Origin of the sequence: Nitrosomonas sp. Nm33 (genome assembly GCF_900107265.1) — a bacterium.
GTDB lineage: Bacteria > Pseudomonadota > Gammaproteobacteria > Burkholderiales > Nitrosomonadaceae > Nitrosomonas.
In genome coordinates, this window is record NZ_FNPJ01000006.1 from 1 (window position 1) to 81,878 (window position 81,878).

Annotated in this window: 74 protein-coding genes, 1 tRNA gene and 3 pseudogenes; 35 read left to right on the top strand and 43 right to left on the bottom strand. The window is 44.1% G+C overall.

Features of this window, described 5'->3' with window-relative positions:
• The first annotated feature begins 41 nt into the window (after nucleotides 1–41).
• Nucleotides 42–443, top strand: a complete 402-nt coding sequence (locus tag BLV54_RS17155) for an integrase core domain-containing protein (RefSeq protein WP_371113268.1) — start codon at nucleotides 42–44, stop codon at nucleotides 441–443.
• A gap of 465 nt (nucleotides 444–908) precedes the next feature.
• Here the strand turns inward: BLV54_RS17155 and BLV54_RS02195 are convergent, their stop codons facing one another.
• Nucleotides 909–1,511 carry a calcium-binding protein gene (locus BLV54_RS02195; protein WP_090567146.1) on the bottom strand — a complete coding sequence of 201 codons (603 nt, stop codon included), beginning with the start codon at nucleotides 1,509–1,511 and terminating at the stop codon, nucleotides 909–911.
• 137 nt (nucleotides 1,512–1,648) lie between these two features.
• On the opposite strand from BLV54_RS02195, the gene BLV54_RS02200 reads away from it, so the two are divergent.
• From BLV54_RS02200 to BLV54_RS02225, 6 genes are all read left to right on the top strand, one after another.
• Nucleotides 1,649–3,202 carry an FAD synthase family protein gene (locus tag BLV54_RS02200; RefSeq protein ID WP_090567149.1) on the top strand — a complete coding sequence of 518 codons (1,554 nt, stop codon included), beginning with the start codon at nucleotides 1,649–1,651 and terminating at the stop codon, nucleotides 3,200–3,202.
• Nucleotides 3,203–3,353: 151 nt separating this feature from the next.
• On the top strand, nucleotides 3,354–3,548 hold the full coding sequence (locus BLV54_RS02205) for a (2Fe-2S)-binding protein (RefSeq protein ID WP_090567152.1): 195 nt from the start codon (nucleotides 3,354–3,356) through the stop codon (nucleotides 3,546–3,548).
• A 35-nt stretch (nucleotides 3,549–3,583) separates the two neighbouring features.
• Nucleotides 3,584–4,048 (top strand): bacterioferritin, encoded by a 465-nt coding sequence (gene bfr, locus BLV54_RS02210; RefSeq protein WP_090567155.1) that lies wholly within the window; start codon nucleotides 3,584–3,586, stop codon nucleotides 4,046–4,048.
• Between the two features lie 473 nt (nucleotides 4,049–4,521).
• Nucleotides 4,522–5,658, top strand: a complete 1,137-nt coding sequence (locus tag BLV54_RS02215; RefSeq protein WP_090567157.1) for an ABC transporter permease — start codon at nucleotides 4,522–4,524, stop codon at nucleotides 5,656–5,658.
• Nucleotides 5,659–5,803: 145 nt separating this feature from the next.
• Entirely contained in the window at nucleotides 5,804–6,499 is a 696-nt protein-coding gene (locus BLV54_RS02220; protein ID WP_090567160.1) for an ABC transporter ATP-binding protein, read from the top strand.
• Nucleotides 6,496–6,873, top strand: coding sequence for an efflux RND transporter periplasmic adaptor subunit (locus BLV54_RS02225; RefSeq protein ID WP_090567163.1), 378 nt, complete (start codon nucleotides 6,496–6,498; stop codon nucleotides 6,871–6,873). Before BLV54_RS02220 ends, BLV54_RS02225 begins: the two co-directional genes overlap by 4 nt.
• Nucleotides 6,874–7,322: 449 nt before the next feature.
• On the opposite strand, the gene BLV54_RS02235 is transcribed toward BLV54_RS02225, so the two are convergent.
• Nucleotides 7,323–7,925: a calcium-binding protein gene (locus BLV54_RS02235; RefSeq protein WP_090567146.1), complete on the bottom strand. Its 603-nt coding sequence runs from the start codon at nucleotides 7,923–7,925 to the stop codon at nucleotides 7,323–7,325.
• A 137-nt stretch (nucleotides 7,926–8,062) separates the two neighbouring features.
• On the opposite strand from BLV54_RS02235, the gene BLV54_RS02240 reads away from it, so the two are divergent.
• The 7 genes from BLV54_RS02240 to BLV54_RS02270 all read left to right on the top strand — a co-directional run bounded on the left by BLV54_RS02240 (nucleotide 8,063) and on the right by BLV54_RS02270 (nucleotide 15,733).
• A complete protein-coding gene (locus BLV54_RS02240; RefSeq protein WP_090567149.1) occupies nucleotides 8,063–9,616 on the top strand; it encodes an FAD synthase family protein in 1,554 nt (517 codons plus the stop codon).
• 151 nt (nucleotides 9,617–9,767) lie between these two features.
• A complete protein-coding gene (locus BLV54_RS02245) occupies nucleotides 9,768–9,962 on the top strand; it encodes a (2Fe-2S)-binding protein (RefSeq protein WP_090567152.1) in 195 nt (64 codons plus the stop codon).
• 35 nt (nucleotides 9,963–9,997) lie between these two features.
• Nucleotides 9,998–10,462 (top strand): bacterioferritin, encoded by a 465-nt coding sequence (gene bfr, locus BLV54_RS02250; RefSeq protein WP_090567155.1) that lies wholly within the window; start codon nucleotides 9,998–10,000, stop codon nucleotides 10,460–10,462.
• 473 nt (nucleotides 10,463–10,935) lie between these two features.
• Nucleotides 10,936–12,072 carry an ABC transporter permease gene (locus tag BLV54_RS02255; protein ID WP_090567157.1) on the top strand — a complete coding sequence of 379 codons (1,137 nt, stop codon included), beginning with the start codon at nucleotides 10,936–10,938 and terminating at the stop codon, nucleotides 12,070–12,072.
• Nucleotides 12,073–12,217: 145 nt separating this feature from the next.
• Nucleotides 12,218–12,913: an ABC transporter ATP-binding protein gene (locus BLV54_RS02260; RefSeq protein WP_090567166.1), complete on the top strand. Its 696-nt coding sequence runs from the start codon at nucleotides 12,218–12,220 to the stop codon at nucleotides 12,911–12,913.
• On the top strand, nucleotides 12,910–13,998 hold the full coding sequence (locus BLV54_RS02265; protein ID WP_090567169.1) for an HlyD family secretion protein: 1,089 nt from the start codon (nucleotides 12,910–12,912) through the stop codon (nucleotides 13,996–13,998). The genes BLV54_RS02260 and BLV54_RS02265 overlap by 4 nt, the downstream gene beginning before the upstream one ends.
• A 184-nt stretch (nucleotides 13,999–14,182) precedes the next feature.
• Entirely contained in the window at nucleotides 14,183–15,733 is a 1,551-nt protein-coding gene (locus BLV54_RS02270) for an efflux transporter outer membrane subunit (protein ID WP_090567174.1), read from the top strand.
• Nucleotides 15,734–15,816: 83 nt separating this feature from the next.
• Here the strand turns inward: BLV54_RS02270 and tnpA are convergent.
• The 3 genes and pseudogenes from tnpA to rsmI all read right to left on the bottom strand — a co-directional run bounded on the left by tnpA (nucleotide 15,817) and on the right by rsmI (nucleotide 18,369).
• Nucleotides 15,817–16,142 (bottom strand): annotated as a pseudogene (tnpA, locus tag BLV54_RS02275) (IS200/IS605 family transposase).
• A gap of 304 nt (nucleotides 16,143–16,446) precedes the next feature.
• The gene (gene pyrC, locus BLV54_RS02280) at nucleotides 16,447–17,490 is read right to left on the bottom strand and encodes a dihydroorotase (RefSeq protein WP_090567177.1); all 1,044 of its coding nucleotides are present in this window, start codon (nucleotides 17,488–17,490) and stop codon (nucleotides 16,447–16,449) included.
• A gap of 24 nt (nucleotides 17,491–17,514) precedes the next feature.
• Nucleotides 17,515–18,369, bottom strand: a complete 855-nt coding sequence (rsmI, locus tag BLV54_RS02285) for a 16S rRNA (cytidine(1402)-2'-O)-methyltransferase (protein WP_090567180.1) — start codon at nucleotides 18,367–18,369, stop codon at nucleotides 17,515–17,517.
• Between the two features lie 428 nt (nucleotides 18,370–18,797).
• On the opposite strand from rsmI, the gene BLV54_RS02290 reads away from it, so the two are divergent.
• Nucleotides 18,798–19,136 (top strand): YraN family protein, encoded by a 339-nt coding sequence (locus BLV54_RS02290; RefSeq protein ID WP_090567183.1) that lies wholly within the window; start codon nucleotides 18,798–18,800, stop codon nucleotides 19,134–19,136.
• A gap of 215 nt (nucleotides 19,137–19,351) precedes the next feature.
• On the opposite strand, the gene BLV54_RS02295 is transcribed toward BLV54_RS02290, so the two are convergent.
• Nucleotides 19,352–20,092, bottom strand: coding sequence for a pteridine reductase (locus BLV54_RS02295; RefSeq protein WP_090567327.1), 741 nt, complete (start codon nucleotides 20,090–20,092; stop codon nucleotides 19,352–19,354).
• A gap of 85 nt (nucleotides 20,093–20,177) precedes the next feature.
• Between BLV54_RS02295 and BLV54_RS02300 the strand changes: the two genes are divergently transcribed.
• Nucleotides 20,178–21,362, top strand: coding sequence for a class I SAM-dependent methyltransferase (locus tag BLV54_RS02300; protein WP_090567186.1), 1,185 nt, complete (start codon nucleotides 20,178–20,180; stop codon nucleotides 21,360–21,362).
• A 6-nt stretch (nucleotides 21,363–21,368) separates the two neighbouring features.
• On the opposite strand, the gene BLV54_RS15380 is transcribed toward BLV54_RS02300, so the two are convergent.
• The 6 genes and pseudogenes from BLV54_RS15380 to BLV54_RS02330 form a co-directional block, all read right to left on the bottom strand.
• Nucleotides 21,369–21,566, bottom strand: coding sequence for a hypothetical protein (locus BLV54_RS15380; protein WP_143032393.1), 198 nt, complete (start codon nucleotides 21,564–21,566; stop codon nucleotides 21,369–21,371).
• 43 nt (nucleotides 21,567–21,609) lie between these two features.
• Nucleotides 21,610–22,329, bottom strand: a complete 720-nt coding sequence (locus BLV54_RS02305; protein ID WP_090567189.1) for a phosphorylase family protein — start codon at nucleotides 22,327–22,329, stop codon at nucleotides 21,610–21,612.
• A complete protein-coding gene (shc, locus tag BLV54_RS02310) occupies nucleotides 22,326–24,257 on the bottom strand; it encodes a squalene--hopene cyclase (protein WP_256329049.1) in 1,932 nt (643 codons plus the stop codon). The genes BLV54_RS02305 and shc overlap by 4 nt, the downstream gene beginning before the upstream one ends.
• A gap of 208 nt (nucleotides 24,258–24,465) precedes the next feature.
• Entirely contained in the window at nucleotides 24,466–25,254 is a 789-nt protein-coding gene (locus tag BLV54_RS02315) for an MlaA family lipoprotein (protein WP_090567193.1), read from the bottom strand.
• Between the two features lie 101 nt (nucleotides 25,255–25,355).
• Nucleotides 25,356–26,341 (bottom strand): annotated as a pseudogene (locus BLV54_RS02320) (NAD-dependent epimerase/dehydratase family protein); the annotation flags it as partial.
• A gap of 169 nt (nucleotides 26,342–26,510) precedes the next feature.
• On the bottom strand, nucleotides 26,511–27,119 hold the full coding sequence (locus tag BLV54_RS02330; protein WP_090567202.1) for a MotA/TolQ/ExbB proton channel family protein: 609 nt from the start codon (nucleotides 27,117–27,119) through the stop codon (nucleotides 26,511–26,513).
• A 411-nt stretch (nucleotides 27,120–27,530) separates the two neighbouring features.
• Here BLV54_RS02330 and xseA point away from each other — a divergent pair, with 411 nt between their 5' ends.
• The 5 genes from xseA to BLV54_RS15385 all read left to right on the top strand — a co-directional run bounded on the left by xseA (nucleotide 27,531) and on the right by BLV54_RS15385 (nucleotide 31,500).
• Complete coding sequence (gene xseA, locus BLV54_RS02335; protein WP_090567205.1) at nucleotides 27,531–28,874, top strand: exodeoxyribonuclease VII large subunit; 1,344 nt, start codon at nucleotides 27,531–27,533, stop codon at nucleotides 28,872–28,874.
• Between the two features lie 113 nt (nucleotides 28,875–28,987).
• A complete protein-coding gene (locus BLV54_RS02340) occupies nucleotides 28,988–29,365 on the top strand; it encodes a DUF423 domain-containing protein (protein WP_090567208.1) in 378 nt (125 codons plus the stop codon).
• Nucleotides 29,366–29,394: 29 nt separating this feature from the next.
• The gene (locus BLV54_RS02345) at nucleotides 29,395–30,585 is read left to right on the top strand and encodes a THUMP domain-containing class I SAM-dependent RNA methyltransferase (protein ID WP_090567211.1); all 1,191 of its coding nucleotides are present in this window, start codon (nucleotides 29,395–29,397) and stop codon (nucleotides 30,583–30,585) included.
• A gap of 80 nt (nucleotides 30,586–30,665) precedes the next feature.
• Nucleotides 30,666–31,142, top strand: a complete 477-nt coding sequence (locus BLV54_RS02350) for a disulfide bond formation protein B (protein ID WP_090567214.1) — start codon at nucleotides 30,666–30,668, stop codon at nucleotides 31,140–31,142.
• A 148-nt stretch (nucleotides 31,143–31,290) separates the two neighbouring features.
• A complete protein-coding gene (locus tag BLV54_RS15385) occupies nucleotides 31,291–31,500 on the top strand; it encodes a hypothetical protein (protein WP_143032394.1) in 210 nt (69 codons plus the stop codon).
• Here BLV54_RS15385 and xerD read toward each other — a convergent pair.
• The 3 genes from xerD to htpG all read right to left on the bottom strand — a co-directional run bounded on the left by xerD (nucleotide 31,497) and on the right by htpG (nucleotide 34,919).
• Nucleotides 31,497–32,408, bottom strand: a complete 912-nt coding sequence (xerD, locus tag BLV54_RS02355) for a site-specific tyrosine recombinase XerD (protein ID WP_090567217.1) — start codon at nucleotides 32,406–32,408, stop codon at nucleotides 31,497–31,499. The two genes, BLV54_RS15385 and xerD, sit on opposite strands and share 4 nt — an antisense overlap.
• Nucleotides 32,405–32,908: a methylated-DNA--[protein]-cysteine S-methyltransferase gene (locus tag BLV54_RS02360; RefSeq protein WP_256329050.1), complete on the bottom strand. Its 504-nt coding sequence runs from the start codon at nucleotides 32,906–32,908 to the stop codon at nucleotides 32,405–32,407. Before BLV54_RS02360 ends, xerD begins: the two co-directional genes overlap by 4 nt.
• 88 nt (nucleotides 32,909–32,996) lie before the next feature.
• Nucleotides 32,997–34,919, bottom strand: coding sequence for a molecular chaperone HtpG (gene htpG, locus BLV54_RS02365; protein ID WP_090567220.1), 1,923 nt, complete (start codon nucleotides 34,917–34,919; stop codon nucleotides 32,997–32,999).
• Nucleotides 34,920–35,078: 159 nt separating this feature from the next.
• Between htpG and BLV54_RS02370 the strand changes: the two genes are divergently transcribed.
• Entirely contained in the window at nucleotides 35,079–36,182 is a 1,104-nt protein-coding gene (locus tag BLV54_RS02370; protein WP_090567223.1) for a PQQ-dependent sugar dehydrogenase, read from the top strand.
• Between the two features lie 242 nt (nucleotides 36,183–36,424).
• Here the strand turns inward: BLV54_RS02370 and nuoN are convergent, their stop codons facing one another.
• The 22 genes from nuoN to BLV54_RS02480 form a co-directional block, all read right to left on the bottom strand.
• On the bottom strand, nucleotides 36,425–37,864 hold the full coding sequence (gene nuoN / locus BLV54_RS02375; RefSeq protein ID WP_090567226.1) for an NADH-quinone oxidoreductase subunit NuoN: 1,440 nt from the start codon (nucleotides 37,862–37,864) through the stop codon (nucleotides 36,425–36,427).
• A 50-nt stretch (nucleotides 37,865–37,914) separates the two neighbouring features.
• A complete protein-coding gene (locus BLV54_RS02380) occupies nucleotides 37,915–39,399 on the bottom strand; it encodes an NADH-quinone oxidoreductase subunit M (protein WP_090567229.1) in 1,485 nt (494 codons plus the stop codon).
• A gap of 102 nt (nucleotides 39,400–39,501) precedes the next feature.
• Nucleotides 39,502–41,448: an NADH-quinone oxidoreductase subunit L gene (gene nuoL / locus BLV54_RS02385; protein WP_090567232.1), complete on the bottom strand. Its 1,947-nt coding sequence runs from the start codon at nucleotides 41,446–41,448 to the stop codon at nucleotides 39,502–39,504.
• Nucleotides 41,449–41,520: 72 nt separating this feature from the next.
• On the bottom strand, nucleotides 41,521–41,826 hold the full coding sequence (gene nuoK, locus BLV54_RS02390) for an NADH-quinone oxidoreductase subunit NuoK (protein ID WP_090567235.1): 306 nt from the start codon (nucleotides 41,824–41,826) through the stop codon (nucleotides 41,521–41,523).
• Nucleotides 41,827–41,891: 65 nt separating this feature from the next.
• Entirely contained in the window at nucleotides 41,892–42,497 is a 606-nt protein-coding gene (locus BLV54_RS02395; protein ID WP_090567237.1) for an NADH-quinone oxidoreductase subunit J, read from the bottom strand.
• 20 nt (nucleotides 42,498–42,517) lie between these two features.
• The gene (gene nuoI / locus BLV54_RS02400) at nucleotides 42,518–43,006 is read right to left on the bottom strand and encodes an NADH-quinone oxidoreductase subunit NuoI (protein WP_090567240.1); all 489 of its coding nucleotides are present in this window, start codon (nucleotides 43,004–43,006) and stop codon (nucleotides 42,518–42,520) included.
• 14 nt (nucleotides 43,007–43,020) lie between these two features.
• Entirely contained in the window at nucleotides 43,021–44,121 is a 1,101-nt protein-coding gene (gene nuoH / locus BLV54_RS02405) for an NADH-quinone oxidoreductase subunit NuoH (RefSeq protein WP_090567243.1), read from the bottom strand.
• A 21-nt stretch (nucleotides 44,122–44,142) separates the two neighbouring features.
• Nucleotides 44,143–46,545 carry an NADH-quinone oxidoreductase subunit NuoG gene (gene nuoG / locus BLV54_RS02410; protein WP_090567247.1) on the bottom strand — a complete coding sequence of 801 codons (2,403 nt, stop codon included), beginning with the start codon at nucleotides 46,543–46,545 and terminating at the stop codon, nucleotides 44,143–44,145.
• A 57-nt stretch (nucleotides 46,546–46,602) separates the two neighbouring features.
• Nucleotides 46,603–47,880 (bottom strand): NADH-quinone oxidoreductase subunit NuoF, encoded by a 1,278-nt coding sequence (gene nuoF, locus BLV54_RS02415; RefSeq protein ID WP_090567250.1) that lies wholly within the window; start codon nucleotides 47,878–47,880, stop codon nucleotides 46,603–46,605.
• A complete protein-coding gene (nuoE, locus tag BLV54_RS02420) occupies nucleotides 47,877–48,353 on the bottom strand; it encodes an NADH-quinone oxidoreductase subunit NuoE (protein ID WP_090567253.1) in 477 nt (158 codons plus the stop codon). Before nuoE ends, nuoF begins: the two co-directional genes overlap by 4 nt.
• 12 nt (nucleotides 48,354–48,365) lie before the next feature.
• On the bottom strand, nucleotides 48,366–49,619 hold the full coding sequence (locus BLV54_RS02425; protein WP_090567255.1) for an NADH-quinone oxidoreductase subunit D: 1,254 nt from the start codon (nucleotides 49,617–49,619) through the stop codon (nucleotides 48,366–48,368).
• 47 nt (nucleotides 49,620–49,666) lie between these two features.
• On the bottom strand, nucleotides 49,667–50,293 hold the full coding sequence (locus BLV54_RS02430; protein ID WP_090567257.1) for an NADH-quinone oxidoreductase subunit C: 627 nt from the start codon (nucleotides 50,291–50,293) through the stop codon (nucleotides 49,667–49,669).
• A gap of 8 nt (nucleotides 50,294–50,301) precedes the next feature.
• Complete coding sequence (locus BLV54_RS02435; protein WP_090567260.1) at nucleotides 50,302–50,775, bottom strand: NuoB/complex I 20 kDa subunit family protein; 474 nt, start codon at nucleotides 50,773–50,775, stop codon at nucleotides 50,302–50,304.
• 1 nt (nucleotide 50,776) lies between these two features.
• On the bottom strand, nucleotides 50,777–51,133 hold the full coding sequence (locus tag BLV54_RS02440) for an NADH-quinone oxidoreductase subunit A (protein WP_090567332.1): 357 nt from the start codon (nucleotides 51,131–51,133) through the stop codon (nucleotides 50,777–50,779).
• 69 nt (nucleotides 51,134–51,202) lie between these two features.
• Nucleotides 51,203–51,287, bottom strand: a tRNA-Leu gene (locus BLV54_RS02445).
• A 71-nt stretch (nucleotides 51,288–51,358) separates the two neighbouring features.
• The gene (secG, locus tag BLV54_RS02450) at nucleotides 51,359–51,730 is read right to left on the bottom strand and encodes a preprotein translocase subunit SecG (protein WP_090567263.1); all 372 of its coding nucleotides are present in this window, start codon (nucleotides 51,728–51,730) and stop codon (nucleotides 51,359–51,361) included.
• A gap of 17 nt (nucleotides 51,731–51,747) precedes the next feature.
• Nucleotides 51,748–52,503 carry a triose-phosphate isomerase gene (tpiA, locus tag BLV54_RS02455; RefSeq protein ID WP_090567266.1) on the bottom strand — a complete coding sequence of 252 codons (756 nt, stop codon included), beginning with the start codon at nucleotides 52,501–52,503 and terminating at the stop codon, nucleotides 51,748–51,750.
• Between the two features lie 400 nt (nucleotides 52,504–52,903).
• Complete coding sequence (locus BLV54_RS02460; protein ID WP_090567269.1) at nucleotides 52,904–53,824, bottom strand: sulfotransferase domain-containing protein; 921 nt, start codon at nucleotides 53,822–53,824, stop codon at nucleotides 52,904–52,906.
• A gap of 285 nt (nucleotides 53,825–54,109) precedes the next feature.
• On the bottom strand, nucleotides 54,110–54,781 hold the full coding sequence (locus BLV54_RS02465; protein WP_090567273.1) for a homing endonuclease associated repeat-containing protein: 672 nt from the start codon (nucleotides 54,779–54,781) through the stop codon (nucleotides 54,110–54,112).
• A gap of 145 nt (nucleotides 54,782–54,926) precedes the next feature.
• Nucleotides 54,927–55,349, bottom strand: a complete 423-nt coding sequence (locus BLV54_RS02470; protein WP_090567276.1) for an acyl-CoA thioesterase — start codon at nucleotides 55,347–55,349, stop codon at nucleotides 54,927–54,929.
• A gap of 48 nt (nucleotides 55,350–55,397) precedes the next feature.
• The gene (locus BLV54_RS02475) at nucleotides 55,398–57,224 is read right to left on the bottom strand and encodes an AMP-dependent synthetase/ligase (protein WP_090567279.1); all 1,827 of its coding nucleotides are present in this window, start codon (nucleotides 57,222–57,224) and stop codon (nucleotides 55,398–55,400) included.
• A gap of 297 nt (nucleotides 57,225–57,521) precedes the next feature.
• Nucleotides 57,522–59,846: an acyl-CoA dehydrogenase gene (locus BLV54_RS02480; protein WP_090567282.1), complete on the bottom strand. Its 2,325-nt coding sequence runs from the start codon at nucleotides 59,844–59,846 to the stop codon at nucleotides 57,522–57,524.
• A 228-nt stretch (nucleotides 59,847–60,074) separates the two neighbouring features.
• Between BLV54_RS02480 and BLV54_RS02485 the strand changes: the two genes are divergently transcribed.
• The 8 genes and pseudogenes from BLV54_RS02485 (at nucleotide 60,075) to hpnA (ending at nucleotide 66,496) form a co-directional block, all read left to right on the top strand.
• Complete coding sequence (locus BLV54_RS02485; RefSeq protein ID WP_090567284.1) at nucleotides 60,075–60,983, top strand: MlaD family protein; 909 nt, start codon at nucleotides 60,075–60,077, stop codon at nucleotides 60,981–60,983.
• Nucleotides 60,980–61,603: an ABC-type transport auxiliary lipoprotein family protein gene (locus tag BLV54_RS02490; RefSeq protein WP_090567287.1), complete on the top strand. Its 624-nt coding sequence runs from the start codon at nucleotides 60,980–60,982 to the stop codon at nucleotides 61,601–61,603. Before BLV54_RS02485 ends, BLV54_RS02490 begins: the two co-directional genes overlap by 4 nt.
• A 126-nt stretch (nucleotides 61,604–61,729) precedes the next feature.
• Complete coding sequence (locus tag BLV54_RS02495) at nucleotides 61,730–62,035, top strand: hypothetical protein (RefSeq protein WP_090567289.1); 306 nt, start codon at nucleotides 61,730–61,732, stop codon at nucleotides 62,033–62,035.
• 220 nt (nucleotides 62,036–62,255) lie between these two features.
• A pseudogene (locus BLV54_RS16635) lies at nucleotides 62,256–62,583 on the top strand (transposase); the annotation flags it as partial.
• 203 nt (nucleotides 62,584–62,786) lie between these two features.
• Complete coding sequence (locus tag BLV54_RS02500; protein WP_090567292.1) at nucleotides 62,787–62,930, top strand: LPS translocon maturation chaperone LptM; 144 nt, start codon at nucleotides 62,787–62,789, stop codon at nucleotides 62,928–62,930.
• Nucleotides 62,927–64,183: a diaminopimelate decarboxylase gene (lysA, locus tag BLV54_RS02505; protein ID WP_090567295.1), complete on the top strand. Its 1,257-nt coding sequence runs from the start codon at nucleotides 62,927–62,929 to the stop codon at nucleotides 64,181–64,183. Before BLV54_RS02500 ends, lysA begins: the two co-directional genes overlap by 4 nt.
• 66 nt (nucleotides 64,184–64,249) lie before the next feature.
• On the top strand, nucleotides 64,250–65,311 hold the full coding sequence (locus BLV54_RS02510; protein WP_090567298.1) for a phytoene/squalene synthase family protein: 1,062 nt from the start codon (nucleotides 64,250–64,252) through the stop codon (nucleotides 65,309–65,311).
• Nucleotides 65,312–65,509: 198 nt separating this feature from the next.
• A complete protein-coding gene (hpnA, locus tag BLV54_RS02515; protein ID WP_090567301.1) occupies nucleotides 65,510–66,496 on the top strand; it encodes a hopanoid-associated sugar epimerase in 987 nt (328 codons plus the stop codon).
• 4 nt (nucleotides 66,497–66,500) lie between these two features.
• Here hpnA and BLV54_RS02520 read toward each other — a convergent pair whose 3' ends face one another.
• The 4 genes from BLV54_RS02520 to BLV54_RS02535 all read right to left on the bottom strand — a co-directional run bounded on the left by BLV54_RS02520 (nucleotide 66,501) and on the right by BLV54_RS02535 (nucleotide 72,972).
• Nucleotides 66,501–67,649, bottom strand: coding sequence for a class I SAM-dependent RNA methyltransferase (locus tag BLV54_RS02520; RefSeq protein ID WP_090567304.1), 1,149 nt, complete (start codon nucleotides 67,647–67,649; stop codon nucleotides 66,501–66,503).
• Between the two features lie 99 nt (nucleotides 67,650–67,748).
• On the bottom strand, nucleotides 67,749–70,553 hold the full coding sequence (locus BLV54_RS02525) for an Hsp70 family protein (protein WP_090567307.1): 2,805 nt from the start codon (nucleotides 70,551–70,553) through the stop codon (nucleotides 67,749–67,751).
• Nucleotides 70,550–72,400, bottom strand: a complete 1,851-nt coding sequence (locus BLV54_RS02530) for an Hsp70 family protein (RefSeq protein ID WP_090567310.1) — start codon at nucleotides 72,398–72,400, stop codon at nucleotides 70,550–70,552. Before BLV54_RS02530 ends, BLV54_RS02525 begins: the two co-directional genes overlap by 4 nt.
• On the bottom strand, nucleotides 72,397–72,972 hold the full coding sequence (locus tag BLV54_RS02535) for a DUF2760 domain-containing protein (RefSeq protein WP_090567313.1): 576 nt from the start codon (nucleotides 72,970–72,972) through the stop codon (nucleotides 72,397–72,399). Before BLV54_RS02535 ends, BLV54_RS02530 begins: the two co-directional genes overlap by 4 nt.
• A 605-nt stretch (nucleotides 72,973–73,577) precedes the next feature.
• On the opposite strand from BLV54_RS02535, the gene BLV54_RS16640 reads away from it, so the two are divergent.
• The 3 genes from BLV54_RS16640 (at nucleotide 73,578) to glgX (ending at nucleotide 76,563) form a co-directional block, all read left to right on the top strand.
• Entirely contained in the window at nucleotides 73,578–73,874 is a 297-nt protein-coding gene (locus BLV54_RS16640; RefSeq protein WP_256329054.1) for a Tom37 metaxin N-terminal-like domain-containing protein, read from the top strand.
• 15 nt (nucleotides 73,875–73,889) lie between these two features.
• The gene (locus BLV54_RS16645) at nucleotides 73,890–74,225 is read left to right on the top strand and encodes a glutathione S-transferase C-terminal domain-containing protein (protein ID WP_256329053.1); all 336 of its coding nucleotides are present in this window, start codon (nucleotides 73,890–73,892) and stop codon (nucleotides 74,223–74,225) included.
• A gap of 223 nt (nucleotides 74,226–74,448) precedes the next feature.
• Nucleotides 74,449–76,563: a glycogen debranching protein GlgX gene (gene glgX / locus BLV54_RS02545; protein WP_090567316.1), complete on the top strand. Its 2,115-nt coding sequence runs from the start codon at nucleotides 74,449–74,451 to the stop codon at nucleotides 76,561–76,563.
• Nucleotides 76,564–76,619: 56 nt separating this feature from the next.
• Here the strand turns inward: glgX and BLV54_RS02550 are convergent, their stop codons facing one another.
• On the bottom strand, nucleotides 76,620–77,201 hold the full coding sequence (locus BLV54_RS02550) for a c-type cytochrome (RefSeq protein ID WP_090567319.1): 582 nt from the start codon (nucleotides 77,199–77,201) through the stop codon (nucleotides 76,620–76,622).
• A 623-nt stretch (nucleotides 77,202–77,824) separates the two neighbouring features.
• On the opposite strand from BLV54_RS02550, the gene BLV54_RS02555 reads away from it, so the two are divergent.
• Together BLV54_RS02555 and BLV54_RS02560 are read left to right on the top strand one after the other, a co-directional pair.
• Nucleotides 77,825–78,124, top strand: coding sequence for a DUF1540 domain-containing protein (locus tag BLV54_RS02555; protein ID WP_176969646.1), 300 nt, complete (start codon nucleotides 77,825–77,827; stop codon nucleotides 78,122–78,124).
• A gap of 232 nt (nucleotides 78,125–78,356) precedes the next feature.
• Nucleotides 78,357–81,197 (top strand): AMP-binding protein, encoded by a 2,841-nt coding sequence (locus BLV54_RS02560; RefSeq protein WP_090567322.1) that lies wholly within the window; start codon nucleotides 78,357–78,359, stop codon nucleotides 81,195–81,197.
• A 343-nt stretch (nucleotides 81,198–81,540) separates the two neighbouring features.
• Here BLV54_RS02560 and BLV54_RS02565 read toward each other — a convergent pair whose 3' ends face one another.
• Nucleotides 81,541–81,729 carry a hypothetical protein gene (locus tag BLV54_RS02565; RefSeq protein ID WP_090567325.1) on the bottom strand — a complete coding sequence of 63 codons (189 nt, stop codon included), beginning with the start codon at nucleotides 81,727–81,729 and terminating at the stop codon, nucleotides 81,541–81,543.
• Nucleotides 81,730–81,878: the final 149 nt, after the last annotated feature.

Sequence of the window (81,878 nt, forward strand, 5' to 3'; positions counted from 1 at the left end):
TCGCGATTGATGACTTCTCCCGAGAACTCTATGCAGCCATCTTGCCTGATAAAACCCGGAATAGCGCCGCCTGGTTCCTCACCGAAACCGTCATCGCCCAATGCCCTTACCAGATCGATTATGCTTATTCTGATAATGGCAAAGAATATAAAGGCACTGACAGTCATGCTTTTGTTAAAACCTGCAAAACGCACGGCATCGGCCAGAAATTCACTCAAATCAATCGACCTCAAACCAACGGCAAAGCTGAACGTGTTATCCGCACCCTCATGCAGATGTGGCATAGCCACACCAACTTTAAAGACTGCACCGACCGGCAAACTCAACTCGACCGCTTTATTAACTTTTATAACACTGTCAAACCACATAAAAGTTTGAATAACTCAACTCCTTATGAAATACTCCAACATTATTTCAATCAACCTCTCTGTAAACAACCCTGAGATTTCTTACAAATAATGCCTGTCGTACTTTGTTAAGTGCTACGGTAGCATCGTTATTGCTCATTCTTGATGCGACCCCACATTCAGCTGTTCAAGCGTTATTCCTGGTTTAAGATATAGGGTAATTCGTTACCGTTACGCTGAAAGGGAGCCTGATCCTCCGGACCATTGAGCAGGCAGTCTATGATGAAAACCTCAATTTCATCACCGTGAATAATGCTCTGGTTGCTTGGCGACGATTAATCTTTCATTATCAAACGCAGCATGGTAAGCGTATTATCCACTTACCATGCCAGATGAGCACCAAGGCAGGATCCTTGCCGCTCTGGATATTTTTTTTCCAACCAGATCAAAAATCAACAAGCGCGCCGCGTGGGCAGCAGCAATTTTCGTAGATTAAATATCTCTCAATACAAAAACATCCCGTTACAAGCTAAATGCGTTTAGTGATTAGGAAAAGATCCCTCAAAGATTAAAGACGACCATATCTGCCGTAATATCGTTTAAATGGATACCGACAAGATCGATCGATGCTTCTGACCCAAATTCAACGGTAACCCCATCCGCTCTTTCCTTAATATCTGTTATAAATGGAACAAGTTGCTCGATACTATTAATTCCAAGTTTTTCAGAATCAAAAAATAAGCGATCTTCACCAATAGTGAAATCTTTCACCCGAAAATGACCCAATGCATAAAAACCAAATGTGTCGCTCCCACTCCCTCCAGTCAACTGATCATGGCCGTCGCCGGCAAGCAGAATATCATCGCCAGCGCCACCAAATAGCTTATCGGTTCCCCCCTGGCCATCGAGCACGTCATTACCGGCATCGCCATCCAATGTATCATTGTTACCTCCACCCACTAGGGTATCATTTCCATCACCCCCCTCTATCTCGTCATGACCGATGCCACCTTCAATGAAGTTATCTAATTCATCACCAATAAACAGAAAATCATCTTTACCAAATCCACCCGAACCAAAACCGAGAAATTGGATACCATCGATTATCTCAAAAACATTTCCAGAGTTGCTAAGATTGGGACGCTGTTCCTTACTAATAGTCATTTAGTTATATCTCCTTGTATATTAAAATAAATTTTTCTAGATCATCATATATTTAATAATGAGAGTGATTCTCAATATTAACAAATAATAAGTAGAATACAAGAATAATATGAATTAAATCGTGATCATTAATTACTATGACTGAGAAATTTAAGAGCACCTTACAGCACGCACAGGATCTTATTTATACCGGCAATCTAAATAAGGCAGCCAAAATACTTGATCCCTTAAAAGATGAGCATCCATTGTCACCCGATGTTGCCAAATTATGGTGCTCCATGGCAATGCGAGCTGGACGAGCATTGGATGTTCCTGCCTATGCGGCAAGTATCTATAACCATGTCCAAGGCGATTTCCAGAAAGCTCGCTGGGCGCAACTAATGGGAACAGCAAGCTTTCTCTTACTTGATTTGACAGCGGCTCATGCTCACTTTACTACCGCACTCAATCATTTGATGTCATTAGCCAAATCTGGGAAAGCTCCAGCCAAAAAAAAACAAGTGAAAGAACAAGCAGATACAGAAAATATTTTCACCTCTGGCAAAGCTGAACAGTTGTTATGGACAACCTGTGCAGAATTAGCATCACAAGGAATACCTGCTTTTCCTTTTGCTGGAACCTTGCTCGGTTTAGTTCGTAATGGTCATCTGCTAGAGTTTGATAAGGATCTGGATATTGCAGTATGGATTGAATCCTGGGAAGCATGCTGCAAGGCCCTTGAAAAAATGGGATGGTCCAAGACACCAATGGGTTTCAACTACAGCAATTACCGCGATTATGTGCACTCAGAAATTGGAATAACCCTTGATCTATGTGGTCTACAGCATAGAAGTGATCATAAGATTGTAGGAGGCTTCTCTTTGCCAGATCACCCGGCAGAATATCAACGGGTTTCAGTCTTTCCTAAATTCGATTTAATACAACACAGCACAGAGTATGGGAATGTATGGTTCCCTCAACCTCCCGAGAAAATTTTAACTGCCTTCTATGGTGATTGGCGTACCCCGAATCCCTATTGGGATACGGTCATATCTGCATTAAATCTTGAAAAATTTACTCTGTTGGTACGATGCTATGCTTACCACCGTCTAACTCAGCGCTGGCTATCAGGAGATCTGATCAAAGCATGGTCTTATGCTCACCAAATAGCTCTGAAAGATCCTGATGATGTAACCATTTTGCGCAGTCGCCAATGGCTAGAAAGAGCAATATCATATTTAGGCCAAGATATTCCATCATGGCCTAGGAATCGACCCCAGAAGCATGTTTATACACGGATGGTGGCGGATTTGTTTCATGAGGGTCACGTCAATTTCTTACGGGAAGCACGCGCACTGGGCACTCATTTAACGGTTTGTGTCGTTTCAGACGCGCGGGTTCTTGAAAATAAAGGAAAACTCCCAGTCATGACTCAGGCCGAGCGTGCTGCAGTCGTTTCCGCTTGCAAGTACGTTGACGCGGTTATAACTGAGAGCCCCGTTCATACAACGCCAGAGTTTATGGAAAAACACGGCTTTGCAATTTATACGTTTGCCTGCGCTTCTGAGGAGGAGCGAATAGAAAAATATAAATTATGCATGACGCTACCACACCATATGATTAAAGAAATCGACTATACACCGGGCATTTCTACTTCTGATCTTGTGCTGCGTATTTTAAATGGCGCAGGAAGTACAAACAAAAAATCTTAAAATTAAACATAGGCTTACAAGACAATAACAATAGTTTGCATTTTTTCTATAAAAGCAAATATAATTAATAATAATTCTCATTAACAATATTGTTTTCTTTATATTTATAAGAGCAAACAACTTTCAAACCAATCGACAAAAGGCGTATTTCATGTATATTTGTGTCTGCAAGGGGGTTACTGATCATGCAATTCGCGAAGCTGTTCTTCAAGGCGCTGAACGGATGCGTGATCTTAAAGTCAGTCTGGGTATTACCGAACAGTGTGGCATCTGTGCCTGCCACGCAAAAAATGTGCTCGATCAAGCGTTAATGCAAGAAACACCGACCCATCCCCCTGGCACCTAACCCTACTCCGAGTCAACCTGTCTAAGGAAACAATTATGAAAGGGAATGCAGACATTATTAATTGGTTAAATCGTCAGCTATTAAATGAATTAACCGCGATCAATCAGTATTTTCTCCATGCCCGGATGTATAAAAACTGGGGATTTAACAAACTCGGCGAGTATGAATATCACGAATCTATCGAGGAAATGAAACACGCTGACAAACTCATTGAGCGTATCTTATTCCTGGATGGATTACCCAATTTACAGGATCTAGAGAAGCTTTTGATCGGCGAATCGCCGCAGGAATGCGTGGCTTGTGATCTCACTCTGGAAAATACCGCACGTAAAACACTGCTCGCTGCGATTGCTGCCTGTGAAACAGCTCAGGATTATGTTTCGCGAGAAATTTTTGAACATATTCTTGAAGATACAGAAGAGCATATCGATTGGCTGGAAACACAATTAGATGTCATGCAAAAGGTTGGTATTCAGAACTGGTTACAAAGCCATATGTAAATTTCTGTCTGTCGCTGGCATAAAACACCAGCGACATTCTAGCCAGCCAGCCTCCCCTCCTCCCAGGCAAGCCAGCCAATAATCTTCACCTGACTCTATCAGAAAATTAATATGTAAGAAAACCAAAAAAAATCAAATGAATAGTTTGATTTAGAAATGGAATAAGAGATATTCCCACTCGCCCTCAGCAAAATCAGTCGCTCCCCCTAATTTGAGTTACTCAGGTATTTTCCGGCTCTCTTTGATCAGTAAAATACGATCGATATAAATTGGTGTACGGAAAAAATTCGTACCATGAAAAACTGACAAATCCCTCCAACCAAAAACAAGAAAATACTGCATGAACGATTAATGGAAAAGATGCGATAATCGCCCAAGATAACCAAGATTCATTACCCATAATGGATGCACGTTGCAGTGTTCATCATCCATGTCGATTGCTCACACAATGAGTCTATTAGAGGGGATGGCAAATGAAAGGGATTCTGAAACTTGCCTTTAAGCTTCTCGTAAACGACAAAGGTAAATATGCCGCCTTATTGGTGGGAATTACTTTTGCCGTGTTTCTCATGGTACAGATGACATCCATATTTACTGGTATTCTCACAAAAGCTTCCTCAACAGTCATTAACCTGGGAGCTCAAGTATGGGTGCTAGATCCAGCAGTAAATAACGTTGCAAGCAGCATCCCTATGCCCGATTATGTACTTGATGCCGTTCGCAGCATTGATGGTGTCAAATATGCTGTTCCATTATATTCCGGGGGTGCATTAGTCAAGCTTAAAAGTGGAACATTCCAATCCGTTACTGTTTTAGGCTTAGATGATAATAGTCTGGTCGGCCGCCCTGAACTGATCGAGGGTAAGATTGAAGATATCTATGCTGAAAATGCCTTCATCGTTGTTGAGGATACAGAAATTTCCAAATTAGAAAATCCTCGCTTAGGCACAGATTTTGAGCTTAATGATCATCGCGGCGTTATCGTGGGTATCGCCAAAGTAGCAAGTAGCGGCTTATTCGGAATTCCTACTCTTTATACGACATATAGTAGAGCGATTCAGTATATCCCATCAACACGATATACGATTGCTTTTATTCTCGTTGAACCGAAAAGTAATGACGCAATTCCCCATATTCAAAACCAAGTCAAGCAGCTGGGATATGAGGCACTCACCGAAGTAGAATTCATGCAAAAAATTTCCGATTATTATAAATATAAAACCGGGCTGGGAACAAATATTTTCATCATGACGATTGTGAGCTTCCTGGTCGGCCTATCAATATCAGGACAAACATTCTATACCTTCATACTGGAAAATCTCGAAAAATTTGGTGCACTGAAGGCAATTGGTATCAAGGGAAAAGAACTCGTTTATATGATTCTTTTTCAAGCTGCACTCGCAGCGGGTATTGGATATGGATTAGGAGTGGGTTTTTGTACTCTTATCATCACCATCGCAAAACTCAAAGTTCCAGATTATTCCGCCAATATTACTTTTACTACCCTGTCTTTTGCGTTTGTAATGGTTCTGATCATCGCTGGAATCTCGAGTTATGTTGGAATAAGGAAGGTGTTAAAGATTGAGCCTTTCGACATTTTTAGAAGCTGAATCAAACTGACTTCAAAATCGGATAGTCAAAATATAGCTCATAGAATGAATGAGTTTAATTATGGAAACGCTATCTTGTCAGATAGAACGGCCATAAGCATTACCTGATTTAATTATTCCAGTTTTTTATAAATTAAATAATGACGTGAAGCCTGCAATCTCTGCTAATGAATTAACGAAATGGTTTGGTGAAGGTGATCTCAGAACCTTTGCGGTAAGAGAGGTCAGTTTCGAAGCTTACTTCGGGGAAATATTATTTATTGTAGGGCCATCAGGAAGCGGAAAAACGACATTATTGAGTATGATTTCTGGTGTGCTACGTCCAAATTCGGGAACCGTAGCAATAGATTGTGTGGATATCTGGAAGCTGACACCAGATCAGATCGCTGAATTCCGATTAAACAAAGTTGGCTTTGTTTTCCAGGATTATCATCTCTTTCCGCGCCTCACTACAGCCGAGAATGTCGCTATTCCTCTAATCCTGAAAAAACAGAACTGGGATGAATCCATCAAAGAAGCAGCACATTACTTAGAGATTGTAGGGCTCAAAAACAAGGCGGATCTTCCGCCGGTGAAGTTGAGCGGTGGGGAGCAGCAACGTGTTGCATTAGCTAGAGCTTTGGTCAGTCAACCGGATTTAATGATCTTTGATGAGCCCACCGCCTCGCTGGATGGGGATACCGGACGGCGTATCATGGATTTTGTGAAAAACAACATTCTCACAGATAAGCGATGTATATTGATTGTTACTCACGATAATCGTATTTTTGAGTATGCCGACAGGATGATGAGAATGGAGGATGGCAAAATTGTCGGTATCGAGCAAGGGAGAAATGATTGAGAAACCAGATCATTATCGTCATTGCCATATGCGGAGTTATTGCTGGTTGGGTGAGCGCCTATCTATTCAGTACACAAAAGAAACCACAACCACCTCTTTTCAATCCGGCGCCCAACCCTTATGCCAAGGGGATCTACTCGACGGGCATTATCGAGAGCTATCAACCCACAGGAGAAAATATCAATCTTTATCCAGAAGTTGCAGGCGTCATTACTCAAATTTTGGTGGCTGAAGGACAAGCCGTTAAGCAGGGAGAGTCTTTACTCCAAATAGATGACTCAATTCAACGCGCAACTGTGGAGCAACAACGTGCACAATCCGAGGCAGCCTATGCGCTGCTGGAAGAATTAAAAGCCCAAATTTCTTACAAATAATGCCTGTCGTACTTTGTTAAGTGCTACGGTAGCATCGTTATTGCTCATTCTTGATGCGACCCCACATTCAGCTGTTCAAGCGTTATTCCTGGTTTAAGATATAGGGTAATTCGTTACCGTTACGCTGAAAGGGAGCCTGATCCTCCGGACCATTGAGCAGGCAGTCTATGATGAAAACCTCAATTTCATCACCGTGAATAATGCTCTGGTTGCTTGGCGACGATTAATCTTTCATTATCAAACGCAGCATGGTAAGCGTATTATCCACTTACCATGCCAGATGAGCACCAAGGCAGGATCCTTGCCGCTCTGGATATTTTTTTTCCAACCAGATCAAAAATCAACAAGCGCGCCGCGTGGGCAGCAGCAATTTTCGTAGATTAAATATCTCTCAATACAAAAACATCCCGTTACAAGCTAAATGCGTTTAGTGATTAGGAAAAGATCCCTCAAAGATTAAAGACGACCATATCTGCCGTAATATCGTTTAAATGGATACCGACAAGATCGATCGATGCTTCTGACCCAAATTCAACGGTAACCCCATCCGCTCTTTCCTTAATATCTGTTATAAATGGAACAAGTTGCTCGATACTATTAATTCCAAGTTTTTCAGAATCAAAAAATAAGCGATCTTCACCAATAGTGAAATCTTTCACCCGAAAATGACCCAATGCATAAAAACCAAATGTGTCGCTCCCACTCCCTCCAGTCAACTGATCATGGCCGTCGCCGGCAAGCAGAATATCATCGCCAGCGCCACCAAATAGCTTATCGGTTCCCCCCTGGCCATCGAGCACGTCATTACCGGCATCGCCATCCAATGTATCATTGTTACCTCCACCCACTAGGGTATCATTTCCATCACCCCCCTCTATCTCGTCATGACCGATGCCACCTTCAATGAAGTTATCTAATTCATCACCAATAAACAGAAAATCATCTTTACCAAATCCACCCGAACCAAAACCGAGAAATTGGATACCATCGATTATCTCAAAAACATTTCCAGAGTTGCTAAGATTGGGACGCTGTTCCTTACTAATAGTCATTTAGTTATATCTCCTTGTATATTAAAATAAATTTTTCTAGATCATCATATATTTAATAATGAGAGTGATTCTCAATATTAACAAATAATAAGTAGAATACAAGAATAATATGAATTAAATCGTGATCATTAATTACTATGACTGAGAAATTTAAGAGCACCTTACAGCACGCACAGGATCTTATTTATACCGGCAATCTAAATAAGGCAGCCAAAATACTTGATCCCTTAAAAGATGAGCATCCATTGTCACCCGATGTTGCCAAATTATGGTGCTCCATGGCAATGCGAGCTGGACGAGCATTGGATGTTCCTGCCTATGCGGCAAGTATCTATAACCATGTCCAAGGCGATTTCCAGAAAGCTCGCTGGGCGCAACTAATGGGAACAGCAAGCTTTCTCTTACTTGATTTGACAGCGGCTCATGCTCACTTTACTACCGCACTCAATCATTTGATGTCATTAGCCAAATCTGGGAAAGCTCCAGCCAAAAAAAAACAAGTGAAAGAACAAGCAGATACAGAAAATATTTTCACCTCTGGCAAAGCTGAACAGTTGTTATGGACAACCTGTGCAGAATTAGCATCACAAGGAATACCTGCTTTTCCTTTTGCTGGAACCTTGCTCGGTTTAGTTCGTAATGGTCATCTGCTAGAGTTTGATAAGGATCTGGATATTGCAGTATGGATTGAATCCTGGGAAGCATGCTGCAAGGCCCTTGAAAAAATGGGATGGTCCAAGACACCAATGGGTTTCAACTACAGCAATTACCGCGATTATGTGCACTCAGAAATTGGAATAACCCTTGATCTATGTGGTCTACAGCATAGAAGTGATCATAAGATTGTAGGAGGCTTCTCTTTGCCAGATCACCCGGCAGAATATCAACGGGTTTCAGTCTTTCCTAAATTCGATTTAATACAACACAGCACAGAGTATGGGAATGTATGGTTCCCTCAACCTCCCGAGAAAATTTTAACTGCCTTCTATGGTGATTGGCGTACCCCGAATCCCTATTGGGATACGGTCATATCTGCATTAAATCTTGAAAAATTTACTCTGTTGGTACGATGCTATGCTTACCACCGTCTAACTCAGCGCTGGCTATCAGGAGATCTGATCAAAGCATGGTCTTATGCTCACCAAATAGCTCTGAAAGATCCTGATGATGTAACCATTTTGCGCAGTCGCCAATGGCTAGAAAGAGCAATATCATATTTAGGCCAAGATATTCCATCATGGCCTAGGAATCGACCCCAGAAGCATGTTTATACACGGATGGTGGCGGATTTGTTTCATGAGGGTCACGTCAATTTCTTACGGGAAGCACGCGCACTGGGCACTCATTTAACGGTTTGTGTCGTTTCAGACGCGCGGGTTCTTGAAAATAAAGGAAAACTCCCAGTCATGACTCAGGCCGAGCGTGCTGCAGTCGTTTCCGCTTGCAAGTACGTTGACGCGGTTATAACTGAGAGCCCCGTTCATACAACGCCAGAGTTTATGGAAAAACACGGCTTTGCAATTTATACGTTTGCCTGCGCTTCTGAGGAGGAGCGAATAGAAAAATATAAATTATGCATGACGCTACCACACCATATGATTAAAGAAATCGACTATACACCGGGCATTTCTACTTCTGATCTTGTGCTGCGTATTTTAAATGGCGCAGGAAGTACAAACAAAAAATCTTAAAATTAAACATAGGCTTACAAGACAATAACAATAGTTTGCATTTTTTCTATAAAAGCAAATATAATTAATAATAATTCTCATTAACAATATTGTTTTCTTTATATTTATAAGAGCAAACAACTTTCAAACCAATCGACAAAAGGCGTATTTCATGTATATTTGTGTCTGCAAGGGGGTTACTGATCATGCAATTCGCGAAGCTGTTCTTCAAGGCGCTGAACGGATGCGTGATCTTAAAGTCAGTCTGGGTATTACCGAACAGTGTGGCATCTGTGCCTGCCACGCAAAAAATGTGCTCGATCAAGCGTTAATGCAAGAAACACCGACCCATCCCCCTGGCACCTAACCCTACTCCGAGTCAACCTGTCTAAGGAAACAATTATGAAAGGGAATGCAGACATTATTAATTGGTTAAATCGTCAGCTATTAAATGAATTAACCGCGATCAATCAGTATTTTCTCCATGCCCGGATGTATAAAAACTGGGGATTTAACAAACTCGGCGAGTATGAATATCACGAATCTATCGAGGAAATGAAACACGCTGACAAACTCATTGAGCGTATCTTATTCCTGGATGGATTACCCAATTTACAGGATCTAGAGAAGCTTTTGATCGGCGAATCGCCGCAGGAATGCGTGGCTTGTGATCTCACTCTGGAAAATACCGCACGTAAAACACTGCTCGCTGCGATTGCTGCCTGTGAAACAGCTCAGGATTATGTTTCGCGAGAAATTTTTGAACATATTCTTGAAGATACAGAAGAGCATATCGATTGGCTGGAAACACAATTAGATGTCATGCAAAAGGTTGGTATTCAGAACTGGTTACAAAGCCATATGTAAATTTCTGTCTGTCGCTGGCATAAAACACCAGCGACATTCTAGCCAGCCAGCCTCCCCTCCTCCCAGGCAAGCCAGCCAATAATCTTCACCTGACTCTATCAGAAAATTAATATGTAAGAAAACCAAAAAAAATCAAATGAATAGTTTGATTTAGAAATGGAATAAGAGATATTCCCACTCGCCCTCAGCAAAATCAGTCGCTCCCCCTAATTTGAGTTACTCAGGTATTTTCCGGCTCTCTTTGATCAGTAAAATACGATCGATATAAATTGGTGTACGGAAAAAATTCGTACCATGAAAAACTGACAAATCCCTCCAACCAAAAACAAGAAAATACTGCATGAACGATTAATGGAAAAGATGCGATAATCGCCCAAGATAACCAAGATTCATTACCCATAATGGATGCACGTTGCAGTGTTCATCATCCATGTCGATTGCTCACACAATGAGTCTATTAGAGGGGATGGCAAATGAAAGGGATTCTGAAACTTGCCTTTAAGCTTCTCGTAAACGACAAAGGTAAATATGCCGCCTTATTGGTGGGAATTACTTTTGCCGTGTTTCTCATGGTACAGATGACATCCATATTTACTGGTATTCTCACAAAAGCTTCCTCAACAGTCATTAACCTGGGAGCTCAAGTATGGGTGCTAGATCCAGCAGTAAATAACGTTGCAAGCAGCATCCCTATGCCCGATTATGTACTTGATGCCGTTCGCAGCATTGATGGTGTCAAATATGCTGTTCCATTATATTCCGGGGGTGCATTAGTCAAGCTTAAAAGTGGAACATTCCAATCCGTTACTGTTTTAGGCTTAGATGATAATAGTCTGGTCGGCCGCCCTGAACTGATCGAGGGTAAGATTGAAGATATCTATGCTGAAAATGCCTTCATCGTTGTTGAGGATACAGAAATTTCCAAATTAGAAAATCCTCGCTTAGGCACAGATTTTGAGCTTAATGATCATCGCGGCGTTATCGTGGGTATCGCCAAAGTAGCAAGTAGCGGCTTATTCGGAATTCCTACTCTTTATACGACATATAGTAGAGCGATTCAGTATATCCCATCAACACGATATACGATTGCTTTTATTCTCGTTGAACCGAAAAGTAATGACGCAATTCCCCATATTCAAAACCAAGTCAAGCAGCTGGGATATGAGGCACTCACCGAAGTAGAATTCATGCAAAAAATTTCCGATTATTATAAATATAAAACCGGGCTGGGAACAAATATTTTCATCATGACGATTGTGAGCTTCCTGGTCGGCCTATCAATATCAGGACAAACATTCTATACCTTCATACTGGAAAATCTCGAAAAATTTGGTGCACTGAAGGCAATTGGTATCAAGGGAAAAGAACTCGTTTATATGATTCTTTTTCAAGCTGCACTCGCAGCGGGTATTGGATATGGATTAGGAGTGGGTTTTTGTACTCTTATCATCACCATCGCAAAACTCAAAGTTCCAGATTATTCCGCCAATATTACTTTTACTACCCTGTCTTTTGCGTTTGTAATGGTTCTGATCATCGCTGGAATCTCGAGTTATGTTGGAATAAGGAAGGTGTTAAAGATTGAGCCTTTCGACATTTTTAGAAGCTGAATCAAACTGACTTCAAAATCGGATAGTCAAAATATAGCTCATAGAATGAATGAGTTTAATTATGGAAACGCTATCTTGTCAGATAGAACGGCCATAAGCATTACCTGATTTAATTATTCCAGTTTTTTATAAATTAAATAATGACGTGAAGCCTGCAATCTCTGCTAATGAATTAACGAAATGGTTTGGTGAAGGTGATCTCAGAACCTTTGCGGTAAGAGAGGTCAGTTTCGAAGCTTACTTCGGGGAAATATTATTTATTGTAGGGCCATCAGGAAGCGGAAAAACGACATTATTGAGTATGATTTCTGGTGTGCTACGTCCAAATTCGGGAACCGTAGCAATAGATTGTGTGGATATCTGGAAGCTGACACCAGATCAGATCGCTGAATTCCGATTAAACAAAGTTGGCTTTGTTTTCCAGGATTATCATCTCTTTCCGCGCCTCACTACAGCCGAGAATGTCGCTATTCCTCTAATCCTGAAAAAACAGAACTGGGATGAATCCATCAAAGAAGCAGCACATTACTTAGAGATTGTAGGGCTCAAAAACAAGGCGGATCTTCCGCCGGTGAAGTTGAGCGGTGGGGAGCAGCAACGTGTTGCATTAGCTAGAGCTTTGGTCAGTCAACCGGATTTAATGATCTTTGATGAGCCCACCGCCTCGCTGGATGGGGATACCGGACGGCGTATCATGGATTTTTTGAAAAACAACATTCTCACAGATAAGCGATGTATATTGATTGTTACTCACGATAATCGTATTTTTGAGTATGCCGACAGGATGATGAGAATGGAGGATGGCAAAATTGTCGGTATCGAGCAAGGGAGAAATGATTGAGAAACCAGATCATTATCGTCATTGCCATATGCGGAGTTATTGCTGGTTGGGTGAGCGCCTATCTATTCAGTACACAAAAGAAACCACAACCACCTCTTTTCAATCCGGCGCCCAACCCTTATGCCAAGGGGATCTACTCGACGGGCATTATCGAGAGCTATCAACCCACAGGAGAAAATATCAATCTTTATCCAGAAGTTGCAGGCGTCATTACTCAAATTTTGGTGGCTGAAGGACAAGCCGTTAAGCAGGGAGAGTCTTTACTCCAAATAGATGACTCAATTCAACGCGCAACTGTGGAGCAACAACGTGCACAATCCGAGGCAGCCTATGCGCTGCTGGAAGAATTAAAAGCCCAACCGAGAAAAGAAGTTCTGGAGGTTTCTAAAGCGCAACTGGATTTTGCGAGAGCAAATCTAAAAACTGCTGAAACCCAATTAGAAAAACTGCAAAACTCCCATGACATGGATCCCAAATCGGTCAGCAAAGATAGTCTGGATAATGCGATCAATGCCGCCAAGGTTGCCAAGGCCAGTCTTGAGATTGCCCAGAGAAATTACAATCTGACTAAGGCTGGAGCCTGGAGTTACGATATCCAAAGCCAGGAACGGCAATACATCGCTTTATCCAAAGCTTATCAGGCTGGCAGTGCTTTGCTGGCCAAGTATACTATTAGAGCACCAGTCAATGGCGTCATCCTGTCAATAAGAGCTGCAGTGGGTAGCCATATATCACCACAAGGTGTCTATGATACCTACACAGAAAATTTCAAACCCATTATTGCCATGGGTAATGCAGAAGACAATCTGGCCGTTAGATGCTATGTCGATGAGATCCTGATTCACCGACTTCCTGATGGATCAAAAATGAATGCACAAATGTCGATTCGAGGTACCAACATTCGTGTTCCTCTGCAATTCATTCGTTTGCAACCCTATGTTTCACCAAAGATCCAATTATCGAATCAACGAACAGAACGAGTGGATGTCAGAGTATTACCAGTTCTTTTTCAGTTTGAAAAACCAAAGGATTTTCAGTTGTACCCTGGTCAGCTGGTAGATGTTTATATCGAAGAGAGTGAATGATAGCGAAAACCCAAGACCATTTATTCCATTTCCAAATCAAATATGACGCCATGACGCGAAGACGAGCCGCAGACAGTATAAATAATACGGCAAGATAAAGCCGACAAAGTCAGGTTTAATTTAGGAATGGAATAATAATGGATCTTGAAAGAAAGGGCGTACGTTGGAGAACGAGGACCCGTAAATGTACGAACGTTTTTTTCATGTCAAGGCAAAGTGCATAGTAGGCGGACTTTGGGTAGTCTGGCTACTGACAGCTACAGGTTGTGCTGTTGGACCCGATTTTGTTCGCCCGCAACCACCAGAGACTGATCGCTATATACCTGGCAAACAATTGCAAGAGACCGTCTCGGTAGATGATCAGATCCAGTATTTTGAGTACGGTGCTGAGATTGCAGCTGATTGGTGGCAGCTATTCAAGTCTCCCAAGCTAGATGCATTGGTGAAGGAGGCAATCACCAATAATTCAACCTTACAAGCGGCACAGGCAGCTTTACAGCAAAGCCAGGATAATTTGCGCGCAGGTTATGGGACTTTCTATCCGCAGATTGATCTCACAGGAGGGGTAAGTCGCCAAAAATTCTCGACTGCTCGCTTTGGGATCCCTGCTAGCGCAGTATTCAATCTTTACACACTTTCTGCCACCGTTAGTTATACCCTAGATGTATTTGGAGGCCAGCGGCGTACTGTAGAGAGCCTCAGCGCCAAGAGGGATATGCAACGCTATACAGTACTAGCTACCTATTTGACTTTAATTGGCAATATAGTGAATACCGTGATTGCCCGGGCAGCTTACGAAGCTCAGATTCAAACAACCCAGCAATTGATTGAATCACAGCAAGCGCAAATCAAGCTTACTGAATTCCAGTTGCAAGCAGGCATCATCACCTACGAAAGTCTAGTCAACTTGAGAACACAGCTCGAAGTACTGGAGGCCTCGCTCCCCCTGCTCAAACAAAAGTACAGCCAAGCAGAGCACCTACTTGCTACATTGATCGGTCAGCTCCCAGGAGAGCGTGAGCTTCCAAGAATAGATTTGGCTGACCTCTCATTGCCCACTAACCTACCCCTGACGCTACCTTCCAGCTTGGTACGCCAGCGCCCTGATATTTTACTGGCTGAGGCTCAGTTACATGAAAACAGCGCTAATATTGGTATTGCTACTGCAGCTATGTTTCCCAGTTTCACCTTGAGTGGTACTTATGGTCAAAATAACCGCAATCTCCTGGACATTTTTCTAAGTAGTGGTAACTTCTGGAGCATCGGCACCAATTTTGTTGCACCGTTATTTCGTGGTGGCATCTTATGGTTTCAGCGTAAAGCGGCAATCGATGCCTATGAACAATCCCGTGCACAATATCGTCAAACTATCCTTGATGCCTTGGGTCAGGTGGCTGATGTTTTGCTTGCATTGAAATATGACGCTGAAGCACTGCAACATCAGTCACAAGAACTTAATTTAGTGCAAGAAAGGATGCAGTTAATACAGACTAATTATCAGGCGGGTCTCGTTAATTACCAACAAGTTTTAATTACACAAAGTCAGTATTTTCAAAGCAAGTTAAACTACCTCCAAACATTAGCCCTGCGTTTCCAAGACACTGCCGCTTTATTTGTGGCGCTGGGTGGCGGATGGTGGAATTTTGAAGAGAAAAAACTATCATCCCGAGATAGCGAAATCTTATTCGATGTTCAGCTACTAGAAGAAACGGGTAAAGTAAAAATGGAGCACTGAGTTAAATTACCTCCGGCAGAGCCGGAGGCTTATTTCTGTTAGCCCCTCAAGGGGGCAAGAATTGGCGCCACCTAAAGGTGGCATCACATACCAAGCTTGAGCTGATCATAATGTTCATCCTCCTTCTCTTGATGTCGGATATATTCTCTAACCATCTCTTCATCCAACCCTGCGGTCGATACAAAATAACCACGCGCCCAAAAACTTTCACCTGTGAAATTCCTCGATTCCCCCATAAACTTTCGTGCTATCGATATTGCACTTTTCCCCTTGATATACCCTACTACGTAAGACACTGAGTACTTCGGCGGAATACTAATGCACATATGTACATGATCAGGCATTCTTTCTGCTCAGCTAACTCGTGCAATACCTTCCCAAGGTGCTTTCGTATTACTCCAAATATCACCTTTTTCCTTCTCTTCGGAATAAATACAACGTGGTACTTACAGTCCCATGTTGTATGGGCCAAACTCTGATAATCTCTCATTTGATTCTCCTGGCTCTTGATCAAGCTAAAAGAATCAAGGTGACCGTATCACACGGTCAAACCTTTAATAGTCCCCCGGCAAAGCCGGGGGATTACCTCGTTTATTTATTTTTCTCCCTTCAACAAATCCATCCAACCTGGATTCCTTAGTTAGATGGGATGAAAAGATTATAATATTCATAATGTTAATACCAACATGAGTGATCAACTAAGGAATCCAGGTTCAAACCAATATCTTCCAGGAAAGGTATTCACCCGAGCGCAGCGGAACCAGTGATTCTTCCCCAAATTTTAGTTGCTCAGGAATTTTCCAGCTTTCCTTGATCAGGGTCACACGATCAGTATTACGCGGTAGGCGGTAAAAATCCGCACCATGAAAGCTGGCAAATGCTTCCAGCTTATCCAGTGCACCTGCTTGTTCAAAGGCTTCTGCGTAAAATTCAATCGCTGCATGGGCAGTATAAATGCCCGCACATCCACAGGCACTTTCCTTACTCGATACTGGATGCGGAGCACTATCTGTGCCAAGGAAGAATTTGGGATGACCACTGGTCGCGGCCTCAATCAAGGCAAGGCGGTGAGTTTCCCGTTTCAAAACAGGCAAACAATAATGATGAGGTCGGATACCACCTAAAAATAGAGCATTGCGATTGAACAACAAGTGATGAGCAGTAATAGTAGCCGCGATATTTTTCGGGGCTGCACGTACAAACTCGACAGCTTCACGCGTCGTGATATGCTCGAATACGATGCGCAACCTCGGAAAATGTTGTATAAGCGGCTGCAGCACCCGATCGATAAAAACGCTTTCTCGATCGAATACATCGATCTCAGTGTCAGTTACTTCACCATGCACCAACAGTGGCATACCAAGCTGTTCCATTATTTCTAAGGTTGCTAAGCATCTTGCAATATCCGTCACACCGGCATCGGAGTTAGTCGTCGCACCAGCGGGATAGAGTTTGACTGCATGCACAATACCACTCTCTTTAGCCCGTCTGATTTCTGCTGGAGGAGTATTGTCAGTCAGGTAAAGGGTCATGAGCGGTTCGAAATGTTCCTGCATAGTCTCCGGCAAGGCCGCAAGAATACGTGCTCGATAGGCTGCTGCCATCTCAACGGTGACAATCGGTGGTCTGAGATTGGGCATGATGATCGCTCGGGCAAACTGTCGAGCAGTATTAGGCAAGATATCCTGCATTTGCTTGCCATCACGCAAATGCAAATGCCAATCGTCAGGGCGAGTAAATGTTAGAGTTGTTCCCATAAAAGTGTCACGAGTCTTTGATAGCTAGGATAATGCTTCTTTCTTAGACAAAGCAAATGCATACAACTTTTTTTTGTTTTCTCCGGTAATCTCGGCTGCCAGTTGTACTGCCTGCTTCAAGGGCAAATTTTTCATCAAGATATGCAGCGTATGTTCTGCCTGCTCGGTAATCAGTTTGCTATCTTCTATTGCTGCTGGAGACAGTAGCAATATGAATTCACCCTTTTGCTGATTTTCATCAGATTGCAGCCATGTCAGGGCGTTACCCAAATCGGAGGTATAAATTGTTTCGAATAATTTTGTAAGTTCCCTGGCAATTGTTATCTGACGCTGTTCACCAAACACTGCAATCATGTCAGTCACACATTCCAGCAAGCGATGCGGTGCTTCATGAAAAATCAGGATACAGGATGTTAAGGATTTCAATGATTCCAGCTTGCGTTTGCGTTCACCCGGCTTAGTCGGCAGAAAGCCATAAAATAAAAAATGAGGTGCTACTGTGCCCGAAGCCGAGAGCGCACACACGGCTGCATTTGCCCCTGGAATGGGTACGACCCGATAGCCTTGTTCTCTGACATGATGAATCAACAGCGCACCGGGATCAGAAACACCGGGGGTCCCTGCATCCGTTACCAAAGCAACTGATTTTTGCGCTGCCAGCATAGTAATGATTTTCTCGGTAGCAGCACGTTCGTTGTGTTGATGCAGTGTAATCAGCCGGGTATGAATCGCGTGATGCACCAGCAAGCGTTGTGTGATATGAATATGCTCAGCCGCAATGACATCGACTGCCGCCAACACATCCAGTGCGCGCAAACTGATATCGCGTAAATTTCCAATCGGTGTGGCAACTACATATAATGTGCTTTTGGTCAGCATTCTTGATGTTGGTCGGTTTCTTATTTCATTTCCAAATTAAACATGACGCAAGAGCGAGCTGCGAACAGTATAAATAATACGGCAAGGAGAAGCCGACAAAGTCAGCTTTGATTTAGAAATGGAATTATCCTAGATTCCTCAGTTGATCGCTCATTTTGATGTTAACATTATGAATATAATAACCATTCCTATAAATTTCATTCTCACCTTCTGGGTGTTTCCGCTACGGGACGGATTGCGCGATTTTGCAAGCACATGGCTGCGTTGCAACTCCTTGGAATGGAACGATCATTCCGCGTCGTTGCGCCTTGCCCTGCACTCGCAAAACCACACACTCCATCCCGCCCAACTGAGGAATCTAGGATTATATTTTCCAATACGAATTGTCGCACAACCTCAACATATTCAGACTCCAAAAATAAGTCACCATGAAAGGAAATGATGCAGAACACTTGGCCGCCCTGTTCTTGCAACGTCAGCACCTGGTTCTGCTCGAAAAAAACTACCGCTGCCGTTTTGGTGAAATCGATCTCATCATGAGAGAGGGAGCAACATTGGTTTTCGTCGAAGTCAGAATGCGATCAAATAATTCCTTTGGCGGTGCTGCAGCCAGCATTACGACAGCCAAGCAAAGCAAGCTCATTCGTGCTGCCCGACACTATCTATCCAGATTGAACGCTACACCTCCCTGCCGGTTTGATGCCGTCCTGCTGACAGGTCATCATGATCAGAAGATAGAGTGGATTAGGGATGCGTTTGGCGAATAACTAATCATCCTATAAACCGCTTTTAGGATGATACCAATTCTAAATCAAAAATGGCTTTGTCAGTTCCACCTCATTCTTAGTTTGAGAATGGGATTATCAGTATCTTATTCCATTTCTAAATCAAACCTGACTTTGTCGGCTTCTCCTTGCCGTATTATTTATACTGCCTGTGGCTCGCTCTTGCGTCATGTTTGATTTGGAAAGGGAATAAGTCATTACAAATTGATACTGCGTCCGCCATCCACTACAATGATCTGACCGGTAATAAACGGTGCATCCGCAATCAGGAAATACACTGCTTTGGCAATATCCTCGGGCTCTCCCATACGCTTGAGCAGCGTCCTGTCTATGATCTCTTTGCGTAACGATTGATCAATCCATTCTTCATGCTCTGGCCACATAATAGGACCGGGCGCTACGCCATTGACACGAATAAATGGAGCCAGCTCCAAGGCGAGCGATCGAGTAAGCGCAGCCAATCCACCCTTGGCTGCGTTATAAATCACATAGTTTTTTAAAGGATGTTCCACATGGATATCCACGATATTAACAATGCAACCGTGCTGCTTTTCCAAATAAGGTACCGCTGCCTGGGATAAAAACAAGGGCGCTTTAAGATTGCTACCGATCAAATCTACCCAAGCTTGTTCAGTCAGCTGACCAATCGGTGTAGGAAAGAAACTGGAAGCATTGTTCACCAATGCATCCAGTTTACCAAACCGCCGCACAGTTTCCTCAATCAAACCTGGAATTCGCTCCATCTCTAGTAGATCGGCCTGAACCAACTCAACCGAGTCTGGGCGCATTTGTTCGAGAGTTTGTCGTAACATTTGTGCATCATTCTGTGAAGAGCGGTAATGTACCATCAGATTCGCACCCTGAGCATGCAATTTGCAACAAATGGCCGCTCCCACCCGTTTCGCCCCGCCTGTAACCAGAATCACTTTGTTTTTCAAAGTCATTCACTATTCCCCTTTCACATGCGCAACATCATTTATAATCTTTTTTATAATCTACCATAAACAATACCGTTCCACCCACATGCCTCCCATTACTTTACCTTCCCCCAGCGAAATCGCACTTCAACATAGTGAAGCGTTACAAAACACTATTCAGACAAGAATTAATACCGCAGGTGGCTGGATTTCATTTGCCGATTTTATGGAAGCTGCGCTCTACACGCCTGGTATGGGCTACTACAGTGCTGGCGCCACTAAATTTGGTTATGCCGGCGATTTTGTCACGGCACCAGAAATCTCTTCATTATTTGGTAAAACTATCGCGCGGCAGGCTGCGCAGGCATTTGAATTGGTCGGTTACAGCGATATTCTGGAGTTTGGTGCAGGCTCCGGCAAGCTGGCGCTTGATCTGCTGCTTGAACTGGAGCAATTGAACCATTTACCAAGACAATACTTTATCTTGGAAGTTAGCGCTGATTTACAGCAGCGGCAGCGCGAATTACTCGAAAAATATGCACCGCATCTTGTTCCATCCGTTCAATGGCTTACCAGCTTGCCACACGAATTTGACGGACTTATGCTGGCCAATGAGGTGCTCGATGCCATGCCGGTTCATTTAGTGGCATGGCAAGATCATCATCTCTACGAACGCGGTGTTACCTGGAATCAGCAGGCTTTTGAATGGCAGGAGCGTCCTTTGATTGCCGGAGAGCTGTTTGAGATTACCCAGGAATTACCATCATTTAAAGATGCAATGAATCACGATTCCTTCCGCTACCTCAGTGAAATCAGTTTAGCTAATCGACATTTCATGCGCAGTCTGGCGCAGATACTGCGCCGAGGAGTCATTCTGCTGATTGATTATGGCTTTGGACAAAGCGAGTATTATCATCCGCAGCGCAGCCAGGGTACACTGATGTGCCATTATCGTCACCATGTTCACGATAACCCCTTTTATTTGCCAGGATTGCAGGATATCACCAGTCACGTTGATTTTAGCGCGATCACCGAGGTTGCAATGGATAGCGGTCTGCAGTTACTTGGCTATACCACCCAAGCACACTTCTTGATCAATTGCGGTATTACCGAGATCCTTTCTCAAACACCAGCTGACATTCCCCACCAATACTTGCCATTAGCCAATCAATTGCAAAGATTAGTCAGTCCAGCTGAAATGGGTGAATTATTCAAGGTGATCGCTTATGGCAGAGGGATCAATCAACCGCTAATGGGATTTATCCAGGGGGACAAAAGCCGGTTATTGTGAAAGAAATCAACCTAAAAATCGCCGTTGGATGGGGCGGAGCGTGCGGTGATCCAGGTGCGAGGCAAGGCGCGATGAGGCCGCAGGGTCACTCCCTGCAACGAAGAGCAACGCCGTATTCGCGCCTGGAGCGATATACGATGCACCTCGTAGCGGTCTCATCATTCTGGTGAATGAGAAAATCTCGAAAATGTCTCTATATGTCATGAGCTTAACTCACCAATCAAGCGGTCAATGGCGGTTTTTAGGTTCAATATTGAGGTAAAAATGTGCCACCCAGTTCGATATCCGCATGCTTTACCACCGATAGCAGCGTAGCGCAGGCCGCACGCATACTCGGCGCAAGACGCAGCAAGGTACTCACATTGACGGATCGGCGCAAAATCAATGTCAGCAAGTGGGGAACGTTCACACTGCCATCAGGATAGACCGCACCCATTAAGGTGGGTGGAGGGGAAAACTCGAGAGGATCGGTAATAGCACGTACCGCTACAAAGGGAATACCCGCATTGGCTGCGATCTCGGCAATGGCCCCACTTTCCATATCGACAGCACAGGCACCATTTTTTGCAGAAAATTCCCGTTTCTCGGCTTCCGAAGTCAGCACCTGCTGACTGGTAGCCAAGGTGCCTCCCGCGATTTTCACGTGTTCAGGTAAATGCTGCATGATGCGGGCACGCCATTCCAAGGCAACGGGGTGGGAATATTCCGCATGGATACGTTCAGGAAGAACCAGATCACCAGGACGCAAAGTTTCATCCAATGCACCCGCTACGCCAAAGCTCATGAGGGCTGATACCCCTCGGTCGCGCAATCCAGCTGCAGCTTGCCGGGCAGCTTTGCTCCCCATACCACATACCCAGATTGCCGTTCCTTCTCTGAGATGGACCATTTCGTTGAAAGGCAGTCGGCGTGGGGTGATGCATTTTGCTTCCGCGCGCATTGCCGTGACAATGCCTACCAGGCTCACGAAGGATTTCTCCCAGTCAGCGCACGATATCGTATCAACGCCCACAAGGGGAAATATTTTGAATAACCATGATATTTCAAATAAAACACGCGAGGAAAGCCTGGTGCCGTAAACCATGGCTCGTACCATAATCCATCAGTACTCTGCGTCTTGATCAAATATTTAATCCCTTTCTCAACTGCATGATTGTGTACTTCTCCAGCAGCCATCAGACCAAGTAATGCCCAAGCAGTCTGAAACGAGGTACCCTGCTCTAATTGTCCGGCGCGCTGCGGATCGAAATAGGTATCATTGGTTTCGCCCCAGCCACCATCATCACGCTGAACAGATTTTAACCACTGAACCGCACTACGAATAGCCGGATGCTCCTTATCAACATTTGCTAGCCGCAGGGCTTCCAACACTGACCAGGTGCCATAAATGTAATTACTTCCCCATCGACCAAACCAAGCACCACTGGTTTCTTGCTCGCTAAATAAATAGGCTAGACCACGTTCCACTACTTGCTTATATCGCTGATCGCCATACATCGCCAGAAAACCGGTACAACGAGCGGTCACGTCACTAGAGGGCGGATCAAGTAACGCACCGTGATCTGCAAAAGGAACCTCATTCAGATAATAATAAGTATTATCAATGTCAAAGGCGGCAAAGCCACCATTACTTGATTGCATGCCTGCAAGCCAGTCTGCTGCTCGCCTCATATTCTCTTGATAGTCAACGGAGCCAGCTTGATGCAACGCCCAAGCAACTGCTGCAGTATCATCCAGATCCGGGTAATGTGGATTGGCATACTGAAATGCCCAGCCACCGCCTGGCAAATCTGGCCGACTCTCACGCCAATCCCCAGGAGCATCAAGTATTTGATTAGGAATAAGCCAATCAAGGGCTCGTCGAATAGGTCGCTGATCAGCTTCGCGATCCTCTTGTAAGGCAAGACAGGTCAAAACGGTGTCCCAAACCGGGGAGGTGCAAGGTTGGCACCATGCACGTTCACCTTCATCAACCAGCAAACCCTGAAGCGCTAAACGGCATTGCCGGCGATAGGGATGATCGTCAGCATAACCAAGTAACGCTAATGCCTCATAGGCATTGACCATGGCAGGGAAAATTGCGCCTAAACCACACTCACCGTTGAGTCGCTCGATTACCCATTGCTCTGCACGACGTAATGCCCTTTTCCGTATAAAGGATGGAATCAGAGGTTCAAGTTTTGCGCCCAAGCGCTCCATATACAAAAAAAATCGATTAAGCGAGGTACGGATTGGGAAATAGTCTTGCTCCTCTTCGGGAGGTACCGTAAATAATTCACGGATATGAATGTTCCTGGGATTAGCTGCCCTGGCTCTTAAGGAACATAAAATAGAAAGCGGAATCATGACAGTACGCGACCAGTATGCCACTTTTCTGAGATGGAAAAGAAACCAGCGCGGGAACAAAATAATCTCAACAGGAACAAATGGAACACCCCGCCAGGGTATCTGACCATACATGGCAAGCAATAATCGGGTAAACACATTGGCACGTGCTGCCCCGCCATGTGCCAGAATGGCAGAGCGGGCGCGCACCATATGCGGCGCATCGGGAGAATCTCCAACAAGCTTCAATGCATAATAAGCCTTGACACTACAGCTTTGATCACATGCACTGCCATAATAAAGCCCCCAACCTCCATGCGCCATATCTTGTTGTTCACGAATAAAGCGAGCCAGTTTGTTTTCCAGGACAATATCTACTTCATCCATGAAATGCATCATGAGGATGTATTCGGCAGGAATCGTGCAATCTGCCTCTAAAGGAAAACACCAATGACCATCTTTCTTTTGCGAGTCAATTAATGCGTTGCGTGCTGAAGAGATTGCGTTACTCAGCTTTGTCGTATTAACTTGGTCTATAGTTGAATTGCTTGATTTCAACCATTGACCCATCAGGGCTGTCTTTTTTATGTTTATAAAGTCAAAGATTTGTTGTGACATTCTAGACATAAATATTAAAACCTCTATTCAACATATTGAAATATAGTCATTTTTAAAGATCTCTTTTTTGTTCAACTTAAATACAAAATTCTGATATCCAGTTGGGTTATAGCACAACAAAAAAGAATCGCTACAAAAACAAATCACTCCAGAAACTGATCTATTTAGCAACATCATTCCCCTCTTTCTCATCATCCACCTCTTCTATGTCTATATAAAGATGATTATAACGATCGGTGGGAGGGTTACCATCATAAATCAGGAATTCACGCTGCTGTGTATAAGCTTCGCGTACAAACAAGTAAGGATCCAAAGCCGATTGATCACGAATTTTCATTGGCCCTGAAAGTCTTGCGCGTTTGTCTACAGATCTTAAAAATAGAATGGGGATTATCGCAGGTCCACTGATTACATAACTCGCGTAAAACAAAGCATCAGTAAAGATACTCACCGGCAAATCCATGATATCTCGACTACTACTTGGTCCATGAATGGGAACAAATAGATAAGAACCGCTATTTAGCCCCCATACAGCCAATGTTTGCCCAAAATCCTCGTCATTTTCCTTAAAACCCATATGGCCTGCCATATCAGCGAGTCCAAATATACCGATGGTCGAATTGATCACGAAACGCATGCTGTCCTCGAACCCCTGGCGTACTTTCCCCTGCAGAAAAGCATTCAATGCTACATTTGGATAAGCAAGGTTTCGATAAAAATTCCCAATAGGACGCTGTATTGCATTAGGAACATGCTCTATATAAACATCTGCCACTGGCTCCAAAATCTTTCGGTCAATCACATCCGTAAACCAATAAGATTTACGATTAATGGATTCATAAGGATCAGCTACCTCCATCTCATTTTCATTTTTGGGTGTAGAAGTGCACCCTGTACAGAAAATGACCAGGATAGACAGCAAGATAACAGCTAAATGACTTTGTCTCATATCCAGAACCAGCTTTTTATCCTGCCAAAGTGATTGGCTAGGATATAGCCATTAAAATACTTGGCAGAATGGACTAAACAGAAATCAATAAACATGATCCATCACATATTTTTGTGTAGTGGTAGAGTACGCGTCACGTACCCTTCTTTAACCAACCATTCAACTTGATCAATCAGGGCCTGACGTATTGAGCTTTGCTGAAAACCCAATTCTTGCACAGTTTTATTACTCTCGAAAGACATGGAACGAGCTGCGAGCCTGACACCTGTCAATGGTGCCCTGGGAGGTTTATGAGTAATATAGTCAGCTGTCAATTTAGAAAATGCTTTCACAATTAGAGTCAGCCAGTGAGGAATGCGAAATTTTGGCATAGCCAATCCAGTAATATCCTGAATCAACAGCAATAAATCACCCAAAGTCAGATTCTCATTGCCCAAAATGTAACGCTCCCCTGGACGGCCATACTGAGCTGCCAGAATATGTCCTTTGGCTACATCCCGCACATCAACCAGATTAAATCTACAATCAAGATAGGCAGGTATTTTACAATTTAAAAAATACAGAATCATACGCGTGGGAGGCGTAATCCTTCGATCTCCAGGTCCTATAGGTAATGTCGGAGAAACAATCACTACTGACAATCCATTCCTTGCAGCGTTGAATGCTGTTTGTTCCGCAAGAAATTTTGAACGACAATAAGGTACTGGCATTTCATTCAGCTCTCGCCTGACCGAGGAATCAATAGGGTGATCTCCTTGTTGCTTACCAGTTAATATTGACTCAGTAGAAGTATATACCACAACGTCCAGATCCGCTCGTGCCGCCTCTGACAATACTTTACACGTCCCTTCATAATTCACACCTTGAATACGCGTTTGTCTTGCACCCATAAATCTGAATTTCCCGCCAAGTGATAGAGACGTTGCACACCTTTTAAGGCATGACGTACCGTATCAACATCAGTCACAGAACCTCGTATTACTTCCACGTCACTCGATAGAGAGATATCTTCAAGCTCTAATACTTTTACTGTCTCACCTTGTTCCAGCAGCAGCCTTACTAGATGTGCCCCAATAAAGCCCCCTCCCCCAGTAATGAGGGAGCAACCCCAATTTAACAAAACAATCCCTTTAAATCATACATTAGACAGGAAAGCACAACTTATAAACAAAAACAGTAAGATGTTGTGGCAAAAGGTACCCCAAAAAAGCTCGACCAAATTCAGCTTATGTCACAGCTTACTATATTTATCTTGTTTAAATTTGGCGCTCTCCGTGGACAACTTCAACCAGTTTTAAAGCTTGCAATTCCATTTCCATGACCAGTGCATCTACTTTGGCACGAAAATGCCGGTAGAAAATCATGCTGGGTATCGCCACAAGTATGCCAAAGGCAGCATTATACAATGCTACCGATATACCATGGGCAAGTTGTGCCGGATTACTACCTGTAGGCGCATTGGAACCAAAAATTTCGATCATACCAATCAGTGTGCCGAATAACCCCATTAACGGACTCAAGGAAGCAATAGTTCCTAATGTAGTGAGATAACGATCAAGTTCATGCGCCACTCCACGTCCAGCTTCTTCGATAGACTCTTTCATAATTTCTCGTGAACTGTCAACATTTCTGAGCCCTGCTACAAAAATGCGTCCCAATGGTGAATTATTCTCTAAGCGTGACAACATCTCGGCGTTTATTCCCGTTCTACGATACTCCTGTAATACTCTTGACAACAAATCTCTTGGAGCGACCTTGCTCAGACGAAGACTCCATAAACGCTCGCCGATAATGGCAATTGCAACAATAGAAGCAAAGATGATTGGCCATATCGGCCAACCGGCAGCTTGAATAATTGAAATCACGCGTTAACCTCCCAGATAGTGGCACTTAATATATTTTGTAATTACAAAATATATTGTTCAATAAATCAGATAGATTGTGAAGAATACTTAGATATTGAACGACTAGTTCGATGTGCCCACTACAGTAAAAATAAAGATTAGAAAGTAAATCAGGCCGTAATGTATCGTGACAATATATTTTCAGCAAGAATATATAAATATTTTTTTATTTATAATTTTTGTAGATAAGTTTATATATATGAATATAATGAATAAATAATTTTATTAAAACATTATTTTTTAATTTTCTAATTTTTTATTTCAATAAAAACATTTAACAACAGTATGTTACTTTAACATACTATTTTCTTAAAGATATTTTATTCATTAAACAATAATTAAGAAAAATATGGATTATTGTAAAATGATTAAATGAACTTTTCTTTTCAGCCTATTGGCTTTCAATCAGTATTAAGTGTCACCGAATTAAACCGGAGCGCAAGGGAAATACTAGAACATACCCTGCCGCTCCTATGGGTAAGTGGTGAAATTTCCAATCTTAAGCAATACCATTCTGGTCACTGGTACTTTTCTCTTAAGGATGCCAACGCTCAAGTACGCTGCGTGATGTTTCATCATAAAAATCAGTATCTGAACTGGCAACCTAAAGAAGGTATGCAAGTCGAGGTTCACGCTTTGGCAACACTTTATGAAGCGCGGGGTGAATTCCAACTAACCGTTGAAAACATTCGCCGCGCGGGGCTAGGATTACTCTATGAAGCGTTTGAACGACTCAAAGCTAAATTGGAACAAGCAGGACTATTCAACCCAGCTCACAAAAAAACACTGCCTACTTTCCCCAGGCAAGTCGGCATCATCACCTCACTCAATACTGCTGCATTACATGATGTGTTAACCACATTGCAGCGTCGAATGCCTGCATTACCCGTAATTATTTATCCTGCTCCGGTGCAGGGAGAAGGTGCCGCTGCTAAAATAGCCGCAGCAATCCACTTAGCCATGAAGCGGATGGAATGTGATGTGTTGATCCTCTGCCGTGGAGGCGGGTCAATTGAAGATCTGTGGGCATTCAATGAGGAAATTGTCGCACAAGCTATTTATGTTTGTTCTATTCCCATTGTAACGGGTATTGGCCATGAAACTGACTTTACTATTGCTGATTTTGTCGCAGATGTGCGCGCACCTACCCCTACAGGCGCCGCACAAATCATCTCTCCAAATGCTCAAGATATATCCAATCACCTCCGTCATTTAAATCATCGCATGCAGCATGGAATACAACGTGGCATTGAGCGCCGCATGCAAATGATTGATTTGCTGACGCACCGTCTGCAACACCCTGGCGATCGTATTTTCAATCAAGTAAAACATCTTCAGCACTTGCGGGAAAGACTTTTAAATGCTTGCTTAAGGAATATGGAAACATTCCGCTGGAAGCTAAATGAGTTTAATCGGCGGATGTATACCAGCGCACCCAATATTCCTATTCTGCTCAAGCAGCAATATGATATAGCGCTCCAGCTACGTCGCGCTGGTAAGCATAGAATCGAAATTTTAGAAAATAATCTTCAGCGCCAACAAGCGAACCTCGCTCATCTCAGTCCGCAAGCAGTATTAGCGCGTGGTTATAGCATTACATATACAGCTGATGGGTATATCGTGCATGACTGGAAACAAATTCATTCGACCGATGATATCCGGATCACTTTTGCTAAAGGATGGGCTCAAGCCAGGGTAACTGAAACAGGAAAATAGGTGTTGATAGACAATTTAGTAATAGTTGATGCAGACTGTGGCGGTGCTATCTCACTGATAAAGATTTGCCTAATTTTTATTTATTTACAAATTTAAAAGGAATTTAACTAATAATGCCCAGAATCTTTCTTACACTTGGTTCGATCAATGCATTTTTATGCGTTCTTCTCGGTGCTTTAAGCGCGCATGGCTTGAAACATACACTTACTACCGATATGCTCACTATCTTCCAAACCAGCGTGCAATATCATTTCTATCATGCGCTAGGGCTTATCTTAGTTGGATTGGTATTGTTATTCAATTTGCCACAATCGCGACTATTGAAGTTGTCAGGCTGGTTGATGTTTACTGGTATCGTGTTATTTTCAGGTACGCTTTATATCATAACTGTCACCGGAATACGTGGACTGGGCGTAGTCGCGCCATTCGGAGGTCTTTCTTACATGAGTGCCTGGCTGTTGTTTGCCTATGCGGTATGGACAGGAAAATAAAAAGCGGCGTCAACTAATTAATTTACCACATGATATTTCAGCATTTCTTTGCACCCTGCCCTCGCGGTCTTGAATCTGTGCTCGTCAGTGAGCTGGCACAACTCGGTGCTGCAGCTATTCAAACGTTACACGGTGGTGTTACGTTCCAAGGTGATTGGCGCATCTGTTATCGTGCTAACCTGGAAAGCCGTGTTGCTAGTCGTATCCTATGGCAAATTGCCAGTCAACCCTACCATAATGAAGCTGATATTTATAACATCACTCATGCGCTACCGTGGCATAAATGGTTTGGCCCGGAACTGTCTATACGGGTTAATTTGGCCGCAATAAAATGCCCACTGCGCAGCCTGGATTTCGTCACGCTAAAAATCAAGGATGCCGTTTGTGACAAATTCCGTGACGTTTGCGGTCAGCGCCCGAATGTCGATACCGTCAACCCTGCCATTCGTATTCATGGTTTTCTTGATGGACAGACGTTTACCCTCTATCTTGATACCTCAGGCGAGGCGCTGTTTAAACGTGGCCTAAGGAAGAACGCTGGAGAAGCGCCCTTACGTGAAAATTTAGCAGCAGGCATTTTATACCTTACTGGCTGGCAACCCGGTATTCCGCTACTTGATCCGATGTGTGGTAGTGGTACATTCTTAATGGAAGCAGCCCAGATGGCATGTCGCATTGCACCCGGTTCAGGACGGCATTTTGCATTTGAGAAATTTAAACTACTGGATGCTGTATTATGGGAACAGCTTAAACGATCAGCTCAGGCTCAACAACTCCCTCTTACACCTCAGCTCATTTTTGGTAGTGATTTATACGGCTATGCACTCGCTCATGCTCGCAACAATCTGACTGCCGCTGGATTGATCGATGTCGTCAGCTTGAAACAGGCCAATGTGCTGGAAATAGCTGCCCCAGCCGCAAGTGGGATTATCGTGACCAATCCTCCTTATGGGGTACGTATCGGTGAGCAGCAAGCGCTTGCACAACTTTATCCCAAGCTAGGAGATGTGCTGAAAAAGAAATTCTCTGGTTGGAACGCTTATATTTTTACTGCCGATCCGCTCTTGCCCAAATTAATACGACTGACTGCATCACGTCGTATCCCATTATTTAACGGTGCTTTGGAATGCCGTCTGCTCGAATATAAAATAATCAGTGGCAGTATGCGAAAGAAAACTAAAACCATTGACTGTCAGCAATCTGATACCACCATATCTTGAAATATTATTTTCATAAAATTACCTATCGCTTAAATATCCCCTAATTATTTTCAACTGAAATGCCTTAAAGAAACAAACCGATGCGAATCATCTTCTTACTGATTTTTCTGAGTTGCGCAGGCTTGATTGGCTATGCGCTCTATCTGCAATGGGTAGAAGGATTACTGCCATGCCCCCTTTGTGTAGCACAACGAATCGCTTATTGGTGCGTCGGGCTGACTGCACTATTTGCTTTCCTGCATAATCCCCAGAAAATCGCGCGCAGGATATATGGCAGTCTAATGCTCATCTTTGCTCTGCTTGGTGCCATCATTGCAGGTCGTCATGTCTGGCTGATACGCTATCCTGACTCCTTTGAGTGTGGCATCAGCCCAGAGGAGGCTTTTCTGAATGCATTACCCATCGCTGAGTGGTGGCCTAGTATGTTCGAAGCCAATGGCGACTGCGCAGATGTCAGCTGGCAGTTGCTGTCACTTACTATTCCAGATTGGTCGCTTGCAGCTTTTTTGCTGCTGACAAGTGCGACTATTTTTCTGTTGCTGACTAAAAGAAGTTGATTCGAGAACTAGATAAGACACAACAATCATAAAGTACAGAAGTTACCTAATGCGTGGTAATAATCCCTGTCTATTAAGCAATACACTGCACTCATTGGGTATTTAACCTAAATACCGCAGTTGACCGCTTGATTGGAGAGTTAAGTCCATGATATATAGAAGCATTTTAGAAATTTTCTCATTCACCAGAATGGTGAAGCCGCTACGAGGTGCATCATGTGTCGCTCCAGGCACGAATGCGGCGTTGCTCTTCGTTGCAGGGGACGGCCCTGCGGCCTCATCGCGCCTTGCCTCGCACCTGGATCACCACACGCTCCACCCCGTCCAACTGCGGTTTTTAGGTTTAAGCACAGACTAGCCTCGAGGATGATGTTTAGCATGCAGTTGTTTTAATCTTTCCCTGGCAACATGAGTATAAATCTGTGTAGTAGAAATATCTGCGTGCCCCAGTAATAGCTGGACAACTCGCAGATCGGCACCATGATTGAGAAGATGTGTTGCAAACGCATGGCGCAAAGTATGGGGTGATAGTGATTTAACGATACCGGCCTGCTGGGCATGACGCTTAATTAGATACCAGAAAGTTTGGCGTGTCATGGTATCACTGCGGGCAGTCACAAATAATTTGTCTGTCACTTTATTATTCAACAGAAATGGACGAGCCTTTTTGACATAATCGTTGACCCAGTAAAGTGCTTCTTCACCAAGAGGTACCAAGCGTTCCTTGCTGCCTTTCCCCATGACACGCACTATACCCATATCCGAGTTGACTTGAGCAACTCTAAGGCTCACGAGCTCAGATACACGTAGTCCTGTGGCATAAAGTACCTCCAGCATCGCACGGTCACGCAAGCCCAATGGCTGCGTGATATCTGGTGCACTGAGCAATGTTTCAACTTCTGCTTCAGTTAAGCTCTCAGGTAAAGAGCGTGGTAGTTTAGGGCTCTCGATATTGAGAGAGGGATCAATTCTGATTTTCCCCTGGCGCAGCAAGAAGCGATAAAATCGCTTCATACTTGATAATTCACGACTTGTCGTACTGGCTTTGGCCAGAGAAGAAACTCTGCTGGCTAGAAATGCCAACAAATCAGAATGGGTTGCTTCGATTAGCGATCGTGGATCTTGGCTTTGTTTAACTAACCATTCGCCTAATTGCCCCAAGTCACTGCGATAGCTTGCCAGCGTGTTAGGTGATAAACCATCTTCGAGCCACAGTGCATCGGAGAATTCATCTAATAACTTTGCATTTACATCAGATAAATTCATGCGCATTCATGGTTAAGGAGCCAGCGTTTGATATTAAGCGGCATACCATCGCTTGCGTGCATGAAGCCTCCCAGGCCACCGTTCTTGGCGATGACACGATGACAGGGCACAACGATGGGAAGACGATTTGCACCGCATGCTTGCCCAACTGCACGGGGTGCAGAATGTAATTGATGGGCGATATCGGCATAGCTACGCGTTGATCCACATGGGATTTGCCGAATGGCTTCCCATACTCGCTTTTGATGATGGGTACCCCCGATATGAAGTGACAGATCAAAAACAAATGCCGGATCATCCAGATAGGCTAGCAGTTGCCGGCAAACTTCTTCTGCCAACGGATTAGTTGGTGCGAGTGGAGGAATATCCAATGGTAGATAATCGATATCGGTCAACCAATCTTCTTCCGTACAGATACCCAATACAGCAAATGGTGTGACCAATCTTGCCTGATAATCCTTCATTAATCGGGATTCCAAGCCTGCCTTTGCCTCACTCATTCTTTCCTCCACTTCAAACTACACGCTTAAACCTTTGACGAACTAGCGGAGGGTAGCCAACAAAATCGCGCACCCCTCCATTTATTTATTATTTTCCGCTTAGCACATTTTGCAAAAGCAAATCATTGAGTCTTTTGACAAAAGATGCTGGATCCTCGAGTTGACCGCCTTCAGCGAGTAATGCCTGATCGAAGAGAATATTACTCCAATCAGAAAATTTTGCTTCTTCGAATTTTAGGCGTTGCACCATCGGGTGATACGGATTAATTTCTAAAATAGGTTTGGTATTGGGCACCTTCTGACCTGCAGATTTAAGCAGCCGTTCCAGATTGCCGCTCATGTCAAACGTATCTACCACCAAACAAGCGGGCGATTCGGTCAAACGGAATGTAACCCGTACATCCTTGATTCGCTCACCCAATACTTCTTTCATTTTCGAGGTAAGCTCCTTGTACTCGTCCGCTTCTTTTTCTTGTTCTTCTTTTTCTGCTTCGTCTTCTAATTTACCGAGATCAAGACTACCTTTGGCAACTGACTGAAGTGGTTTTCCAGCATGCTCAGGTAGATTGGCAACCAGCCATTCGTCCACACGCTCAGACAGCAGTAAGACCTCAATTCCTTTTTTGCGGAATATCTCCAGATGTGGACTGCTTCGAGCAGCTTTTAGATTATCAGCAGTCACGTAATAGATTTTTTCTTGCCCTTCTTTCATGCGAGCAACATAGTCATCAAGTGAAACTGTTTGCTCGTCAGTATCACTATGCGTTGAAACGAAGCGAAGTAATTTAGCGATACGCTCTCGGTTGGTGTAATCTTCACCTACACCTTCCTTCAATACCTGGCCAAATTCTTTCCAGAAAGTCTTGAATTTCTCGTGATCTTCTTCATTATCGCTATTGGCAAGATCTTCGACCAACCCAAGAATTTTTTTCACTGACCCTGCTCTGATATTATCAATATCTTTTGACTCTTGCAGGATTTCACGCGAAACATTTAGCGGTAAATCATTAGAATCAATGATTCCACGTACAAAACGCAAGTAATTGGGTAGCAATTTTTCCGCGTCATCCATGATAAAAACGCGTTTAACATACAATTTAATACCATGCCGACGTTCGCGATCAAATAAATCAAATGGTGCGCGTGATGGGATGTAAAGTAATTGTGTGTACTCCTGTTTGCCTTCTACCTTGGCATGAACATAAGCCAGCGGTGGTTCAAAATCGTGAGCTACATGTTTATAGAATTCTTCGTATTGCTCCTTTGTAATTTCACTTTTAGAACGTGCCCATAAAGCACTTGCTTGATTGATAGTTTCATCTTCATCGGTAATTTTATATTCATTATTTTCTTGTGACCATTCTTCCTTTTTCATCACAATAGGCAAGGTAATGTGATCAGAATATCTGCGAATGATCGATCGTATTCTTAAACCACTCAAAAGCTCATCTTCATTTTCTCGTAAATGCAAAATTATTTGAGTGCCACGATCTTTCTTCTCAACTGTCTCCAGCGTGTAATCTCCTTCGCCGGTAGATTCCCACTGCACACCATGTTCAGCCGTCAAACCAGCACGACGCGTAATAAGTGTCACTTTATCCGCTATGATAAACGCAGAATAAAATCCCACGCCAAACTGTCCGATCAAATGCGCATCTTTAGCTTGATCTCCAGTTAATGAATTGAAAAATTCGCGCGTTCCTGATTTAGCAATGGTACCGATGTTATCGATGACCTCCTGCCTGGACATGCCGATACCATTATCAGAAATAGTAACTGTGCGTGCTTCTTTATCATAACTAACACGAATTTTTAGATCAGAGTCAGACTCATACAAAGCAATATCTGTTAATCCTTCGAAACGTAGCTTATCAGCTGCGTCTGACGCATTAGAAATCAACTCACGTAAAAATATTTCCTTATTGCTGTATAAGGAATGAATCATCAGCTTTAAAAGCTGTTTAGCCTCAGCCTGAAAACTCATATGTTCTTTGTTTATTGCAGCCTGCATAGTTTTCTCCTTAAAAAATGCGGTAACATTGTGGGGGTAAATTGATAAATTTCAAGTTGCTAATTAAAGCAACAAACAGAAATAATTGGCTCCTTAAGTTTTATTTATTAATCAGAAAATTTCTAATCAACACAACCACTACCCCACGAAACTCAAGTTATGAAATTATCGCTATTTTTATTACTTTTTATCCTTATTTTTTGCAATAGCATACAAGCTGTTGCAGACGATACAGAGTTGCCCCTGGAAAAAATCAAATTGCCACCTGGCTTTTCCATCAGCTTATGGGCGAAGGTACCTGACGCACGCGCTCTAGCAATAGGCGACAAAGGAACTGTATTTGTCGGATCGAAATCTGCGGGTAATGTTTATGCTATCACGGATCATCATGGTAAACGACAAGTTAGAATTATTGCCAGCAAGCTTAAACTTCCTTCTGGTGTGGCATTTCATCAAGGAGCATTGTATGTTGCAGCAGTAGATCGTATTCTTCGTTATGATCAAATTGAAGAAAATCTTGAGCAGCCGCCTCAACCCATAGTTGTAACTAATAGCTTTCCCAAAGAGACGTTCCATGGATGGCGTTTTATAGCCTTTGGTCCTGACAATTTACTCTACGTCTCAGTGGGCGCCCCTTGTGATGCTTGTGAAGCAGATCAATCTCGATATGCACTCATCTCACGTATTATGCCTGATGGAAGTAACTATGAAATTTTTGCTCAAGGCGTGCGCAATTCTGTTGGATTCGACTGGCATCCTGAAACTAAAGAGCTATGGTTTACAGATATTGGAAGGCACTGGATGAGTGGCAAATTGCCACCTGATGAGCTTAATCATGCACCTAGTAAAGGTATGCATTTTGGTTTCCCCTACTGTCATGCTAATAATATTCTTGATATCAAATTCGGAGCAAAGCGTGGCTGTGAGCAATCAACTCCACCAGCTATTGGGTTGGAGGCGAATGTATCACCAATGGGAATGCGATTTTATACAGGAAACATGTTTCCAAATGAATTCAAAAACCAAATTATCATTGCTGAGCATGGCTCTGTAAATCAGCGAACACAAACTGGACATCAGTTGGAATGGATACACATCGATAACAACAAAATGCTCAAAAAAGAGGTATTTGCAACTGGTTGGTTAGAAAACGGGAGCGCCTGGGGAAAACCAGTGGATGTACTCGTAATGCCGGATGGTGCTCTATTAGTTTCTGACGATCAAGCTGGTGCCATTTATCGCATTAGCTATAGCAAGCCATAAAATTTAAAATGCTCCGCTACATTTTTTGGCGGAGCATTTTTGGGTACCTTAAACTGTTTGTTTTCTTAACCAATCCTTCGTTCTTTTCCCCCAAAAAGGGGATTTAATTTTGAAGAGATTAAAGCTTTGGGTGCTATAGCTACTTCAAACTGACTTTTTGCCACAGCAAAATATCTACACAGATTAGAAAATGTTAAGTAATCAGCATTAAGATTGATAGTTACAAAGTTTTGGCTATGCATTTACTGCTGAATAGCATAAAGACTCAGCCCCATGAGTGTTTGAGGAAAAATACCCAGCATGATCACTGCTAAACCATTAATACTGATCAAAACCTTGATATCCAGTCCAGACAAAATGGGCATATCAGTTTCAGGGGCATCGAAATACATAAATTTAATAATACGTAAATAATAAAATGCACCAATCAATGAAAGCATCACAGCTACTACAGCCAGCCATATATAACCAACACCTAATACAGCTTGCAGAACAGCTAATTTTGCATAAAAACCAATCATCGGGGGAATACCCGCCATAGAAAGCATTAAGAACATCATGATCAACGCCAGCCAAGGATTACGCTGATTCAGTCCTTTCAAATCACTGATATTCTCAGACTCAAAGCCTTCTCGTGAAAGCATCATGATGATGCCAAACGCACCTAACGTCATTAATACATAAGCCACAACGTAAAATAATGATGAGCTATAACCATTTTCTCCAGCAGCAATAAAGCCAAGCAACACAAAACCCATATGCGATATAGTCGAATAGGCTAACATCCGTTTAATGTTGGTTTGCACGATAGCAACGAGGTTACCAATGACCATAGATGCCACCGCTAGAATGACTAACATACCCTGCCAGTCGGTTACCAACTCTCCTAATCCATCAACCAGCAATCTCATAACGAAAGCAAAACCCGCTAGATTGGGAGCGGAACCCACAAATAGTGTCACCGCTGTAGGTGCACCCTGATAAACATCTGGTGCCCACATATGAAAAGGAGCTGCGTAGAGCTTAAAGGCGATTCCTGCAACAATAAACACCAAGCCTATAATCAATACAGCATGATCAATCGAGCCTGATTGGATAATCTCTGCTAGCTTGGTAGTATGCAAGGTACCTGTTGCACCATAAACCATGGACATGCCATACAGTAAAAAACCTGAAGCAAGCGCACCTAATACAAAAAATTTCATGGCAGCTTCAGTGGCAGCCGTTGAATCTCGCTGCAAAGCTACCATTGCATAAAGAGAAAGTGAAAGCAGCTCCAATCCCAAATAGAGGGTCATGAAATGACTGGCCGAAATCATGACCATCATTCCAAGCGTCGCAAACAAGGCAAGACTAAAAAATTCACCTTTAAACATGCCTCGCACGCCGATGTAGATGCGCGAGTAGATCAATACGACAGCCACAGTGGCGTAAACCATCAATTTGAGTATGTCTGACAATGCATCATCAACAAACATACCCGAAAAGGTATGATTACTATTTGAAGAAAAAGTAGTAAACGTGAGTACTGCGCAACCAATCAGCGCAAATTGTGCCAGAAAAAAAGCAAAATAACGTCTCTTTTCTCCCACAATCAGATCAACAAGCATAACTACGCATACCATTACCAGCAAAAATATCTCTGGATAAGCAGGAGTAAAATCAGGCGGTAGAAAATCCATTAATTGTCCTCAAATTCTGGGGAGTTAATCCAAATATGTTGTTAAAATTTTTATAATTTGCTAATTGTCATATGTTCCAGCAAGTTACCAATGGTAGCTTGCATTATCTCAGTTAACGGAAGCGGGTATACCCCTAACCATAATACTGCTAATGCCAGAATTGCTAATAACATAAATTCACGTTTAGAAATATCTTCTAATGCTTCTACATTTGCATTTGCCACAGCGCCAAATATGACACGTTTATACATCCACAGTGTATAAGAGGCTCCTAGAATAAGTGTCATAGCAGCAAAAAATGCATACCAGAAATTGACTTGAATAGTACCCATAATTACCATGAATTCTCCTACGAAACCACTCGTACCAGGTAAACCTGAATTAGCCATGGCGAATAACATGAAGAAAGCAGCAAATATTGGCATTTTATTAATCACACCGCCATAATCGGCAATCTGACGTGAGTGCAATCTGTCATATAAAACACCTACGCACAAAAACATCGCACCGGAAATGAATCCATGCGAAATCATCTGTACCATGGCACCTTCTATTCCAAGATCATTCAATAGAAAAAAACCGAGTGTTACAAAACCCATGTGAGATACCGAGGAATAAGCAATAAGCTTTTTCATATCTTGTTGCATCAATGCTACTAATCCAATATATACCACTGCAACCAACGACAGCAGGATCATCAAATCAGCAAGATATAAACTCGCATCAGGTGCAATTGGCAGCGAAAATCGCAGAAAACCATAACCACCTAGCTTCAATAATATTGCAGCCAACACGACCGATCCACCGGTTGGTGCTTCAACATGCGCATCCGGTAACCAGGTATGTACCGGCCACATCGGTACTTTGACTGCAAATGCGAGTAAGAAGGCGACAAATATTAGTATTTGCGGTGTCATTGCGAGCGGTAACTGGTGATAATCCAGTATTGAGAAACTGCCACCGGACACGTGATACAGGTAAATCAGGGCAATTAACATCAACAGTGAGCCCAGCAATGTATATAGAAAGAATTTGATTGCTGCATATACTCTGTTGGGACCACCCCAGACACCAATAATAATGAACATGGGAATCAGCGAGGCTTCCCAGAAAGTATAGAAAAGTACTGCATCCAATGAAGCGAATACACCGTTGACTATCCCTGACATAATCAGGAAAGCACCTAAATACTGGGAAATACGTTCACGAATGACTTCCCATCCGGCTATTACAATTAAAGGCGTAATAAAGCAGTTCAGTAAAATCAGTGGCATTGAGATACCATCAATACCCACATGATAATGAACATTCAGCCGCTCAAACCAAACATATTTCTCTACAAATTGCATCGTACTCAATGTAGGATCAAAGCGCATATAAAGCGGTAGCGCTACAATGAAGCCGATTATTGATCCTACGAGGGAGAGCCAACGTGCTAATAAGGGATTACGATCACTGCCAATTGCCAAAACAATCAGGCCAAAGATAATAGGCAACCAGATAACTAAACTTAATAGTGGGAATCCAACCAACATGATTATTCCATTTCGTTTACATGTAAATGCGTTTTTGTTTTTTTAGAGCACCATGAAAACTACCATCTGGTACTTTGTATTCTTTTTTCACACTATTTCTTTTCAGAAATAGAAAAGCCACAAACTCATTAAAATGAAGACACCTACAATCATGGTAAATGCATAATGATAAATGTAGCCTGATTGAAAACGTCGTGTCACAGAAGCTGTCAAAGCAACTACACGTGCTGTTCCATTGACAAAGAAACCATCAATGATTTTGACATCACCGATTTTCCACAAAGCAGTTCCTAGCGCGCGCGTCCCACCTGCAAATAGCCATGAATAAATCTCATCGATATAATATTTGCGATCGAGCAAAGTATAGATTGGACCTGATAATCTCTTGATTTTGGCAGGTAATTCAGTTTTATATAAATATAAAAACCAAGCAGTGAGGATTCCACCTAGTGAAAGCCAGAAAGGTGCGGTTGAGAACGCATGCAACATCATTCCTATGACCCCTGTAAATTCTGCTTCTAATTTTGCAATCGCTCCATGTGCCGGAAGTATCTTAATAGCTCCTGCAAAATAATCACCGAATACCATTGTTCCTATCAGCCAGCCAGCAGCAACAGTTGGTATCGCCAATACTATGAGCGGTACCGTTACAACCCGTGGTGATTCATGCAAATGGTCCCGCGTATGGGCATCCATTCGCGTTTCACCATGAAATGTCATGAACATTAAGCGGAAAGTATAAAGTGCAGTAACAAATACTGTTGCGAGTACACAAAAATGAGCGAACTCAGCACCTGGAATATTTGCAAATTTCACTGCTTCGATAATCGCATCTTTAGAGAAAAATCCCGAAAAACCGGGTACACCTGCACTTGCTAGTGCAGCAATGAACATTGTCCAGTAAGTAATGGGCATGTACTTTTTTAATCCTCCCATCTGGCGCATATCTTGCTCATGGTGCATTGCTATAATCACTGAGCCTGCACCAAGAAACAGTACCGCCTTGAAGAAAGCGTGAGTCATGAGATGGAAAATAGCGATCGAATAAGCCGATGCGCCTAATGCAACAGTCATGTAACCAAGCTGCGATAATGTAGAAAAAGCAACTACACGTTTAATGTCATTTTGTACCACGGCAACCAACGCCATAAATAAGGTAGTAATACCACCTATTACCAGGATTGTTGATAGCGCTGCTTCAGACAATTCAAATAAAGGTGACATCCGGGCAACCATAAAGATACCGGCGGTTACCATGGTAGCAGCATGTATCAAAGCGGATATCGGCGTAGGGCCTTCCATCGAATCAGGTAACCACACATGTAAAGGGAATTGAGCAGACTTTCCCATAGCACCAACAAATAACAAGAGACATATGACTGTCATCAACATCCAGGATTGTCCCGGTATGATTTCTATGGAATGCGCAGCCATATGATTTGCATGAGCGAATACGATTTCGTAATCAAGTGTTCCAAAATACATCAGGACTAAAGCAATGCCCAGCAAAAAACCGAAATCACCCACCCGGTTAACCAGAAAGGCTTTCAAGTTGGCATATATCGCAGTGGGGCGCGTATACCAGAAACCGATAAGTAAATAGGAAACAAGCCCTACCGCTTCCCAGCCAAAGAAAAGCTGTAAGAAGTTATTAGACATCACCAACATCAGCATGGAAAAAGTAAACAGCGAAATATAACTAAAAAATCGCTGATACCCAGGGTCACCATGCATATAACCAATGGTGTAGATATGTACCATCAACGATACTAAAGTTACCACTACCATCATAGTAGCGGTAAGCAAATCAATTAAAAATCCAATCTCGAAATGAATTTCGCCCAATACCATCCATGTATACACACTACCGTTATATGTATTACCTTGGTAAACATCGACAAAAATAACTAAAGAGGCGATTAGAGATATGAAAACTAATAATATAGTCGTTCGATGACTCCAAATTGTGCCTATAAAACGACCGAATAGTCCTGCAATGATTGCACCCATAAGTGGTGCCAGCGGGACCAGTAAATAAAGTTTTTCCATCTATGTTATAAAATATTAATTGTCAGTTATCAAACAGTTTTGTATTCTGTCAAGAGGCAAATGCTCCCCTTCTTAGCCTTTCAGCTCATCAAGATCATCCACATTAATGGTACGCAAATTACGAAAAAGCACTACCAGTATTGCAAGCCCAATAGCCGCTTCCGCTGCTGCCACGGTAAGGATAAAAAAAACAAAAATCTGCCCTGCTGTATCTTGGAGAAAATGAGAGAAAGCAACAAAGTTTATATTGACTGCCAACAGCATTAATTCGATAGACATCAATAGAATAATCACATTTTTTCTATTGAGAAAAATACCAACCACGCCTATCGCAAACAATATTGCACCAAGTACGAGATAATGAGATAACGATATCAACTAACCACCTTTTAATCTGAATATATATGATAAATGGTTTTATTTTTATATCTGTGTTACAACTTTTATTCTTTATTCTCAGAAGGCATAGAAATTATTCGTAACCGATCTTCTCGTTTTACAGCAACTTGTTTTGAAGGATTTGGTGATTTTTTATCGGTACGATAACGTAAAGTAAGCGCAATCGCTGCCACCATTGCTACCAATAAAATAACTGCCGCCAATTCAAATGCATAAACATACTCGGTATATATCAAACGCCCTAATTCTTTGGTATTACTATAATCAGCCTGGTGCGGTTGGGGAATTGGCATATTATCCAGATTGAACTGCCTTCCCATCAAAACCATACCCATTTCAATAGCTAAAACTAACGATAGTAATGCGCCAAATGGAAACCATTTCCAAAAACCTTCACGTAAACGATCAAGATTAATATCCAGCATCATGACTACGAATAGGAATAAAACCATTACAGCGCCTACATAAACTAATACTAATGTAATCGCAAGAAACTCAGCTTCCAAAAGCAACCATATTCCAGCAGAAGTAAAAAAAGCGAGTACTAACAACAATGCAGCATATACTGGATTACGTAGGGTAATTACCCCTAGCGCAGACAACACTAATACTCCAGAAAAAAAATAAAATATAAGATCCTGAAAATTCATGAGTGTCTTAATTTGTATGTTTATCGGTAAGGTGCATCGGCTTCTTTGTCTTTCGCGATCTGCTCCTCATAACGATCCCCAACTGCAAGAAGCATTTCTTTCGTATAGGTCAGATCACCACGTATCTCCCCGTGGTATTCAAGCACCCGTGTTTCAACAATTGCATCGACCGGGCACGCTTCCTCGCAAAAGCCACAAAATATACACTTTATTAGATCAATATCATATCGAGTCGTACGTCGAGTTCCATCTTCTCGCTGGTCTGATTCAATGGTAATTGCCAAAGCGGGGCATACCGCCTCACACAGTTTACAAGCAATACAACGCTCCTCTCCATTAGGATAACGACGCAGCGCATGCAATCCACGGAATCGCGGCGATTGGGGCGTTTTTTCCTCTGGATAATGTACCGTGATCTTAGGCGCAAATAGATAGCGCCCAGTAACTTTCATTCCTTTTAATAATTCAAACAGCAGAAATGATTTTAAAAAATGTTTAATACGTTCCATTTCTCTTCCTCCCTTTATTTAAACCATAGGTTCAGTGGGAATAATTCTTTACTTGAGTCAGGTAGCTGCAACAGTACGCCCAATATAAGAATCCATATCAAAGTAATCGGAATAAAAATCTTCCAGCCAAGACGCATAATCTGATCATAGCGATAACGCGGAAAAGTAGCGCGGAACCACAAAAAGAAAAATAACATAAACGCTATTTTCAATAACAACCATACTATTCCGGGTATAAAGGTAAACGGTGCAATATTCAATGGAGGAAGCCAGCCACCTAAAAACATGATACTGGTAAGCGTCGCAACCAGTATCATATTGGCATATTCTGCCAAGAAAAAGACAGTAAATGCCATTCCTGAATAGTCAACATGGAATCCCGCAACAATTTCTGATTCACCCTCAGCGACATCGAATGGAGCACGATTTGTCTCGGCCACACCAGAGATAAAATAAACCAAGAACATTGGAAATAAAGGAATCAGGTACCAATTCAGAAAACTATCACCTTGTTGGCCCTTAACGATATCTCCTAAATTCAAGCTTTGAGACATCATTAATACACAAACCAGCGCAAAACCCATCGCCAGCTCATATGAAACAAGCTGTGCCGCAGATCGCATCGATCCCAAGAACGCATATTTAGAATTAGAAGCCCATCCAGCTATAATCACACCATAAACGCCCAACGAAGTCATCGCTAAAATATAGAGCAGACCAGCATTGATATCAGCAAGCACGAGTTCAGGTGAAAAAGGTACTACTGCCCATGCTGCTAGGGCGGGTGCGATCGTAATAATAGGTGCAAGCAGAAACAAGAACTTGTTGGCGCCAGTGGGAATAATGATCTCTTTCATGATCGCCTTTACCGCATCTGCGATAGGCTGTCCCCATCCACGCAACCATGGAATTCCGAAAAAGGTTACTCGATTGGGCCCTACCCTAATCTGCATATAAGCGATAATCTTACGCTCAGCAAATGTGAGATAGGCAACCGCTAAAAGCAATGGCACAACAATCACAAAAATATAGAAAATGTTCTTTGCCAAAATAAAAGCTGTCATGCCCCAGTCAGCACCAAACATCTGCTCAAACAGCTGTTGTGTATAGTCCATCAACGAATCTCACTCGTATTTTTATAATTTTTCTACTGAAATTTCTCCAAACAACGCACCGAGGGCTATAGTATTGGAATGCGCGGAAGCTACACGCACACAATTGAAAGGTAGCTCATCATCACACGCTACTTCAAGCTGTACTTCACCATCACCCTGTTTTAATCTAACTATCTCGCCTTCGTTCACATTAAGCTGCTCAAGCAATACAGTGGGTAACCATACTTTCGGTGGTGCCGCATCACTAGTCAGCTGCAAAGATTCAGCACGTCGCACAATGGGATCTGCTTGATAAATTGGAACTTCTCCAATGCGCTGCAAACCAATCATTTCCTCGGAAGGTATATTTATCGCGTAATCTTTTAAATCATTATTAAGATATCTTGTGATGACATCTTCAGCTGGAATAACCTGTGCGCGAATTTGCTCCGATGTTTCGTAATCAAAGCCATCTAACTGCAACAAATTACCCAGTACTCGCAAAACTTTCCAGCCAGGACGTGTATCTCCCAATGGTGAAACTACACCGTTGAAACTTTGCACCCGCCCCTCTGTATTCACAAATGTTCCAGAAGTTTCAGTAAAGGGAGCAATAGGCAAAATCACATCCGCATAATTGGTAATATTGCCTCTAAAAGAGCTCAGAGAAACAACAAATTCAGCATTGTCAATTACTTTCATCGCTTGCTGCGGATTATATGCATCAAGTTCCGGTTCCAGATTCATGAGTATGTAAGCCTTGCAAGGAGGTACAGCGTTATTCGGGCTATTACCAAGCATTTGCGCTGCATTGAATGGAGGCTCAGCATGCTTGATCTCAGATCCCAATACACCTTGATTTGGAATGGCTCCTGCGAGATATGCACCTACACTGTTTGCAGCCTCACCGAGAAATCCAAAGCTCGCTCCTGCTAATTTGGCAATTACTTGTGCGATCGCATGGATATCTGCATAGGATGGATGATGTTGAGCTATATTCCCCAGAAAAATTGCAGCAGGACTATTAGTCAGCATGCTATTTGCAATTGTTTGTGCCTCATCAGTAACGTTCACTGCTTCCAGTGACTGCATGATATGCTTAGAAATCCCTTCGCTAGATTTAGCCTCAATCATCGCTTTAAGAACTCGCGCCAACATATTCACCATTTCAGAAGGTGCAATGATTGCACGATTCGCGACTCTCATTAATAGATCATCGTCCATCGGATTAATAATGTTGAGTTGCGCTCCATTTTTCACTGCTTGCCGAAAACGATGAGCCAGAAGAGGATGATCTTTGCGTAAGGTACTGCCAATGATCAGAACTGATTTCAATTGTTGAACATCAGCGATGTTCATACCTAGCCATGGCACTCCCTGAAGGTTGCTATCAGCCCGGAAATCCGCTTGGCGCACACGATGATCTATATTTCCACCCCCTAGCGCTCGTATTAATTTTTGTAATAAAAAGAGCTCTTCCAAGGTGCTATGAGCCGATCCTAAAGCTCCGATACCCTTTGCACCGTGTCTTTCCATCACTGATTTTAAGCCATCAACAGTAAATATCAGTGCTTCCGGCCAATCACACGAATGCCATTGACCATTACGCTTGATCATGGGAGTGGTCAAACGATCTTCCGAATTTAATCCTTCGTAGGAAAAACGATCTTTATCCGATAACCAGCATTCGTTAATTTCTTCATTCTCGCGGGGTAAGACTCGCATTACCCTGTCTATTTTTACCTGCACAATTAAGTTACTACCTAAACCGCAATGAGGGCTGATCGATTTTCTGCGCGATAACTCCCAAGTACGGGCAGAATAACGGAATGGTTTACTGACCAGAGCACCTACTGGACAAAGGTCTATTACATTACCTGATAATTCTGAATCAACCGTTTTCCCAACGAACGCCAAAATTTCTGAATGCTCACCACGACCTGCCTGGCCTAATTCCATGATCCCTGCAATTTCCTGACCAAAACGTACACAACGTGTGCAATGTATGCAGCGCGTCATATCTGTTGAAATAAGCGGGCCCAGGTTTTTATTTGTGACCACCCGTTTTGCTTCCTGGTAACGGGATTCACTGGCTCCATAACCAACCGCCAGATCTTGTAATTGACATTCACCACCTTGATCACAAATGGGGCAATCCAGCGGATGGTTGATAAGCAGAAACTCCATTACACCTTTTTGCGCCGTTACTGCCTGCTGAGAGTGCGTATAGACTTTCATTCCTTCCGTTGCTGGTGTCGCGCAAGCAGGTAAGGGCTTAGGTGCTTTCTCTACTTGTACCAAGCACATGCGGCAATTCGCAGCGATCGACAACTTTTTGTGATAGCAAAAATGAGGAATATAAATCCCGAGCTGTCTTGCACCGTCCATTACGGTGCCACCTTTGGGTACAGTTACTTGCTTACCATTGATTTCGATATTGATCATCGATTACAAACTCTCGGATTAATCACACATAAAAAAAACATATCGAGTTAGTGCTCATCACACCATACATTTCTTATGCTCAATGTGATACACAAACTCATCTCGAAAATGCTGCAGCATTGCGCGCACGGGCATTGCCGCTGCATCACCTAATGCGCAAATGGTGCGCCCTTGAATATTGTCAGCCAGATTGTCGAGCAGATCCAGATCTTCAGGCCTGCCTTTCCCGTGCTCTATACGATTGATAATACGATAAAGCCAGCCTGTTCCTTCCCTACACGGCGTGCACTGACCGCAGGATTCTTCATAATAAAAATAAGATAGGCGCTCCAGCGCTCTCACCATGCAGGTTGTGTCGTCCATGATAATTACCGCGCCGGAACCGAGCATTGACCCAGCTTTAGCGATTGAGTCATAATCCATATCCGTTTTCATCATCACATCACCCGGCAGAACAGGCATCGAAGACCCTCCTGGAATACACCCTTTTAGCTTTCTGCCACCGCGCATACCCCCTGCCATTTCTAATAGTTCCGCAAAAGGGATGCCTAGGGGCACTTCATAATTTCCTGGTTTATTAACATGACCTGATATCGAAAAAATCTTAGTGCCGCCATTGTTGGGTTTTCCTAACTGTAAGTATTTCTCTCCACCATGACGGATGATCCAAGGCACTGAAGCAAATGTTTCGGTATTGTTGATAGTTGTTGGTTTACCGTAAAGACCATAGCTTGCAGGAAACGGGGGCTTGAAGCGAGGCTGTCCCTTTTTGCCTTCTATAGATTCGAGTAATGCCGTCTCTTCACCGCAAATATACGCGCCATAGCCGTGGTGATTATAAAGCTGGAAGCTAAAATCCGAACCTAGAATATTGTTCCCAAGAAAACCAGCTAGGCGTGCTTCTTCGACAGCCTCTTCCATGCGCTCATAGGTCTCCCAGATTTCACCATGAACATAGTTGTAACCCGTTTTAGCCCCCATGGCATAAGCGGCAATCGCCATACCTTCAATCAAGATATGCGGATTGTATCGCATGATGTCGCGATCTTTAAATGTACCCGGCTCACCTTCATCTGAATTGCATACCAGATACTTATCCCCTTCGTATTGACGGGGCATGAAACTCCATTTCAAGCCTGTTGGGAATCCTGCACCCCCACGACCTCGCAATGCAGACTTTTTAACCTCTTCAATGACATTTTCAGGTGGTATCTTATTTGCAATAATTTTTTTGAGAGCAGCGTAACCATCACGCTTAAGATAGCTTTTCAATCTCCAGTTCTCAGGATCAGTGGGATTCACATCGGCCAGAATCACTTGAACAGACTGAGTCATTTGCGCAATTCCTCCAGCAATTGATCTATTTGCTCATTGGACATAAAACTACACATTTGCTTGTTATTAACCAGCAAAACGGGAGCATCTCCGCACGCCCCCATACACTCTCCTTCCTTTAGGGTGAAGAGTCCATCAGCAGATGTTTCATTAAATCCTACTCCAAGCTTTTGCTTTAAATAATTCGCTGCATCATTTCCACCCGACAAAGCACACGGTAGATTAGTACATACTGTAAGCTTATATTTACCTACCGGCTTCAAATTGTACATGTTGTAAAACGTTGCAACTTCATATACTGCAATAGCTGGCATACCTAAATATTTGGCAATGAAATCCATGGTTTCGGTAGCGAGCCAGCCTTTCTCATCCTGCGCAATAGCAAGTGCGGACATGACTGCCGATTGTTTCTGGTCAGTAGGGTATTTTGCAATCTCTCGATTTATTTTTTCCAAGGATTCAGTGCTTAACATTTTTTCTTCTATTTATCTGTCTATTTCACCAAAAACAATATCTTGTGTACCTATAATCGCAACTAAATCAGCAATCATGTGACCACGTGACATTTCATCTATAGACGCTAAATGAGCAAATCCTGGTGCACGAATTTTTAAACGATAGGGTTTGTTAGCACCGTCAGAGATAATATAGATACCAAATTCTCCTTTGGGATGTTCAACTGCAGCATATACTTCGCCAGGTGGAACATGAATACCTTCAGTGAAAAGCTTGAAGTGATGAATCAATTCTTCCATGTTTTGTTTCATGGCCACACGCGAAGGAGGTGCAACCTTATGATTATCAGTTATAACTGGACCAGGATTGTGACGCAGCCATTCAATACATTGCTTGATAATCCGATTGGATTGCCGCATTTCTTCTATACGCACTAAATAGCGATCATAACAATCGCCATTGACCCCTACCGGTATATCAAAATCAAGTTGGTCATAGACTTCATATGGCTGTTTCTTGCGCAAATCCCATGCCACTCCGGAACCACGCAGCATTGGACCCGTAAAACCCAAAGCTTTGGCGCGCTCCGGCGTAACTACACCAATATCTACTAATCTTTGTTTCCAGATACGATTATCAGTCAGGAGTGTTTCGTATTCATCGACATATTTCGGAAAGCGATTAGTGAAATCTTCAATGAAATCGAGCAATGATCCCTGACGATTTTCATTTCTTTTTTTTGTTTCTTTTTCGTCATGAATTTGCGACACCTGATATTGAGGCATTGTATCAGGCAGATCTCGATATACGCCACCAGGTCGGTAATATGCTGCATGCATTCTGGCACCTGACACGGCTTCATAGCAATCCATTAAATCTTCTCTATCACGGAATGCATAGAGAAATACGGTCATTGCTCCCACATCTAGCGCATGCGCTCCTAGCCAGAGCAGATGATTCAATATTCTCGTTATTTCATCAAACATGACCCGTATATACTGAGCTCGCAAAGGAACCTCGATTTGTAATAGCCGCTCAATTGCCATTACATACGCATGCTCATTTACCATCATGGAAACATAATCCAGTCGATCCATATAAGGTACTGACTGAATATAGGTCTTGTTTTCAGCTAATTTTTCTGTGGCACGATGTAGCAATCCAATATGTGGATCTGCTCGCCTTATTACTTCACCATCTAATTCCATCACTAACCGTAAAACACCGTGTGCAGCAGGGTGTTGCGGTCCAAAATTCATGGTGTAATTACGTATTTCAGCCATATCCTAAGCAATCCTAACATCAAAAAAGATATGTTTTGATTTCATGTTTAGTCGACCTTATTTTCTTCACCGTAATGATCCTCGCGGACGACATAAGGTGTTATCTCTCGAGGTTCTATTGTGAGGGGTTGATAAATAACTCGCTTCTGATCAGCATCGTAGCGCATTTCTACATATCCAGATAACGGGAAATCCTTACGGAATGGATTACCAATAAAACCATAGTCAGTGAGGATTCTTCTTAAATCTGGATGATTGGAAAAAATGATACCGTAAAGATCAAATGCTTCACGCTCAAACCAATTGACTGCTGGCCAAATACCCATTACTGAATCGACCATCGGAAATTCATCATCATCGACAAATACTCTTACTCGTAATCGATGATTGAGATTTACCGAAAGCAAGTGATACACAACGGCAAAACGCCTGTTTTGACGACCCTCTCCCGCAAAGGAATCATGAGTATAGGCAGAATAATCCACACCACACAAATCAATGAGCGTATCAAAATTCAGTTCAGGGTGATCGCGCAACACTTTTGCCACATCCAACAAATCTTGTGATCGTACCAGAATGGTTATTTCATGTAAGCGCTGATTCAAGCTTACCAGTTTACTACCGAGCACGCTCTGCAAGGATGAAGAGAGTTTTTCCAAACGACTAATCGACATGTTAGAACCTAGCGGGCAATAGTATTTGTTCTTTTGATTTTATTTTGGAGCTGAATGATTCCATAAAGGAGAGCCTCAGCAGTAGGCGGGCATCCTGGAACATAAATATCAACTGGCACAATCCGATCACATCCACGAACGACAGAATATGAATAGTGGTAGTAACCACCTCCATTTGCACAGGAGCCCATGGAAATAACCCAACGTGGCTCAGCCATCTGATCATAAACCTTACGTAATGCAGGAGCCATCTTGTTACATAGCGTTCCCGCTACAATCATTACGTCTGACTGTCTCGGACTAGGACGAAAAACTATTCCAAATCGATCTAAGTCATATCGTGACGCCCCGGTCTGCATCATTTCCACTGCACAACAAGCAAGCCCAAAAGTCATTGGCCACATTGATCCAGTACGACCCCAGTTAATTACAGAATCAAGACTAGTGGTTATAAATCCTTTATCTACTGTACCGTCCATCATATCAATCCCACTCCAAGGCGCCTTTCATCCACTCGTAAATAAAACCTACAATAAGTATGCTGAGAAATACTAACATTGCAATAAAGCCAAACATACCAATTTCATTTAATACAACTGCCCAAGGGAAAAGGAATGCAATTTCCAGATCAAACAGAATAAATAATATTGCCACCAAATAATAGCGTACATCAAATTTTATACGCGCATCTTCAAACGCTTCAAAACCACACTCGTAGGGTGACAATTTCTCACTATCGGGTCGATTGGGTGCAAACAACCAGCCTGCTAACATGGATAACGCACCCACTAATAACCCAACCAAAATGAAAAGTAAAATTGGAAAATAATTACCAAGCATTGTATCTAGCATAATTGTTATTCTCGTTATTTATTTACTTGCGTAACCACCAATCCTATTAGCATGAAATGGTGCCGATGGCGAGACTCGAACTCGCACAGCTTTCGCCACCGCCCCCTCAAGACGGCGTGTCTACCAATTCCACCACATCGGCCAATTATTTCCGAACAAACAACAAAATTCACTCAATATAGAGATTAAATCCAATTACAAACAACATATTAATTATTCCGGTATTTCCCTGGCCTTAGAGGCTTTATCATCTACTGGTATTTCAGAAGAAGGTTTCGCATCTGTTGTTTTTTCAGCATCTTTCACTTCAGCAGAGTCCACTTCAAAATGTTTCATTACACTGGCACTTTCAGTTCCACTACCAGAAAAATAAGCAAGTGATAAACTAGTGATAAAAAATACTGCAGCTGCCAAAGCAGTTGTTCGGCTCAAAAAATTAGCTGAACCACTCGCACCAAAAAGACTTCCAGCCGAGCCACTGCCAAATGCAGCTCCCATATCTGCGCCTTTTCCATGCTGCAATAAAACCAAAACAACAACTACCAACGCTGCCACCAGATGTACCGACCAAACTATTGTTTCCATTTTTTACTCTTTAAAAATCATTGCTGTGCGGCTGAACAGATTGAAATAAACTCATTAGCAATCAACGAAGCACCTCCTATCAATCCTCCATCGATATCAGGCATTGCAAATAAATCACTGGCATTACTCGCTTTTACACTTCCTCCATAAAGAATCTGCAAGTTATCTGCCACTTCTGTGTTTTGCTTAGCTATCTTGCTGCGTATGAACGCATGGACACTCTGAGCTTGCGCAGGAGTAGCCGTTCTGCCCGTACCAATTGCCCATATAGGCTCATAAGCAATAACTGATTGCGTTAACGAATTAATACCCGTTAATTTAATCACTGCATCGAGCTGTTCTTCTATCACTCGTTCCGTTTCATCAATCTCACGTTGCGCCAATGTCTCACCGACACATAAAATAGGTATCAAACCAGCGCTCTGGGCTTTCTTAAACTTCTCGGCCACGGTATGGTTATCCTCACCAAATAAAGACCGTCTCTCGGAATGTCCAACAATCACATAACGACAGGCAAAATCCAGCAACATTTCTACTGCTACTTCACCTGTGTAAGCACCTAAATCAAATTGGCTGACATTCTGCGCACCCCAAAATATATGAGTATCTTTCAGAGCAAGCTGCACCGCTGGTATATAAGGATATGGCGCACAAACTGCACATATAACATTCCGTAACTCTTTAGTCCCTGGAATGATTGCATTGAGCAACTCCTGGTTCTGAACAAAATTACCATTCATTTTCCAGTTACCAACAACCAACTTTGTGCGCATCCTCTTATCCTTTAGTATCAGAACAAGAAATGCTACTCGGGAATAAGCACTGCGTCAATCTCTTGACACACTATGAGTTAAGCAATTTGACCAGTTAAAATGGATGATTTCTTCACTAAATACGTAATTCACAGAGATAACTACTTGAAGATAGATTATATTTTGACAATGTAATTTGTCAATCCTGAGCAATACTGACATTGTATGGAAACAATGTTGTGTTTGTATTAATTTTTTTTTCAACAATTAAAGCTTATTCAAATTAATTTTACCTGGATATTTCGCTAGATTGGTGAAATATCCAGGTTAAGCGCAATAACATGATCGTAATTTACCAAAGGTCGCAGCCTTTACCACTGTCTCAAGAAGCACTCACCACCTGGAGTAGGATTCTAATTAATTAGATCGTGCCACCATTTCCGAGCCATTCACGACACTCAGGGGTGAGTGCTCGATCACAAGCAGCTTCATAGAGACTCATCTCCTTGTCAGAAAGAACATCACGCCAGCGACCATTTGTTCCCTTATGAAGAAAAGTTTGCGCTCCGCCCTTCCAGAAATGACCACCCCCTGGCGCATACAACTCCCCCTGGCGTTTCATCTCCGCAAAGGAAACAGCCTTGATAATGTCCACCCAGGCATTCTCAGGCACATCGATTTCCAGAAATGCGGCCATGCGACGAACCTCTCGTTCGGTATTTTCGAGCATGTCGTTGTAGTGGAATAGCTGAATGTTAGGAAGGTAACGAAAATTCCACCAAGACTGTACATTGGAAAGATGCGACCAGTACGGCCAGCCATCGGTTTCCCATTCGAACGAACCGCGCGTTATCCAATTCTGCCAGAAAGTATGGATATCATCTGGTGGACGCGGCAACTCATCACCCGCACGGCCAGGCAGCATATTCATCAACGTAAAGAACTCATCCTTCATACCCTTATAGTGATTCCATAACGACATGAAAACATCCCGCGCATCACGGGCAATGTAAAGGTACTTGATCTTCTCGTTATAAAACATACCGTCGAGCGGCAAATGCGTCTTGATGAAGCGACGGTGCGTCTGTGTTTTCAGTCTATTCAAAATCACTTCAAGCGGCATAATTCGCATATCCAGCCATGGCGACATTTCCGCCGGTGCAGCCGGGAAATTTCCATCTGGAAAAAGAAGATGTGCGACAATAGCCTGAGTCCAGGTCGTGCCCGCCTTGTATGATGTTGCCACGATGATGTCATCGTCGCGCGACTCGAAATAATCCCAACGGGTACTGTCAAAATGATGATTCTGGTAGATACGGGAGCGCTTTGGTAAAGTTGGCATCTTTGTAACCTGTTTTGAAATGATTTGCTGTTAGCCTATATAGAAGCACTTTGTATTTGACAAGCGTGCAGGAGTAAAAATAAATTTGTTCTTACGTATCTTGCATATTTTGTATGAGCCATTTAAGGAGCGCTCCATCTGAATAAAATGATGCGGTTAAGCCTCTCCTCTACTTGATTGCCGGTACATGGATCACGCGTCAGTCAAGTTGGTTCTCAACAACTTGATTATGTCGTAAATGAGGTATTGTAAGAAACTCATTATTTAAGAACCATGTTATGCAACTTACTGAGACACATGATGATTGCTCTTTCCCTGATTGCAGGCAAAACACAGGGTCTGAAGATTATCTATTACTGTCTCTCCGCCTTTTGACCATGGCACAATGTGATCAACCTCGAGCTGTATACCAGGAGTAATAGCGGGAGATACACCGCATGCACAACATCTAAAGTTATCGCGTTGTAGTACCTTAAAACGGAGTCTTAGATTTATGGAACGAGAAGTGCTGCGGTGTTGTAAAAGTTGAATATCATTTGCTCTTGAAAATGGCGTAGATATTTCCTTAGTGTTGATATACTCTACAAACGCTTCAAGTGCTTTTCTCCAAGAGCCAAACCGCTGCTCATACGGTTTGGCTGAATAGTAACAGTGGGGTCGCTGAATTTCCGAATAGCTTGGCTGCCGCCCAAGCTTTATCCATAAATCATAGATAGCTGCAAACAGCTTCTGATCAGGAATGTTTCGTTCGACGAACTTTTCAAGACCAGCCTTTTCAATCGCGGTATTCCATGATCCGAATCGGCGAATAACGGTGGTAACACCATATTTCCCGAATTCCTTGTAAGTTCGCTGCTTCAAGCAAATATCGGCATGCTCTTGAGCAACGCATTGAAGATCGCTCAACAAATCCTCATCAGCGATACTCTTTCGGTCATGACTTAGTTTAAATTGCATTACTTATTTGCCATAGAACTAAAATTCTGCTTCCGAGATTAATGTGATCTATTGCATCACCAATAATACGGTAAGAGCCATAATATCGAGTGGCTTATGTTTATACTTAATAGCCGATCAGTAGTTTAGCTTTCAACTAACCCAATCATCCCTGCGGTACCACCCTTGGCCGCCGATTTTCATCGATAGCCACGTAAGTCAGCACCGCTTCGGTCACTTTGATGCAAATCTCTTCCCCACCTTCCCGTGCTCCGCGTTGCGCGTAAACCGATACAGCGACAGTAATCGAAGTACGTCCTATCTTGATGATATTGGCGTAGAAGCTGACGATATCGCCCACAAACACGGGTTGTTTAAATACAAAAGAATTAACAGCTACTGTTGCGACGCGCCCTCGTGCTCGCCGGATGGCGGGAATACTACCTGCAGTATCGACTTGCGACATGATCCAGCCACCGAAAATATCACCCGCATAATTGGTATCCGATGGCATCGGTACCGTACGCAATATGGGTTGACCTTCTGGCAAGGGAACGTGTAGTGCAGAATCATACGGAATGTTAAGCATTGTCGGCTTATAACCAATTAGAGGTAATTCAAAGATAGTTCATTTTTGTCAGTGCCCAGCATATAAACGCGCTATCTCAGTTTTATAGCGTTCCAGAATTTTTGACCGCTTTAATTTCAAGGTAGGTGTCAGCATTTCATTCGCCACTGTCCACGGCTCAGGGATTAAAGCCACACGATATATTTTGGCATACCCTGGAAATTCACGGATTTGCCGGCTAATTACCTCCAGCACGATTTCTTCTGCTTGCTCATTTTTCGTCATTTGCTGCGAGTCCGCTGGCACTTGACACTGTGCAGCAACACTTTCCCAGCCACGCTTGCTCAATACTACCAATGCACTCAAATAAGAGCGCCCTTCGCCAATGATCATGGCTTGCTCGAACATCGGATCCCGCAGAATAGCGGCTTCCATATCGGTTGGCGACACCTTTTCACCCGTCGAGGTCACGATAATATCTTTTAGCCGCCCAGTAATCGTGATGCGTCCTTGTTCATCGATACTGGCAATATCTCCCGTATTCAACCAGCCGTCATCAGAGATGATAGCCCGCGTCGCTTCTAGATTGTTCCAGTAGCCGAGCATGACATTAGGGCCGCGAATCAGCAAGGCACCGTGCTCACCGAGTTTGACTTCCACTCCGGAGATAGGTAAACCAACACTCGAGGGCAAGTTATTATCAAGACGATTGGCACAAACCACCGGACTGGTTTCCGTCATGCCGTAACCTTGCAATATCGGTAATCCTAAGCCAATGAAAACACGTGAAATTTCAGGTAAGAGTGCTGCCCCTCCGCTCATCGCCTGCCGTAAACGCCCCCCCAGTTTATCCATCAATTTCCGTGCCACCAGCTTATCCAGCAATGGCCATAGCAAATGAGACAAATGCCAGGAATCACGCCCTTGCTGATGTTCAAATCGACTGTAACCCACTTCTACTGCCGAATCGAATAATTTTCTAGCCAGCGCTGATCCCTCATCCAGTTTAGCGCGTATGCCTGCATACACTCTCTCATAGATGCGTGGTACCGAAACAAGGACGGTTGGGCGAATCGTGAGTAAATCCTCTTGTAACTGCTGAATCGAGCGGGCATAAGCGATGGTGGCACCACACATCATGGGCACATAATAACCAGCAGTACGCTCTAATGTATGCGACAGGGGCAAAAACGAAAGCAGCAAATCATCGGGTGTTATGGTTACGACCTGAGCAGAAGCATAGGCGTTGGTCAGGATATTATGATGATTGAGCATCACTCCTTTGGGACGCCCTGTTGTGCCTGAGGTATAGATGATCGTCGCTAGTGCATGCGGATCGTTGTTCAGATGCTGGGTATCTCCCGCCTGCTCCGGCAACCACTTACTCAGCGCAATGACCCGATCATCTTTTACTTGAAGCGCTTCCTGCTCGGATAAAGTCATGATCACGATGCGTGATAACTCGTTGAGCTGATCTTTTACTGGAGAAAATGCTTCCCATTGCGCCAGTTTCTCCACCAACAACAGTTTGACGCCCGCATCCTGCAAGCAATAGACTGCATTCTCAGCACGATCTTCGGTATAAAGCGGCACTACCACCAAACCCAGTCCGATGGCTGCCTGTTCGAACATCACCCACTGTGGACAATTTCTCGACATTACCGCGACCCGATCACCAGGAGACAAATTTCCACGCGACATGGCAGTTTGCCAACGTGCCACTCCTTGCGCCATCTCAGCCCAGGTGTAATCACACCATTTCTCAGTCTCGACATTAAAATCGCGATACGCCACTAATTGAGGTGAACGACGCACTCGCTCTCTGAACAAACCATCCAGTGTTTTAGCAACTTCTACCGGAATGACATCTGCCTTGCTGTGCTGATGATTTGTCACGTTTTCTCCCTGTTTATATTGACAACACTGTTCGTAAAAATCCTGCCCTATTATTATCCCAGGTTCCTCAGATGATCGCTCGTTCTGGTGTTAACATTATGAATAAATAAACTTTCCTATAATTTCATTCTCATCTTCCGGGTGTTTCCGTGCCGGGACAGATTGCACGATTTTGCAAGCACATGATTGCGTTGCAACTCCTTGGAATGGAGCAACTATTCCGCGTCGTTGCGCCTTGCCCTGCACTCGCAAAACCACACACCCATCTCGCCCCACTGAAAAATTTAGGATTATTTTTTATGATGTCGTGCCTGCTACTTTTCCAAAATCAGGAGAAAAATCATCGACCATAATCACGCGACGTCGCAGTACTTTCATCTTTTCGAGTAATGCCGCTTCTTCTTGATTAATGATGCCGCGCTCCAGTGCCTCGGTCACTTTTTCATTATTGGATGTAGTCAATTGACCTGCCTTAATTGCGTTGCGCAATTTTATCTCGATGGCGTCGCATGCTACGGCACATTCCATAGCTTGTTCAAGATGTACTAATGGTTCTTTGTCAGCGGCAGGAACATAAATACCTGCTGTCAGACGATCACGCACTTCTCCAGGCTCCAGAATCAGTCGAGCAACTGTGTGCGAAAGCTCATCTGAAGGCGGAGCAAACCGCTTCCCTAACGGGAACACGAGTATTCGCATCACCCCCAGCATCAGCCAGTTTCCTGGAAAGTTTTTCAGCAATTCATCGAATGTCTGCTGAATACGATAAAGCGCATCCTGAATCGACCAATGCAATAGCGGTAAATCTGCAACAGGTCGTCCATCATCTTCAAAACGCTTCAGTGTTGCAGAACACAAATACATCATACTAAGAATATCGCCGAGTCTTGCGGATATCCTTTCCTTCCGTTTAAGTGCTCCGCCCAGTTTTAGCATGGCAATATCGGTAAATAAAGCAAACGCGGCGGAAAAACGAGTCAATTGTTGGTAATAATCGGTAGTATCGCTCAGAACACCTTCTGGCACCCCTTTGATATATTTGCTGCTCAAACCAAAAAAGAAGCTACGGAAAATATTACGCAGACTAAAAGCGATATGCCCTATCAGTGCCCGATCAAATGCAATCGAAGCATGTTTCTTGTCTGGATCATTAGCTGCATTGATTTCTTGCAATGCGTAGGGATGGCCACGAATTGCACCCTGACCGAATATGATCATATTCCGCGTTAAGATATTAGCACCTTCAACTGTGATACTTACAGGAATTTGCTGATAGGTGCGGGCCAGATAATTGCCCGGTCCCAGACAAATGGCTTTGCCCCCATGCACATCCATAGCATCGATAATCGCTTGCCGAGCGCGCTCGGTCAAATGATATTTAACAATAGCTGAAATTACTGACGGTTTTTCGCCCAGATCCACTGCTCCAGCAGTCATGACTCTAGCTGCATCCATCATATAGGTGTTGCCAGCAATACGTGCCAGTGCTTCTTCCACCCCTTCAAAGAAACCAATGGGTGTCTTGAATTGCACACGCACCCGCCCGTAAGCACCACTTGTGCGTGCAGCCAATTTGGCGGCACCACAACTGGTAGCAGGCAACGATATCGAACGTCCTGCGGCCAGACAGTTCATCAACATCCGCCAACCATTACCCACCCCTCCACGCCCACCGATTACCCACTCCATAGGAATGAATACATCCTTGCCAGAATTTGGGCCATTCTGGAATACTCCATTCAACGGAAAATGGCGACGGCCGATGTTCACGCCTGGCGTACGGGTAGGAATCAATGCCAAAGTAATACCAAGATCTTCTTGATCCCCGAGCAATCCGTTCGGATCACGTAGCTTGAAAGCCAATCCCAGGATAGTAGCAACCGGCCCTAGCGTAATGTATCGTTTTTCCCAAGTAACACGCATGCCGAGTACATCTTGCTGACCGTTATACTCACCCCGGCATACAATACCTAGATCAGGTATCGAGCCAGCATCAGAGCCTGCCTCGGGTCCGGTCAAGGCAAAACAAGGCACCTCAATACCTTTCGCTAAACGGGGCAGATAATAGTTTTTCTGCTCCTCAGTGCCGTAATGCAGTAGTAACTCAGCTGGCCCCAGTGAATTTGGCACCATGACGGTCACTGCTGCCGTGTTACTGCGCGAACCGATTTTCATCACCACCTCAGAATGCGCCAATGCTGAGAAACCATATCCCCCATATTCCTTAGGAATAATCAAGCCGAAGAATCCATTATCTTTAATGAAGTGCCAGACGTGTGGTGGCAAATCTTGACGTTCGTGGGTAATATGCCATTCATCCAGCATCGCACAAAGCTGCTCGACGGGCCCATCCAGGAATGCTTTTTCCTCCCGACTGAGAGCAGGTTTGGGGTAAGCCAGTAATTTGTGCCAATCTGGTTTACCGCTAAATAGCTCTCCCTCCCACCACACTGTACCTGCATCGAGTGCTTCCCGTTCAGTCTGTGAAATCTGAGGAAGAATTTTGCGGAAAATTTTCAATAGGAAATTGGAAACAAGGTTACGACGCAAGAATGGAATCACTAAAATGATTACTATGATCCCTATCAACGAAAAAATTAGCAGTAAAAAAGACTGAAGCATCGTTTTTCCTGTAAGAATTGAGAGTTTGATTACACTACACTACCGCAGAAAATACTTGTGTCAAGTCTTACTGCGCAGAAATTCTCAATGGTCTATCAAAATCCCATTGAAGTGTTGTAAAATTGACCCAGATCACGAACAAAGTAATAAGCGTCAATATCTGACTTACCTCCTGACCTGGTGTCATAATACCTATATCTATCGGCATTGATCTCATTAGGACTATAAATGGAAAACCGGGCCCATGCACTTGCAGCGGGTTTATTCGTAATTATCCTTGGCATGGCAGCCGCTGCCGCTGTCATGTGGTTTGGTGAGCAGAAGATCCTTCACAACCACTATATTCTAGTATCGAAAGAGGGTTCCGTGGCAGGATTGAATCCTGAATCATCGGTTCGCTATCGTGGTGTTCCAGTCGGCAAAGTCGAAGAAATTGATTTCGATCCAGAGAATCCCAATCTGATCTTGATACGCATCGCCGTGAGCAGCCATATCGTTTTCCCTAAAAATATCTATGCACAATTAGCTACCGTGGGATTGACTGGACTCGCCTTTATCGAAATGAATATCGAAGGTAAAGAACCTGATACCGAGCAATTATCACCAGATGAACGTATCCCTTTGCGCCCCTCTTTCGTCAAAGAACTATCCAGTTCATTCGAAGATTTAGTCAAAACTTCTAACCAAGCTATCAAACGCATCAATTCTCTGTTAAACGAAGAGAACCAGACGCAAATCAATACTATTCTGACCAGTTTCGCACAAGCTGTCCGCCGCTACGATAATTTGGCAGATCAGCTACAATCAGGTATTAAATCCATACCTGATTTAACTTCTGAGGTTCGACTTGTGTTTAAGCAGACCAATCAGCTCTTTTCAGATATCAATCAAGCCCTAGCAAAAATCAATCAGGAAAACGGCCTGGTAGATGGCTTGACACAGAATACCCAGGAACTCGCTGATACTTTGCAGAAATTGCGAGAAGTCAGCACGGCCATTACAGAAAGCTCCTACAGTATCAACCGTATGGTGCTTAAATTTGAAGAGCAGCCGCAAAGTTTGCTATTTGGTAGTCCTCCTGCTTTGCCTGGCCCTGGAGAAAGCGGTTTTGTGCCGCCACGGAAGATCATGCCATGATCAAACTCGTTATTGTATTTTTGTTGCTTACTGGTTGTACCTTAACACCGCAGAAAAATTCTCCAGTAGCCGTCTATGATCTTGGCCTACAGCATCCTGCAGACCATAGCAACTTAACTCCCTTTAACACAAGCATTTTCGTGGCAGACATTAATGCTCCTATATGGCTGGATAATCCAGCAATCCAGTATCGACTCTCCTATCATGATCCGGCACGATCCTATGCTTATGCCAACAGTCGTTGGGTTGCTTCACCTGCAAAACTGCTCACCTGGCGAATTAAAGATTACCTTGTTACCCGTAAAGGTATTATCAGTAGTCATGACAGCTTGAAGGCAAACTATACGTTGCTTATCGAACTTGAGGAATTTACTCAGGTATTTGATCAACCAGACAATAGTCGGGCTATCATTCGATTGCGTGCAAGCCTGATCGAGCGAAATTCACGCCTATTACTCGCTCAAGAAAACTTTTCTAGCGAACAAGTTACACCTTCCGCCGATGCTACTGGCGCAGTCGCTGCTTTGATCTCAGCAAGTAATACTGTATCGGATAAGTTAAGCAAATGGCTTAGCGATCATCTGGCAAAGAAAAATTCCCCACCAAAAGAAATGTATTAACTTAATGATAAATAAGATAAGATTCTAAGCAACTTACTTCAGCTCTTACCAAAGCTCTTACCGTATAAATTTTTGCCTACTCTAAAAGTTTGAACAGGGCGATACCAGAAATAGGTCAATACTGATATGCTAGAAATCACTATTCCAGACAATCTAACCTTTGCTGACCTTAAATTAAACTTTAATGATGACGGTCAGATATCATTCAACATTCAGGTTATCGAGAGAATCTGTAATCTAAATGGATTGAGAGTGCACCATCTTTTTGCATCAGGTGAAAATGCTGTGCTCAGGTTAATCGTAGTTTGGTATGCACAGCATCTAGCTGCGGGTGGTAAGCTTGATCAAACTGCTGAAAATTTGATGACTGAAATCAAGTTAGAAGGTAAAGATGGTGACAGAGGTTTAACCACGCCACCATACAGCAGCTAATAAATGCCTATAATAATCAGTCATATAATACATTTATTAAAATATATGATTACCACATATTCTAGGAAATACATTACCTGACAGATTTAACATCCCTGACCTCATCATTTTTTGAACGGTAATGATTTGCCTTGTGTAGTTCCCGCATAAAGACTTCATCAAGCATTGTGGTTAATGTAGCAGTACCGTGGGCACGCGCCACTATCCTGCTTTGAGAGAAGTCTACTACCTCAAACACTGTTCAATGATCCATGGAATATGCCGGGCAAATACAGTGCACACGCTTTTCTTACACAGTGGCGTAATGAAATCAATCAAGCCAGAATTCCAGCTTCTCAGGCTTTTGCTAAAACTGTGACCTCCCATTGGAACGATATTTTCACTTTATTGAATCCCGGCTGACCAATGACATTCTCGAGGGCATCGATAACAAAATTCAACTTGCCAAATAGTGCACTAGACACTACCGAAATATTAACAACTTCATTAATATGATTTATTTCTTATACGGCAAACCCCAGTTTACTTACCCACGGTATTTCACATAGAATCCCAAAAAATGTAGCGAGCACTTTAAGCGCTACGCAGACGGAATACAGCAGCGGGACCCATTAATAGATAGATGACGAAATAAGTACACCATTAGACACATAATACAGGTAAATTAGGGTACAAGAGATTTATAACGAAACTTCATTTCACAACCTCTCTGTGACGCGCTTGTGATAATATCCGTCACTTCTAACTCTATATGCATCTCGTGCGTCTACTGTATATCGTTGCTTTCATATCTCTCTGGCTGACTGCTTGTGGCACAAAAGGGCCGCTCTATCTTCCCCAAAAAGAACCCCCTCCAGCACCACAACCCTCTGAGGAGACACAAAAAAATCAATGAGCAAATTTACATCATTTACCTATCAACATGATCAACTTTTCGCTGAATCGGCTTCCTTAATCGAGATTGCGAAAGAATTCGGCACGCCCTGCTATGTTTATTCGCGCGCCGCGTTGACTGCCGCTTATCAAGAATTCAACCGCGCCTTCGCGGGGCGGGATCATCTCATCTGCTATGCAGTCAAAGCCAACTCCAATCTGGCCATTCTCAACATTCTTGCCCGTCTAGGGAGTGGTTTTGATATTGTTTCCGGTGGCGAGTTACAACGGGTATTGAAAGCTGGCGGAGACCCCCAAAAAATTGTATTTTCTGGTGTAGGTAAGAATCAGGATGAAATGCGTGCGGCGCTTGCTGCAGGCATTCTTTGCTTCAATGTCGAATCAGAAATGGAGTTGATGAGTCTTAACCAGCTTGCAAAGGAAATGGATAAAGTTGCGCCGGTAAGTCTTCGAGTTAATCCCGACGTTGATGCTAAAACTCATCCTTATATCTCGACGGGTCTCAAAGAAAATAAATTCGGTATTCCCATGACCGAAGCAGAACGAATTTATCATACTGCAGCACACGAACTTACTCACGTTCACATCACCGGTCTGGATTGCCATATCGGTTCTCAGCTCACTGAAATCGACCCATTTATCGAAGCCAGCAATAAAATGCTGGACCTACTGGATCGTTTGGAAAAACAAGGGATACGTATTGAGCATCTGGATTTGGGAGGGGGACTGGGCATACGTTATAACCAAGAATCACCTCCACCAATCAAAGATTATGTGACAGCGTTATGTAACAGTGTTGGTCAACGTAAGCAACGCATACTTATTGAGCCTGGCCGCTCATTAGTTGGCAATACTGGCCTATTACTGACGCGTGTCGAATATCTTAAACACGCCCCCCATCGAAATTTTGCTATTGTGGACGCTGCGATGAATGATCTGGTGCGTCCAGCGCTGTACGATGCGTACCATGAGATATTGCCGATCGTTAAAAAGCCAGGTGAAATTAATACTTACCAGGTGGTAGGGCCTGTCTGTGAAACGGGAGATTTCCTTGGACACGATCGCCAGCTAAGCTTAACAAAAGATGATTTGCTAGCTGTCATGTCAGCCGGTGCCTATGGAATGAGTATGAGTTCAAATTACAATACTCGGCCACGGGCTGCAGAAGTCATGGTAGATGGTCATGCTGTCCATTTGATTCGTGCACGGGAAACAGTAGAACAACTTATTGCTTCTGAAAAGATACTGGATTGAGATCAGCTATGAATCAGTATAAGTAAATCCACGTTGTTTGTTACAGTTAGATGCCAAGATCGATTTATGACAACTTATACCATAGCCCACCCTGCCAGCATTGAAGATAATCACTACCAGGAACGCATTCTGCAGGGGGTTTCCCGTACCTTTGCGCTTACGATCCCACAACTTCCTCCTTCACTTTACCCAGTCATCGGCAATGCATATTTATTGTGCCGTATTGTGGATACAGTGGAAGACGATAACGGCTTATCCTCTGAGCAAACACGCAAGTTTGCCGAAATGTTTATCCAAGTTGTCAGTGGAAATGTCGCAGCCGAAGCATTTGCAGAAGAATTATTTCCACTGCTTTCTGATCATACAATACCTGCCGAACATGACCTGATCAAAAATACGCCTGCTGTAATACGCATCACACATAGCTTCAATCCCATTCAGCGCAAGGCATTGGAGCGTTGTATTTACATCATGGGACAAGGCATGGCTGATTATCAAGATACCGAATCACTGGCCGGGTTGAAGGATTTAGCAGCTCTTGATCGCTACTGCTATCATGTTGCGGGCGTTGTGGGAGAAATGTTGACCGAACTGTTCTGTGATTATTCGGAAGAAATCAATCGCAACAAACCTGCACTCATGAAATTAGCTGTTTCGTTTGGTCAAGGTCTGCAAATGACCAATATCCTGAAAGATATCTGGGAAGATAGAAAACGCGGAGCTTGCTGGCTGCCACAAGATATTTTCGGGGAAAAAGGGTTTGATCTCAATGAATTGCAATTAGGATGCACTGATCCTCGATTTCATGATGGTCTTGGGGTATTAATCGGCATCGCCAAGGCTCATTTATGTAATGCACTGACTTATACCTGCATGATCCCACCCAAGGAAACAGGGATACGCCGCTTCTGCCTGTGGGCACTGGGTATGGCTGTTCTGACTCTGAACAAAATTAATCAAAACCGTTCCTTCATGGAAGGCACTCAAGTCAAAATTTCACGAAGGAGTGTCAAAGCAACCGTACTGATTACCAGTGCATTAGCCAGTCAAGATTGGGCGTTGCAACGGATATTTGCATTTACCTCGCGACATCTGCCAGAAGTTGATCTTCTGGGTAAAAAAGTGTAGAAGATTCCGATTCCATTTCCAAATCAAACATGACACGAAGCCAAGCCGCAGACAGCATAAATAATATGGCAAGGAGAAGTCGACAAAGTCAAATTTGATTTGGAAATGGAATGACTTCGTTCTCTCTTAACAGTAGGGCTGAAAGAACGTAAATGCGCATAGCTTCTTATTTTTTCTAACGACTTAAAGTGGCCCACTATGAAATCTCTGGTAACTGGTGCAAATGGTTTCGTTGGCTCAGCAGTAGTAAGATGCTTATTAGCCGCCGGTCATGAAGTACGTGCATTCGTCAGACCGGGAAGTGATCGGCGCAATGTGATGAAACTCCCCATCGAGATCTCAGAAGGTGACCTACGTGATGTCACCTCTTTAAAACGTGCAGTCACAGGCTGCCATAACCTGTTCCATGTCGCAGCAGACTATCGTCTTTGGGTGCCTAATCCGACTATCATGTACGACGTAAATGTCAACGGCACTAGAGCACTGATACTCGCAGCTGCAGAAGCGGGTATAAACCACATGGTTTATACCAGTAGTGTTGCCACGCTAGGATTAAACTCAAACAACTTACCGGCAGATGAAGAAACACCCTCCACTCTTGCATCGATAGCCGGACACTATAAACGCTCAAAATTTCTGGCCGAGCAAGCGGTTCAAGCACTCGTGCGTGAACATCAATTGCCATTGGTCACGGTCAATCCCTCCACGCCCATTGGACCGCGTGATGTCAAACCTACCCCAACAGGGCGCATTGTGCTCGACACACTGCGCGGAAAAATGCCGGCCTACGTTGATACCGGGTTAAATGTCGCACACGTTGATGACATTGCGCATGGTCATCTGCTTGCCTTTCAATACGGTAAACCTGGCGAACGTTATATTCTGGGTGGTGATAACATGACATTATTACAAATACTTCAGACCATCGATGACCTGACCGGCAAACCCACCAGACGCAAAAGCATCCCAGTCAAACTCATGCTACCGATCGCGCATACTATGGAGATGGTTGCTAAAATCACTAAAACTGAACCGCGCGCTACTGTTGACAGCATTCATATGGCCAAAAAGAAGATGTTTTTTACCAGCGCAAAAGCGGCGCGTGAACTTGGCTATCAATCCCGACCGGCTGCGGAAGCGATTAAGGATGCAATCGATTGGTTTAGGAGTGCTAATTATTGTTAAGATTTTATTTTTTTAATACTGCGAGTGTTTCCACATGCGGCGTATGGGGAAAAAGATCAATGAGTTGAATATCAATGATCGACCAGCCTTTTTTTGAAAAAGACCAGGTATCTCGAGCAAATGTTTCCGGATCGCAGGAGATGTAGTAAATCGTCTTCAACGAAACAAAATGCTCAAAAAAACCCTTTATGTTTTTGAGTCCGGCGCGTGGTGGATCGAGCACCAGCGTATCTGCATCTGAAATACTCTTCCTTAGTATCTTCCAAATAAAGGGCTTAAACAGATCGACTGGGCGGGCATCTACCTTGGTCAGATTCTTTGCTCGGAGTTGCTTGATAGCATCAAGCCCCGATTCATAAGCAATAATTTCACTGCATTCTGATTCAGCGATCACTTCAGTAAAATTGCCTGACCCGCAAAATAGCTCAATCACCTTGCCTACATGGGTATTTTCTTTGAGTTTGGTACGCAGCCAGGCCTTGATCCATTCATTTTGTGTGCTATTACCCTGCTTAAAAGGACGTTTCTGGTTGAGTTGAATATTTTCAGCCGGCAAATCATCATCCAGATCGATAAAATTCCAGTCATAGCCAGCGCCAGGTACCCAATTTTCGCGCGGCAAACTCGTCAACATTTCTTGCAGAAGATTCCTGCAAGTATCGTTCAACACAATACAATCCCCCACCGGAGCAATCTTATGGGACCCTTCAGCAACAAAACCTAATTTCTCACCATCAGTTTTAACTTGAAAGCGATTGCGATAACCAAATAGAAAAGGGGAAGGATGTACCGGAGGCACATTCCATTTCTCCATATTAAATCCAACTCTCTTCGCCGCATAAATCAAACGATTTCGTTTTTGCTCAAGCTGACTTTCATAATTTGCAATCATCCAGGGACAACCCGAACAAGAATCTTCATTGGAACCAAGAAAAGTACATTCAGGCTGCTGCCTTTGGTCAGATGGTTTGATGAGTTGAACAAGCGTGGCATAGCCATACTTCTTATTATTCAACGGTCGGTCGATAACCTCGAATTCACCCAAATCTCCCGGCCATGTACCAAACACAAAATAGGAAATGCCTTCCTCTTCATTTTTAATTACACCTAGCCCTTTTTGTGACAAATGGGTTACTTCACCTATGAATTTCATCTGATCAGTGGTTATGGGATTAAATTTCTAAAATTGATTTTTCGCAGCGCCTTGATGTCGAATCAAGTTCTTGAATTCAATATGTATGCTTTTGCAATTTTAATGCACCAGGCGCAGCCCGGGTGGCAAGGACTCCCCATACATACTCCGTTCGTCAGCCTCCTGGAGTTCAGTGGGATGCTTAACCATCTCAATCCATGATTCTGGACATTTAACTTTTTGTAAATATTGGATAATTTGCGCACGCAGTTCTGGTGGAATATCCCGCTCCCGATCTCCACTCATGCGCGCCAGCATGGTGGCGGCAAAGGCAGCTGGCTGGATCTTTTTCCAGTCCAGTTCGATCACCATTTGCAACCAGTTGGCGGCAATCTCTGCTGGCACAACATTATGTACACTGCCATAAAACGGCACTCTTGCCCCAATGCGTCCTATGGCCCACCAGGTTTGCTGTGATTCTGATGCTTTTTGAAGGCGCTCCAGTAACCATCCTCCTACTTCGATTTTACGTTCCGCAGGCAAACGCTCCAATGCTGCGACCAGACGTACCATATCATCATAGCCTTGAGGCTTTGCTCCCGGTGGTCGTTTTTGGGTACGCCTGCTGGGTTGCAAATCATAAACAATATCATCAAGAATCTGGCATTGAGCTGACTCGCTTAAACCACCGCTCACGCGCCGCCACAGGGTCCACCATTCCGCCCATACCGCTGCTTCGGTTGTATATTGCAATCCTTGCTCATAAATGGACCATAACTGTTGCACTCGCCAATCATCAAGTGGATAACCAAAGCCAGGGCGTAAACAAAAGCCAATCAAATTAAACCATAATCTTTCATGCGCTGCGGAATAACGACGGCGCTGACCACATTCCCATAGTGTGCCGAATAATTCCCGCAGTAAAGGCGTATCCCAATCATCGCGCTTGCCTAAAATTTTCTCCAGATCAAATCGTAAGGTTTTTATGGTCTTGGGACTGATCTTTTTTGATGGTGGACCATATACTAAACCTAGCAGCTCAGCTGCTTCAGGGAAACGAGGATGTAATGTACTGGGCATATTGGATACTAGCCCACCCTTGCCGCCACGCAATTGAAACTCCAGTTTCCAACGCTGGGAAGGCTTGTCTTGGGCGACACAAGCCATTTCAAGAGTACCGACTTCAGTCAAGGTGGTTTGTAGCTGCACCGGCACTTCAGCCGTTTGCAGCCGTGTCGCATCTTTATCCTGAGTTAGTACCGTGGCGATGGGAGGCAGCGGAGTAAACTTGATGTCATCCAGGGTAACGATATCTCCTGGATTGAACGTTGTATCACTAATGGATGAGACCAGATGAAAACGCACGGGCTCACCAATCCGTAAGGCAAAATTACGTTCAGTCAATCGAATCGGTTGGTCTTCTTCTGTCCCACGCGGCAAGATACACACAGCTTGCTGCGCTTCTTGTTCTGCAGCAACCTGAATAAAGTAACTCCGTGCCGAACCACCACCAATTCGGATACCCTTGCCATGACGCGCCATGACATAAGCAACTGCGCCACGGGCCACTGCAAGATCAGGATGCGTGTTGAGCAATTGTTGTAACGGTGCACCGCGCCACTGCGCCAATATATCCAGCAAGCGCTGGGATAACAAGGCGCTGTTAAAAATGCCGCCATTGAGCAAAATAGCATCTGGAATTGGAATGCTATCATCGAGCGGTGCAAGCTCGCCTAATGCCTCTCGCGAAGCCTGAGCATGCAGTATGAGAAACGCAGCAATATGTCGGCTGATGGCCGGATCAGATACGTAAGGCAACCCAAATTCAACAATGCCTCCGCGGGTGCGTTGCGGAAGCTCATCCAGCGATGTGATCGGTAAAAATCCATCCAGCAGCATGTGGTGTACCGCCTCGCGGTTTAATTCAGTTGACCGCGCTCCGCCAATCAGCTTGGCGCCTGTGCCCAGAATGGTCACCATGATTTTTTCCGGCGCTTCGGCACTCAACAAGCGCTCCTTGGCATTACGGCATTGCTGCATCAGTTGCGACAGACTGGCTGCACTTAGTGGCACACCGGGGGTAACCAACTGTCCTTCCGCCACATGTGCAAGCGCCAGATCCATGTTATCACCGCCTAGCATAAGATGGTTACCCACACCGATACGTGTCAGTTGCGCCTGGCCATTTTTGAGCGTGACCTTAATCAGGGTAAGATCAGTGGTACCGCCGCCCACGTCACACACCAGAATCAGGCGAGTATCCGCTAATAGGGTATTCAATTCCTGTTCATGGCGCGCTAGCCAGTCATAACAGGCGGCCTGCGGTTCTTCGACCAAACGCGCACTGGTAAGACCTGCCAGATGCGCAGCCTCTACAGTCAATGCCCTTGCCCCTTCATCAAAAGAGGCCGGGATAGTAATGACAACTTCCTGCTTTTCTAATGGATGCTCAGGAAATTGATGGTTCCAGGCACTGCGTACATAGGCCAGATAAGAGGCGCTGGCATGTACTGGAGAAATTTTGTCGATACCTTCAGCACCTCCCCAGGGCAAAATCGGTGCCATACGATCTACCGCCGCATACGACAACCAGCTCTTTGCACTGGCAACCAAACGACCCGGCACACGCGAACCCAGTTCACGAGCCAGCTCACCAAATACCGTCCTGGGTTCCTGTGGATCGATGCGGTTTAACTGCCATGGCAAATGAAGATCGCGCTCAGCAAGTTCACCTGCTGCAGGATGATAACGTAAAGAAGGTAACAACGGCCGCGCGGCTACTTCACCGAGTGCGACCAATTGTTCAATGTTAAATAATTTAGGAGTGGGTTGGGGCTCGTTTAGGTCAGCGTAGGCCGCAACGGTATGAGTCGTACCCAAATCGATACCAACGATGTAGCGGGATAGATTTTTTTCTTTACTCAAAGCTTGTTTTCCACACCTCCACGCACATCAAATTCTACTTTCCAATGTTCACCATTCGGTGATACTGCCTCTAGATGCAAGGTACCCGTTTCTGTGATAGCCGCTTGCAAATGTACCGGAACCACTTCCCCTGGCGAGCGACTCTCAGCAGGTAGATTGATTTCGATTTCTTCCAGCTCCTCTATTTCTTCTGGTAACCACTCATCTAACATCATGCCCGCTTGATCTTCACGCCGTACCGATGAACCGAAAAAGCGAAACCTTACCGGCTCGCCGACAACCAGACCAAACTCCTGGCTAGGTACTTCAGCACGCGTCCCTTCCTCCATGCCAAAAGGCGCAACGCACAGTATCTGGATAGGAGGTTCAACACCGGGAACTGCTGGCATGGCACTTTCCACACCGATATAATATGATTTGGCGGTACCACCACGAATACGCACGCCCTGACCAAGTCTGACATGACCATAATAAGCAGCGCCTTTTGCCACGGCGAGGTCTAAATCCGCACCTTCCAACAAACGCACATTGGGAGCATTTTCCTTTTGTAACCAGCTATTTATCACCTCATTCACGCGTCCAGTCAGCAACTGGGCTTTAAATACCCCCCCATTAAACAGTACTGCTGTCGGATGCAAAAAACTTGCACCTCCTGCTAATGCATTTTCAAAACCCGTTAATTCTGCGGTAGCACCTGTTTGTCGCGTCAGAAATGCTGCTAAATGCCTGGTAATGGCAGCGTCCTGAGCATAGGGTAATCCGAGTTTGGTTAGTGCACCACGGGGCCGTGAGATCAGTTGTGCCGACACTTCCACTTTTGGAAAAAAACCTTCCACGATTGTTTGCGTCACCTCAGCACGAGTTAATTCAGTGCGCAAGGTGCCGCCAATTAAACGCGAACCCCGGCTGGGAACGACAACGGGTACTGTTTCCACATTTAGATCATTGAGCAGGATTTCCTTCGCAGCACGACATGCGTGAGTCAAGCCATGCAATTGCCACGACTCTAGACGAGTGCCTTGATTAGCAAGTTTAGAACCAATCACATGTGCTAACGCCAGATCCATATTGTCACCGCCTAGCAAGATATGATCCCCTACCGCAATGCGATGCAGGACGAGATTACCTTCCTGTTCAGTCACCGCAATCAAGGATAAATCAGTGGTGCCCCCACCCACGTCTATCACCAGAATGATATCGCCGAGATTTACCTGTTTACGCCAATCTCCTCTGGTCGCTTGTAACCAGCTGTATAATGCCGCCTGTGGTTCTTCCAGAAGAATAAATTGATCCAGCCCAATCGCCCGCGCAGCTTCAGCAGTCAGATCCCGCGCCGCAGGATCAAAGGAAGCAGGAACGGTAATCGTCACCGACTGTTGTGCTAAAGGTGCATCAGGGTGTCTGTTATTCCATGCATCGCGCAAAACTTGCAAGTAATGAATGGAAGCCTGCAAGGGTGAAATTTTTTCGATTTCATCGGGAGCATCCAATGGTAAAAGAGCAGATCGCCGATCCACTCCCGGATGACACAACCAGCTTTTTGCACTGGATACTACCCGTATTGGTGTACGCACCCCTTGACTACGTGCCAATTCACCCACTACATACTGGTGCTCGCTATCCCATGGCAACAATAAATCATTTTGTGCAAATTCATCGGGATGAGGTAAATATAAAAAAGACGGGAGTAATACTTTCTCTTCTACGTTACCTGGCGAAGTCAGTTGGGGTATGCCCATGATTTCTTGCTCTACCATTTCTCCCTGACTTTGCACCAAATCCACAAATGACAAGGCACAGTGCGTCGTGCCTAAATCAATACCTACGCTATATCTTGCATCATTCACAATTCTATCTCTGCCGGAGCTAATACTTTCACATCATGACCTTCTGAGAGTTTTGGCAAGGTAATATTTTTAACTCGCCAGCCACGGTGAACTAAAGTACCACTAAATGGGGGTTGTCCAACCACATTACCAGCCAGGCGAATGGCTGAGGCATCAAAACCCGCCTGCAAAGTCACTCGCGCACCTTCTTGTTCCTTACGCACAGGTTCAGTGGTTATATGATCATGCAAGACTTTACGGCACCCCTCGTGCACCACTCTGACTGCTGCACCAATGTCCGCATCGGAAAACCGCGTGACATCTTCTTCTATAAAATCAATGAAACGCCCCTCTTGCTGTAATAACCCTAACAACTGCAGCGCCGAATCGGGTGGTGCCTCCTTCAGTATCGGCGCCACTGCCTGAGGCTTGACTTCCATGGGATGTGCTTCACCGGCTACAGCGGGGATTTCACCTTTACCTATGCGCAGCAAGACAGCACCAGCAAATTCCTTATTAAAGAGGAAGCGAAAGTAAACACCGAATGCAAGAAAAAATCGAGCAAAAAATCCTGGTACAGGAGGCTCACTCATTGTCCTCTCCTTTTTATTTTTAAGATGAGGTTATGCTATCACGTATCGTGTGCACAGTGGTCTTGCCTATAGGATAAACAGCGTCGAAAGCATAGAATTATTAGCCATAAGGGGTCTGTCGGGAAATTCAAAAAAATTGATAGAAACAAAGAATCCAGCAATGTGAGCCAAGGAAATCGAAAAATTAGCGGAAGCTTTTCCTCAAAGAAACCTTTTCCACCTTCAATTTGCCTAACTTGGCCCATTGAGGGCGGATTTATCCTATGTATGGCACAACTTAATTCGATCAATCCCCAATGTCATAAGCCGCTTGAGATTGAATACCAGCGTGCGGACACCCACCTGAAACTGCACTTACACCAACCCGCGATAGCGAACGCCTTGCCCTACACTCGTAAAACCGCACACTCCATTTCGTCCAACTAAGAAATCTAAGTCAAAGTAATTGCATCACTCAGATTCCAGTAGTATATTGATTTGCATATTGCAAGTTATTAATTAAAGTATTTTTGATCGTATTAATCATAGAAATTACTGTCATATTAAAACTTTATCAATTCGAGCGCACATGGGGAATCCCCAATTTGAGCCCTTTCTGCTGCTAAATAGAAACCTATTTACGTATGGTAGATATTAACTATGAAATTAAACCAACGCTGCTATTGACTGCTCTTAAAGGCAAGCTTCCGTATATCAAGGATAACGATATAATTTTGGGAGATTCAGCTTTCATCATTCTGCACCTAAAAGCACACTATAAAAATAATCTGGATGAACAGCTGAGTGCAGCAGAGCTGGCACTATTATTAGCAATGCAGCGCTTGCTTGAAGAACATCTATTCTGGGTCGTTTTGTATTCTCACTGGCAATATACCCATTCCAATTGGCAAATTAACAAGTAAGCTATTTTTGGCGGAATGCCACCTGTCATTCGTAACATAGCAGCCGATTATTATCGCTGCAAGATCAAACAGCAGATTCATGGACATGGGATGGGCAAGCACAGAGCTGTCGAGATCTTTACACGCGGCATACATGATATTGATGCGTTATCAACCTGCCTCAATGACAAAAAATATTTCCTGGGTAATCAATCTACCACATTGGATGCCAGCGCCTTCGGTATGCTGGTTAATACGCTGAGATGCCCAATCGAATCACCTCTCAAGGAATATGCGCTAACGAAAAATAACCTGATTCAGTACGTTGATCGGATCATGGCCAATTACTATCCAGATCTCCTCACTGCATAAAGCCATAGCACCCCGCTCCCACCCACTTAACGTATCGGAGTCCTTTACATTTGATTTTGAATGGGTATGTTCCTTCCTTGCTCAAGTATCAAAATAGAAAAAGTTCGAAAAAAATTGATTATCTCCAGTCCTAAGATAAATTATAGCCCTAGCACGAAAGAGGCTATTAGGATTAATATTGTAAGTTACTCACACTAGCAAACTCCAATCTATTTAGAAAAATATGAAAGTTTGGCCTGGACAGCCTTATCCTCTGGGAGCCGTTTATGATGGCTCTGGAACGAACTTCTCAGTATTTTCTGAAGCCGCCGAACGGATCGAACTGTGCCTTTTTGATGAGAAAGGAAAAGAGAAGCGCATTGATCTACCGGAAGTAACGGGCTATTGCTGGCACGGTTATTTGCCATCCATCGAGCCAGGCCAACGTTACGGCTTTCGCATCCATGGGCCTCGGGATCCTGTCCATGGTCAGCTTTGTAATCCTGCCAAGCTACTGCTTGACCCATACGCTAAGGCAATCGATGGACAAATCCAATGGAATGAAGCTGTTTTTCCATACCGTTTTGGCAAGGGTATAGAAGCTCGCAGTAACAGCAATAGCGCCCCATTCATGCCGCGCAGCGTGGTACATCAACCCTATTTTGATTGGGGTGGGGATCGCAGACTGCAAATTCCCTGGCATGAGACTGTCATCTATGAGACCCATGTCAAAGGTCTCACTAGCCGGCACCCAGACATCCCACCTGAGATACGAGGCACTTACACCGCTCTAGCCCACCCAGCAATGATTGATTATTTTAAACAGCTTGGGATAACGGCAATCGAACTCATGCCAATCCATCACTTCATCCACGATAACCACCTGGTAGAGCAAGGTTTACGAAATTATTGGGGGTACAACTCCATTGGTTACTTCGCGCCTCATAGTGAATATGCATCCCAAAAACGCCCCGGTGCAGCTGTGGCTGAATTCAAACAAATGGTCAAAACATTGCATTATGCTGGAATTGAGGTCATTCTGGATGTGGTTTACAACCACACAGCAGAAGGAAATCATCTCGGTCCGATGCTCTCTTTCAAGGGAATTGATAACGCATATTATTACCGACTTTGTGACGATCGACGCTATTACAAAGATTACACTGGCACTGGTAACAGCCTGAACATGCGCAATCCATTCGTGCTACAACTCATCATGGATTCTCTACGCTACTGGATTCTGGAGATGCATGTGGATGGATTCCGTTTTGATCTGGCTGCCACTTTAGCACGTGAACTGCACGATGTGGACCGCCTTTCCGTATTCTTTAATATCATTCAGCAAGATCCGATTATCAGTCAGGTCAAGCTCATTGCGGAACCTTGGGATGTCGGAGAAGGTGGATATCAGGTGGGTAACTTCCCCCCGGCATGGAGCGAGTGGAATGGGAAATACCGCGACTGTGTACGTGATTTCTGGCGCGGTGAGAACCAAACGCTCGGGGAGTTTGCCTCTCGCTTTACCGGCAGCTCCGATCTTTACGAGAAAACCTCTCGCCTGCCCTATGCCAGCATCAACTTCGTCACCGCCCATGATGGTTTCACTTTAAATGATCTCGTTTCCTACAATGAAAAGCATAATGAAGCCAACGGCGAGAAAAACCGTGATGGTGAAAACTACAATCGTTCGTGGAATTGTGGCGTGGAAGGCAAGACAGACGACCCAAAGGTACTTCAGTTACGCAAACGCCAGAAGCGAAACTTCCTTGTCACGCTATTCCTTTCGCAGGGTGTGCCGATGCTGCTTGGAGGTGATGAAATCAGCCGTACGCAACAAGGTAACAATAATGCCTACTGCCAGGATAATGAGATCTCCTGGTACGATTGGGAAAATGCGGATAAAGATTTACTCGCTTTTTGTCAGGAACTCATCAAATATCGCAAAAACCATCCTGTTTTTCGTCGTAGACACTGGTTTCAAGGTCAGCCCATTCATGGCAGCGAAGTAAAGGACATTGCCTGGTTTACCTTAGAAGGTACGCAGATGTCCGAAAAAGATTGGGGCCTGGGATATGCCAAGTCCCTTGGCATTTTCTTGAATGGAGTGACGATCCCGAACCCCTATCCGCGCGGTGAGCCGGTAAAAGACGACAATTTTTATATAATTTTCAATGCTCACCATGAAGCGTTAATTTTTACTCTCCCCGGAATTAATTGGGGGACACTTTGGATAAAGGAGCTCGACACCAACGTTGGCTGGCTGGAAAATAAAGAATCACTTAAAGCAGAAAACCAGATCAAAGCGGAAGGCTGCTCTGTGGTAGTGCTGCGTCATGCATCTTGGGTCAATCGCCAGTGATTGATTACAGTTGTCGTACAACCTTGATCCTCAAATTCCACCCTACCTATCCCGCATTAATGATGATGACCATGATTATGATCATGATTGTGCTCGTGCTCATGCTCGTGCATTAGATCATCACGATGCGCATCTACCAGTGCGGCATATCGTTCAGCAGTCATCCCATGGAGCTTCTGAAGAAAAGCAGTGATTGTCCAGATAGTTTCATCGTTATGCGTAGGCCCCCAAGCGGGCATAGCAGTCATTTTGATGCCATTCTTGATCGCCCAAAAGTATTTTTTGGAGAGAGATGATTTCTCTCCCTCATCAGTTACAGGCGCTCTTTCATAAAATAGCGGCGCCTGCGGATAAAGACCAATTGCCAGCGCGGTAGGTTTTTTGCCAGGCGACAAATGACATTCGGTGCACATGGCATGGTACTGCTTGAAGCCTTTTTCAACCATAACGGGATCATCCAGTACTGGAACTTCCATTTCTTTTGCGCGTGCTTTTATCGAGCTATCACGAACCCAGCTGATCAGCTTTTCTGTGATTGCCCAATGTTTATCGGTAGCAGCTATGTTGTAAGCGCCAGAATTTAATGCAATAAATGTAAGCACAAGTACTGTCAGTGAAACGATGATAAGTAATTTCATTTTCATTCCTCCGATGGTTATTCAGAACGATACATGATGATCTATAACAATAAAGTATCACATCGGTGCAAGCTTCGCGACCCAGATTAATTTAAATTTAATCAATATTGTTCTCTACAGCATGGTGTCGGATTTGCTTTTGGTCGTGCTAGCACGGCTGATTGTTATCACCCTATTTCAATAACAATGTCAATCAGACCAAGATATGCTATAAATGTTTTATTGATAAAAAGCAGACCATCGGAACACACCCGCACCATAATAAGAACATCGGACATTAAACCCCTACCACACAAAATAAAACGCGCAGATATCAGTTTTTCTCTGCATCAGGTGTATAGATTCTAGAACGCTGTGAAATACTGAAATTTATGGATAGTAACCACTCAAATGCAGTTAAACTGCTGATTCTATTCATTGTGCCTGGCTTATAGCGTGGTAAACTTATTTTGTACCTCCACAACAATTTTGCTTGACAACGATTCATAATTTTGCTTGACAACGATTTATGCTAAGCGCACCATGTAATTACAATGGGTGATTAAGTCCATTGTAATTTCTATTCTTTATAGATTTTCACTTACCCCATTACTTTCTTCTTTCACACAATAGGAGAATTTCAGATGAAAACTATTACCATCGAAACCCCTCTTGTTTCTGAATGTAGCGTGATCGAATGCGCATACAATCTCAACCGTAATTGCCATGCACGTGCCATTACTATCGGAGAGGGTGTACACCCTAGCTGCGACACATTTTTCATCAACAAGAACCATACCAAAGCCGCCATGCGCCCGGCAGGAGTTGGAGCTTGCAAAGTTGCAGCATGCAAGTTCAATGATGACTTTGAATGCATGACCGAGAACATCCAGGTTGGTCGCAGTACGGACGAAATTAGCTGCCTCACATTCGCAATGCGCTGATCTCCACCCTCGGAGAAGAAGGATTTCAGCGGCCTGTCTCATTGATAAGTTCTCATCCAATGTAATTGGTATGCTGTGACATATCTAGCTAGCTGTCCGTGCACAATGATAGGTAAGATGTTGGAAGTTAATGCGCACTTGTAATCTAACTTAGTGCAGGATATTCAGTCCAGAATGAACCTTCAATTTTCTCCACTTCAGATCTGGGGATGGAATAAAAAGTGAGAAACAAATGCCTTTCAATACAGATTCTCAAAGCAATGCAGAACGGTTGCTTGGTATCGTGCGTAGCCTTGCCCATGAGCTGCGGCCGCATGCACCCGCTCCAAAGCATCTTGGGTTGGATCATTCGTTGGAGCGCGACTTCGGCCTAGACAGCCTGGGGCGTGTGGAGCTGCTAAGCCGCATCGAGCGAGAGCTGGGTATAAAACTTGGTGAAAAAGCACTAATCGACGCCGAAACACCGCGTGATTTGCTCAAGCAGATTGCAGGCACTATTACTACTGAAACACTTACTCCAGCTGAAACAGCAAAGCTTACAGAAACCCAGGTATTTCATCCGCCGGAAACCGCATCTACGCTGATTGAGATACTAGACTGGCGTGTCGCGAGACACCCTGAGCAGATCCATATCACCCTTTATGACGAAGAGGAGCATACCGAAGACATTACCTATCGCATGTTGCAGGATGAGGCCAAAGCATTGGCTGCTGGCCTGCAACAGCTTGGGCTAGGCCCTGGCGAAAAGATAGCAATCATGTTGCCCACCGGGCGTGGATTCTTCGCAGCTTTTTATGGCGTGCTCTATGCTGGCTGCGTACCGGTACCGCTGTACCCGCCGGGGCGTCCTTCGCAAATCGAGGATCACATGCGGCGTATCGCCGGCATCATCGCCAATGCTCAAGCCAGCATTCTTATCACGGTTGAGCAAGCCAAACCACTGGGACACTTGCTGCGCGCGCAATGCGAATTACTTCGCATGGTCACAACTGTTGCAGATTTGTCTATCCGTGGGGCATACCCCCCTTCTCCGAAGTTAGAACCACAGAGTATTGCGCTACTGCAATATACTTCTGGCAGTACCGGCAATCCCAAAGGAGTGGTACTAACCCATGCCAACCTGCTCGCTAACCTGCGAGCGATGACGGTTGTTTCGGGCATTACTGCCGCAGATACTTTCGTCTCATGGCTGCCGCTCTATCACGATATGGGGCTGATCGCCGCCTGTATGGGTAGCCTATATGTCGGATTCCGACTGGTGCTGCTCTCGCCGCTCAGCTTCCTTGCCCGGCCGGCATGCTGGCTATGGACGATTAACCGGCATTGTGCCACAGTTTCAGCGGCTCCTAATTTTGCCTTTGAGTTATGCGCCAACAAACTCGATGATCGTGAGCTGAATGGCCTGGATCTTAGTTGCTGGCGCCTGGCCTACAACGGAGCAGAGCCAATCAGCATGAATACGATAGATCATTTTGTTGCACGCTTCGCTCGCTATGGTTTCAGCCGTACCGCCATGACGCCTGTTTATGGTCTGGCAGAATCGTCTGTAGGACTGGCCTTCCCTCCAGTAGAACGTGGGCCGCTGGTTGACCATGTGGATCGCGCTGCGCTCACACGCTCGGGTATCGCGCATTGTGTGCAGGCTGATGACCGCTCTGCGCTGCACATCGTTTCCTGCGGCCTACCATTACCTGGTCATCAGATACGCATTATCGATACTGAGGGGCAGGTACTGCCAGAACGCACTCAGGGGCGCGTGCAATTCTGCGGACCGTCAGCGACCAGCAGTGGTTATTTCCGCAATCCCGAAGCGACAGCACACCTGTTTGACGGACAATGGCTTAATAGCGGCGATATGGGCTACATTGCGGCTGGCGAACTGTATCTGACTGGACGCGAGAAGGACATCATCATTCGTGGTGGGCACAACATTTACCCACAGGAACTGGAGGAGGCGGTAAGTAAAGTACGTGGCATACATAAAGGTGGAGTAGCAGTTTTTCCAGCCAGCAATACATACGCTGGTACGGAACGCTTGGTAATACTTGCAGAAACACGCGAAAGCAATGCCAGGGAGCGTGAGCGGATAGTGGCCGAAATCAACAATCTCGCCGTAGACTTGGTGGGGGCACCAGCAGATGATATTGTGCTGGTACCGCCGCGCACGGTGCTGAAAACCTCCAGTGGCAAGGTTCGCCGCACTGCGTGCCGCGAGCTTTATGAACAAGGCTCGATCAGCAGCACCCTACGGCCACCATGGTGGCAAATGATACGCCTTGGAGGTGCTGCAGCTAGGGCGCGGGCTATGCGTTTGTTGCGGCGTGGCGCTGAATGGATATGGGGGGTGTGGGCTTGGGCAGTTTTTGTTGCTATCGTGCCCTTCGCATGGCTGCTGATCGTGTTGGCCCCCGGACTGACTCTGCGCCGGTTCATCGCCCGGGCAAGTGCGCGCCTGGCAGTTGCGCTAACCGGCCTGAGGCTGCGGGTAGAAGGTTTGCTGCATCTCGATAACAAGGTACCCATGATTGTGGTAGCCAATCACGCCAGTTACCTGGATGCACTCCTGCTTACTGCGGTATTGCCTGCTAGATTTGCCTACGTAGCCAAGCAAGAATTACTACGCAATCCGGCAGCCACTATTCCATTGCGCCGACTGGGCAGTGCATTTGTTGAACGTTTCGATGACGCACGTGGTGTGGAGGATGTACGTAAGCTGGAGGAGCGAGCGCGCGCAGGTGAATCCATAATTTTTTTTCCAGAAGGCACATTTCGGCGCGAAGCCGGGCTGATGCCGTTCAGATTGGGAGCGTTTCTGACTGCTGCACACACCGGTATCCCCGTACTACCGGTCACCCTGATCGGCACCCGCACCATGCTATGCGCTGGACAATGGCTGCCACGCCTCTGTGAGTTAAAAGTACTGATTGGTGCCCCCTTGCATGCATCAGGAAATGACTGGCAGGCAGCATTGCGACTACAAGAAGCAGCACGCCGTCAGATACTGGCAGAGCTGAACGAACCTGATATTATCACTGCCAGTAGATCAAAGCTATCAAGTGAAAATTTCCATTAATGCTGGCGGATTAATCAGTCATCCCTAACAAACTTTCATAATTGGCATAAATATTGACGTTCGCAAGTATTTAGCAGTTATTGAATTTGCCAGAATAGAAGCTGCTAACCCCCTATTTCCTGGTGAATTTGACGAAGATAAAGAAGTAAGAACTGAGCTCATATGATGAGCTTTTTTGTATGAAACTGGAGCAGATGCTGAACTAGCACCATGCGCTGTACCAGCTAACTGGGAAAATAGACTAGTCTATAGTGGAAGAGCAGTTTGAAGCGCTGTACTCTATTCAGAGGAAGGCCTCTCGGTATTCTGCCTTCTCAGAATCATTTTCCAAGATACTCTGACTTTATTGCATTGAATTATAGTTCAGATCAATCTTTACTTTATTAATTTGATTATCTTGTTCCTTTGCCATTTTTCTGTAAAGATCAGCATTACCCTGGCTTTGTTTCAAAGTTTTCTCGTATTCGCGAATAATAGCAGAAACATGTGATCTAACGTCCTGACCTTGCCTGCCATAGTAATAGGGCTGCATCTCGTACTCTTCGAGTATACCTTTATATTTTTGTAATTTTACTTCTGTTTTCTTATTCTAATTTGCACTAGAAACTGCATTAATAATCCAATCCCAGCCGGTTATACTTTTGATTAAAGCCGGGGCATTTTCGAGATTACATAATGCAC

Coding starts and splice junctions, on each gene's coding strand:
- BLV54_RS02300 (WP_090567186.1), top strand. CDS start 20,178: ATGCCTCCCATTACTTTACCTTCCCCCAGCGAAATCGCACTTCAACAT.
- BLV54_RS02235 (WP_090567146.1), bottom strand. CDS start 7,925: ATGACTATTAGTAAGGAACAGCGTCCCAATCTTAGCAACTCTGGAAAT.
- BLV54_RS02535 (WP_090567313.1), bottom strand. CDS start 72,972: ATGAGTGAGCCTCCTGTACCAGGATTTTTTGCTCGATTTTTTCTTGCA.
- nuoE (WP_090567253.1), bottom strand. CDS start 48,353: ATGTTAAGCACTGAATCCTTGGAAAAAATAAATCGAGAGATTGCAAAA.
- BLV54_RS02240 (WP_090567149.1), top strand. CDS start 8,063: ATGACTGAGAAATTTAAGAGCACCTTACAGCACGCACAGGATCTTATT.
- BLV54_RS02270 (WP_090567174.1), top strand. CDS start 14,183: ATGTACGAACGTTTTTTTCATGTCAAGGCAAAGTGCATAGTAGGCGGA.
- BLV54_RS02550 (WP_090567319.1), bottom strand. CDS start 77,201: ATGAAATTACTTATCATCGTTTCACTGACAGTACTTGTGCTTACATTT.
- BLV54_RS02360 (WP_256329050.1), bottom strand. CDS start 32,908: ATGAGTGAGGCAAAGGCAGGCTTGGAATCCCGATTAATGAAGGATTAT.
- BLV54_RS02565 (WP_090567325.1), bottom strand. CDS start 81,729: ATGCAGCCCTATTACTATGGCAGGCAAGGTCAGGACGTTAGATCACAT.
- bfr (WP_090567155.1), top strand. CDS start 3,584: ATGAAAGGGAATGCAGACATTATTAATTGGTTAAATCGTCAGCTATTA.
- BLV54_RS02315 (WP_090567193.1), bottom strand. CDS start 25,254: ATGAGACAAAGTCATTTAGCTGTTATCTTGCTGTCTATCCTGGTCATT.
- BLV54_RS02440 (WP_090567332.1), bottom strand. CDS start 51,133: ATGCTTGGTAATTATTTTCCAATTTTACTTTTCATTTTGGTTGGGTTA.
- htpG (WP_090567220.1), bottom strand. CDS start 34,919: ATGCAGGCTGCAATAAACAAAGAACATATGAGTTTTCAGGCTGAGGCT.
- nuoF (WP_090567250.1), bottom strand. CDS start 47,880: ATGACTCAGTCTGTTCAAGTGATTCTGGCCGATGTGAATCCCACTGAT.
- shc (WP_256329049.1), bottom strand. CDS start 24,257: ATGGGTCAATGGTTGAAATCAAGCAATTCAACTATAGACCAAGTTAAT.
- nuoI (WP_090567240.1), bottom strand. CDS start 43,006: ATGGAACGTATTAAACATTTTTTAAAATCATTTCTGCTGTTTGAATTA.
- hpnA (WP_090567301.1), top strand. CDS start 65,510: ATGAAATCTCTGGTAACTGGTGCAAATGGTTTCGTTGGCTCAGCAGTA.
- BLV54_RS02520 (WP_090567304.1), bottom strand. CDS start 67,649: ATGAAATTCATAGGTGAAGTAACCCATTTGTCACAAAAAGGGCTAGGT.
- BLV54_RS02195 (WP_090567146.1), bottom strand. CDS start 1,511: ATGACTATTAGTAAGGAACAGCGTCCCAATCTTAGCAACTCTGGAAAT.
- BLV54_RS15385 (WP_143032394.1), top strand. CDS start 31,291: ATGATATATAGAAGCATTTTAGAAATTTTCTCATTCACCAGAATGGTG.
- BLV54_RS02380 (WP_090567229.1), bottom strand. CDS start 39,399: ATGTTGGTTGGATTCCCACTATTAAGTTTAGTTATCTGGTTGCCTATT.
- BLV54_RS02490 (WP_090567287.1), top strand. CDS start 60,980: ATGATCAAACTCGTTATTGTATTTTTGTTGCTTACTGGTTGTACCTTA.
- pyrC (WP_090567177.1), bottom strand. CDS start 17,490: ATGGGAACAACTCTAACATTTACTCGCCCTGACGATTGGCATTTGCAT.
- BLV54_RS02430 (WP_090567257.1), bottom strand. CDS start 50,293: ATGTCGATTAGTCGTTTGGAAAAACTCTCTTCATCCTTGCAGAGCGTG.
- BLV54_RS02370 (WP_090567223.1), top strand. CDS start 35,079: ATGAAATTATCGCTATTTTTATTACTTTTTATCCTTATTTTTTGCAAT.
- lysA (WP_090567295.1), top strand. CDS start 62,927: ATGAGCAAATTTACATCATTTACCTATCAACATGATCAACTTTTCGCT.
- glgX (WP_090567316.1), top strand. CDS start 74,449: ATGAAAGTTTGGCCTGGACAGCCTTATCCTCTGGGAGCCGTTTATGAT.
- BLV54_RS02255 (WP_090567157.1), top strand. CDS start 10,936: ATGAAAGGGATTCTGAAACTTGCCTTTAAGCTTCTCGTAAACGACAAA.
- BLV54_RS02215 (WP_090567157.1), top strand. CDS start 4,522: ATGAAAGGGATTCTGAAACTTGCCTTTAAGCTTCTCGTAAACGACAAA.
- BLV54_RS02290 (WP_090567183.1), top strand. CDS start 18,798: ATGAAAGGAAATGATGCAGAACACTTGGCCGCCCTGTTCTTGCAACGT.
- xseA (WP_090567205.1), top strand. CDS start 27,531: ATGAACTTTTCTTTTCAGCCTATTGGCTTTCAATCAGTATTAAGTGTC.
- BLV54_RS02350 (WP_090567214.1), top strand. CDS start 30,666: ATGCGAATCATCTTCTTACTGATTTTTCTGAGTTGCGCAGGCTTGATT.
- BLV54_RS02465 (WP_090567273.1), bottom strand. CDS start 54,781: ATGCAATTTAAACTAAGTCATGACCGAAAGAGTATCGCTGATGAGGAT.
- BLV54_RS02495 (WP_090567289.1), top strand. CDS start 61,730: ATGCTAGAAATCACTATTCCAGACAATCTAACCTTTGCTGACCTTAAA.
- BLV54_RS02395 (WP_090567237.1), bottom strand. CDS start 42,497: ATGAATTTTCAGGATCTTATATTTTATTTTTTTTCTGGAGTATTAGTG.
- nuoN (WP_090567226.1), bottom strand. CDS start 37,864: ATGGATTTTCTACCGCCTGATTTTACTCCTGCTTATCCAGAGATATTT.
- BLV54_RS02510 (WP_090567298.1), top strand. CDS start 64,250: ATGACAACTTATACCATAGCCCACCCTGCCAGCATTGAAGATAATCAC.
- BLV54_RS02345 (WP_090567211.1), top strand. CDS start 29,395: ATGATATTTCAGCATTTCTTTGCACCCTGCCCTCGCGGTCTTGAATCT.
- nuoH (WP_090567243.1), bottom strand. CDS start 44,121: ATGGACTATACACAACAGCTGTTTGAGCAGATGTTTGGTGCTGACTGG.
- BLV54_RS02485 (WP_090567284.1), top strand. CDS start 60,075: ATGGAAAACCGGGCCCATGCACTTGCAGCGGGTTTATTCGTAATTATC.
- secG (WP_090567263.1), bottom strand. CDS start 51,730: ATGGAAACAATAGTTTGGTCGGTACATCTGGTGGCAGCGTTGGTAGTT.
- xerD (WP_090567217.1), bottom strand. CDS start 32,408: ATGAATTTATCTGATGTAAATGCAAAGTTATTAGATGAATTCTCCGAT.
- BLV54_RS16645 (WP_256329053.1), top strand. CDS start 73,890: ATGCCACCTGTCATTCGTAACATAGCAGCCGATTATTATCGCTGCAAG.
- BLV54_RS02460 (WP_090567269.1), bottom strand. CDS start 53,824: ATGCCAACTTTACCAAAGCGCTCCCGTATCTACCAGAATCATCATTTT.
- BLV54_RS02340 (WP_090567208.1), top strand. CDS start 28,988: ATGCCCAGAATCTTTCTTACACTTGGTTCGATCAATGCATTTTTATGC.
- BLV54_RS02205 (WP_090567152.1), top strand. CDS start 3,354: ATGTATATTTGTGTCTGCAAGGGGGTTACTGATCATGCAATTCGCGAA.
- BLV54_RS02555 (WP_176969646.1), top strand. CDS start 77,825: ATGAAAACTATTACCATCGAAACCCCTCTTGTTTCTGAATGTAGCGTG.
- BLV54_RS02435 (WP_090567260.1), bottom strand. CDS start 50,775: ATGATGGACGGTACAGTAGATAAAGGATTTATAACCACTAGTCTTGAT.
- BLV54_RS15380 (WP_143032393.1), bottom strand. CDS start 21,566: ATGACATATAGAGACATTTTCGAGATTTTCTCATTCACCAGAATGATG.
- nuoL (WP_090567232.1), bottom strand. CDS start 41,448: ATGGAAAAACTTTATTTACTGGTCCCGCTGGCACCACTTATGGGTGCA.
- rsmI (WP_090567180.1), bottom strand. CDS start 18,369: ATGCTGACCAAAAGCACATTATATGTAGTTGCCACACCGATTGGAAAT.
- BLV54_RS02245 (WP_090567152.1), top strand. CDS start 9,768: ATGTATATTTGTGTCTGCAAGGGGGTTACTGATCATGCAATTCGCGAA.
- nuoG (WP_090567247.1), bottom strand. CDS start 46,545: ATGATCAATATCGAAATCAATGGTAAGCAAGTAACTGTACCCAAAGGT.
- BLV54_RS02425 (WP_090567255.1), bottom strand. CDS start 49,619: ATGGCTGAAATACGTAATTACACCATGAATTTTGGACCGCAACACCCT.
- BLV54_RS02200 (WP_090567149.1), top strand. CDS start 1,649: ATGACTGAGAAATTTAAGAGCACCTTACAGCACGCACAGGATCTTATT.
- BLV54_RS02560 (WP_090567322.1), top strand. CDS start 78,357: ATGCCTTTCAATACAGATTCTCAAAGCAATGCAGAACGGTTGCTTGGT.
- BLV54_RS02480 (WP_090567282.1), bottom strand. CDS start 59,846: ATGCTTCAGTCTTTTTTACTGCTAATTTTTTCGTTGATAGGGATCATA.
- tpiA (WP_090567266.1), bottom strand. CDS start 52,503: ATGCGCACAAAGTTGGTTGTTGGTAACTGGAAAATGAATGGTAATTTT.
- bfr (WP_090567155.1), top strand. CDS start 9,998: ATGAAAGGGAATGCAGACATTATTAATTGGTTAAATCGTCAGCTATTA.
- BLV54_RS02470 (WP_090567276.1), bottom strand. CDS start 55,349: ATGCTTAACATTCCGTATGATTCTGCACTACACGTTCCCTTGCCAGAA.
- BLV54_RS02500 (WP_090567292.1), top strand. CDS start 62,787: ATGCATCTCGTGCGTCTACTGTATATCGTTGCTTTCATATCTCTCTGG.